Raw genomic sequence first — 82,099 nt, forward strand, 5'->3', positions numbered from 1 at the left:
CGGATCGGCCGGGAGGCGCAGGACGCGTTCGCGGCGGCCTCGCACCAGAACGCGGCGCGGGCCTGGAAGGACGGGCTCTTCGAGGCGGAGGTCGTGCCGGTGTCGATTCCGCAGCGCAGGGGCGAGCCGGTGGTGTTCGCGCAGGACGAGGGCATTCGGGCCGACACCACCGTCGAGTCGTTGGGCACGCTGCGTCCGGCGTTCAGCAGGGACGGCACCGTGACGGCGGGGTCGGCGTCGCAGATCTCCGACGGTGCCGCGGCGGTGGTGGTGATGAGCAAGGCCAAGGCGCAGGAGCTGGGTCTGAGTTGGATCGCGGAGATCGGTGCGCACGGTGTGGTCGCGGGCCCGGACTCGACGCTGCAGTCGCAGCCGGCGCGGGCGATCGCGAGGGCGTGCGAGCGCGAGGGCATCGATCCGAGGGATCTCGACCTGGTCGAGATCAACGAGGCGTTCGCGGCGGTCGGTATCGCGTCCACCAGGGAACTGGGCCTCGACGAGTCGAGGGTCAACGTCAACGGCGGCGCGATCGCGATCGGTCACCCGCTCGGCATGTCCGGCGCTCGGATCGCGCTGCACCTCGCGCTCGAGCTGGGCCGTCGTGGTGGTGGGGTCGGCGCGGCCGCACTGTGTGGTGGTGGTGGGCAGGGCGACGCGCTGATCATCCGGGTGCCGAAGTCGTGACCGACTCGAGCGACGGCCGCTTCGACGCCGGACTGGGCCTCCGCCGCGAGGTGATGGGTGACGACTTCGTGGACCGCGCGCTGACCCGTGACTTCGGCACCGACAGCGAAGCATTGCAACGGCACATCACCGAGACGGTGTGGGGATCGGTCTGGACCCGAGACGGACTGAGCCGACGCGACCGCAGCCTGCTGAATCTGGGCATGCTGACCGCCCTGCGTGCGGAATCGGAGTTGCGCGGGCACGTCCGCGGCGCCCTGCGGAACGGTCTGACCCGCGAGGAGATCAGCGAGGCGATCATCCACACGAGCGGATACTGCGGGGCGCCCGCGGCGCTGGCCGCGATGCGGGTCGTGCAGGAGGTCCTGACCGAGGAGTTGGGGCCGATGCAGGCCGACTGACCGACGCGGGTCGGCGATTCTCCGGCTCCCCGGACGGGGTGTTGGAGAATGGACCGCATGGGATCGCTACAGCCGCAGTGGGTGCCGACGGACGAGGACGTCGAGGGCGCCCGCATCACCGACTTCGCGTCGTGGGCCGAGGGCCGGTTCGGGGTCAGCGTGCCCGACTACCGCGCACTGTGGCAGTGGTCGATCGAGGACCTCGACGAGTTCTGGCTGGGGGTGTGGGAGTACTTCGAGGTGCAGTCGGCCACCCCGGTCGGGACGGCGCTGCAGGACGAGGTCATGCCGGGTGCGCAGTGGTTTCCCGGCGTCCGGACGAACTACGTGACGCAGGCGTTCCGGCACGAGACCCGGCACCGCCCGGCGATCCGGTACTCCGGCGAGGACCCCTCCACCGACACCGAGACGTCCTGGGCCGAACTGCGCCGCCAGGTCGGGGCGCTGGCAGCGACCCTCCGTACACACGGCGTCGGACCCGGTGACCGGGTGGTGGGGTACCTACCGAACGTCCCCGAGGCGGTGACCGCCTTCCTCGCCGTCGCGAGCATCGGCGCGATCTGGGCCGCGTGCGGGCAGGACTACTCCGCGCACGCGGCCCTCGACCGGCTCGGTCAGCTGGAGCCGACGGTGCTGATCGCCGCCGATGGCTACCGCTTCGGCGGTAAGGAGCACCCGCGTGACGCGGAGATCGAGCAACTGCGTGCCGGTCTGCCGAGTCTGACGCTGACGGTGCGCGTCGACCGACTCGGTCACGCGGCCGCGTCGACTCCGGGTATGACGATCTCCTGGGCGGAGGCGACCGCAGGGGACGCGCCGCTCGCGCCGGTCGACGTGGAGTTCGACCACCCCCTGTGGGTGGTGTTCTCCTCGGGTACCACCGGCCTGCCGAAGGGCATCGTGCACGGCCACGGCGGGGTGGTGCTCGAGCACCTCAAGTCGCTCGCGCTGCAGCTGGACGTCGGATCGACCGACACCTTGTTCTGGTACACCAGCCCGAGCTGGATGATGTGGAACTTCCAGGTCGCCGGGCTGCTGGTCGGCGCGACCGTCGTCTGCTACGACGGCAGTCCGTCCTATCCGTCCACCGATTCGCTGTGGGCTCTCGCTGCCCGGCACCGGGCCACCGTGCTCGGCACCAGCCCCGGCTACGTGCTGGCCTGTGCCAAGGCGGGCGTCGTCCCGCGCCGCGATCACGACCTCACGGCGTTGCGTGCGGTCGGGATCACCGGTTCCACCCTGCCCGCCTCGTCCTCGCTGTGGTTGGCGGAGAACGTCGGGACGGCGGTGGTGTCGATCAGCGGCGGCACCGATGTGGTGTCGGCGTTCGTCGGCGGCGCCCGGACGGTTCCGGTGTGGCCGGGTGAGTTGTCGGCGCCCTGCCTCGGCGTCGCGCTCGACAGCTACGACGAGTCCGGCAAGTCGGTGCGCGGGGAGGTCGGGGAGCTGGTGATCACCCGGCCGATGCCGTCGATGCCGGTGCGGTTCTGGAACGACCCGGGCGGGGCGCGGTACCACGACGCCTACTTCGACACCTATCCCGGCGTGTGGCGGCACGGGGACTGGATCACGATCACCGAGCGGGGCAGCGTCCTGGTGCACGGGCGTTCCGACTCGACACTGAACCGCAACGGCATCCGGATGGGTAGCGCCGACATCTACCAGGCAGTCGAGGGACTCGACGAGATCTCGGAGGCGCTGGTGATCGGCGCCGAGCAGCCGGACGGGGGCTACTGGATGCCGCTGTTCGTGGTGTTGGCCGAGGGTGCGGTCCTCGACGACGCGTTGCGGGAGCGGATCCGCTCGGTCATCCGAGAACAGGCCTCGCCGCGGCACGTGCCCGACGAGATCATCGCGGCGCCCGGAGTCCCGCACACGCGAACCGGCAAGAAGCTCGAGGTCCCGATCAAGCGGATGTTCCAGGGCGCGGACCCCGACAAGATCGTCGACCGGACCGCGATCGATGCGCCGGAACTCGTCGACTGGTACGCCGCCCAGAAGCGCTGACCTGGCCGGACCCCTATTGCATCGCATGCTGTAACGGAAATTTGTGAACTTGGCCACAATTTGCACGGCGCTCCAATACGCTGCAGCCAAGTCGGGCGGCGGCATCTGCCAGGACCGGGGGTGAGCGGGCAGTCGCAGCTCAACTCGGTCGAGCAGACCAAGGCGTCCGAGACCTAGCTGCGACATGCAAAGGACGCGCCGTGCATCTGAAGAAACTCGCCCCTGCGATCGCCACTCTCGCCACCGTGAGTCTGATCGTCGCCGGCTGTAGCGACGACAGCAATGCAGAGTCGACCGGGAATGCCGCCACAGGCGCCCCGATCAAGGTCGGGCAGATCGTGCCCATCGAGGCGCCGGGCCTCGCCGCCACCAGCTACGCCGCAGGCACGGTCGCCTCGGTCGATGCGTTCAACGCCCGGGGCGGTGTGAACGGGCGCCCGCTCGAACTGGTGCAGTGCGACTCCATGGGTGATCCGAACAAGGAGGTCGACTGCGCGAACAAGATGGTCTCCGAAGGGGTCGTCGCGACGCTCGCGGACTTCGCGCCGGCCAACAACGACGCGACGTCCCAGGTTCTGCTGACCGCCGGCATCCCCCGGATCGGGTTGAACCCGCTGAACATCGCCGACTTCACGGCGACGAACGTGTTCACACCGTTCTCCGGCTCGCTGCTCAACCTGTACGGGATGATCGACATGCTCGTGGCGCAGGGCAAGACCAAGCTCACCCTGATGCGCCCTGACGTGCCGGTCGCCGCGATGCTGACGCAGCTGCTCGGGCCCGCCGTACAGGCGAAGGGCGCGCAGATCGTCAACGACGTCGCCGTGGGCGCGAGCGCGACCGACTACACCCAGTTCATCGCCGCCGCCGAACGCAACGACGCGCAGGGCGTGATCATGGCGCTGGTCCCGGCCCAGTCCACCCAGATTGCGCAGTCGTTCGAGCAGATCGGATCCAAGCTGGCCTTCGCGCTGGGGTCCACCACGTTCTCTCAGGCCGACCTGCAGGACCTCGGCACCTTCGCCACTTCCTCGACGTACACCGGCCCGGTCCCCGCGCCGTCGTCGAGCACCGACACCTTCCCGGGAATCAAGGAGTTCCTGACGGACATGGAGCAGTCCGGCAAGAAGGATCTCGAGCGGAAGAACCTCGTCGGCGACGAGATGTTCCCGTGGTTGGCGGTCCGGGCCTTCGGCGAGGTGGCGAAGGGCCTCGGGGCGGGGATCAACACCAGCACCGTCATGCAGGGATTCGAGAACGCCAAGGACCTCGACATGGCCGGACTGGTCCCGGCCTGGACGCCGGGCGCGGTCGAGCCGTTCGGGATCTTCCAGCGGGTCTCGAACACGATGATGTACCGGATGAAGTTCGACGGTGACGTCGTGGTCACCGATCCGACGCAGTACGACCTGCGCACCCCCTGATTCGATCCCACCCTGGAGTCTGACGAATGACTGAGTTCCTGCAGTTCGCGATCCTCGGGCTGGGCGCGGGCTCCGCCTATGCGCTCCTGGCGCAAGGCATCGTGCTGGTCTACCGCGGCTCCGGGGTGGTGAACTTCGCCCAGGGCGCAATCGCAATGGTGGCGGCCTACGTCTGTCTGGAAACCCTTCAGCGCGACCATGACTGGGGTTTGCTGCCGGCCTTCCTGATAGCGGTTGTGGTGGCTGGACTGATCGGCCTGGCATTTCAGCTGCTGGTGTTGCGGTGGCTCACGAACGCCGCGCCGATCGTCCGGCTGGCCGCCACCCTCGGCCTGATGGTGATCCTGCAGGCGGGGGTGCAGCAGTACTACGGCGCCAAGTCGATCCGGGTGCGGACCTTCCTGCCCGACGACGCGTATCACTGGGGAGGTGTCGTTGTGCAGCAGGATCGGCTGATCCTGCTGGGCATCGCGGTGGTGTCGACGGTGGTGCTCTGGGCGATCACCCGGTTCACCCGGGTGGGCCTGGCCATCACCGCGGCTGCCGAGCACGAGCGTGCCGCTGCCGCGCTCGGTTGGTCCCCGCAGCGGCTGGCCGCGCTGACCTGGACCGTCGGCGGTGCGCTTGCCGGCGCGGCCGGAATCCTGGTGGCGCCGTTGACCGGACTCACTCCGTCGGCCTTCGTGGTGATCGTCACGGTGTCGGCACTTGCCGCGGCACTGCTCGGCGGTTTCCGCTCGTTCCCCCTCACCCTGCTCGGCGGCTTGCTGCTCGGCGTGGGCGAGAGCCTGGTCGTCCTGTACCAGGACGACCTGCGCGACCTGTTCGGTATGGAGACGCTCACCGGCATCAACCGGGCTGTGCCGTTCGCGGTGATCCTGGTGGTGCTGGTGGTGCGGGGGAAGGGGCTGCCGTTGCGCAGCCATGTCTCCGAGCGCCTGCCCCGGCTCGGCCCCGGCGAGATCCGTTGGGTGGGTATCGCACTCGCGGTGCTGGCGGCCGGAGGCGTGATCCTGGCCGGCGGCGACTGGCTGCGGTCGCTGATGCTCACGCTCGCCGCGGCGGTGTTCCTGCTCTCGATCGTGGTCCTGACCGGGTTTGCGGGCCAGCTCTCGCTCGCCCAGTACACCGTCGGTGGCCTGGGCGCGCTGTTCGCCGCGCGCCTCGTCGGCCAGGCCGGCTGGCCGCTCGTCCCCGCCGCGCTGGTGAGCGTGGTTGCAGTGGTCGCGATCGGGGTGCTGTTCGCGCTGCCGGCGCTGCGAACACGGGGGGTCAACCTGGCCGTGGTCACCCTGGGGCTCGGGTTCACGATCCAGGAGATGGTGTTCAACAACCCGACCCTCACCGGGGACAAGCTCGAGGGTTCGGTGAAGATCTCACAGCTGAGCCTGTTCGGGTTCGACGTGACGCCGTCCCGGTACCCCGAGCGGTGGGCTCTGCTGTGTCTCGTGGCCCTGGTCGTGTGCGGTCTGATGGTCGCGAACCTGCGGCGCTCGCGCACCGGCCGGCGGCTGATCGCGGTGCGCACCAACGAGCGCGCCGCGGCCTCACTCGGCATCAGCGTGTTTGCCGTCAAGATCTACGCCTTCGCGCTCGCGGCAGGGTTGGCCGCGGTGGCCGGCATCCTGCTCGGCCTGCGAAATTCCGCCGTCACCTATCTCGAGTTCAACGTGTTCGCCTCCATCAACGCCGTGGTCCAGACGGTGACCGGCGGGCTCGGGTTCGTGCTGGGCGGCATCATCGGTGCGGTGCTGGCGCCCGGGGCCCTGTTCAGTCGGCTGATGGCGAGCGGATCGAGCAGTGCGGCCCTGTCCATGATGCTCGGCGGCGTGATCCTCATCGTCATCCTGCTCACCAACCAGAACGGGATCGCGGACGTGGCCTCCCGCCTGGTTCGGGCGATCCCCGGGCTCCCGGCGCTTGCCGCGGTGCGGGCACGCGCCCGGGGCCGCGCTCAGGAACTCTCGGACGAGGTGCCGACCGGCTCGGTCGCCCCGACGCCCCTGTCGGTGCGCGGTCTGACGGTGCGGTTCGGCGGCGTCACGGCCGTCGACGGAGTCGACCTCGACATCGAGCCCGGCCAGGTGGTGGGTCTGATCGGGCCGAACGGGGCAGGCAAGACCACGGTGATCGACGCGATCACCGGATTCGTCAGCCCCGCGGAGGGACAGCTGACACTGGGTGATCAGGACATCAGCGCCTGGTCGACCGCGCGGCGGTCGAAGGGAGGCCTCCGTCGGTCCTTCCAGTCGCTCGAACTGTTCGAGGACATCACGGTCGGCGAGAACATCCACGCCGGAGCTGACGAGGCCACCTGGCGTACGTGGCTCACCGACCTGATCCGCCCGGGCCGCCATCCGCTCTCGCCGAGTGCATCGACGGTCGTGAGGGACTTCGAGCTCGAGAACGACCTGGACGCGTTGCCGGGCGAGCTGTCGTACGGTCGGCGCCGGCTGGTGGGCATCGCCCGCGCGGTCGCTTCCGCCCCGTCCGTGATCCTGCTCGACGAGCCGGCGGCCGGTCTGGACGACGCAGAGAGTCGCGAACTTGCAGTCGCCATCCGGCACCTTGCCGTGCAACGCGGGGCGGGTGTGCTCCTCATCGAACACGACATGGGCCTGGTGATGTCCACCTGCGATCGGATCGTGGTGCTCGAGGCCGGCCGGGTGATCGCGGCCGGCACGCCGGAGGAGATCGCCGCCAGCGCGGCGGTCCGCGACGCCTACCTGGGCACCGAAGACGACACAACGGAGGTAGCGCGTTGACCATCACGAGTGAGAAGACGGTGGCGTCCGAGGTCGTTCTCGAATGCCGCGGCTTGAGCGCGGGGTACGCGGGCGCCGTGGTCTGCCGCGACCTCGACCTCACGGTGAAGTCCGGGGAGGTGGTGGCACTCATCGGCGCCAACGGTGCCGGCAAGTCCACCACCATGCTCACCGTGGCAGGCGAACTGGCCCCGATCTCGGGCGAGGTGTCTGTGCTCGGCTCCGGGCGGCGCTCCTCGCTCTCGGCGCTGGCGCGGCGAGGCCTGAGCTACGTGACCGAGGAACGCTCGGTCATCATGGGCCTCACCGCGGCCGAGAACCTCAGACTCGCCGGAGTGTCGGCGGACGCCGCGTGCGAGGTCTTCCCCGAGTTGCGGGCCCTGCTCGGCCGGCCGGCCGGATTGTTGTCCGGTGGTGAACAGCAGATGCTCACCCTCGCCAGGGCCCTGGCCCGGAATCCCCGTCTGCTGTTGGCGGACGAACTGTCGCTGGGCTTGGCACCGCAGATCGTTCAGCGTCTGCTGGCCGTCGTTCGCGCTGCCGCGAACGAGCGCAACGTCGGTGTCTTGCTGGTCGAACAGCACGTGAGACAGGTGTTGACGGTTGCCGACCGGGTGTACGTGATGCGTCGTGGTCGGGTGATGCTGGAGGGCACGGCTGCCGAGATCGGTGCCGATCTCGACGCCGTCCAGCGGGCCTATCTGTCGGCCTCGGTTGACCCGGTGGACGGCGGGTAACTGGCAATTCGGTCAACTCTTGTACCGTTGGGGATTCGTCGGGCCAGGTCAGCGCGTGCCCGACTCGACTTCAGCGAGGGGTGGCAGTGGCAGCGGGTGCGAAATCATCGGTGGTCCGGGTGCCGAAGGCAGGCGAACTGGTCGCGGCCAGCTTGCGCAGGCGGATCATCACCGGGGAACTGGAGGTCGGCGACCCGCTGCCCAACGAGGCCACCCTCATGGAGCAGTTCGGGGTGTCGCGGCCGACCCTGCGTGAGGCCTTCCGGATCCTCGAGTCCGAGTCGATCATCACGGTCCTGCGCGGTGCCCACGGTGGGGCTCGGGTGCTCGCACCGGACGCCTCGGGTGCGGCCCGGTACACCGGATTGCTGCTGCAGTACCAGGGCGTCCCCCTGGTCGACGTCTACCGGGCGCGCGCCTCACTGGAGGTCACCGCGGTGGGGATGCTCGCGGCCGGACGCGAGGGAAACGAGCTGGACACCTTCGCCGGCCTGCTCGAGGCCGGCGAGGATCTCGTGGACGACCCGGCGGCGTTCGCGCGCCACGACGTCGACGTGCACCAGGCGCTGATCGACCTCGCGGGCAACCAGACGCTCGCGGTGCTGGCGGGCATGCTCGTGCACATCATCGATGCCCACAACGCCCTGTTCATCGCGGCGCACGGCGGGAACAGCGAACGTCTCGCCGCGCGCGCAGCGCACCGCGCCTACCTGAAGTTGCTCGGCCTGATGCGTGACGGCGACGCGACCGGCGCGCAGGAGTTCTGGCGCAAACATCTCGATGCGATCGAGAAATACATGATCGGGGACTCCGACACGACGCTCGTCGAGGTGCTGTCCTAGGGATCGTCGACCTCAGCCGGGGAGCGGGATCACCAGCGGCGGCAGGCCTGGGATCTCGACCCGAACCTGAGGTGGCGGTGCCGGCGGCGCAGGAGGCGCCACGACCACCGGAGCGGGCGGCGGCTCGGGTGCGGGCGGCGGCGCCGGCGGTGGTGGTGGTTCCGGCGCGACGGGGGGCGGCGGCGGGGGCGGCGCGACCGGTGCGCGCTGTGCGGCGACGATCGGCGGCGACTCCACTTGCGGCGCCGACTGCGTCGCCGAGGGCGGCGGGGCAGGTCGGACCGCCGGCTCGGGCGGTGCGTCGCCGACGGGCACCTGCATCAGTGCACCGGTGGACACGTCGACCACCGACAACTCCGTCATGACCGAGGCTGCGGGCCGCACCACCACGACTCGCGCGGGATCGAAGTCCGGCCAGGGCACGGCGCGCGGGTTCGGGTCTGCGGTCCCAGGGGACTGCAGCGGATTGCCGCGCGAGCATCGGACCCGGGGCATGCCGTGGTCGTCGACGAGCACGATGGTCCCGGCCTCCAGCACGGCCTGCGACGGATCGGCCTTCCCGTCGGCGTATCCGTAGCTCGTCACCCGGGTGTCGGCCCGAAGCAGCACCGGAGTCAGGCCGCGGACGAAGGTGGGCACGTCCTCGATGTCGAATGTCTGCGACCAGGCCGCGAGCTTGACCGGATCCTGTTGGAGTCCGTCGACCAGCTTCGCGCGGTCGCACAGCGGGCGGTCGAGGCTGCCGCCGTAGAGACCCGTTCGATCACCGGTTACGCGGACCGGGTCGCCGTCGGTCGGAAGGACGGTGTCCGGAGGGCCGGGCGGGACGAGCGTCGGAATCTGGGGCGGCAGGAGCTGTTCGGTCCAGGGCAGCGGATCGTCCGAGACGGCACTGCTGAGCTCTACCTTCTCCCGGGTCGATCCGTCGGTCGTGGAACACGCGAGAACTGTCGACAGTGCCATGGCAGTGGCGGCGACGCCGCCGCACACGCGCACCGCGGGGCTGCCCGGTACGCACCCGGTACGGGTGCGTGTGCCGGTGACGTCGCTTCGTCGGGCACCGCGCGCGGCCCGCCCGACCCTGCCGGTGGCCACGGACCCATCGTAGGGGTGGGCGCCGGGTCGTGTAGGTCTTTGCCGCTGTGCGGCCCGGTGCCGGTTACTGCGCGGGTGAGAGTTCGGCGGCGTCCGACTCGATCGTGACCGGTGCCGGCGGTGCCACCCGGCTGGGAATGAAGGACGCGACGAGCAGGGCGATCAGCGCGGCACCGGCGCCGATGAGGAAGGTCGTCACGAATGCCGCATGGGTGGGCACGTCGACCGGCCCGAGCGGCTTGGTCATGTTCGTCAGCACGACCGTCATGACGGCCGCGGAGAACGAGGTGCCCATCGACCGCATCAGCGAGTTCAGGCCGTTGGCCGCACCGGTTTCCTGCAGCGGCACCGCACCCATGATGAGGGCGGGCATGGCCGCGTAGGCGATGCCGATGCCGGCGCCGATGACGGTGGACACCAGCGCGATCTGCCAGATGGCGCTCATCGCGACCGCGCCGATCAGGTAGCCCGCGGCGATGACGACCGTGCCGACCATCAGCGTGATGCGCGGGCCGTAGCGTCCGGTGATTCGGGCGGACACGGGCGAGAGCAACATCATCACGATCCCCGCAGGGGCCATGCACAGGCCGGCGACGACCATCGACTGCCCGAGGCCGTAGCCGGTTTCGGGCGGCGACTGGAGCAGTTGCGGCACCGTCAACGACGTTGCGTACATGGCGAACCCGGTCAGGACCGAGGCGAGGTTGGTCAGCAGGACGGTCGGCGATGCGGAGGTACGCAGGTCGACCAGCGGTTCGTCGGTGCGCAGTTCGATCGCGCCCCACGCGACGAAGACCACCACGGACGTTGCGAGGAGGCCGAGCGTGAGGGGGGAGGTCCAGCCCCACTGTGCGCCCTTGGTGAGCGGCATCAGAAGCGAGACCAGGCCGACCGCGAGTCCGACCGCGCCGACGTAGTCGAATCGTCCGGGCGTGCGGACCGACGACTCCGGGAGGATCACCGCGAGTGCAACGGCGGCGATCGCACCGAGACCGGCCGCGGTCCAGAACAGCACGTGCCAGTTGTAGTTCTGGGCGGTCCAGGCCGCGAGCGGCATGCCGACGGCGCCGCCCACGCCCATCGTCGCGCTCATCACGGAGATGGCGCTCGCGATCCGCTCGCGGGGCAATTCGTCGCGCAGGATGCTGATCCCGAGCGGGATCACACCGGTGGCCGCGCCCTGCAGGATGCGGCCGATGACGACCGGCGTCATCGTGCTGCTGAGCGCACACACGACCGAGCCTGCCACCAGCAGACCCATGGAGATCAGGATCATCCGGCGCTTGCCGAACATGTCGCCGAGTCGGCCCGCGACCGGGGTCACGACCGCCGCCGCCAGCAGCGTCGCGGTGACCACCCAGGAGGCGGTGGACGCGGAGGTGTGCAGGAGGTCGGGGAGCGCGTGAATGAGCGGGACCACGAGGGTCTGCATCAACGACACCACGATGCCGGTGAAGGCGAGGGTCGGGAGGACGAGGCGCTGGGTGCGCAGGTTGTTCACAAATGTGCAACGTACACATTGTGTGTACCATGCACAACATTCGGGGGGCGGCCACGAGCACCGGAGACGCAGGGTGATGCAAAAATGACCGTGATGGAATCCGACAAGAAGGACACCCCGGTACCGGCCGACACGAGCCGTCGACTCGAGCGCGAGATCAGCCTGTTGGCTCGGCACACGGCGTTGGCCAACAAGAACCGGGTCGCCGGTCAGGACCTGGACCGCTCGGCCTACCTGTTGCTCAGCAGGCTCGAACTCAGTGAGCCGATGACCCTCAAGGATCTGGCCGACGCCTTCGGGCTCGACGTGTCGACGGTGAACAGGCAGACCGCGGCGCTGCTCCGGCAGGGCCTCGCGGAGCGGATCGCCGACCCCGACGGCGGTACGGCTCGCAAGCTTCGTCCCACGGCCGAGGGGCTGCGGATGTTGCGGTCGGACCGGCAGCGGACCATCACCGGGATCGACGCACTCGTCACGGACTGGGATGAGCAGGACCGCCGGAGCCTCGTCGCACTGCTGCGCCGGATGAACGAGGAGATCGAGCGTCGTCAGGGCCTGAGCTGGCCGCGGGACTGACCGAACGTCGACGGTCCACCACGCGCCGCGCGCGTGGTGGACCGTCCTCGTGTCGGCGAGTGCTCATCCCATCGAACGAGACGGCGCCGGCGCCCGGGAGCCCCAGTCGTTCACCACTGGCTTGACCCGCTTCCAGGTTCCGTCGGACTGGCAGGTCTGGTAGCTCCCGTCCGGGTAGTAGACCTTGGCGCCGACGCTGTAGTCCTTGCCGCCGGAGACACACACGGTGGTCTGGGTTCCGTCGGGGGCGGTGCGGATTTCCGCATGCGCGGCGGCGGCCTGTGCGCCCAGGAGTCCGGCGGCGACGAGAGTCGAGGCGGCGAGCGTCTTCAGGGTTCGGGAGATCATCGTGGTGTCCTTCGGTTGGTGGGGTTCGTCCAGGTGGACTGCCTACAACGATCGGCGACGATCGCCCCCGTCAGAAGTCCCCCTAGGGGGGTGAAAACAAGCCACTTGACCGGATTTCACCGCACATGCTTGTACGGTGCAGTCGACCTTGAATCGACGAGTATGTGGGAGAACTGCGGATGGGCATCAACGAAGGACGCGTCGTCGTCGTGACCGGCGCTGCGGGTGGCATCGGACGGGAGCACGCACTCGAATTCGCAAGGCAGGGTGCGAAGGTCGTGGTCAACGACCTCGGTCCCGCCGAGGCGGTCGTCGAGGAGATCAAGGCCCTCGGCGGCGACGCCGTCGCGAACAAGGACGACATCTCGGACTTCGAGGGCGCAGGCCGCCTGGTTCGCACCGCGATCGACACCTTCGGCACGCTCAACGTCCTGGTCAACAACGCGGGCATTCTCCGCGACAAGATGTTCGTGAACATGACCGTCGACCAGTGGGACGACATCATGCGGGTACACCTGCGCGGCACCTTTGCGCCCTCGCAGCACGCTGCCGCGTACTGGCGGGAGCAGCACAAGGCCGGCACCCCGGTCGCGCATCCCCGGATCATCAACACCTCCTCGCCGTCAGGTCTGTACGGCAATGTGGGGCAGACGAACTACGGTGCGGCGAAGGCGGGCATCGCGGCGTTCACGGTGATCCTCGCGGACGAGTTGGCTCGGCTGGGTGTGACCGTCAACGCCATCGCGCCCACGGCGCTGACCCAGATGACCTCGGGGCTGGAAGGTTTCGTGGCAGCCGCGGAAGCGGAGAAGGCGCGAACGGGATTCGACGCCGCGGCGCCGGGCAACATCTCGCCGACCGTGGTCTGGCTCGGGTCCCCGGAGTCGGACGGCATCACCGGCCGCATCTTCAACGTGCACGGCGGCTCGATCAGCGTCGCGGAGACGTGGGTTGCGGGCCCGGGCGTGTCGAAGGACGCGCGGTGGGATCCGGCGGAGTTGGGGGAGGTCATTCCCGCCCTCGTCGCGCAGGCTCGCCCGAACTCCGACATGGCCGGTAACCCTCGCTCCTAACCGATCGCCATCCATTGAATGGGGGTTCAGCGGTCACTTTCTCGCGAAAGATGACCACTGAATCCCCATTCAGCGTGTCTGGCCCAGCAGGTCGAGTGCGAAGTCCGAGTACTCTGCGGCGATCTGCTCGGGCGTGGACGGCCCTCCGGCACGGAACCACTGCGGCAGCGACGTGCACATTGTCGCGATCGCCCGCCCCGCGTCGCGCGGGTGCGCCGTTGTGAGGCGGCCGGAGGTGACCGCGGCGTCGATCTCGGCATCGAGTAGGTACTGAATCTGATTGCGTGAGTCCGCGATTCGTACTCGGTTCGCGGGCTCGAGGCTGCGCATCTCGCTGGCGCCGATGAAGGCCAGGGACCGCCGGTGGGTGTGGAAGAGGGCGAGTGCCGCCACGATCAGCCCGACCCGGTCGACCGCGGTCGCGCCCTCGTCGCGTGCGGCACGCACGCGCCAGTGCAGTTCGCTCATGGTCAGGTCGAGGGCACGAACCAGCAGATCCTGCTTGTCCCGGTAGTGGTGGTAGACGCCGGGAACGCTCATGCCTGCGCGTTCGGCGATCGAGCGCATGGTCGCGCCGTGGTAGCCGGTGTCGACGAACGCGTCGATGGCAGCGGCCAGCACCGGGTCGATGTGGAGTGCGGAGAACTCGCGCCAGTGTCCTTCCGGGGGTTGGGGTGCCGTCCCTACCGGTGGCTCGCTGCGATTCGTACGTGGGCGGGTGGTGTGCGCGGGTGCCGGATCGGGGTCGAGCAGCCGCGCGGCCGTCGTGCCGAGGGCGGTGGCGAGGGCGTCGAGTCGCTGCACCGACATTCCGGTCTTGCCGTTCTCGATCGCGCTGAGTGTGCCGGGGCTGATCGACAGTCGCCGGGCCACCTCGCGCAGGCTCAGCCCGGTCGCGATGCGTGCTTGCCGGACCGATTGGGCCGCCGGTGATGGTTCGCTCATTCCCGCCTCCAGTGCCAGTGTTCAGAAATACTGAACATTCTTACCATAGGTGAGACGAATTGCTTTGACACAAGGCGCTCTATATGCAATTCTCGGCGGGAACCGTGGCCGAGCGATCGTTCGGCACGAAGTCCGACGCGAGGAGTTGCCGTGGCGATCGACCTGAGCTGTTCACCCGAGGTCGTGGCGTTGGCCGAACGGACGCGCGCGTTCGTCCGCGACGTGGTGCTCCCGGTGGAGGACGAGCACGGCGGCGACATCACCGCGGCGGGCGGTGACGAGCTGCGGGTGCGGTTGCAGCAGGCCGCGAAGGAGGCCGGCGTGTTCGCACCGCACGCGCCGGTCGAGTTCGGCGGGCACGGGCTGAACATGTCCGAGCGGGCACCGGTGTTCGAGGAAGCCGGCTACTCGCTGTTCGGGCCGGCCGCGACGAACATCGCCGCGCCCGACGAGGGCAACGTGCACATGCTCGCGCACATCGCCGACCCGGATCAGAAGCAGCAGTACCTCGCCCCGCTCGCGCGCGGCGACGTCCGCTCGGCCTTCGCGATGACCGAACCGGCGCCGGGCGCGGGATCCGATCCGTCGGCGCTGACCACCAGGGCGGTGCGGGCAGACGGCGGCTGGCGGATCAACGGTCACAAGTGGTTCATCACGGGAGCCGACGGCGCGGGCTTCTTCATCATCATGGCGCGCACGGCGGGCGAACCGGGCGACCGCGGCGGGGCCACGATGTTCCTCGCGCCCGCGGATGCTCCCGGACTGCGGGTCGGCAGGCACATCGACACCCTCGACCGCGCGATGATCGGTGGTCACTGTGAGGTCTACTTCGAGGACCTGCTCGTGCCGGACTCGGCGGTGCTCGGTGAGGTGGACCGCGGATTCGACTACGCCCAGGTGCGTCTCGGCCCGGCCCGGATGACGCACGTGATGCGCTGGCTCGGTGCAGCGCGGCGCGGACACGACGTGGCGGTCGCGCGGGTCGCGGAACGCGAGGGGTTCGGTAGCCGCCTCGGCGATCTCGGCATGGTCCAGAAGATGGTGGCAGACAACGAGATCGACATCGCGGCGACCCGCGCACTGCTGGTGCGCGCCTGCTGGGAGCTCGATCGTGGCGAGCCGGCCTCCAATGCGACCGCCATCGCGAAGACCTTCGGGGCGGAGGCGATCTTCCGGATCGTGGACCGCAGCATCCAGATGTGTGGCGGGATGGGCGTTTCCGGAGACCTTCCCCTGGCGCGTCTGTCTCGGGAGGTTCGGCCCTTCCGTGTGTACGACGGCCCGTCCGAGGTGCACCGCTGGGCGATCGCCAAGCGGGTGGTCGGCGCTGCAAAGCGAGAGTTGGCGCAGCGATGACGCGCTTGCCGGGAATGGACGTCGACGCGTTGCGGACGTTCCTCGACTCGCAGGGCATCGACGTTTGCGGGGACTTGCGGGTCGAGTTGATCAGCGGCGGACGTTCGAATCTGACGTTCAAGGCGTACGACGACGAGAACACGTGGATCGTCCGACGCCCTCCGGTCAGTGGGCTGACCCCGTCCGCGCACGACATGGCGCGTGAGTACACCGTCGCCGAGGGACTGCAGGGGACCGGCGTGCCGGTCGCGCGCACCGTCGCATTCGACGAGCAGGGACGAGCGCTGGGTGCGCCGATGACGGTCGTCGAGTTCGTGGACGGTCGCGTGTTACGCGACGCTGCAGACCTCTCCGTTCTGACCGACGCGCAGGTCCGGGCGAGCGCGCACGCGCTGGTCCGAGTGCTCGCGGACCTGCACGATGTGGACTACGAGGAGGTCGGACTCGGAACCTTCGGCCGCCCGGAGGGATTCGTCGCCCGGCAGGTGAAGCTGTGGGCCGGACAGTGGGATCGGGTCAAGACCCGGGACCTGCCCGACGTCGCGGCGCTGCACGCCGCGCTCGCCGGGTCGATTCCGCAGTCCGCGGCGGCCTCGATCGTGCACGGCGACTTCCGCATCGACAACACGATTCTCGATGCCGCCGATCCGACGGTGGTGCGCGCGGTCGTCGACTGGGAGCTGTCCACTCTCGGCGATCCGCTGACCGACGTCGCGCTCATGTGCGTGTACCGGTCGCCGGTGTTCGATCTGGTGCTCGGCATGGATGCGGCGTGGACGAGCACCCGGCTGCCCTCGGCGGACGAGTTGGCGCAGGCGTACGCCACCGCCTCCGGTCGGGACCTGGGGGACTGGAACTTCTACCTCGCCCTCGCCAACTTCAAGCTCGGCGTGATCGGCGAGGGCATCACCCACCGGGCCCTGCAGGGCTCGAGCGCGGGCAGCGGCGCCGAACGGGCGGCCGAGGCGACCCCCGAGTTCATGGCCGCAGGGCTGCGTGCGATCAAGGGGGTCTCGTGACGAGTTCGTCGATCGGGAAGTCCGCGCTGGTCACCGGTGCGTCGCGCGGTATCGGCCTCGGTATCGCGACCAGGCTGGCCGCGCTCGGCTACTCGTTGACGGTGAGCGCACGGGACGAGGCGCGGCTCGACGCGACTGCGGCGGCCCTGCGCGCCGCGGGCGCGCCGGAGGTGAACGCGGTCGCGGGCGAACTGTCCGACGACCGGTGCCTCGCCCGGCTCACGGAGTCGCACGAGGAACGGTTCGGAGCGATGTCGGCCCTCGTGCTCAACGCAGGCGTTGGGACCGCGGGCACGGTCGCCGAGTTCCCGATGCGTCGCTTCGACAAGACCCTCGACGTGAACCTGCGCGCGCCGTTCCAGCTCTTGCAGCAGAGCCTGCCCTTGCTGCGGCGCGGCGCTGCCGCTGATCCGGGTCGAGGTGCGAAGGTGATCGCGCTCGCCTCGATCACCGGGGTCTACGCCGAGCACGGGCTGGCGGTCTACGGGGCGACCAAGGCGGCGCTGATCTCGCTCGTGCAGACGCTCAACGCCGAGGAGTCGGGCAACGGGGTCTGCGCGACCGCGATCTCGCCGGCGTACGTCGATACCGACATGAGCGCCTGGAAGCACGGCCAGATCGCCCCCGAGCAGATGCTCGCGGTCGGCGACGTCGTCGAGATGGCCGATTCCCTGCTGAGGTTGTCCGCACGAGCGGTGGTCCCGAACATCGTGATGACCCGTTCCGGCACCGACGGGTTGCGGGCCTGAGTCAGGCATAGCAGACCGGGTTGCTCGCCAGCAAACCGAGCGGTCTCGTGAGACTACTTCACGGACTGTGATCAGATCACAATCTTCCTGTGATCAACGCCTAATCCGATGCCATCACTCATTCGTGGCCTCTGACCTGCGTCAATGCTGCCCGATTCGGATTCCGGCGATTCGGTCGAGGGCGAGCGGCGTTGGGCGATCGTCTCGAACTTGGACGCTTGTCAACCGAATGTTCAAAAGGCTTCGAACGTGACCGGCAACACGGTAAGTTGCCTCCTGCGGTCGTAGGCGTCCTGCCTCGTCCGCGGTCGGGACGCCGTCGGTTGGGCGGTGTGATGTTCTTCGGGAGGGCGATCTGTGAGTACACAATGGATCGACGATGATCGCACGCAGGTTCCCGCTGCGGAGTCGATGACGCAGTTACCGCGGCGCCGGCAGGACCTGGCCTCGCGCAGGGTATGTGTGGTACGTGACGACGTCCTCATGACCTGCCGATAGACCGCGCGCCCGTTGGCGCGCCCACTTCCCGCTGCGAAAATGCGGATTCCTAATGACGAAATCTGTCAACGGCCCACCGTGCCCGTCGTAGCCCTTGGTGCTCTCGTTACGACGGCCATCGGGTCTGGTTGTTCACCGGGACGACTGTGTTGTTCCAGAAAAAGGGGTATGAGTTGAAGCCGACTGCGTTCGACGGACTCGACGGCACGAACGACGCCACCGAGGCGGAAACGAACCAGGCTTTCCCGCTGTCGCACGCGCAGCTCGGCATGTGGTACGCCCAGCACGTCGACCCCGAGGTCCCGATCAACATCGCGCAGTACGTCGACCTCCGAGGCCCCCTGGATGCCGACCTGTTCGACGAGGCCTCCGTGACCGGCTCCCGCGAGTTCGGCACCGGCTACCTCCGGCTGATCGAGGTCGACGGCACCCCGTTCCAGGTCATCGACCTGTCCATCGACGACCACGTCGGCTACGAGGACTTCCGCGGCCAGGACGACCCGGTGGCGGCCGCACACGAGTGGATGCGTGCCGAGTTCGGCGCCCCGCTCGACCTGCTCGAGGACCGCCTGATCTGCGCCACCCTCCTGCACCTCGAGGACGAGCGGTACTTCTGGTACTCCAGGGTCCATCACATCGCGCTCGACGGCTTCGGTGCGATGGCGTACATGACGCGCGTCGCCGAGCTCTACACGGCGCTACTCGAGGGCCGTGAGCCCTCACGGTCGAAGGCCTGCAGCCTGCGCACCCTCAACGAGGCCGACGCCGCCTACCGGGAGAGCTCCCGGTTCACCGCCGACAGCGAGTACTGGGCCGAGCAGATCGCGGGCATGGAGGAGGGCAGCAGCCTCACCAGCCGGACCGCCGCACCGGCGGTCGTCAACGGGATCGCCAGCGCCGCGCTCTCGGACTCCGTCAACGAGTTGCTGACCTCCTCGGTGGACCGGCACGAGTCCTCGCCCTCGGGCATGCTCATCGCGGCGTTCGCCGGATACCTCGCGCAGTTGACCGACTCCGAGGACGTGATCCTGAGTCTGCCGGTCACCGCGCGCACCACCGCCGCGATGCGGCAGTCCGGCGGCATGCTCTCGAATGTGGTGCCACTGCGACTGCACGTCGGTCTGGACACCACGGTCGCGGATCTGCTCAAGGCCGTCCAGGTCGCGGTGACCGGCGCCCTGCGGCACCAGCGCTACCGACACGAGGACATCCGCCGCGACGCGTCCTCGACCGCCATGGCGCGCGACCTCCTGGGCCCGCTCGTCAACATCATGCTGTTCCACAACGAGATCACCCTCGGGCCGGTGCTCGGCGAGCTCAACATCCTCTCCACCGGCACCGTCGAGGACCTCGCGGTGAACTTCTACCAGAGTGTCGCCGGGACCCGGACGCACGTCGACTTCGAGACCAACCCCAACCTGTACACGCAGGACGAGGCGCACCGGCACCACTCCCGGTTCCTGGACTACTTCGAGCGTTTCCTCGCGGCCGACGAGTCGGCACTCGTGTGGCGGCTCAGCGCCGCAACGGACGGCGAACTGGCGACCCTGCTGACCGAGTGGAACGAGACCGGCCAGGTCGTCGAGGACGGCACCTTGGTCTCTGCCTTCGGGTCGCAGGTGCAGCGGACCCCCGACGCGGTGGCACTGTCCTTCGAGGGCGCGTCGCTGACCTACGCCGAGTTCGATGCGAAGGTGAATCGCCTTGCCCGACACCTGATTTCGGTCGGGGTGGGCCCGGAGTCCCTGGTGGCTCTCGGGATGCGGCGATCGATGGACCTGCTGGTGGGCGTGTACGCGGTTCTCGCGGCAGGCGGCGCCTACGTGCCGATCGATCCGGACCAGCCCGCGGAACGAGTGGGGCACATTCTCGACACGGCGGCCCCGGCCTGTGTGCTGTCCACGTCACGGGACGGCCTGGAGGTGCCGGGGGAGGAGTCCGTCCTCCTCGTGGACACCCTCGATCTGTCGGGGTACCCCACGGGGCCGATCGCCGATACGGATCGGGTGTCGGCGTTGTCTCCGGACAACACGGCGTACGTCATCTTCACGTCGGGGTCGACCGGCCGGCCCAAGGGTGTCGCGGTCAGCCATCGCGCCATCGTGAACCGGCTGGAGTGGATGCAGGCCGAGTACGGTCTCGGTGCCGACGACGTGGTGCTGCAGAAGACGCCGGTGACGTTCGACGTTTCGGTGTGGGAGTTGTTCTGGCCGTTGCAGATCGGTGCGCGTCTGGCCATCGCCGTGCCGGACGGGCATCGGGACCCGGCATACCTGGCGCAGGTCATGGCGGACGAGTCGGTGACGACCGCACACTTCGTTCCGTCCATGCTGGCGGTGTTCGCCGCGTACGCAAGCGAAGCGGCCGGAACGGCCGCGCAGGCGCCATCGCTTCGGCAGGTGTTCGCCTCGGGGGAGGCGCTGCCCGCGGACACCGCGGATCGCCTGCGCGAGGTGCTCCCGCTCGCGCGGTTGCACAACCTGTACGGCCCGACGGAGGCCGCGGTCGACGTGACGTTCCACGAGGTCACCGAGGCGGACACCGCCGCCGTGCCGATCGGCGCGCCGGTGTGGAACACCCGGGTGTACGTGCTGGACTCCCGGCTGCGCCCGGTACCGGCCGGAGTCGAGGGCGAGCTGTACCTGGCCGGTGTGCAGTTGGCCCGGGGATATGTCGGGCGAAGCGACCTGACCGCGGACCGCTTCGTGGCCAACCCGTTCTCCGACACCGGTGCACGGATGTACCGCACCGGTGACCTGGTGTCGTGGAACCAGTCCGGCGAGATCGAGTACGTCGGTCGCACCGACTTCCAGGTGAAGCTGCGTGGACTGCGAATCGAACTCGGGGAGATCGAGACCGCCATGCTGGCGATCCCCGAGGTCGCGCAGTCGGTGGTGGTCGTGCGGTCCGATCCGCAGGCAGGCGAGCAACTGGTCGGCTACGTGGTGCCGGCGCCCGGCGCCGTCGTCGAGCCGGAGTCCGTGCGTTCCGCCGTGATGCGGTCGCTGCCTGCGTACATGGTCCCCGCGGCAGTGGTGGTTCTCGCCGAGTTCCCCCTCAACGCCTCGGGCAAGCTCGATCGCAAGGCGCTGCCGGTGCCGGTCCTGGCTGCTCGCGATGCCGCCTTCCGCACCCCCCGAAGCCTGTCCGAGCAGATGGTGGCCGGCATCTTCGCCGATGTCCTCGGGCTCGATCGGGTCGGGGCCGACGACAGCTTCTTCGAACTCGGCGGCAACTCCCTGATCGCCAATCAGGTGGTCTCGCGCATCGGTGCGGCCTTCGGTGCCCGGATCGGTGTGCGGATGCTGTTCGAGGCGCCTACCGTTGCCGGAATCGCAGCGCGGATCGACGCGCTCTCCGGAGCAACAGATTCCGGGATCGCGCTCGTTGCGCGACGGCGACCGGCGATCGTGCCGCTGTCGCTCGCGCAGCAGCGCATGTGGTTCCTCAACCAGTACGACCCCGCCGCAGGCACCTACAATCTCCCGTTCGTCGTTCGGCTGGCAGGCGAGGTCGACCAGGCGGCGTTGACGGCCGCACTGTCCGATGTGCTCGAGCGGCACGAGTCCCTGCGGACCGTGTTCCCGGACTCCGAGCACGGTGCGCATCAGGTGGTCCTGCCCTGCAGCCAGATCGACCTGTCCACAGCGGCCGAACTGGTCGACGAACAGGATCTGGCGCCGCGTCTCGCGGAGTTCGCGGTCGCCGGGTTCGACGTCACGACGCAGATCCCGATTCGCATCCGGGTGTTCGAGGTTGCGAAGAGTGTTCACCAGCAGACCGAACGCCCCGAGTTCGCGGTCGCGATGGTGGTACATCACATCGCGGCAGACGGAATCTCGCTGTCGGTGCTCGCTCGTGACGTCGTCGCGGGCTACACCGCCCGGGTCGAGGGTGCGGCGCCGGCCTGGGAGCCGTTGTCCGTTCAGTATGCCGACTACACCCTGTGGCAGCGCGAACTGCTCGGTTCCGAGGACGACGAGGATTCGTTGTCCGCCAAGCAGATCGACTTCTGGCGGACGACCCTGGCCGGCCTTCCCGACCAGCTGGACCTGCCGACGGACCGTCCGCGCCCGGCGATCCAGTCGTTCGAGGGCGGCCGACTGGCCTTCGAGATCCCCGCGGGCACCTACGAGGCGCTCGTCGGATACGCACGCGCACAGGGCGTCACACCGTTCATGGTGACGCACGCCGCGCTGACGGTTCTGCTGTCGCGGCTGAGCGGAACCTCCGACGTCGCGGTGGGTACGGTCGTCGCCGGTCGCGGGGAGCAGGCGCTCGACAACCTCGTCGGCATGTTCGTCAACACCCTCGTCCTGCGCACCCAGGTGGACCCGAACGCGTCGTTCACCGACCTGCTGAGCCGGGTGCGCGAGGACGACCTCGCGGCGTTCGGTCACGCCGACGTCCCGTTCGAGCGACTCGTGCAGGTGCTCAACCCCGCCCGCTCGACCGCCCGCCACCCGCTGTTCCAGGTGGTGCTGTCGTTCGAGAACATGGATCGGGCCGAGGTCGAGCTGCCCGGTCTGACGGTGTCGGCGGACGAGGTCCGGGTCGACGTGTCGAAGTTCGACCTGCAGCTGACGGTCTCCGACCGGCCAGGGGGCGCCGGTGCGGGCGAGGACGTGGCCGCCGAGTTCATCTACGCGACGGACCTTTTCGACGAGGGGACGGTGCACGGCTTCGCCGAGCGCTTCGTCAGGATCCTGGACGCCGTAGTCACCTCACCCGGAGTCCCGGTCGGTGACGTCGAGATTCTCGACCCGACCGAGCTGGCGGATCTGTCGGACCGGTGGGGGGGAATCCTGCCGTCCGTGCCGTCGGCGTTGCCGGCGCCGCAGACGATGGCAGAGATCTTCGCTGCCGCGGTGGCCCTGAATTCCGATGCGATCGCTCTGGTCGGTTCGGGTGGCAGGGAGCTGACCTATCGCGAACTCGACGAGCGTTCGTCACGCCTGGCTCGGGTCCTGATCTCCGAGGGTGCTGGTCCGGAATGCGCTGTAGCGGTGGCTATTCCGCGCTCGATCGAGTCGGTGCTGGCGGTGTGGGCGGTGACGAAGACCGGGGCCGCCTTCGTGCCGGTCGACCCGAAGTACCCCGCCGAGCGGGTTGCGCACATGGTGTCCGACAGCGGTGCGGTCATCGGTGTCACGGTGACGGAGTTCGCAGAGCGGCTGCCGGCCGACCTGCGCTGGCTGTCGATCGAGGACGCAGATGTCGTCGGCCGATGCGCGGCGGTCTCCGCGGCGCCGGTGTCCGATGCCGACCGGATCGCACCGCTTCGGCTCGCGCACCCCGCCTACGTCATCTACACCTCGGGGTCGACGGGTAGGCCGAAGGGCGTCGTGGTCACGCACGCAGGCCTGGCCAACGTCGTCGAGCACCAGAAGCACCACTATCGGCTGGCGCCCGGATCGCGTTCGCTGCACGTGGCCTCGCCGAGTTTCGACGTTGCGGTGTACGAGGCGCTGATGGCCTTCGGGTCGGGCGCCACCATGGTGGTCGTGCCCTCCGACGTGTTCGGCGGTGTGGAACTGACGGACCTGCTGCGCGAGCAGCGGGTCACCCACGCGATGATCACGCCCGGCGCGCTCGCGACGATGGATCCGACCGGGCTCGACGAATTCGGGACCCTGATGGTCGCCGGTGAGGCGTGCCCGCCCGAGCTGATGGCGCGGTGGTCGGCAGGTCGGCGATTCATCAATGCCTACGGTCCGACGGAGTCGACGGTCCTGGCCACCAGCACTGACGTGTTGACCGCCGGCATGGTGGTGACGATCGGCGGTCCGGTCGCCGGTATCGGCGCGCTCGTGCTCGACGGTCGGCTGCATCCGGTGCCGGCCGGCGTTGTCGGCGAACTGTACGTGGTGGGTGCCGGCCTCGCCCGGGCCTACCGGGGCCGTCCGGATCTGACATCCGAACGTTTCGTGGCCGATCCTTTCGGCGGACCGGGACAGCGGATGTACCGCACCGGCGACCTGGCGCGCTGGACCGCGGATCGCGAGATCGAGTACCTGGGCCGGACGGACTTCCAGGTGAAGGTCCGAGGCTTCCGCATCGAGCTCGGTGAGATCGACGCGGTGCTCGCGGCGCAGCCCGGGGTCGACTTCGCGGTGACCGTCGGGCACCAGGGTGCCGGGGGAGTCACCGCACTGGTGTCGTACCTGCACGGGGCGGCCGGCGCCGAGCTGGACGTGGCCGTGATCAGGGAGTCGGCAGCCAGAATCCTGCCTGCCCACATGGTGCCCTCCTCGATCATGGTCCTCGACACCGTTCCGCTCACGCCGGTCGGCAAGTTGGATCGAAAGGCACTGCCGGCACCCGTTTTCGAGGCCCGTGCATACCGTGGCCCGTCGACGCAGCACGAGTCGATCGTCGCCGAGGTGTTCGCCGAGGTGCTCGGTCTCGAGCGGGTGGGCATCGACGACGATTTCTTCGAGCTCGGCGGCAACTCGCTGATCGGCACCCAGGTCACCGCCCGGCTGGGGGCGGCACTCGACGCGTCCGTCCCGGTGCGGATTCTCTTCGAGGCGCCGACGGTGGCCGATCTCGCGGCGAGACTCGAGTCGTTCACCGGCGCGCGCCGCCCGGCTCTGACAGCGGGTACGCGCCCGGAGCGGATTCCGTTGTCGCCGGCGCAGCAGCGCATGTGGTTCCTCAACCGCTTCGATCCGGAGTCGGTGGCCTACAACCTGCCGCTGGCCATCGCCTTGTCGGGCGAGCTCGACGTCGATGCGCTCGAACGAGCCGTCGCCGACGTGATCGGTCGTCACGAGGCGCTGCGAACGGTGTTTCCGGACAGCGAGTCCGGCGCACGGCAGGTCGTGCTTCCCGTCGACGAGGTGGCGCCCGCCCTCGCACCCGTCGGCGTGGCGGAGTCGGACCTGCTGGGCACTCTGGTCGAGTTCTTCTCGACGGGTTTCGACGTGACCGAGCAGGCACCGCTGCGGGCGTCGCTGCTGCGGACCTCCGAGACAGAGTTCGTGCTCGCGATGGTGGTGCACCACATCAGCGCCGACGGCTGGTCGATGGCCCCACTGGCTCGGGACGTGATGGCCGCGTACGCGGCGCGTGCCGCGGGTGCGGCGCCGGCGTGGGCGCCGTTGCCGGTGCAGTACGCGGACTACGCGCTGTGGCAGCGTGAACTGCTCGGGTCCGAGGAGGATCCGGAGTCGGCGGCAGCGGAGCAGCTCTCGTACTGGACGCGGACGCTGGCCGGCTTGCCGGACCAGCTGGACCTGCCGAGCGACCGGCAGCGTCCGGCGGTGGCCTCCTACCGCGGCGCGATGCACCGCTTCGAGATCGACGCGCAGCTGCACCGGGCGCTCGGCGAGCTCGCCCGCGCCCAGGGCGCCACCGAGTTCATGGTCCTGCACGCGGCGCTGTCGGTGCTGCTGGCCCGTCTGTCGGGCACGTCCGACATCGCGATCGGCACGCCGGTTGCCGGTCGTGGCGAGGCCGCCCTCGACGACCTCGTCGGCATGTTCGTCAACACGCTGGTCCTGCGTACCGAGGTCGACATCGCGAGCCCGTTCACCGAGATCCTGTCGCAGGCACGCGAGAACGACCTGGGCGCCTTCGGGAATGCCGACATTCCGTTCGAACGCCTCGTCGAGGTGCTCAGCCCGACCCGTTCGCAGGCGCGGCACCCGCTGTTCCAGGTGGTCCTCTCGCTCCAGAACCAGGGCCGAACGGAGCTGGAACTGCCGGGTCTGAGCATTCGTGCGCTCGAGTACGACGAGCAGGTGTCCAAGTTCGACCTGCAGCTGAACCTGACCGAGTCCGCCGAGGGCGCCGGTCTCGGCGCGGAGCTGACCTACGCGACCGACCTGTTCGACGCGGAGACGATGCGCGAGTTCGAGAGCCGCTTCCTGCGGGTCCTCGAGTCCGTCGTCGCGGACCCGGCCGCGCCCGTCGGCGACATCGACCTGCTCGATGCGGGCGAGCTCGATCACGTGTTGACGCAGTGGAACTCGGCCGGCGCGGACGTCGGTACCGACCGGACCCTGGTCGACTGGTTCGAGTCGGTCGCGGCCCGTCGCGGCGATGCCGTCGCCGTCCGGTTCGAGGACACGTCGGTGACCTATCGGGAGCTGCACGAGCGGGCGAATCGCCTCGCTCGGGTGCTGATCGACGCCGGAGTGGGTCCGGAGTCGTTGGTGGCGGTCGCGTTGCCGCGTAGCGCCGATCTGGTGGTGGCGTTGCTGGCGGTGCTCGAGGCGGGTGGCGGCTATCTGCCGGTCGATCCGACGTACCCGGCGGATCGCATCGAGTACATGCTCTCCGACGCCGCTCCGGTGTGCGTGCTGACCTGGACCGGTCGTGAGATCGCCCTGCCCACCGGGCTTCCGGTGATCGAGTTGGATTCGGTGGACCTGTCCGCGGTGTCGGCGGCCGCGGTCTCCGATGCGGAGCGGGTGGCTCCGCTGCGGCCGGGCAATGTCGCGTACGTGATCTACACGTCGGGTTCGACGGGTCGCCCGAAGGGCGTCCAGGTCCCGCATCGCACGGTGACACGGTTGATGTCGAACACGGAGTCGGAGTTCGGTTTCGACTCCCGCGACGTGTGGACGATGTTCCACAGCTACGCGTTCGACTTCTCGGTGTGGGAGCTGTGGGGTCCGCTGCTGTACGGCGGCACGCTGGTGGTCGTCGACTACTACACCTCGCGTTCGCCGGAGCAGTTCCTGGAACTGTTGGCGCGGGAACGGGTGACGGTGCTCAACCAGACCCCGTCGGCGTTCTACCAGTTGGCGGAGGCCGACCGGCAGTCTCCGGCGGAGCTGTCTCTGCGGTACGTGGTCTTCGGTGGCGAGGCGCTCGAGCTGCGGCGCCTGAGCGACTGGTACGACCGGCATCCGGACACCGCACCCACGCTGGTGAACATGTACGGCATCACCGAGACCACGGTGCACGTCTCGCACCGCCGTCTCGACGAGCGCACCGCGGCGACCGCGACCGGCAGCGTCGTCGGCCAGGCCATCGCCGGACTGCAGGTGTTCGTCCTCGACACCCGGATGCGTCCGGTCCCCGTCGGTGTGCCGGGCGAGATGTACGTCGCCGGTGTGCAGTTGGCGCGCGGCTACCTCGGCCAGCCCGCACTGACCGCGTCCCGGTTCGTGGCCAACCCCTTCGACCCGCAGGGGTCCGCCCTGTACCGGTCGGGCGACCTCGCCCGATGGAACCGTGACGGTGAGCTCGAGTACCTCGGTCGTGCGGACGACCAGGTCAAGGTGCGCGGTTTCCGCATCGAGCTCGGTGAGATCGAGGCGGCCGTGCTGGCACCGGACTCGGTGGCGCAGGCGGCGGTCGTCGTGCGTGAGGACACACCGGGCAGCGCGCGGCTGGTGGCCTATCTCGTGGCCGCGGACGGTGTCGCCGTGGACGTCTCGGCGGTGCGCGAGTCCGCCGCGGCGGCGTTGCCGGAGTACATGGTGCCGTCGGCGTTCGTACTGCTCGACGAGATCCCGCTGACCGCGAACGGCAAGCTCGACCGCCGGGCCCTGCCCGCCCCCGCGGCCGAGGTACGTGAGTTCCGTGCGCCGGTCACGGTCGCGGAGGAGATCGTCGCCGGCGTGTTCGCCGACGTGCTCGGTCTCGACCGGGTCGGACTCGACGACGACTTCTTCGAACTCGGCGGCAACTCGCTCGTCGCCGCGCAGGTCGTCGCCCGGATCGGCGCGGCCCTCGACGCCAAGGTGCCGGTGCGAGTGCTGTTCGAGGCCTCCACCGTCGCCGCCGTGGCCGCGTCCGTGGGTGATCTCGCGGGTGCGGGCGGGCGGGTGGCACTGACCGCAGGGCCGCGCCCCGCGCAGATCCCGCTGTCCCCGGCGCAGTCTCGCATGTGGTTCCTCAACCAGTTCGACACCGAGTCCGCGATGAACAACATCCCGGTGGCGGTGCGACTGAGCGGTTCGGTCGACGTCGACGCGCTGCGCGATGCCGTTGCCGATCTGCTCGACCGCCACGAGGTCCTGCGGACGGTGTACCCGGACACGGCCGACGGTCCGGTCCAGGTGATCCTTCCCGTCGCCCAGGCGATGCCCGATCTCACGCCCACCGCCGCGGACGAGGACCATGTCCTCGCCGAGCTCGTGCGCGAAGCGACGACCGGGTTCGACGTCACCGAGCAGGTACCGCTGCGCGTGCGGCTGCTGCAGACCTCGGGCACCGAGTTCGTGTTGGTGTTCGTCGTGCATCACATCAGTGCGGACGGCTGGTCGATGGGCCCGCTGGTGCGGGACGTGATGACCGCGTACGCGGCGCGTGCCGCGGGGACGGCGCCGGCCTGGGAGTCGCTGCCGGTGCAGTACGCCGACTTCGCGCTCTGGCAGCGCGAGGTGCTCGGGTCCGAGGACGACCCGCAGTCGCTGGTGTCCACCCAGTTGCAGTACTGGTCGGACGCGCTCAGCGGGTTGCCGGACCAGCTGGACCTGCCGAGTGACCGGCAGCGTCCGGCGGTGGCGTCGTATCGCGGTGCGGCACACCGATTCACCGTCGACGCGGACCTGCATCGCGAGCTGAGCGGCCTGGCTCGGGCGCAGGGGGCCACGCTGTTCATGGTCGTGCACGCGGCGCTGTCGGTGTTGCTGGCACGTCTGTCGGGTACCTCCGACATTGCGATCGGTGCACCCGTCGCGGGACGCGGTGAGGCCGCGCTCGACGATCTCGTCGGCATGTTCGTCGGCACGCTGGTGCTGCGCACGCAGGTCGACTCCGGCGCGAGTTTCGAGGAGATCCTCGGTCGGACCCGATCGGTCGACGTCGCGGCATTCGCCAACACCGACGTGCCGTTCGAGCGCCTCGTGGAGGTGCTTAGCCCGACCCGCTCGCAGGCCCGGCACCCGCTGTTCCAGGTGGCATTGACCTTCCAGAACATGGACGTGCCGACGCTGGAACTGCCGGGACTGACCGTGAGCGGCGTCGAGATCGACGCCCGTGTCGCGAAGTTCGACCTCCAGGTGACGATGGCGGAGACGTTCTCCGACGACGGCGCGCCTGCGGGGATGACGGCGGAACTGACCTACGCCACCGATCTCTTCGACGACGCGACGATGGACGCCTTCGCGCAGCGATTCGTGCGACTGCTCGGCGCGGTGGCCGGCGACCCGGGCGCGGCGGTCGGCGACGTCGACCTGCTCTCGGACCTCGAGCGCAGCCACGTGCTCGAGGAATGGCCGGCCGCGGGACCGGACGCGGGTGTCGACGGCACCCTGGTCGAGTGGTTCGCTGCCGCTGCGTCCCGCGTCCCCGACCACGTCGCGGTGCGCTTCGGCGACGGACAGCTGACCTACCGTGAGCTCGACGAGCGGACGAACCGCCTGGCGCGCATCCTGATCGAGTCCGAAGTCGGACCCGAGACCCTCGCCGCGGTGGCGTTGCCCCGCTCGCTCGACCTCGTGGTCGCGTTGCTGGCGGTGCTCAAGGCGGGTGGCGGGTACCTGCCGGTCGATCCGACGTATCCGGCGGATCGCATCGAGTACATGCTCTCCGACGCCGCTCCGGTGTGCGTGCTGACCTGGACGGGTCGTGAGATCGCCCTGCCCACCGGGCTTCCGGTGATCGAGTTGGATTCGGTGGACCTGTCCGCGGTGTCGGCGGCCGCGGTCTCCGATGCGGAGCGGGTGGCTCCGCTGCGGCCGGGCAATGTCGCGTACGTGATCTACACGTCGGGTTCGACGGGTCGCCCGAAGGGCGTCCAGGTCCCGCACCGCACCGTGACCCGACTCATGCGGAACACGGAGCGGCGCTTCGGCTTCGACGAGCACGACGTGTGGACGATGTTCCACAGCTACGCGTTCGACTTCTCGGTGTGGGAGCTGTGGGGTCCGCTGCTGTACGGCGGCACGCTGGTGGTCGTCGACTACTACACCTCGCGTTCGCCGGAGCAGTTCCTGGAACTGTTGGCGCGTGAACGGGTGACGGTGCTCAACCAGACCCCGTCGGCGTTCTACCAGTTGGCGGAGGCCGACCGGCAGTCTCCGGCGGAGCTGTCTCTGCGGTACGTGGTCTTCGGTGGCGAGGCGCTCGAGCTGCGGCGCCTGAGCGACTGGTACGACCGGCATCCGGACACCGCACCCACGCTGGTGAACATGTACGGCATCACCGAGACGACGGTGCACGTGTCGTACCGGGAGATCGATGCCGAGACCGCCGCCGCGGCCTCCGCAAGCATCGTCGGCCAGGCGATCGACGGCCTGCGGGTGTACGTGCTCGACGAGCGCCTGCAGCCCGCGCCGGTGGGTGTGCCGGGCGAGATGTACGTCGCCGGTGTGCAGTTGGCGCGGGGTTACCTGGGCCAGCCCGCGCTGACCGCGGGCCGGTTCGTGGCCGATCCGTTCGGGTCGGGGCTGCTGTACCGCTCGGGCGACCTCGCCCGATGGAGTGGCGAGGGCGAGCTCGAGTACCTCGGTCGTGCGGACGACCAGGTCAAGGTGCGCGGTTTCCGCATCGAGCTCGGCGAGATCGAGGCGGCCGTGCTGGCACAGGACTCGGTGGCGCAGGTCGCGGTCATCGTTCGCGAGGACACCCCCGGCAACCCGGTGCTCGTCGCCTACGTGGTGCCGGGCCGGTCCGATCTCGACGTCGCGGCGGTGCGCGACGGTGCCGCGACGGCACTGCCGGAGTACATGGTGCCGTCCGCGTTCGTGCTGCTCGACGAGATCCCGCTGACCTCGAACGGCAAGCTCGACCGGAAGTCGTTGCCGGCGCCGGTGGTTCAGGCGCGTGAGTACCGCGCTCCCGAGACGGCGGCCGAGGAGGTCGTCGCCGGCGTGTTCGCCGACGTGCTCGGTCTCGACCGGGTCGGACTCGACGACGACTTCTTCGAACTCGGCGGCAACTCGCTGATCGCCGCGCAGGTCGTCGCCCGGATCGGCGCGGCCCTCGACGCCAAGGTGCCGGTGCGAGTGCTGTTCGAGGCCTCCACCGTCGCCGCCGTCGCGGCGGCTGTGGGCGATCTCGCCGGGGCCGGAGCCCGTCCGGCGCTGGTTGCGCAGGAACGCCCGGAGCGGATCCCGCTGTCCCTGGCCCAGCAGCGGATGTGGTTCCTCAACCGCTTCGACACCAGTTCGAGCGCCTACAACATCCCGATGGCGATCAGGCTCACGGGTGAGCTCGATCGGGAGGCGCTCGAAGCTGCACTGGCCGATGTGATCGCGCGGCACGAGTCGCTGCGGACGCGTTACCCCGAGACCGGCGACGGCCCCTTCCAGCTGATCGAGGCTCCCGATGCGGTGACGCGTGAGCTGGTGCCGGTTCGGGTCAGCTCCGGCGAGCTGCCGAATCGTCTGTACGAGTTCGCGACAGGAACGTTCGACGTCACCCTCGAGGTTCCGTTGCGGGTGCGTCTGTTCGAAATCGATGACACGGGCGTACCCATCGGTGGCGAGTTCGTGCTCGCGATCGTGGTGCACCACATCGCTGCAGACGGGTCGTCGATCACTCCGTTCGTCCGTGACGTGATGGCCGCCTACGCTGCCCGGCTGGCCGGCGGTGCCCCCGGATGGTCGGAACTGCCCGTGCAGTACGCGGACTACGCGTTGTGGCAGCGCGAGGTACTCGGTTCCGAGGAGGATCCGAGCTCGGTCGCCGGCCAGCAGCTCGACTTCTGGCGGCGGACCCTCGCCGGCATCCCGGATCAGCTCGACCTGCCGAGCGATCGTCCCCGCCCGGCGGTGCGTTCCAACCGGGGTGGGCGGGTGGCCTTCGAACTCGATGCCGACCTGCATCGCGGGCTGGCGCGGGTGGCCCGCAGTCAGGGCGCGACGCTGTTCATGGCCACGCACACCGCGTTGGCGGTCCTGCTCGCACGACTGTCGGGTACCGACGACATCTCGGTCGGCACGCCGATCGCCGGTCGTGGTGAGGCCGCGATGGACGACCTGATCGGCATGTTCGTCAACACCCTGGTCTTCCGTGCCCATGTCGACGGTTCGAAGACCTTCGCGGAGTTGCTGTCGACGGTGCGCGCGTCGGACCTGGCCGCATTCGGTCATGCCGACGTCCCGTTCGAGCGGCTCGTCGAGGTCCTCAACCCGACCCGGTCCACCGCCCGGCACCCGCTGTTCCAGGTCGGGTTCTCGTTCCAGAACGTCGCCCAGAAGCGCCTCGAACTGCCCGGGCTCATCGTCGAGGCACTCGAGATCGACAACCAGATCACGCAGTTCGACCTGCAGTTGTTCCTCACCGAGCGGTACGACGCCGATGGCGCACCGGCGGGTGTGGACGCGATGTTCCACTACGCGACGGACCTGTTCGACCAGTCGACGGTCGAGCGGTTCGCGCAGCGGTTCGTGCGGATCGTGGAGACCGCTGTCGCGAATCCGACCGCGACCGTCGGCGACCTCGAGATCCTCGACGCCGCCGAACGGGAGTGCGTGCTCGCGCGGTGGAACGACACCGACGAGCAGGTCGCCGATCTGACGCTCGCCGACATGTTCGCGATGCAGGTCGCGGCGACCCCGGACAACCAGGCACTGTGGTTCGAGGGCTCCGAGCTGAGCTACCGCGAGTTCGATTCGCGCGTGAACCGGTTGGCGCGCAGGCTGATCGACGAGGGTGTCGGCCCCGAGTCGTTGGTGGCACTGGCCATGCGACGGTCGATCGACCTGGTTGTCGGCATGTACGCGGTGGTCGCGGCGGGCGGCGCCTACGTGCCGATCGACCCCGACCACCCGGCCGAACGAATCGGACACATCCTCGAGACCGCGGTCCCGGTGTGTGTGCTGTCCACCGCGCGAGACGGGTTCGACGGAGCAGGGGACAGGTCTGTCCTTTTCCTGGACCGTGAGGATCTCTCCGACTACTCGGAGGCCGAGGTCACGGATGCGGATCGGTCTTGTCCGTTGCGCCCGCAGCACCCGGCCTACGTGATCTTCACGTCGGGTTCGACGGGCCGGCCCAAGGGTGTGGCCGTGAGCCACTCTGCGATCGTCAACCAGTTGCTGTGGATGCGAGCGGAGTTCGGACTCGACGCGTCGGACGCGGCACTGCTCAAGACCGCGGCGACCTTCGACCTGTCCGTGTGGGAGTTCTGGACTCCCGTGATCTCGGGCGGTCGCCTGGTCATCGCCGGGCCCGGCGGACACCAGGACCCGGACTACCTCCTGGACCTGATCCGGACTCAGTCCGTCACCACCCTGCACGCGGTGCCCTCGATGGTGTCGATGCTCGGCCTCGCTGCATCCGGTGGCGCACTGGCGGATTCGCTTCGTCGTGTGCTGGCGATCGGCGAGGCGCTGCCCGCGGCGATCGCACAGGCGTTCCGCGGCGCGAACACCGCGCGACTGTTCAACCTGTACGGCCCGACGGAGGCCGCGGTCTCGGTGACCTCGCACGAGGTCACCGAGCTCGACGCCGCATCCGTGCCGATCGGCGCGCCGGAATGGAACACTCGCGTCTACGTGCTCGACGGTCGACTCAACCCGGTGCCCGCCGGCGTGGGCGGCGAGCTCTACCTCGCCGGCGCCCAGCTGGCGCGCGGCTACTACGGTCGCGCCGACCTGACCGCCGACCGGTTCGTCGCGGATCCGTTCGGGGCGTCGGGCGAGCGGATGTACCGGACCGGCGACCTGGTCACCTGGCGCGAGGACGGCGAGCTCGAGTACCTCGAGCGCAGCGACTTCCAGGTCAAGGTCCGGGGCTTCCGGATCGAGCTCGGCGAGATCGAGGCGGCCCTGGCGCGAGACGAATCCGTTGCGGCCGTGGTGGTGACCGCCCGCTCGGACGAGCGCACCGGCGAGCGCCTGGTCGCCTACGTGGTGCCTGCATCGGGAACCGATCTCGACGTGGCGCGGTTGCGGACGGCCGCGACGGCGGCGCTGCCGAGCTACATGGTGCCCTCGGCCTTCGTGGTGCTCGAGGCGTTGCCGCTGAACATCAACGGCAAGATCGACCGCAAGGCCCTGCCCGACCCGGAGTTCGAGGCGGCCGAGTTCCGGGCGCCGGCCACGGACGTCGAGAAGCTCGTGGCGCAGGTCTTCGCCGATGTCCTCGGCGCCGACACCGTGGGCCTCGACGACGACTTCTTCGCCCTCGGCGGCAATTCGCTGGTGGCCACCCAGGTCGCGGCCCGACTGGGCGCCGCGCGGGCGGCCAAGATTCCGGTGGCCTGGTTGTTCGAGGCCCCGACCGTCGGCGAGTTGGCGGCGCGGGTGCAGGCGCACGTCGGCGAGGGTGATCGCGTCGCGCTGGTCGCCGGCGAGCGTCCGGAGCAGATTCCGTTGTCGCCGGCACAGCAGCCGATGTGGGTGCTCAACCGGATCTCGCCGGACTCCGCGGCGTACAACATTCCCGGCGGGATCAGGCTGTCCGGTCGGCTCGACGTCGCGGCGCTCGAAGCGGCCGTGCTCGACGTGTTCGAACGTCAGGAGGTGCTGCGGACGACCTATCCGCTCGGCTCCGACGGCCCGGTCCAGCAGATCGTCCCGATGTCGGAGACGACGCTCGACCTGACGCCCATCCGCGTCGACGAGCGGACCCTGGCCGCCCGCGTCGCGGAGTCGGTGGGCACCGGCTTCGACGTGACGACCGGTGTGCCGGTGCGACTGCAGCTGTTCGAGCTCGCCGAGGCCGGAGTGGAGGTCGCGGAACGCCCCGACCACACCGAGCACGTGCTGCTGATGGTCGTGCACCACATCAGTGCCGACGGCTTCTCGATGGGCCCGTTGGCCCGCGACATCGTCGTCGCCTACACCGCGCGGGTGACCGGCGAGTCGCCGAACTGGGCGCCGCTCGCGGTCCAGTACGCCGACTACAGCCTGTGGCAGCGTGAGGTGCTCGGGTCCGAGGACGACCCGGACAGCGTGATCTCACGTCAGATCGCCGAGTGGCGCGAGACGCTGGCCGGTCTGCCGGATCAGCTCGACTTGCCGTCCGACCGTCCGCGACCCGCCGTCCAGACCTTCGGTGGCGGACGCCTTCCGTTCGAGGTGCCTCTGGCGACGCGCCGCGCGCTCGAGGATTTCGCCCAGGCGCGTGGGCTCACGCCGTTCATGGTCGTGCACGCGGTGCTGGCCGTGCTGCTGGCCCGGCTGAGCGGCACCGCCGACATCGCCGTCGGCACCCCCGTCGCCGGGCGTGGCGAGCAGGCCCTCGACGACATGATCGGCATGTTCGTCAACACTGTCGTGCTGCGCACCGAGGTGGACGGGAACGCATCGTTCGAGGATCTGCTGGCACAGGTGCGCCGCCGTGACCTCGACGCGTTCGGCCGCGCCGACGTCCCGTTCGAACGCCTTGTGCAGGTGATCAATCCGCAGCGCTCCACCGCCAGGTCGCCGCTGTTCCAGGTCGCGCTCTCGTTCCAGAACCTGGGATCGGCTGCGATCGAACTGCCGGGCCTGACCATCTCCGCGGAGGAAGCGAACCTCGACAGCTCCAAGACGGATCTGCAGCTGACCCTGCAGCACGGCCCAACGGACGAGCCGATGGCGGCGGAGTTCACCTTTGCCACCGACCTGTTCGACGAGTCCACGGTGGCCGGATTCGCCGACCGATTCCTCCGGATCCTCGAGACGGCACTGGTCGAGCCGACAATCCCGGTGGGCGATATCGAGATCCTGTCGATCGACGAGCATGCCGACCTGGTGCGGCGGGTCGACCCGGCGATGGGCGCCGACGGCTTGCGGAATGCGAGCGACCCGCGGCTGCTGGCGGACGTCTTCGCCGTCTCCGCGGCGCGCAACCCCGATGTGGTGGCCCTGTGCGGCGAGAGCGGCCAGCTGACCTACCGCGAGTTGGACGAGCGCTCCTCGCGACTGGCCCGCGCCTTGATCGCCCGCGGCGCTGGTCCGGAAACCGTTGTGGCACTGGCGATCCGCCGGTCGGTCGAGTCGGTCTTCGCGATGTGGTCGGTGGTGAAGACGGGTGCCGCGTTCGTGCCGGTCGACCCGTCCTACCCCGACGATCGAATCACCCACATGGTCACCGATTCGGCGGCGGTCATCGGAGTGACCGTCGACGAGCATCGTCGGCAGTTGCCGGGCTCGGTCGAATGGGTGACTTTGGACGAGATCGAGGCAGAGGCCGCGGGCCTCTCGTCCGCACCGGTGACCGACCAGGACCGGATTCGGCCGTTGCGGATCGCGAACCCGGCCTATGTCATCTACACCTCGGGTTCCACCGGTCTGCCCAAGGGCGTCATCGTGACCCATGCCGGCATCTCCAACATCAGTGCCCAGATGGTCGACGACTTCCCTGCCGAACCCGACATGCGCACTCTGCATGTCGTGTCACCGAGCTTCGACGTGTCTGTTTACGAATTGGTGCTGCCGGTCCGGGTCGGCACCACGCTGGTGATCACGCCGCCGGACGTGTGGGGTGGCGAGGAACTCGCCGACCTGCTGCGTCGCGAGCGGGTCACCCACATGATGATCACCCCGTCGGCCCTCGCGTCGGTCGACCCGTCCGGCCTGGATCACGTGCGCGTCATTGCCGTCGCGGGTGAGGCGTGCCCGCCGGAACTGATGGCGAAGTGGGCGCCGGGCCGTCGCTTTTTCAACGGTTACGGCCCGACCGAGGCGACGGTCCTCTCGACCGCCACCGGTCCGCTGGTACCGGGACAGCAGATCACCATCGGCCTTCCCACCGCGGGTATCCGGAACGTCATTCTCGACGCCCGGTTGCGCCCGGTTCCGGCCGGAGTCGTCGGAGAGCTGTACCTGTCCGGGCTCGGGCTGGCCCGCGGCTACCGGGCGCGACCCGGGCTCAGTGCGGAACGTTTCGTCGCAGACCCGCACGGCGGGCCGGGGGAGCGGATGTACCGCACCGGTGACGTCGCCCGGTGGACTCGGGACGGCGAGATCGACTATCTCGGGCGCACCGACTTCCAGGTGAAGGTGCGTGGCTTCCGAATCGAGCTCGGCGAGATCGACGCGGTACTCGCAGCGCAGCCGGAGATCGACTTCGCGTTCACGCTGGGGCACACCGCCGACAACGGCGTCACGTCGCTGGTCTCGTACGTAATGGCCATCGGCGGCGGCACTGTCGACGTGGACGCACTCAAGGAGGCCGTCGGTCGCAAGCTCGCCGCGCACATGGTGCCGGCCGTGATCATGACGCTCAGCGAGATCCCGCGTACCCCGGTTGGCAAGCTGGACCGGAAGGCGTTGCCGGAGCCGGTGTTCGCGTCTCGGGAGTACGTCGCGCCGACCACCGCGCTGGAGGCGATCGTCGCCGAGGTCTATGCGGAGGTGCTCGGTCTCGAACGGGTCGGTGTCGACGACGACTTCTTCGAGCTCGGCGGCAACTCGCTGATCGCGACCCAGGTCTCCGCGCGACTGGGCGCGGCCTTGGACGCGCAGGTTCCGGTGATCGTGCTGTTCGAGTCCCCGACGGTGCGAGATCTCGCCGTCGCCCTCGAGTCGCGGATCGGACTCGGCGGTCGGGAACCGCTGGTGGCGCAGGACCGTCCGGACGCACTGCCGCTGTCGCTCGCGCAGCAGCGGATGTGGTTCATCAACCGGTTCGAGCCGGAGTCCGCGGCCTACAACATTCCGATCGCGATCCGGGTCACCGGCGCGCTCGATCTCGCCGCCTTGCAGAGCGCGATGCTGGACGTGCTCGACCGGCACGAGTCGCTGCGCACCATCTTCCCCGAGGTCGACGGTGTCGCGCAGCAGTTGATCGTGCCCGCGGCCGACGCAGTGCAGGACCTGAGCCCGATCGAGGTTGTCGAGTCGGAGGTGTTCGAGCGGGTCGTCTCGGTGGTGTCCGCACCCTTCGACGTCACCGCGACGGTGCCGTTGCGTGCCTCCCTGTTCGCCTTGGGAGCGGACGATCACGTCCTCGTGCTTGCCGTGCACCACATCAGCGCGGACGGCTGGTCGGTCGCCCCGCTGACGCGCGACGTGATGGTTGCCTACGCCGCCCGCAGCGCCGGCCAGGTCCCGGCCTGGTCGCCACTGGCCGTGCAGTACGCGGACTTCGCGTTGTGGCAGCACCGGTTGCTCGGATCGGAGGACGATCCGGCCTCGCTGATCAGCACTCAGCTGGACTACTGGCGTGATGCCCTCGCCGGCCTGCCGGAACTGCTCGAGCTGCCGACCGACCGGCCCCGCCCGGCGGTCGCGAGCAACCGCGGCGCGCGGCTGCCCTTCGAGATCGACAGCGACCTTCGCGACGGAATCGAGCGGATCGCCCGCGAGCACGGCGCGACGTCGTTCATGGTGCTGCACGCAGCGCTCGCGGTGCTGTTCGCGCGACTCTCCGGCAGCACCGACATCGTCATCGGTGCCCCGGTTGCGGGTCGCGGCGAAGCCGCCCTCGACGACCTCGTCGGCATGTTCGTCAATACCGTGGTGTTGCGTACTCGACTGGAGTCCTCCGACACCTTCGCGGGGGTCCTCGGGCGAGTCCGCGACGGTGACATCGGGGCGTTCGGTCACGACGACGTCCCGTTCGAGCGACTCGTGGAGGCTCTCTCTCCGATGCGGTCGCAGTCGTATTCGCCGCTGTTCCAGGTGTCGTTGACGCTGCAGAATCAGCAGCAGACCGAATTGGAGCTGCCGGGGCTGACGATCGGTGCGCTCGACGCCGGCGTGCGGGTGACCCAGTTCGACCTGGACCTCACGATCGGCGAGGCGATCTCGACCGATGGTGAGCCCATCGGCATGGACGCCGACTTCACCTACGCGACCGACCTTTTCGACGAATCCACGGTCGCCGGTTTCGCCGCGGCGTTCGTGCGCATCCTCCGGACGGTCGTCGAGGATCCGCAGGCCGTGATCGGGGACGTCGACATGCTCGACGCCGCGGAGCGCGTGCAAGTGCTGCGGCAGTGGAACCAGACCGCGGTCGAGGTGTCCGCATCGATCCTGACCGAACCGTTCGATGCACAGGTCGCCCGCACCCCCGATGCGGTGGCACTGGTGTTCGAGGGCGAGGAGCTCAGCTACCGCGAGTTCGACGAGCGGGTGAACCGCTTGGCGCGCAGGCTGATCGAGGACGGCGTCGGCCCCGAGACGATGGTCGGACTTGCGGTGCGCCGCTCGGTGGAGCTGATGGTCGGCATGTACGCGATCGTCAAGGCAGGCGGCGCGTACGTGGCGATCGACCCCGACCACCCCGCCGAGCGCACCGAGTACGTGCTCGAGTCCGCGGCACCGGTGTGCGTGCTGACCACGAGCCGGGACCGGGGCTGCCTGCCCCAGGGCAGGCCGGTGATCGAGATCGACCAGGTCGACCTGAACGGCTACGACTCCGCGCCGGTCGAGGACCGTGAGCGCCGCACGCCGTTGCGGACGCAGAACACCGCCTACGTGATCTACACCTCCGGTTCGACGGGACGACCCAAGGGCGTCGCGGTCAGCCACCGGTCGATCACGAACTACCTGGCGTGGCTGATCGACCGGTACTCGATGACCGCCGCCGACCGGGTGGTGCAGAAGGCGCCCGCGACGTTCGACGTGTCGTTGTGGGAGTTCTTCGCGGCGCTGCAGGTCGGCGGGCGAGTGGTGCTCGCGACCCCAGAGGGTCATCGTGACCCCGACTACCTGGCAAGGCTGATCGAGGATCAGTCGATCACCATCGCCGAGTTCGTCCCGTCCATGCTCGGCATGTTCCTGGCCGCTGGGATGGCGGCGTCGCTGGAGTCGCTGCGATTCGTGGTCGCCGGCGGTGAGGAACTCTCGCCTGCGTTGCTACGGGATTTCGCGGCTGCCACCGGGACGAGCATCGACAACACCTACGGACCGACCGAGACGACGGTCGGCATCATCTTCGAGCCGGACGTCGAGCGGTTGGCCGGAGATCTCGCCACCGTGCCGATCGGCGGTCCGAGCTGGAACGCTCGCGCGGTGGTGCTGGACACCCGGTTGCACCCGGTCCCGGTGGGTTCCGCGGGCGAGCTGTACCTGTCGGGTGTCCAGCTGGCTCGCGGCTACGTCGGCCGCGCGGACCTCACCGCGGAGCGGTTCGTCGCCGACCCGTTCGGAGCGCCGGGCGAGCGGATGTACCGCACCGGTGACCTGGTGCGGTGGAACGCGGACGGCAAGCTGGAGTTCCTGGGTCGCACCGACTTCCAGGTGAAGCTGCGTGGCCTGCGGATCGAGCTGGGCGAGGTCGAGTCGGCACTGATGCGGTCCGAGGCGGTGGCGCAGGCCGTCGTGACCGTCGTCCGGAGCGGGCATGCCGGCGAACACCTGGTCGGTTACGTGACCACCCGGACCGGGGTCACCACGACCGGGAGCGAGTTGCGAACGGCGGTTGCGGCCGAACTGCCGGCGTACATGGTGCCGTCCCAGATCCTGCTGCTCGACGAGTTCCCGCTCAGCAGCGCGGGCAAGGTGGACCGCAAGGCCCTGCCGGAGCCGGACTTCTCGGCGGCGACGGTCGTATTCCGTGAGCCCGGCACCGCGGCCGAGGTCGCGGTCGCGGCGGTGTTCGCGGAACTGCTCGGGGTCGAGCACGTCGGGGCCGACGACGACTTCTTCGCCCTCGGTGGCAATTCGCTCCTGGCGATGCGGCTCGTGTCGCGGATCAACGCTGCGCTCGGCTGCTCGCTCGGCGTGCGTTCGGTGTTCGAGGCCTCGACCGTGGCCGGGCTGGCCACGCAGGCCGAGGGGGCCGCGGCGACGGCATCGTCGCCCGCGCTCGTCGCCCGGCCGCGTCCGGACCGGATCCCCTTGTCGCTGGCCCAGAACCGGATGTGGTTCCTCAACCAGTTCGATCCGACCTCGTCCGCGTACACCATCCCACTGGCGATCCGGCTGGAGGGCAATCTCGACGTCGAGGCGCTCGCGTGGGCGGTCCGTGATGTCATCGAACGGCACGAGTCACTGCGAACGGTGTTCCCGCACGACGGTGAGGGGCCTGTCCAGTTGATCCTGCCGGCGGACCGGGTCGAGATCGATCTGGCACCGAGGGACACCGACCCGCAGGACCTGCCGGCCCGTCTGGTCGAGATCCTCGGCACCGGGTTCGACGTGACCGCCGCGGTCCCCGTGCGGGGTGCGCTGCTGCGTACCGGCACCGACGAGTACGTGCTGTTGATGGCCGTCCACCACATCAGTGCGGACGGTGTCTCGACCGGGCCGCTGGCACGGGACCTGATGCTGGCCTTCGCGGCTCGCACCGCGGGGCAGCCCCCGGCCTGGGAGCCGCTGCCGGTCCAGTACGCGGACTTCACGATGTGGCAGCACGAGGCGCTGGGCTCGGAGAACGACCCGGAGTCGATGGCCTTCAGGCAGATCGAGTTCTGGAAGGACACCCTCGAGGGTGTACCGGACGTGCTCGAGTTGCCCACGGACCGGCCGCGTCCGGCCGTCGCGTCCGGCCGTGGTTCGCGACTGCCCTTCGAGATCGATCCGGAGGTGGTCACCGGGCTCGAGGCGCTGGCCCGTGAGTACGGCGTCACCACCTTCATGGTCGTGCACGCCGCCTACGCGGTGCTGCTCGCGAGGTTGTCCGGCGGCTCCGACATCGCGGTCGGCACGCCGATCGCCGGCCGCAGTGAAGCGGCGCTCGACGACCTCGTCGGCATGTTCGTCAACACCCTCGTGCTGCGCACCGAGGTCGACCCGTTCGGCACCTTCGGTGATCTGCTCCGGAAGGTTCGAGCGGCCGACCTCGCCGCGTTCGGGCATTCCGAGATCCCGTTCGAACGCCTCGTCGAGGTGCTCAACCCGGTCCGTTCGCAGTCGCATTCACCGCTGTTCCAGGCGTCGATGACGTTCGAGGTCAACGAGAACTCCACTCTCGAGCTGCCCGGGCTCACGATCCGCGGTGTCGACCACGAAGCCGACACCACCCAGTTCGACCTGACGCTGATCGTCACCGAGGGCGTCGAGGTCGGTGGACGTCCCGGTGGGATGGCTGCCGCGTTGCGGTACGCCACCGACCTGTTCGACGAGGCCACGATCGACTCGTTCGCGCAGCGGTTCGTGCGGATCCTGCGCGCGGTCGTCGGGGCACCGCAGGTCCTCGTCGGTGACATCGACGTGCTCGGCGAGGACGAGCTCGAGCGGGTGCTGTTCGATTGGAACGCCACCGACGAGCTGGTCGCCCCGCAGACGTTGGTCGAGTTGTTCGACGAGCAGGTCGCACGTACCCCGGACGCCGTAGCCCTCAGCTTCGACGGCGAGTCCTTGACCTACACGGAGTTCGACGAGCGGGTGAACCGTCTTGCACGGCACCTGATCCGGCTGGGAGTGGGTCCCGAGGCATTGGTGGCGATCGGGATCCGCCGCTCGCTCGAGATGATGGTCGCGATCTACGCGGTGGTCCGGGCGGGCGCGGCGTACGTGCCGCTGGATCCGGACCAGCCGGCCGAACGGATCGGCCACATCCTCGACACGGCGAAGCCGGTGTGCGTGCTGTCCACGTCGCGGGACGGCCTCGACGGCGCGGGGGCCCGCCAGGTTCTGTGCATCGACGCGCTGGACCTCGGCGAGGTGGACGGCCGGTCGATCACGGATGCAGAGCGGGTGTCGCCGTTGCGGCCGGACCACTCGGCCTACGTGATCTTCACCTCCGGTTCCACCGGCCGCCCGAAGGGTGTTGCGGTCTCGCATGGTGCGATCGTCAACCGGTTGGTCTGGATGCAGGGCCAGTACGGTCTCGGCGGCGACGATGTGGTGTTGCAGAAGACCCCGGTCACCTTCGACGTGTCGGTGTGGGAGCTGTTCTGGCCGCTGCAGGTCGGCGCGCGCCTGGTGATCGCCGTTCCCGACGGGCATCGCGACCCCGCCTACCTGGCGCGGACGATCGTGGCCGAGTCGGTGACCACGATGCACTTCGTTCCGTCGATGCTGGCGGTCTTTGCCGCCGAACCCACTGCAGTGCAGGCGCGTTCGCTCGTGCGGGTGTTCGCCTCGGGTGAGGCGCTGCCCGCCGAGACCGCAGACCGGCTGCGTGCGGTCCTGCCGCAGGCCGGGTTGCACAACCTGTACGGCCCCACCGAGGCTGCGGTCGACGTCACCTTCCACGAGGTCACCGAGGCGGACCGGACGAGTGTGCCGATCGGTGCGCCGGTGTGGAACACCCAGGTGTTCGTCCTCGACGCCCGGCTGCGGCCGGTGCCCGTCGGGGTGGCAGGCGAGCTGTACCTCGCCGGCGTCCAGCTTGCCCGCGGCTACGTCGAGCGGCCCGACCTGACCGCGGACCGTTTCGTGGCGAATCCGCTGGTCCCGGGCGCCCGGATGTACCGCACGGGTGACCTGGTGAAGTGGAACGGCGACGGGGAGATCGAGTACATCGGGCGTACCGACTTCCAGGTGAAGCTGCGCGGTCTGCGCATCGAGCTCGGTGAGATCGAGGCCGCGCTGACGAACCTTCCGGACGTCGCCCAGTCGGTGGTTGTCCTGCTCCGGGATCCGATCGCGGGCGAGCGGCTGGTCGGCTACGTCGTGCCTGCTCCGGATGCGGTGGTCGAGACCGGCGCGGCGAAGAGCGCGCTGGCCGCGACGCTGCCCGCGTACATGGTGCCGTCGGCGTTCGTGGTACTCGAGGAGTTCCCGCTCAATGCGTCGGGCAAGCTGGATCGCAAGGCTCTGCCCGCGCCGGTGTTCGAGGCGCGGGTCTACCGCGCCCCGGCCACCCCGATCGAGGAGATCGTGGCGGCGACGTTCGCGGATCTCCTTGGTGCCGAGCGGGTCGGCGCCGAGGACGACTTCTTCGAACTCGGTGGCAACTCGCTGATCGCAACCCAGGCTGCGGCGCGGCTCGGTGCCGCGCTCGACACCACGGTGCCGGTGCGCGCACTGTTCGAGGCGTCCACCGTGGAGGCCCTTGCCGTGCTGGTCGGGACGCAGGCGGGCAGTGGCCGACGGATCGCGCTCACCCCGCAGCAGCGTCCGGAACGGATTCCGCTGTCGCTTGCGCAGCAGCGGATGTGGTTCCTCAACAGGTTCGACCATGCGAGTGCGGTCAACAACATCCCCGCCGCGGTCCGGCTGACCGGGGACCTCGACGTGGCGGCGCTGCGGGCGGCATTCGCCGACGTGGTGGCCAGGCACGAGATCCTCCGCACGGTGTACCCGGAGTACGAGGGCACCGGGCATCAGGTGATCCGACCGGTCGGTGAGATCGCCGTGGACCTGACCCCGGTTTCGGTCACGGCAGACGAACTGCTCGGACGCGCAACGTCCTTCGTGACCACCGGATTCGACGTCACCGTCGATGTCCCGCTGCGGGTCGCGTTGCTGCGTGTCGTGGACGAGACCTCCGCGGCCGATCAGCACATCCTGGTGTTCGTGGTGCACCACATCGCCGCCGACGGGTTCTCGATGGGCCCGCTGGTGCGCGACCTGATGCTCGCCTACGCCGCCCGAACCACGGGGGATGCGCCGTCATGGGCGCCGCTGCCGATCCAGTACGCGGACTACAGCCTGTGGCAGCGGGAGGTGCTCGGCTCGGAGGACGATCCGGAGTCGCTGATCTCTCGTCAGCTCGGCTACTGGACGCAGGCGCTGGCCGGCTTGCCCGCACAGTTGGACCTCCCGTCCGATCGGCCACGGCCGGCCGTCGCCACGAACCGAGGTGCGGCAGTGGGCTTCGACGTCGACGCGGATCTGCACGCCGCGCTCGGTGCCGTCGCCCGCGATCAGGGCGCCACCGTGTTCATGGTGGTGCATGCCGCACTGGCGGCCCTGTTGGCGCGGCTGTCGGGGACAACCGACATCGCGATCGGCGCGCCGATCGCCGGGCGTGGTGACGCCGCGCTGGACGATGTCGTCGGCATGTTCGTCAACACGCTGGTGCTGCGGGCGGAGGTCGACCCGGCGCAGTCGTTCACGGAGCTGCTCGCGGGGGTCAGGACGACGGATCTGGGTGCGTTCGGTCATGCCGAGGTGCCGTTCGAGCGGCTGGTCGAGGTGCTCAACCCCGCCCGATCGCAGGCGCGGCATCCGCTGTTCCAGGTGGCGCTGTTCTTCCAGAACCTCGCCAAGCCGAGCCTCGAGTTGGATGGACTCACGGTCTCCGCCGTCGAGTTCGACGAGGAGATCGCCAAGTTCGATCTGCAGGTCACCGTGTCGGAGAATCACGGCGCTGACGGGGCGCCCGGTGGCATCCGGGTGCATCTGTCCTATGCCACGGACCTGTTCGACGAGCCGACCATCGTCCGGTTCGGTGACCGGTTCACCCGGATGCTGGAGGCGATCGCCTCCGATCCGTCGGCGACGGTCGGTGATGTGGAGCTGCTCGAACCCGCCGAGCGGGCGGTGATTCTCGAGGGCTGGAACGAGTCGGCGTACGAGCTGCCCGCCGGGCAGCTGCTGCTGGACGGGTTCCGTCGTCAGGTCGCGGCCACTCCCGACGCCACCGCGGTGGTGTACGAGGGAGAGGCGCTGACCTACGCGGAGTTCGGTGCCAGGGTTGCCCGGTTGGCGCGCTTGCTGATCGCCGAGGGCGTCGGGCCGGAGTCGTTGGTGGCCTTGGCCATCCGTCGTTCGCTCGATCTCGTCGTGGGCATCTACGCGGTACTCGAGGCCGGCGGCGCCTACGTGCCGGTGGATCCGGATCATCCGGTGGAGCGGATCGGGCACATCCTCGACACGGCAGGCCCGGCCTGCGTGCTGACCACCTCACGGGACGGTTTCCAGGTCCCGGGGGACCGGACGGTCGTGAGGATCGACGACGTGGACCTGTCGGGGTATGCGGCCGAGCCGGTGACCGACGCGGAACGCTCGGCGCTCCTGCTGCCGTCCCACCCGGCTTACGTGATCTTCACGTCCGGGTCGACCGGCAAGCCGAAGGGTGTCGCGGTCAGCCACGGCGCGATCGTCAACCAGATGGAGTGGATGCAGGGTGAGTACCTGCTCGACGGCTCCGACGTCTACCTGCAGAAGACCGCCACCACCTTCGACGTGTCGTTGTGGGGCTGGTTCATGCCGCTGCGCGTCGGCGCCACGCTGGTGGTGGCGACGCCCGACGGTCACCGCGATCCGGTGTACGTCGCCGAGAAGATCGCCGAGCACTCGGTCACGGTGACCGACTTCGTGCCGTCGATGCTGACGGTGTTCGCGGAGTACGCATCCGGTACGGACCTGGCCTCCCTGCGGCACGTGTTCGTCATCGGTGAGGCGTTGCCGGCGGAGACGGTGCGCGCGTTCGCGGAGATCAGCCCGGCCCGGATGCACAATCTGTACGGGCCGACCGAGGCCGCAGTGTCGATCACCTACCGAGAGGTGACCGGTGACGGCAACGCGGCCGCGGTGTCGATCGGACGGCCGCAATGGAACTCGCAGGTGTTCGTCCTCGACGCGCGGCTGCAGCCCGTCCCGGTCGGAGTGCCGGGCGAGCTGTACCTTGCAGGCGACCAGCTGGCGCGCGGCTACTACGGACGCGTCGACCTGACCTCGGATCGATTCGTGGCGAACCCGTTCAGCCCGTGTGGCGAGCGGATGTATCGCACCGGCGACCTGGTGTTCTGGGGACCGGAGGGGGAACTCGGCTACATCGGTCGCACCGACTTCCAGGTCAAGTTCCGCGGCCAGCGCATCGAACTCGGCGAGATCGAGACGGCGCTGCTGTCGCACGAGTCGGTGCTGCAGTCAGCTGTGTTGGTGGTCTCGACCGCCACGGGTGATCAGCTGGTGGCCTATGTGGTTCCCGCGCAGGGCGCGCACGTGGTGCCCGCGGACCTCGTCGGCTTCGCCTCGACGTCCCTGCCCACCTACATGGTTCCGGCCGCGGTCGTCGTGCTGGACGAGTTCCCGCTGAACTCGTCCGGCAAGCTGGACCGCAAGGCGCTGCCGGCGCCGCTGTTCGAGACCAGGGCGTACCGGGCGCCGGAGACGGCGTCCGCGCGACTGGTTGCCGCTACCTTCGCGGAGGTGCTCGGGCTCGACCAGGTCGGCCTGGATGACGACTTCTTCGAGTTGGGCGGCAACTCGCTGGTGGCGATGCAGGTCGCCGCACGCCTGGGCAGTGCGCTCGACACGCGCGTGGCGGTGCGTGAGCTCTTCGAGGCAACCACCGTCGAGCTGCTCGCGGCCAGGCTGGAGGTCTCCGCGACTGGCGGAGGCAGGATCGCACTGACGGCGATGGAGCGCCCGGAGCGGATTCCGCTCTCGACCGCGCAGTCGCGGATGTGGTTCGTCAACCAGTTCGACACGGCGTCCGCGGCGTACAACATTCCGATCGCCGTGCGGTTGTCCGGTGAGCTGGACGTCGCGGCGCTGCGGGCGGCGATCGCCGATGTGGTGGCGCGGCACGAGGTGCTGCGTACCGTCTACCCGGCGGTGGACGGGATCGGCCACCAGGTGATTCTTCCTGCGGAGCAGGCTGTTCCGGAGCTGGAACTGGCAACGGTGCCGGAGTCGAAGCTGATCGATCGTGTGATCAGGACGGTGGCGACGGGCTTCGACGTGACGGCCCAGGTCCCGGTGCGCGCCGCTCTGTTGCGGGTCGAGCCCGCCCCGGCCGGAATGCCCGAGTACGTGTTGGTGTTGGTGGTTCACCACATCGCAGGTGACGCTCTCTCGATGGGGCCGCTGGCCCGCGACGTGATGGTGGCCTACGCGGCAAGGTCCGCCGGCACGACTCCCGGCTGGGCGCCGCTGGCGGTGCAGTACGCGGACTACACGATGTGGCAGCGCGATGTGCTCGGCGGCGAGGACGACCCGCAGTCGTTGATCGCGAGCCAGCTGGCGTACTGGACTCGGCAACTGTCCGGGCTGCCGGATCAGTTGGACCTGCCGACCGACCGGCCCCGGCCGGTGCAGTCGTCGAACCGAGGTGCCACGACGGCATTCACCATCGATGCCGACCTCCATCGCGGGTTGACCGATCTGGCGCACCAGCACAATTCGACTCTGTTCATGGTGTTGCACTCGGCGCTGGCGGTCCTGCTGGCGCGGCTGTCCGGGACCGACGACATCTCGATCGGTACGCCCATCGGCGGCCGTGGCGAGCGGGAACTCGACGATCTGGTCGGCATGTTCGTCAACACTCTCGTGTTGCGGACGACCGTGGCCACAGGTGCGAGCTTCAGTGAACTGCTCGGCAGTGTCCGGGACACTGATCTGTCGGCGTTCGCCAACGCGGACATGCCATTCGAGCGGCTCGTAGAGGTGCTGGAGCCGGCTCGGTCCACGTCGCGGCATCCGCTGTTCCAGGTCGCGTTGGGCTTTCAGAGCGTGGATTCGGCGAGCTTCGAGCTTCCGGGGTTGACGCTGAGCCAGCTGGATATCGACGAGCAGGTCGCAAAGTTCGATCTGCAGCTGACCGTCGCCGAGAGGTTCGACGAGGACGGTGCGGCCAGCGGAATCTCCGCGGAGTTCCTCTACGCGACCGACCTCTTCGACGCGACCACGGTGTCGCGATTCGCGGAGCGTCTGCTTCGGATCCTGTCGGCGATCCGGTTCGACTCGTCCGTTCCGGTCGGTGGGATCGAGATCCTGGCACCCGAGGAACGTGCGGATCTGCTGAGTCGCGTCGATCCGATCGCGACGACGTCGGCCGCCGAACGCGAGGGTGCGCCGCGTCTCCTTCCCGACATTCTGAGCGCGGCGGTGCGGATGGATCCGGCGGCGATCGCGCTGTCGTTCGAGGACGAGCGGTGGACTCATCGCGAGGCGGACGAGCATTCCTCACGGTTGGCGCGAATGCTGATCGAGCAGGGTGCCGGACCGGAGACCACTGTGGCAGTGGCGATTCCGAGATCGGCCGATTCGGTTCTCGCGGTGTGGGCGGTGGCAAAGACCGGCGCCGCATTCGTGCCGGTGGACCCGAACTATCCGACGGACCGGGTGGCACACATGTTGCTCGATTCCGGTGCGGTCCTGGGCGTCACGATGCAGCGGTTCAGCGAACAGTTGTCGCCGCTGGTGCCGTGGACTGTGCTCGACGACGCCGCGGTCGATGCCCGCCTGCGGGAGCAGTCGGCGGCGCCGGTCACCGACGAGGACAGGCTCGGGACGCTGCGGCTCGAGCACCCGGCCTACGTGATCTACACCTCGGGTTCGACAGGTCTGCCCAAGGGAGTCGTCGTGACGCACGCTGGCCTGGCCAACGTGCGCGATCATCAGCATCGCGACTACCTGACCACCAAGGACTCGCGGATCCTGCACGTCGCGTCCCCCAGCTTCGACGTCTCCGTCTACGAGATGATCATGGCCGTCGGAGTCGGTGCGACGCTGGTCATCGCGCCGCCGACCGCGTGGGGCGGATCCGAGTTGACCGATCTGCTGCGCCGCCAGCGGGTTACCCACGCGGTGATCACCCCGGCCGCGCTCGGGTCAGTCGACCGGACCGGACTGGACGACCTTCGGGTCGTCGTCGTGGCGGCGGACACCTGTCCGCCGGATCTGATGGCAAAGTGGGCTGTCGGCCGCCGGTTCGTCAACGCCTACGGACCCACCGAGACGACGATCGTCGCCACGTGCACTGACGGCCTTGTGCCGGGCGGGCCGGTGCCGATCGGCGGGCCCACCGCGGGCCTGCGCCTGATGGTCCTCGACAACCGGATGCAGCCGGTTCCCGTCGGCGTGATCGGTGAGCTGTACCTGTCCGGGGTCGGGCTCGCACGGGGCTACCGTGGCCGGCAGGCGCTGACCGCAGGCAGGTTCGTGGCCAACCCGCACGGTGCGCCCGCCGAGCGGATGTACCGGACTGGTGACGTCGTGAGGTGGACCGAAGACGGTCAGATCGAGCACCTCGGGCGCTCCGACTTCCAGGTCAAGGTGCGCGGTCTGCGAATCGAACTCGGCGAGATCGACGCCGCGCTGTCGGCGCACGAGAGCGTGGAGTTCGCGGCCACGATCGGGCACGTCGGCGCTGCGGGTGCGACCTCACTGGTTTCGTACGTGCTTCCGGTCGCCGGTCGCGCGGTCGATCCGGCGCAGCTGACGGCATTCGTGTCGAAGTCGCTGACCGCGTACATGGTGCCGGCGGCGATCATGGTGCTCGACGAGATTCCGCTCACCCCCGTGGGCAAGCTGGACCGGAAGGCGTTGCCGGAGCCGGTCTTTGCGGTCCGGGAGTTCCGCGCCCCGTCGACGCGGACCGAGGAGGTCGTTGCCTGCGCCTTCGCGGCGGTGCTGGACGTCGAGCGGGCCGGTGTGGACGACGACTTCTTCGAGCTCGGCGGCAACTCGTTGTTGGCGACCCAGGTGACGACCCGGATCGGCACGGAGTTGGCGATGCGGATACCGGTGTTGTGGCTGTTCACCGCCTCGACGGTGGAGTCGCTGGCCGCCCGGATCGAGTCGGCTCGGGTCGGACTCGAGGACCTCTCCGAGGATCAGGTCTTCGACGTGCTGATACCACTGCGGGCGGGAGGGTCGAAGCCGCCGGTGTTCTGCATCCATCCGGTTCTCGGAGTCTCGTGGGCGTTCGCCGGGTTGGGGCCGCACATCGATCGCGAGCGTGCGATCTACGGGCTGCAGTCGCCCGCACTCTCGGGCGCCGCGTTGCCGGAATCGATCGAGGCGTGGGCGCGGGTGTACGTCGAGCAGATCCGGGCGGTCCAGCCGGAAGGCCCCTATCACCTGCTCGGGTGGTCGCTCGGCGGCATGATCGCGCACGCGATGGCGGCGCAGCTGCAGGAGATGGGCGAGGAGATCGGGTGGCTGGCCATGATGGACAGCTTCGCGCACACCCCGGTCGAGCGTCCGGCACCGGAGCGGGGCATGACGGCGGGCGATCTGCTCGGCGGACTGCTCCCTGCCCTGGTGGCAGACGACGGCGCAGCATCCGTTCTGCAGTTGGACGAGCTGTCCGCGGAGGAACTGTCCGAGGACGTGCTGGCCGGTATCCTCGAGAACCTTCCCACGCCGTTCAACGAGATGAGCACGGAACGGATCTCGACGGCCATCGAGTCGGTCAGCCTGGCGAGTGCCTTGACCGACGACTACGCGCCACCCAAGTTCAAGGGTGACGTGCTCTACTTCGCCGCGCTGGAGGACGACCCCACCGGTAGCGTCGGCGCCGGCACGTGGCAGGAGGTCGTGGACGGCCGAATCCTCGCGCACGGCATCGAGGCCGATCACTGGGGGATGGCCGCCCCGGCCGCGCTCGCCCGGATCGGGGAGGTGCTGAACGCGCAGTGGACCTGTGAGGACATCGCCGTCGACGAGTAGGCAGCGAACGGATCGTGAGAAGAACGGCACGACTAGAGCAATGACGAGAGAGGCAGATCGATGAGCAACCCCTTCGATGACGAGAACGGTCAGTTCCTGGTGCTGGTGAACGACGAGGGCCAGCATTCGCTTTGGCCCATGTTCGCCGAGATCCCCGCTGGCTGGACCGAGGTGCACGGCCCGGCCTCACGCCCGGAGTGCATCGACTACGTCGAGCGGAACTGGACCGACATGCGACCGAAGAGCCTGATCGAGGCGATGGCGGGCGACGCCGCAAAGTAACCGTTACCGAGGAAGCCGGCCCCGGAAGTTGTGTTCCCGGGCCGGCTTCGCCATGTTCGCGATCGAACCCGGGTGAAAGTGTGCGCGGGCGGTCCACAGATGGTGAACTTCAGGTATGACCGCAGCAATCGACATCTTCCTGATCCTGCATTTCATCGGCCTCGCGGCCATCATCGGCTCCTGGATGACCGTGCTCAAGGAGCCCCGCGTCATCCCCGGCATGCTGCACGGCGCCATCCTTCAGGTGGTCTCCGGACTCGCGCTGGTCGGGCTGAACGAGGCCAACGACGCGACGCTCAACCACACCAAGGTCGCCGTCAAACTGGTGATCGCCGTGGTGATCCTCGTCCTGGCTGTGGTCGGGCTGCGTCAGCCGAAGGCGACCGCGGCGAGCGAGTCCGGGGTGGCCGTCGCGACCGACACCGCGACACTCGCGCAGGCGATCGGCATCCTCGCCATCGTCAACGTGATCATCGCCGTCGTCTGGTAGCTGCTCGCGAAAGCACATGAGCCCCGCGGACCTTCCGGTCCGCGGGGCTCACTCGTGTCGGACGCGGCGTCAGTCCCAGACACCCGCCTTCTCCAGATGTGCGACAAGGCGTTCCGCGCCATCGGTGAAGTGGGCCCGGGTCTCGCGGCCCGCGGCGTGCGCGTCACCCGCCGCCATGGCCTCGATCAGTCGGCTGTGACTGGCGGTGGCCGCCTCGCCCCATCCGCGGTCCGCCGAGTAGAAGTGCACGGGCGTGTAGCGGATGGCGTTGAGCAGGAACCAGGACAGCTTGTTGGCGCCGGCGAGATGATTGAGGATCCGGTGGAAGCTGAACTCCAGGTCCTCGATCCGGCTCGGGGCGGACTCCGAGACCGCCTGCGCGAGATCAGAATTGATCGCGCGTAGCTCGTCGAGAATCTCCGGCGTCATGGCGGGGGTGGCACGGATCGCGAGTTGTTCCGCGATCTGCCCCTGCAGCCAGAAGAGGTCGTTGATGTCGCCTCGTGTCAGGGCGGCGACGACGTAGCCGCGGTGCGGCACCAGCTCGACCAGACCCTCGCCGCGCAGCGTCAGGAGCGCCTCGCGTACCGGGGTCACGCTGACCCCGAGTTCGGCGGCCGTCTCGTCGAGCCGGATGAAGTCGCCGGGCCGCACCCCGCCGGACATGATCAGTCCGCGCACGTGCACGGCGACGTCGTCGGACAGCTGCGGCCTGCGACGCAGCTCGCGGGTGCCGGAGTTGCGTGAGGTGGCGGAGGTGGTCATCGGGGCTCCTTCTTCACGGCAGCCAGCATAGGCGCTGGCCGCCGGTCGCTTTGCGTGTTTCCCGTGGCATCGGCCGCGCGGATCCGGACCGCGCGGCCGGCCCGGTCACAATCCGAAGGTCTTGCCGATGATGTCGCGCTGGATCTCGCTGGTGCCGCCGAAGATGGTCGACACCAGGGTGGCGCGGACGTGACGCTCCATGTCGAACTCGGCTGCGTAGCCGTATCCGCCCATCATCTGCATCCCCTCGAGCGCGACGCGCTTGGCGGTTTCGGTCGCCTTCAGCTTCGCCATCGAGGCCTCACGCGCCAGCATCTTGTCCGGATTGGCGTCGGCTTCGCGGGCCACGCTGTAGACCAGCAGCTTGGTGCACTCGATCTCGGTGGCGAGGTCGGCCATCCGGTGGCGCAGCGCCTGGAAGGAGCCGATCGGCCGACCGAACTGCTTGCGCTGGGTGATGAATCCGAGGGTGTCCTCGAACGCACGCTCCGCGGTACCCAGAATCATCGCCGAGAGGATCAGCCGCTCGAAGTTCAGCCCGGTCATCAGCTGGCGCCAGCCGCCGCCGACCTCTCCGACCACCGCATCCGCGGGCAGCACGCAGTCGGTGAAGAAGAGGTCGTTGGTCTCCTTCTGGCCGCCCATCAACTCGATCGGGCTGATCTTCAGGCCGGCGGTGTCGGCGGGGACGTGGAACATCGTCAGGCCCTCGTGCTTGCTCTCGCCCCGGCTGGTGCGTGCGACCAGCAGGATGTTCTCCGAGATGTGTGCATTCGAGCACCAGGTCTTCTGGCCGTTGATCACCCAGCCGTCGGCGGTCTTCTCGGCCTTGGTACTCAGATTGCCGACGTCGGAGCCGGCTTCGGGCTCGGACATCGAGATCGATTGCGACGCACCACGAACGATGCCGCGCAGCACGGTGTCCTTCTGTTCCGGGGTGCCGAACTTCTCGTACGCGCCACCCGTGATCAGGGTCGGTCCGATGGCGCCGATCGGGGCCATCCCGCGGGCGGTCTCCTCGAGCAGGATGCACATGTCGACCATCGTTGCCTCGGACCCGCCGTACGACTCGGGGATGGTCAGCCCCAGCCAGCCCAGTTCGGCCATCTTCTCGTAGATGCCCTGGTTGTGATTGTGGGCGCCGCGGTTCGTGAGCTGGTCGCGCTTCTCGCGGGTGCCGGCCTCCCGCTTGCAGAAGTCGGCGACTGCCTGGGCGAACGCCCGCTGCTCGGTGCTGAACTCAACGCTCATCTGTGATCTCCATCGGGTCGGGTCGATACAGCTCTTGTCGGTTGGGGTTCACGCCGCGTGGGGGTCTTGCCGCCCGGTGTCGCACGGCCTACTGTGATGCCCACCACGTTACCGCAAATCAAATATATGTGATGCGATCTGTGGACGGATTCGGATCGCTCGGCCAGGGTTCAAGTCGACGGAACGTCCCCGGCGACCGAGCCACAGACAATGGAGGAGTCAGCAATGCCGCAGCGGGCCACCACACAGTCGAGCGAGACCGCGACCACCGAGCGTTCGGCGTCCGCACCGCAGGGGGGCGCGGACGCCGGACGGTCGGTGGTCGAATCCCTCGACCCCCGCACCGGCCAGGTGCTCGGGAGCTACCCGGTGGCGGACGAGGCCGAAGTGGCGAGGGTGGTCGAGCAGGCCCGTGGCGCGGCCCAGTGGTGGTCCGACATCGGTTTCGACGGTCGGAAGGGCTGGCTGCAGAGTTGGAAGAAGGCGATCGCCGCGGACGCCGCGTCGCTGGCTGCGGTCATCGCCGCCGAGACGGGGAAGCCGGCAGACGACGCCCTGCTCGAAGTGATGCTCGCGGTCGAGCACCTGGACTGGGCGTCGAAGAAGGCAGCCAAGGTACTCGGGCGCAGGAAGGTTCCAGCCGGCCTGGTGAGCGCCAACCAGGAGGCGACCGTCCGATATCAGCCCCTCGGCGTGGTGGGCGTGATCGGCCCGTGGAACTATCCGCTGTACACCCCGATGGGATCGATCTCCTACGCCCTCGCCGCCGGTAACGCGGTGGTGTTCAAGCCGAGCGAACTGACCCCGGGCGTCGCTGCTTGGATCGTCGACAAGTGGAACGGACTCGTGCCGAACCAGCCTGTGCTGCAGGTGATCACCGGATTCGGTGACACCGGGACCGCGTTGTGCCGGTCCGGCGTGGACAAGATCGCGTTCACCGGGTCCACCCCGACCGCGAAGAAGGTCATGGCCACCTGCGCCGAAACCCTCACCCCGCTCGTTGCCGAGTGCGGCGGCAAGGACGCGATGCTGGTGGACGCGGACGCCGACCTCGAGGAGGCCTCGAGCTTCGCGGTGTTCGGCTCGATGGGCAATGCCGGGCAGACCTGCGTCGGTGTGGAGCGAATTTACGTCGCGGACAAGGTGTTCGACACGTTCGTGCAGAAAGTCACGGACAAGACGAAGCGTCTGCGAGTCGGCGGCGGGACCGGCGACTCCTACGGACCGATGACCCTCGGCAGGCAGACGGAGGTGGTCACCGAGCAGGTGGCGGAGGCGCTCGCCAAGGGTGCGACCGCGGTCCTCGGCGGACCCGAGTCGGTGCACGCGCCCTACGTGGATCCGATCATTCTGACCGATGTGCCGGAGGACAGCCGCGCAGTCACAGAGGAGACCTTCGGTCCGACCGTCGTGATCAACCGGATGGCCGACCTCGACGACGGGGTCGCCAAGGCCAATCGCTCCGGCTACGGTCTCGGCGCCTCGGTGTTCACCCGCGATCGGGGGCGGGCGCTGGCCGCGGCCGAACGCCTGCGCTCCGGGGTGGTGACCATCAACTCGGTCCTCGGCTTCGCCGGGGTACCGGCGCTGCCGTTCGGCGGGGTGGGGGAGTCCGGCTTCGGCCGCATCCACGGGGCCGACGGACTCCGTGAGTTCAGCCGCGCCAAATCGGTGACACGACAGAAGTACAAGGCGCCGCTGAACCTGCTCACGATGGAGCGCAATGCCCGTGACATGAAGATCGCAGCCTGGCTGCTGCGCACCCGCCACGGACGGAAGTGACCGACGATGCTGTTGACCGACGGGGGCCCGGCGCCGCGTGGCCGGTACGGCTGGCTACGCCGCATCGAACAGCTCGATCCGATCGCCGATCACCAGGAGATCCACCGGATCACCGCAGGGTTCGAATTCCCCTGGGACTACACCCGTTCGCTCGAGCTCGCATTGTTCCGCACCTACTGCGTCCCGACCATCTCGGCACTACTGCGCAAAACCGGGGAGTTCGAGAAGCGGCCACAGAAGCGGTACGACGACACGGCACTGCTGATGGCCGAGTTGGTCGAGCACGGCTACGACTCGGCCCGTGGTCGGGAATCGCTGCGCGTGGTGAACCGGATGCACGGCAGGTACGACATCGACAATGCGGACATGCTGTACGTGCTCACCACGTTCATCTACGAGCCGCTGGACTGGATCGATCGGTACGGCTGGCGCAGGCTGCACCCGAACGAGCGGCTCGCCGCATTCCACTTCTATCGAGAGGTGGGACTGCGCATGGGGATTCGTGAGATTCCGGACGACTTCCAGGAGCTGTACCGCTTCAAGACGGACTACGAACACGACCACTTCCGGTACACCGACGACAATCACGCGATCGGGACCTACACCCGGGACCTGTTCTGCTCCTGGTTTCCGCGGGTGATCCGACCCGCGGTGGGGGTCGGCGTCAACGCCATGCTCGACCCGATGATGCTTTCGGCCTTCGGCTTCCGTGCGGCACCCGCCTGGATCAGGTCCGCGGCCGACGTGGCTCTCGTCGGACGCGCGAGGGTGCTGGTGCTCTTTCCTCGTCGAGCCAGGTCGAAGTCGACCCACCAGCCGGGCAACCGGACCTACCCGGGATACCCGGTCGGGTACCGCCCGAGCGACCTCGGAACTGACCAGGACCGCGGGCGCCACTGACATTCGCGCACGGGCGGCGCTGCGCAGGTGCGGCGCCGCCCGTGGCGTCGGTTCGCTCAGGTGCGCAGCACCGTCAACATCAGCGTCTGCATCTGCCCGCGGGCGCGCGCACCGGTGTCGAAGTGCAGCAGGCGACCGACGTCGAGGGTCAGGCCCAGCGCCGCGTGAACCAGGAATCTGGCCTCGACGGCGGGCAGCTCCGGTTGCGTGGCGACGAGCAGGTGCACCCACTCCTCGACGTGCAGGCGCTGAACGTTGCGAAGATCGGTGCGGTCCCCGCTGGGCAGGTTCCCGATCTCGGCGAAGTAGACCGTCGGCACCTCCGGGTGGCCGAAGGCGAGATCGATGTACGACTCGGAGAGCCGACCGAGTGCCTCCACCGGGTCCGTGGACGCACTCAGAGCAGCCGCCGTGGCCACCGCCAGGCGATCGGATGCACGGTAGAACGCGGCCACGAGAAGGTCTGCCTTGCTGGGGAAGTGGCGATAGACACTGGAGGCGTTGATCCCTGCGGCCGCGCCGATCTCCTCGATGGTCGACTCGTGGTAGCCGCGCGCGTTGAAGATCTTCATAGCCTCGCCGAGCAACACCTCTCGCTTGGAGGTGACCGCGAGCCCGCGTGGTGCGGCGGGGTCGTCGAGCGTGGATCGTGCGGGTGGCGCCCCGGACAGGTCGCAGCGCAGTACCCGCCAGGCAGTCGGCAGGAGCAGCTTCTCGATGCGCTTGGTGGCCAGCGTGGATCGGTGCGCGGTGACACTGCCGACGACACTGAGGGCGGCGGTGGCGAGCACCCCGGCGTCCCGTTCCGCGAGCTCGGGGCGAAGGCGCCGCAGGGGCCGCGAGAGGGTCAGGTTCAGAGCCGCGAAGTCGGCGCGCATCCGGTCCCGGTCGGCCGGTTGCAGATAGCGGCCCTCCCAGCGGTAGAGGCCGCCGGTGCGGCGGTGCTCCACAGTGGTGGCGATCAGTGCCCGCAACACCAGGTCGAGCCTCTCCTCGTCGGAGCCGGCGTTCTCGGCGGCGTTCTCGGCCGTGGTGCGGAGCTGGCCGGCCGTGCTGAGTGCAGCCTGTACGAGCAGTGCGTACTTGTTCGGAAAGTGCCGGTACAGTGCCGGGCCGGAAATCCCGAGCGCAGCGGCGATCTCGTCGACTCCGACGGCGTGGTAACCGCGTTCGCTGAAGGCCTGCGCGGCGACCAGGGCGATCTGCGCCTTGCGGTCCTTCGGCCGTTTCCGCGTCGGCGCGGACTCCGGAACCGACCGGCCGCGGGTCGATTGGGTCATCGGCATCTCCTGACGTCACTAGCCGCAGATCTTAATCGAGAGTCGGACTCCTCGAAGCGGATGCTGCCCGATCGGAACCGCTTCGACTCGCGAATTGCCAGTCAAACCATTGCAATTCGAGAAGTGGCACCCGATTTGGGTCTTGACACGCGGTGCTCCGTCCATGAAAGTTAACCCAGATTCTCAGTGTGTGATCGTTGTCACGGCGGACTGCGAGGTCGATCACGAGCGACTCGCAATCCTGCCCCAGTCGAAGGGGAGCCATGTCCGAATACCGGCCGGTCGGGAAGGAAGTTCCGACGTGTTGAGGACGCGATTCACCGAGACCTTCGGTGTGGACCATCCGATCGCCGTGGGCGGCATGATGTGGGTGGGCCGTGCCGAACTCGTGGCGGCCGTGGCGAACTCCGGTGCCCTCGGGTTCGTCACCGCGCTCACCCAGCCGACCCCCGAGGCGCTCGTGAAGGAGATCGCTCGCTGTCGCGACCTCACGGACAAGCCGTTCGGCGTCAACCTGACCATTCTGCCGTCGATCACCCCGCCGCCGTATGCGGAGTACCGGCAGGCGATAGTCGAATCCGGTGTGAAGATCGTCGAGACGGCGGGTTCGAACCCGGTGGACCACCTCCCGTACTTCAAGGACGCGGGCGTCAAGGTGATCCACAAGTGCACCAGCGTCCGGCACGCGGTGAAGGCCGAGAAGGTCGGCGTGGATGCCGTCAGCATCGACGGCTTCGAGTGCGCGGGGCACCCCGGTGAGGACGACGTGCCCGGCCTGGTGCTGATTCCCGCCGCGACCGAGCGGGTACGGATCCCGGTGATCGCGTCGGGTGGTGTCGCCGACGCCCGTGGGCTCGTGGCGGCACTGGCTCTGGGCGCCGACGGCGTCAACATGGGCACCCGCTTCATGTGTACGCAGGAGTCGCCGGTGGCGGACGAGGTCAAGCGGGCCATCGTCGCCAACACCGAGCGGAACACCAAGCTGATCTTCCGCACCCTCGGCAACACCGCCCGTGTCGCGGAGAACGCGGTCAGCACAGAGGTTGTCGAGATAGAAGGCAGGGGCGGCGCGACCTTCGGCGACATTCGCGATCTCGTCGCCGGCGCCCGCGGCCGGAGGGTGTTCGAGGAGGGCGATCTCGACGCCGGAATCTGGACTGTCGGCCAGTGCCAGGGCCTGATCCACGATGTCCCCGCCGTCGCCGAACTGGTGACTCGGATCGTGCAGGAGGCTCGGGAGTTGATCGTCGGACGGCTCCAGGCGCTCGTCGGCGCAACCGACGGAGCACGGCCATGACCGGCACCCGTGAATCCGTGCAGGGATTGCGCGCCGAGATCGCCGACGGAGTCCTACGCATCACCTTTGTGCGACCGGAGCGGATGAACGCCCTCGACCTCGCCTCGATGAATGCCCTCGGTGACCTGCTGACCGGTCGCGCGGCCGAACGGGAAGTCCGGGTGGTGGTCCTCTCCGGCGAGGGCGGTGCCTTCTGCACGGGCGCCGACCTGATGGCGGCGGCGGACGGACCCCAGGCAGAACCCCGCATCGTGATGGAGGCGGCCAACCGCGTCGTCCGGGCGATCCTGGCTCTGCCGGTACCGGTCGTCGCTCAGGTCGACGGGCCCGCTGCGGGAGTGGGTGCATCCATCGCCATCGCGGCAGACCTCGCGTTCGCCGCGCCGAAAGCCTACTTCCTGCTGGCCTTCGTCAACGTCGGACTGATGCCGGACGGGGGATCCAGCCTGCTCGTGCCGGCGGCCGTGGGTCGGGCGCGGGCCAGCGAGATGGCGCTGCTGGGTACCGGCTCGGCGCCGAAGAGGCGGCCGCGGCCGGATTGATCGCCCGCGTGCTCCCGGCGGACGACCTGACCGCGCACGTCGACGCGGTCGCGGCGAGGCTGGCCGCGGGTCCGCGGCGGGCGATCGAACTGACCAAGCGGTCGCTGACCGCGGCCACCCTGGCCCGAATCGACGAGGCACTCGAGTTCGAGACCGACGGACAGGCGGAACTGTTGGCGGCGAGCGACTTTCGTGAAGGCGTCGCCGCGATGCTCGGCCGGAGGCGACCGGTGTTCGGGTCGTGAGCCGTGGCCCCGGCCCGCTCCGGGCATCGCCCTCCGGAGCTGGGTGACGCACCCCGATTCCCGACGTCCGCACATTGCGAATTCTTGTTAACAAAACCGCCGCGGATCGCCCGTCCGATTGCCATACTTGGCGCATCCGGAAGGTGCGGCCGCCGCGCCGACAGTCAGTCTCCGTACAGGGAAGGACCTACACCGATGTCTCCCGATCCTCTCTCGCAGCCGCTGCTCTCTCGCCGGAACCACTGGAACAACCAGGTCGCAACGCACGCGGCCATGCGCCCGGAGGCCACCGCACTCCGCTTCCAGGGTGCGACCACCACCTGGTCCGGCCTGCATTCGCGGTCCGAGGCGTTCGCCGACGCCCTGGCCCGGCGTGGGGTCGGGTTCGGCGACCGCGTGCTGCTCGTCATGCTGAACCGGCCGGAGTTCCTCGAGGCCGTCCTCGCGGTGAACGCGCTCGGCGCCATCGCCGTTCCCGTCAACTTCCGGCTGACGCCGCCGGAGATGGCCTTCATCGTCACCGACAGCGGGGCCACGACCGTGGTCACCGACGTCCCGCTGTCGCCGCTCGTCGCGGCGGTCCGCCAGCAGGTGCCTGAACTGAGCCAGGCGGTCGTGGTCGGGCAGGAGGGAGGCGACGGCGTCCTCGGCTACGAGGAGCTCGTCGCCGAGCAGGGTGAGTCCCATGCGGCAGTCGATCTGCCGGAGGACATTCCGGCGTTGATCATGTACACCTCGGGCACCACCGGAAGTCCCAAGGGTGCGGTGCTCTCGCACGCGAATCTGCAGGCGCAGGCGCTGACCTGCATTCGGGCGTTGCGGATGGACCGTGGCGACGACGTCGGCTTCTGCGCGTCCCCCATGTTCCACATCGCCGCGCTCGGTTCGATGGCGCCGAGCCTGGTGCTGGGTGTTCCGACCGTGATTCACCCGCTCGGCGCCTTCGACCCGGCGGAACTGCTCGACGTCTGGGAATCCGAGCGGGTCACCACCGCCTTCCTCGTGCCGGTGCAGTGGCAGGCCGTGTGTGCCGATCCGACGGTGCGGCAGCGTGATCTGGCGCTGCGCGTGATCAGCTGGGGTGCGGCGCCCGCCTCCGACGTGGTGCTGCGCGCGATGGCCGACACGTTCCCCGGCGCGCTGAACGTCGCGGTGTTCGGGCAGACCGAGATGTCGCCGATCACCTGCGTGCTCGACGGCGAGGACGCGCTGCGCAAGCTGGGCTCGGTCGGCAAGGTCATCCCCACGATCCAGGCGCGCATCGTCGACGACGAGATGAACGACGTGCCGGTGGGGACGGTCGGCGAGATCGTGTACCGCGGTCCGACGATGATGAGCGGCTACTGGCGCAATCCCACGGCCACCGGCGACGCCTTCGCAGGCGGCTGGTTCCACTCCGGTGACCTGGTGCGCCAGGACGAGGAGGGCTTCGTGTTCGTGGTCGATCGCAAGAAGGACATGATCATCTCGGGTGGCGAGAACATCTACTGCGCCGAGGTGGAGAATGCCCTCTTCAGCCACCCGAAGGTGTTGGAGGCCGCGGTGATCGGACGCCCGGACCCGAAATGGGGCGAGGTTCCGGTCGCCGTCGTCGCACTGCAGGGCGAGGATCTGACCCTCGAAGAGTTGTCCGCCTTCCTCGACGATCGGCTCGCCCGGTACAAGCACCCGAAGGAACTCGTCGTCGTCGACTCGTTGCCGCGCAATGCAAGCGGCAAGGTCGTCAAATGGGAGCTGCGCAAGAACCACGGGTCGCTGACCGTCACCGCCGGCTGAGCTCGACATCGGTGCGTCGGACGGTTCACTTCGAATCCGGCGCGCCGATGTCCCGAGCTACCAGTCGGGCAAAGGGTGGTTAATGCCTGAGTGATTCGCTGGAAAGCGAAATCGTACAAGGAGATCCGCGCTGCTGGCAGTGCGAATATTCGTTCACATAATGCTTGTGATGGTCGACGTGCTGTGAGACGCTTCACACGTTCGATCGAGTGTCGGGGCGGGACAGTTGTCGTAACGCACGGGGGGAGCGCGAGGGTGACGTACGAGTTGCCGGTAGCCAAGGGGCCGGTTCGCGATGTCGCGAACCAGGGCGGCTACCTGATCGGCTTCGCGGTGATGTCACTGGTGGCGCTGGTCCGGGTGGTGCTGCGCCGCAGGCTGTCGCTGAGCGAGACCGTCAACCAGACCCTTTTCATCGGACGGGTCAGCACCGGACCCTCACTGCTGCTGATGATCCCGATCGGTGTGTTCATCGCGGTCTCCGTCGGAGAGCTCGCCGGTCGGATCGGTGCGGGTGGCTACTCCGGGGCGGTGGTCGCCTTCATCATCGTCGGTCAGGCTGCGGCCCTGGTGTGTGCGCTGATGATGGCCGGCGTGGCGGGTTCGGCGATCTGTACCGACCTGGGTTCTCGCAAGATTCGCGAGGAAGTCGACGCCATGGAGGTGATGGGTATCGACGTCGTCGAGCGCCTCGTGGCACCGCGCCTGGTCGCCGCGGTCGTCGTGTCCCTCGCGCTCTGCTCGATGGTCACCTTCGGTGGCGTCATGGCCTGCTACCTCTATCACATTTACGTCCAACATCTTCCGGCCGGAACCTTCATGGCCACCTTCAGTCAGTACGGGCGGATGTCCGACTTCGTCATGGCGCTCGTGAAGGCCGCGATCTTCGGCCTCACCTCGACGCTGGTCGCGACCTTCAAGGGCCTGCACACCAAGGGCGGCCCGCGCGGCGTCGCCGACGCGGTCAACGAGGCCGTCGTGATCGCCTTCGCCCTGGTCTTCATCGTCAACACCGCGCTGTCCGCGCTCTACACCGTGATCGTGCCCGCGGTGGGGGCCTACTGATGGTCGGTTTCGACACGATGCACCGGGTGCGGCACCGCACGACGGCACCGGTCCGGGCCGTCTACGGCGGGCTGATCGACGTCGGCAAGCACGTCACGTTCTACGGGCGCACCGTCGCGTCGATCCCGTTCGCGCTCGTCAGGTACCGCAAGCACGTGCTCGACCAGATCAGCGAGGTCAGCTTCGGCACCAATTCGCTGCTCTCCGGCGGCGGCACCATCGGCATCGTGTTCGCCATGTCCCTTGCGGCGGCCATGATGCTCGGGGTCGAGACGCAGCGCGGACTCGAGCTCGTCGGCATGACGACGATGTCGGGCATGCTCTCGGCGATCGCGAACACCCGTGAACTCGCGCCTGTGGTGGTGGCGATCGCGTTGGCGGCCAAGGTCGGAACCGGATTCACCGCGCAGATCGGTGCCATGCGGATCTCCGACGAGATCGACGCTCTGGACGCGATGGCGATCCGGTCGATCCCCTTCCTGGCGGGCACCCGGGTGCTGGCCGCGATGGTCTGTGTCATCCCGATCTACATGGTCGGACTGCTCGCGAGCTACCTGTCGACGCGGCTGGTCATCGTCTTCTTCGGAGGTGCCTCCGCGGGCACCTACGACTACTTCTTCCACCTCGCGCTCTCGCCTCAGGACCTGGTCTACTCGGCGCTCAAGGCGGTCGTGTTCGCCGCGGTCGTCTCGCTCGTGCACTGCGCGTACGGCTACTACGCCGCGGGCGGGCCTGCGGGCGTCGGGCAGGCCGCAGGCCGCGCGCTGCGCACGGCGATTCTCGCCATCGGCGTACTGGACGTGCTGATGACGTTCGCGCTGTGGGGTCTGGTCCCGGAGATCCCGGGGCTGGGTGTCTGAGATGGACCAGTTCACGGGACGTTCGAGGGCGCGGCTCGCACTCAGGGGAGCGCTGGCGGTGCTGGTCGGCGTCGTCGTCGCGGTCGTGATGGTGATGCGCGGATCGGGCAACCTGCACCGCAACCCGGAGGTGATCGTCGCGATCCCCGCCTCCGCCGGTCTGATCACCGGGGAGGCGCCGGTGCGCTACTCCGGCGTCAACATCGGTCGAATCGCCGGAATCGACTCGGGCACCACGTCCTCCGTGGTCCGGCTGCAGATCGATTCGGACTCGATCGAGCAGGTACCGTCCGATGTACTGGTTCGGGTGGTACCGCGAACCTTCTTCGGGGACATCTACATCCAGTTGGTGGACGGACCGAACGCGAGGTCGTCTGCGCCGTTGGCGGACGGCGACACCATCGGAGTGGACACCGGTCCGGATGCGGTGGCGCTGTACGGGGTCTACACGAAGATGGTCGACCTTCTCGACCACATGCAGCCGCAGAAGATGCAGACCGCGCTGACGGCGCTCGGCAAGGCGCTGGACGGTCGCGGCGAGACGATCGGCCGGATCGTGGACCGGCTCGGGTCGGCGTCGCAGGCGCTGACACCGTCGGCGCAGCGACTCCTCGACACCACGCCGGAGTTCCGATCGGTCATGGCGGCTCTCGACGCCGCGACCCCGGACGTGCTCGCCACCCTCACGGCCGCGACCTCGGTGTCGCAGAGCATGGTCGAGCACGGTGGACAGCTGACCGCGATGTTCGGCGCGGCGGCGAGTTTCGCCACGGTGACAGCCGCGTTCGTCGGGGAGCAGCGTGACCGGATCATCACCGTGACGGACTCGACCGGCAAGATCCTCGCGACCACGGCGGCGAACACCTCGGGACTGGTGGACACCCTCGCCGGGGCAGAGACGTTCGGTGCGGCGGGCGCGCGGGTGTTCGCGACCGGCAAGTTCAACATCACCGCGGTGCCGTCGTTCGCCGGTCCGCTCCCGTACACGGGCGCCGACTGCCCGCACTACGGCGCCGAGTACGGCGCGGAGTGCGGGCAGTCGCAGCCGGCAGCGCCGCCCGGACCGACGCCGCAGCTCGCCGCGCCGGCGTCCGTCAGCGCCGCCGGTGTCGTCGACGGCGATCGCGAGGCCCCCGTACTGAAGCTGCTCGAGGCGGGAATCGGCGGCGCACCGGCGGGCGCGTCGGCGCCGAACCCGGCCACCACCGTCATGCTCGGGCCGATGATCCGCGGGAACGAGGTGAGCGTGCGATGAAGATCGACTGGGTTCCCGTGGCGAAGGCGATCGGGTTCTGCGTCACCGGGGTGCTGTGCGCCTCCTTCGTGGCGAACACGCTGTCGGTGCCGGTACGCGGGGACACCGATGAGTACACGGTCGAGTTCACCGACGTGGAGGGACTGGGCCCCGGCAACGCGGTCACCATGGCGGGCGTGCGGGTGGGCCGTGTCGACTCGATCGCGTTCGCCGACGCGGGCGGCGGAACCAGCAAGGCCGTGGTGGGCATCGAGGTCGAATCCGGGCACACGCTGTCCCGGGACGTGACGGCGGCCGTCCGGTACGGCGACATGCTCGGAGCGCGCTACATCGCACTGACCCAGGCGGCGGGCGCGGCAATCGAGAACACGGCTGCCGGACTGCCGGCGGCGACGCTGAACCCGGGCGGGGTGATCCCGATCGCGCAGACCACCCCGCCGGTCGACCTGACCGCCCTGATGAACGGCTTCCGGCCGCTGTTCGACGCGTTGGCGCCGGACCAGGTCAATACACTCACGCGCGGATTCGTCGAGACCTTCAGCGGCAAGGGGCAGACGATCGCCACCCTGCTCTCGCAGATCGGCTCGCTGAGCACCGGCCTCGCCGACCGACAGGACGTGCTCGCCCAACTCGTCGGCAACCTGGCATCGCTGCTCGGCTCGGTGAACGCCAGGGCGCCTCAGCTCGAACAGTTGCTCGCCGGTCTCAGCGGGCTGACGACCACCATCGCCGGCAACAGCGACCAACTCGTCGCGCTGCTCGGCGACGGCAACCGAGCGGTCGCGCAGTTGGCGCAGTCCATGGCTCGGTCCAACGGTGCCTTCGGCAAGACGGTGACCGACGTGAAGTCGGTGACCGACAGCTGGATCGCCAGCACCGACGAGTTCAACGCCTTCGTCGCCAAGATGCCGGAGTTCGGGGCCACGATCAACCGGATGGGCAGCTACGGCGGGTTCGTCAACCTCTACCTGTGCAACTTCACCCTGAAGGCGGGCGACGTGGAAGCGAACATCTTCGGACCGACGCACTCGCCGGTGTGCTCATGATGTTCCTGGTCAAGCTGATCGACGTCTTCGTCGGCATGGCGACGTTCCTGTTCAAGGGGGACCGGCGGCCGAACAGCGGCACCCCGATGGCCCTGGGCGCACTCGGGATCGTCGTGCTGGTGGCCGGGCTCGGGGTCGCGATCGGCGCACCGAAGGCGTGGTACCAGATCCGGACTAGTCCCTACGTGGCGGAGTTCGAGAATGCCAGCGGACTCTCGGATGGTGACCCGGTGTACGTCGCCGGGGTGCCCGCGGGCCGGGTGGAAGGAATCGAGCTGGCAGGCGATCACGTGCGGGTCGACTTCCGGCTGGACAACGGGCAGCGGCTCGGCAACCAGACCACCGCGACGGTGCGATTGGCGACGGTGCTCGGCAAGCGCTATCTCGAGGTGGTACCTGGGGGAGTCGTGTTCGAGGACAACGTGGTTCCACGCTCGCGGACCACCGTGCCGTACAGCCTCGACGAGGTCAGCCGGGACGCGACGGCGGCCGCGAAGGGCGTGGACCTCGAGTCGATGCAGGCGATGATGACCACCCTGTCGCAAGTGATGCCGGCCGACTCGGACCAGCTCGGCAAGACCCTGGCCGGGCTGAGTGGTGCCTCGGCAGCCTTCGCCCGCAACGGTCGACAGGTCGACCAACTTCTCGCGATGTCTCGATCGCTCTCCGACCTCGTTGTCCGACAGAGCGAGTCGCTGACCACGACCGTGGCTAACGCGCAGACCGTGGTGCAGATCCTCGCGGTACGCAAGCAAGCCCTGACGCAACTCGTCGACAACCTCAGAGCGGTCCTGTCCACGCTGTCCACGACGATGACCGAGCACCAGGACGAGTTCGGGCAACTGGCCGCGAATCTCGTCTCGATCACCGGCACCCTCCAGAGCAACGCCGAGAACATCGGCAAGTTGATGGAGCGGGTGCCGCCCGCGCTGCGCTCGGCCGCGGACGCGACCGGCAACGGCGCCTGGACCGACGTCAACGCGCCCGCCGCGGTCATTCCGGACAACGCGCTGTGCGCCATCGGAGTCATGCAGGGGTGCCGATGACCACCACCGCCGTACTGCAGCCACCGACCGACACCGTCGACGACCGGGTCCCGACCGATCGCCGCCGGTGGCCGCGGGTCGTCACCGCGCTCGTGCTCGTCGCAGCGCTCGCCACCGCAGGGTGGTTCGTGTTCGCCCACACCGACAACACCAAGACCGTGTACGCGAACTTCAGTTACGTGGGCGGGGTCTACCCCGGCAGCAAGGTCACCGTGCTCGGTGTCCCCGTCGGCTCCGTCACGCGGGTGGAGCCGCAGGGCGCCGTGGTCCGGGTGACGCTGACACTGCCCGACGACGTCGACCTGCCCGCCGAGGCGAGCGCCTACGTGCTCAACCCCTCGGTCATCAGTGACCGTCACGTCGAACTGGGCCCGACCTACTCCGGCGGTCCGAAGCTCGAGGACGGTGCAGAGATCCCCGCCGAACGAAGCCACGCGCCGATCGACTTCGACGGGCTGATGGGCAGCATCAGCACCCTCACCGAGGCGCTCGGGGGTGGGGCGCCGGGCGCACCCGGATCCTCCGGCGCCAAGACCGGCGAACTGCTCACCAAGGCCGCGGACAGCTGGCGCGGACACGGTGAGCAGTTCAACACCGCGGTCAAGAACCTCAGTGCGGCAACGGGAGTGGTGGGCGCCCGCGCCGAGGACATCGGCGCACTGGTGGCGAACCTCAACGCGTTGACGGGTGCGCTCGACGCGAGGCAGGTGAACCTGGACGCGCTGGTCGAGGGACTCGGTGAACTCGGCGACGAATGGTCGGCGAATCGGGTCGACATCGCCGGCCCGCTGCAGGAACTGCGAGTGGTGCTCGACCAGGTCAACGGATTCATGGCCGCGCACGGGGACGACGTCGGCGCGATCGCGGGGAACCTGCGTACCGTCGGCGACACCCTGGCCGCGAACCAGGCGGGCCTGGCGGAGTTCATGGACGTGGTGCCGTTGCTGATGCAGAACCTGTCCAACTCCGTCGGCCCCGACAATCGCGGCCGGATCCGGCTGAACGTCTCGACCGCGCTCACTCAGTTCGCCGTCGCGAAGCCGCTGTGCGAGAAGTACCCGTTGCCGTTGTGCACCGGGGCCGGGTTGACCAACCCGATCTCGTTCCCGGTCAGTGCCTCCGATCCGCTCGGCATCGTCTCCGCGCTCAGCGGGGGCGCGCTGCCATCGAGGGGGAAGTGATGCGCAGCAGTGTGATTCGACTGGGTGCTCTCGGAATCGGGTGCCTCGTGCTCTCCGGGTGCGGGGTGGGGATGCAGGACCTGCCCCTGGGCCGCACCGCGGACGGCCCGGACTATGCGGTGACGTTGCAGCTCGCCACCGCCGAGGGACTGCTGCTCGGCGCCGACGTCCGCAACGGCCAGAAGGTGATCGGCAGGGTCGCGAACCTGTCCACCGACACCGTGGGCGCGCGGGTCCGGCTCAGCCTCGCGCGCGACCCCGAACTGCCCGACAACGTGGAGGCGGCCGTGGAACTGCCGTCGGCGCTGGGTAATCCGTTCATCAGGTTGATCGCGCCCGCCCGGCCGTCGGATCGACCGTTGCGTGAGGGTGACGTGATCGCCGAGTCCAGTACCACCATCGGGCCGCAGATCGAGAGCGCGTTGGCGACGCTCGGCTCGATCGTCAGCGGCAGCGGAATCGGCCAGTTGCACACCGTCGTCGACGAGCTCAACAAGGCGTTTGCGGGGCGCTCCGGCGAGGTTCGCGGGCTGATGGACACCATGACCACCCTCCTGGGCAGCGCCACCGCCAACCAGAGCGACTTCGACGCCGCCATCGACCTCGCCGCACGCGTCACGCAGCAGCTGGCCGGTCAGCAGAAGGTCGTCGACGGCTACTTCGACTCGATGCCGGAAACCGTCACCCTCCTGACCCGGCAGCGGGACTCGATCGCCTCGTTGCTCGCCTCGACCACCACCCTCGCGACCAACACCGACGCAATCCTCGCGGCCTCGCCCCAAGGGCTCGACGGGACCCTCAGGGATGCTTCCGCGGTGGTCTCGGCGCTGAACAGCTTCAACGGCAGGATCGGCACGACGTTGGCCAACATGAACACCTTCCTCGGCAACTTCGGCAATTCCGTGCACGGCGACTACCTGAACTTCGACGGCGCACTGGACATCCCGGGCGGGATCGACAAGCTGCTCACCGGCGGACCGGTGGTCACCGGCCCGGCGACCACGCCCGCCGCGGGCACCCTGACGGCGCTGCTCGCGGGAGGTGTCCGATGAGGCGGCTCGTGCTGGTCCAGCTGATCCTGTTCGCGCTGACGTCCGCGGTGGTGATCCCGTTCGGGATCCACTACGTGCTCGGACCACAGGCGTTCGGAGACTCGATCCGCGTGCACTCCCGGATGACCGACGCCCTGGGGCTGACGGCGGGTACGAGTGTCACCTACCGCGGCGTGACCGTCGGCAAGGTGGCCGGCGTCGCGCTGGAGCCCGACATGGGCGGCGCGCGCGTGGAATTCGACCTGGACCCGGGCACCAGGATTCCCCGCGACAGCGTCGCGAAGGTCGGGATGGGCACCGCCGCCGGAATCCAGAACGTCGACATCTTCCCCAACACCGGTGACGGCCCGTTCCTCGCGAACGGCGACGAACTCGCCGCCCCTGCCGACCAGCAGCCGGTCCAGATGGGCGAGATGATGGTCGAGGCCTCCCGACTGCTCGACGGTATCGACCCCGAGGCCGTCAGTGACCTCGGCACCGAACTCGGGGCCTCGTTCGACGGGCTCGGCCCGGCGATGGCCCGCATGATCGACACCGGCGACACGTTGTCGGCGCAACTCGACGCGCAGGCCCCGATGCTGAAGTCGCTCCTGGACCGCACGGCCGGCCTGGTGGGAACGATGGCGGGACAGGCGGACTCGTTCGTCCACGGCATGTCCGCCGCGCGCAACTTCACCGAACAACTCGACTCGAACAAGCCGGTGCTGGTGTACCTCGCCGACACCTCGCCGCAGGCGCTCGGCAATGCGCAGCAACTGTTCGACCGCTACCACGACACATTCGGGGCCCTGCTCGCGAACCTGGTCACCGTCGAGCCGATCATTTCCGATCGAACCGCGGCGCTGGCGTCGGGTCTCACCGAGATTCCGCAGGGTCTCGGCAGGCTGCAGTCCATCGTCACCGGTGACCGCGCGAACTTCACCCTGGTGGCCACGCAGGGCCCGGTGTGCAACTACGACACCGTGCGGCGGGCGGTCGGGGACGAGAGTCCGACCCAACCGAACCTCACCTACTACTGCCCGCCGGGCAAGAACATCGCGCAACGTGGCGCCCGAAACGCCCCGCGGCCCAACGACCTCGGGCTGCAGAATGCAACGACGCCGGGAACGACCATCGGACCTCCGGTGGTCGACGACCCGATTCTCGTTCCGACCGGGGTCGAGGCGCTCGACCACTGGAAGAAGCTCCTGGAGGAACTCCCGCATGACAAGTGAGCACGTCGACCCCGCCACGACCGCCGTGATGGACGCGGTGCCCGACGAGGAACAGGCGCGGGTGGACGACCCGCGGCCGGAAGCAGACGGGCACGGTGCCGGCCCGGTGCGCCGGACCCTTCGGCGACTGCGGCGCCCGCGCACGCTGGCGGCACTGCTGCTCGTCGTCGGACTGACGGCGGCCTGCGCGACACTGCTGGTATCGGTCCTGCACGCCCGGCAGCTCGACACGCTGCGCGCCGAGGCCGTCGACACCGCGCGCGACTACTCGGTGGCGCTGTCCTCCTTCGACTTCCAGTCTCTCGACGCGAACCGGCAGAAGATCGCGGAGATGTCCACCCCGGGCTTCGCAGACAAGTACAACCAGATGGTCGATGCGCTGCGCCAGATCGTGACGGACGGCAAGGGCCAGGCCACGGCGACCGCCGATCACGTGGCGGTCGAGAGTCTCGACGACTCGGGGGCCGTGGTGCTCGTCTTCGTGGACCAGCAGGCGAAGAACGTCGTCTCGCCGGACGGCAACTCCCAGAAGTACCGGATGGTCGTCACCCTCCTGCGCGACGGCGACCGCTGGGTCGTCGACAACGTCGACACGAAGTGAAGGAGACACCGCGATGCCCACGCACCACACGCCGGACCGGTTGCTGACGACGGCGCAGACGCGGATCGCGATCACCTCGCCGGTACGCACGGGGTCCGCCGCGTCTGCCGACCTCACCGACGCGCTCGACTTCTGGTCCTTCGCGGGCGGCGCGGCCAACGTGATCATGCAACTGGGCTGGCCGGAGGTCGCGTACGGGGTGATCGAGAGCAAGGTCGAGTCGGGCAGCCTGGTCCGGCATCCGTGGAAGCGGGCGCGCACCACGTTCCAGTACCTGACCGTCGCCATCCTCGGGACCGAGGATGAGCGCGCCGCCTACCGGGAGGCGGTCAACGGTGCGCACCGGCAGGTGCGCTCCGACGAGAACAGTCCCGTCAAGTACAACGCCTTCAGCCGTGACCTGCAGCTGTGGGTGGCGGCGTGCCTGTTCATCGGCTTCGAGGACACCCACCAGCTGCTGCACGGGCGGATGACCGGTGAACAGGCCGAGGCGTTCTACCGGTCCTCGTCGACCCTCGGCACCACGTTGCAGGTCACCGAGGAGATGTGGCCGGCGACCCGGGCGGAGTTCGACGACTACTGGAATCACGCGTGTCAGCGGGTGCAGATCGACGACACCGTGCGCGACTACCTGAGGGACCTGGTGGACCTGAGGATGATCGCGTGGCCGATGCGGCTGGTCTTCGGGAACCTCCTCAGCTTCCTCACGACCGGCTTCCTGCCGCCGCTGTTCCGGGAGCAACTGGGACTCGAATGGACCGCGACCGATCGCAGGCGGTTCGAGCACCTGTTCGTGTTCGTGGCCTTCGTCAACCGGTTCCTGCCGCGCTTCGTCCGGCACGGGGCGAACCACGTCCTGCTGCGCGACCTGCGCCGTCGAATGCGGCGGGGGAAGAAGTTGGTCTAGTGGCACACGCCACGCCGGTTGGTTCGCCTGGTCAGATCTACTGGACGGTAGCCCCGGTCCTGGTCAGCGGACAGGATGCGCGGAACTTCGTCGCGCCGTCATCGCACCCGGCAGCACCCGCGTGCGCGCGACGGGCGCTGCGGGTTCGGACCTGACGTTCCGGTGTGGGATGATTTCGGGCGGACTGCCACTCGCGCCAACACGGAGGGCCTGCTGCCGCGGTGGTCGACGAAGTGGTCGATTGCCGGTAGGTGGGTCGAGTGCGGCCATATCATCGTGTGTTGGCGTATTTCTTACGCCGTCCGGCGTGCGAAACGGAGAGGGCGGGCTAACGAAGGGCGGCGCCGACACGATGAGACGAGTGGAGCGATAGGGATCCCTATGCCCTGGACAGACCACGACGAGATACAGCGACGGAGCGTCGTCGAGATGGGGGAGCGAACCTTGGACACCCTGGGTGCAGTCGGAGCAGGTGGAACGTCGGAGGAGGGCTCGCGCATCGACGCGAACCCGGAGGCCTCCGTCCAGTTTCCGCTCTCGTCGGCCCAGCGTGGAATGTGGTTCGCCCAGCAGGCTGCGGGGGACGTCCCGCTCACCATCGCTCAGTACATCGAGGTCGACGGCCTGCTCGACATCGACATCCTCACCACGTCCAACGAGATCACCGGCAAGGAGTTCGGCTCCGGCTACCTGCGACTCGCCCGCGGCGAGGGCATCCCGCAGCAGTTCGTGGACCGGACCATCGACGATCACATCCGCGTCCTCGACTTCTCCGACCGCGACGACCCGGTAGCCGCGGCACAGGAGTGGATGCGCGAGGATCTCGGCTCGCCACTCGACCTGTACGAGGACCGGCTCGTCGTGTCCACCGTGCTCAAACTCGGCGAGCAGCACAGCTACTGGTACTGCCGGATCCATCACATCGCGCTCGACGGGTTCGGCGCGATGACCCTGCTCACCCGCGCCGCGGAGCTGTACACCGCGATCGCGGAGGGGCGCGACATCGAGGCAGGCGACGCCGAAGACCTGGTCAAGATCTACAACAGCGAGCAGGCGTACCGCAGCTCGCCTCGTTTCCAGCGGGACCGCGAGTACTGGGCCGGCCAGGTCGCCGATCTGCCCGCGCCGCTGAGCCTGAGCGGGCGCACCGCGCCGGTGGATTCGCATGCCACCGTGGCAGGCGAGCGGGTCCCGGCCGACACCTCGGAGCTGCTCGCGGCGACGGCGAACAGCAGCGTCGCGGGCGAGACGCCGGCCATCGTGGCGGCGTTCGCCGCCTACCTCGCCGGCATGACCGGCAGTGCCGACGTGGTGCTCAGCCTGCCGGTTTCCGCGCGCGCGAACGCGGTGCTCCGTCGGTCCGGCGGCATGGTGTCCAATGTCGTCCCGATCCGGCTCCGGATCGGCGCCGACACCACCGTCGACCAGCTGATCTCGGAGGCGAACCTCGCGCTGACCGGGGCCCTGCGCAGGCAGATGTACCGGCACGAGGACATGCGCCGCGACGCGGGCACCGTCTCCGGTGAGCGGGGCTTCTTCGGCCCGTCGATCAACATCATGATGTTCCACCGCGAGATCCGGCTCGGTGCCTTCACGGGCCGGTTCAAGGTGCTCAGCACCGGACCGGTCGAGGACCTGGCCGTCAACCTCTACCCCAGCGTGGCCGGCAAGAGCATCCAGATCGATTTCGAGGGCAACCCGAACCTGTACTCCGAGAGCGAGTTGGGCGGCTACCACCACCGGTTCCTGAACTACCTGCGGACCTTCCTGTCCGTTGACGGCTCCACTGTGGTCAACCGGATGGAACTGCTCGCGGACGGCGAGGCGCAGCAACTGCTTGCCGCCGGTGCCGGCGCCCCGGTGCCCTTCGACTCGGACATCACCGACCGCTGGGACAGCTGGGTCGCCGCCGACCGGTCGGCAGTGGTCGCGGTCGCGGGCGAGCTGAGCGTCACCCGCGGCGAACTCGACCGTCGGGCCAACCGGCTGGCCCGTGAACTGGTCGGTCGGGGGGTGGGCGTCGACGACGTCGTCGCCCTGATCGTGCCGCGGTCGATCGACTGGCTCGTCAGCATGCTGGCGGTGTGGAAGGCCGGTGCCGCGTACGCGCCTGTCGACGTCGCCGCGCCCGTCGAGCGGGCGCAGGCCCTCCTCGAGGACTGCGACGTGCGATGTCTCGTCGCGACGAGCGCCTGGGCAGGCGCCGCCGGATACGACGCCTCGATGATCCTGCTCGACGACCCGATTGCGCAGGCCCGCATCGCGGACCTCGACGCCTCGCCCGTGCCGAAATCCTGGGACCGTGAGGCGGACACCCGGCTCGCCTACGTCATCTCGACCTCCGGCTCGACCGGGCGTCCCAAGCCGACCCTGGTCCCGATGCGCGGATTCGCGAACATCGTCGAGTGGTACCGCGGCGAGCTCGGCCTGGCCGAGGGCGACGGTGTCCTGGTGGGCAACGCCACGGTGTTCGACCAGACGCAGAAGAACGTGTGGGTCGCGCTGGCCGAGGGTGCGGTGCTGCACCTGCCCGCCGAGGGCTTCGACCCGGTCGAGATCCTGAGCATCGTCGAGCGCGGGGACGTCGCGATCGCGAACATGTCCCCGAGTGCGTTCAACGTGCTGCTCGACCACGACACCCGGGCCGTGCTGCCGCGCCTGCGCGCGGTGTTCCTCGGCGGCGAGGCCGTGCGTCCGCACCGCCTGGCGCAGCTCGAGGCCGCCGGGGTGCGGCTCTACAACAACTACGGTCCCACCGAGGCGACCGACATGGTCACCTCGCATCGGATCGCCGCCGTGGACACCTCCTACCCGGAGGGGCGGATCGCGATCGGCGAGCCGATCGGCAACCTCGACGTGTACGTCCTGGACCCGCAGCTACGGCTGGTGCCGCCCGGCGTCACCGGCGAGCTGTACGTCGGCGGCGAGGGCGTGGCGCGCGGCTACGGCAGCCGGTTCGCCCTGACGTCCTCGATGTTCGTGGCGAACCCGTTCGCCGCCGACGGCGGACGGATGTACCGCACCGGCGACGTGGTGTGGTGGAATGCCGCCGGCGAGCTCGAGTACCAGGGCCGCAGCGACTTCCAGGTCCAGATCCGCGGGCTCCGCATCGAGCTCGGCGAGATCGAGGCGGTGCTGCTCGGTCACCCCGACGTGGTCCGGATCGCGGTGCTGATGCACGAGGGCGAGCTCGGTCAGCGCCTGATCGGGTACGCGGTCCCCGCACCCGGCGTCGAGCTCGACGTCACCGGCTTGATCGAGTACGCCGGGCTGCACCTGCCGAGCTACATGGTGCCGTCGACGATCGTCACGCTCGACGACCTGCCGCTCAGCGCGAACGGCAAGATCGATCGGAAGTCGTTGCCGGAACCGGACTTCAAGACCCGGACGGTGGAGTACGTCGCACCGGTCACGGAGCTCGAGAAGACAATCGCGACCGTCTTCGGCGACGTGCTCGGCCTCGGCGAGGTGAGCATCGAGGACAGCTTCTTCGCGCTCGGCGGCGACAGCATCATGTCGATCCAGCTGGTGTCCCGGTCGAAGGAGGCGGGCGTCGTCTTCAACACCCGCGACGTGTTCGACTGCAAGACCGTCGCCCGGCTCGCCGAACTGGTCACCCAGCGCGCCCTCAGCAATGACGTGGCGTCGGTGCTCGAGGAGCTGCCCGGCGGCGGCGTCGGCGAGCTGCCGCTGCTGCCGGTCGGACGCTGGATGCTGGACCAGGGCCCGTTCGCGCGCCGGTCACAGGGGATCCTGCTCAACCTGGCCGGGGACCTGTCCGAGGAGGTCCTCGGCGGCGCGCTGCAGACAGTCCTGGACCATCACGACGCACTGCGGTCCCGGCTGACCCGGACCGACGACGACTGGACCTTCGAGGTCCGGGAGGTCGGCTCGGTGCAGGCCGCCGACGTGCTCACCCGGGTGGACGTCACCGCCGAACCCGGCACCGCCGAGTTCGAGTCGACCGTCGCGGAGCAGCTCGACGCGGCCGCCGGCCGCCTCGACCCGGCAGCCGGCTTGCTGGTCGCGGCCGTGTGGCTGCGTGCACCGTCCGGCGCCGCCCGCCTGCTGCTGGTGATCCACCACCTCGCGATCGACGGCGTGTCCTGGCGTGTCCTGCTGCCGGACCTGGCGATCGCGGCTACCCGTGTCGCGGTCGGTCGGCCGTCGCCGCTCGAGCCGGTCGGCACCTCCGTGCGCCGGTGGGCGCACGCGCTGCGGGACGAGGCCCGGAGCGATGCTCGCGCAAGCGAGTTCGACCACTGGCAGCGCACCCTCGAGGCGCCGGACCCGGCGCTCGGTGCGCGTGCCTTCGACCCGGCGCGTGACACCTCCGCGACCGCACGGACGGTGCGCATCGACCTCTCCCCGGAGGTCACCCACGCCGTGCTCACCAGCGTGCCCCGCGCCTTCCACGGAGGTGTCAACGACGGTCTGCTCGCGGCGCTGCTGCTGGCGGTGACCCGTTGGCGCCGCGACCGCGGGGTGGACGAGTCCTCGGTGCTGCTGGCGCTCGAGGGTCACGGCCGCGACGACGACGTGATCGTCGGCGCGGACCTGTCCCGGACGGTCGGCTGGTTCACCAACATCTTCCCGGTGCGGCTGGACCTCGACGGGCTCGACGTCGACGAGGCCCTCGACGGCGGTCCCGCGGCGGGATCGGTGGTCAAGGCAGTCAAGGAGCAGCTGCTGGCGGTGCCCGACGGCGGCATCGGCTACGGGCTGCTGCGGCACCTGCGCGAGGACACCGGCAGCCGGCTCGGCGAGCTTCCGACGCCGCAGATCATGTTCAACTACCTCGGCCGCACCGCCGCGGCGCTGGGTGAGGACCTCGCGGGTGCGCCGTGGACGCCGGACGACTCCGTCGGCATCGGCGGCTTCCTGTCGGCGCACGACACCGACGCGGCACTCTCGGCCACGGTCGAGGTCAACGCCGGCATCGAGGGCGAGGGCGCAGGCGCGCACCTCGCGGCGTCGTTCACCTACGCGTCCGAGTTGCTCACCGAGGACGAGGCCGAGCATCTCGCGCACTGGTGGGCGCGCGCACTCGAGGCCGTGGCGACCCACGCCTCCGACGAGACGGCAGGCGGCCTGACGCCGTCGGACCTGGACCTGGTGACGCTGTCGCAGAAGCAGGTGGAGCGGCTCGAGCAGCGCTACCCGGCGCTCGTCGACGTGTGGCCGCTCTCGCCGCTGCAGCACGGCATGTACTTCCACTCGCTGCTGGCCGAGGACGTCGACGTCTACACCGCCCAGATCGTGCTCGAACTGGGCGGCGCGGTGGACGCGGACCGGATGCGCGCGGCCGGGCAGGCCCTGATCGACCGGAACGAGGTCTTCCGCACGGTCTTCGTGCAGGAGGAGGAGGGCGGCGAGGTCCTGCAGGTGCTGCTCGACGACGTGGCGCTGCCGTGGACGCAGACCGATCTGTCGGTGCTGCCTGCCGACGTGCGGGCCACCGAGCTGGCCCGGCTGATGCAGGTCGACCGGGCCACCCGGTTCGACCTCACCACCGCGCCGCTGACCCGGTTCCACTTGATCCGCACGGACGCGGACAGGTGGGTCCTCACGGTCACCAACCACCACATCCTCGCGGACGGCTGGTCTACGCCGCTGATCGTGCGCGACCTGCTCACCCTGTACGCCGCGTCCGGTTCGTCCGACATGCTGCCGCGGGTGCGCACCTACAAGGACTTCCTCGCGTGGCTCGCGGTGCAGGATGCCGAGTCCAGCCGCGCGCAGTGGCACCGCACCCTCGCCGACGTGGAGGAGCCGACGATGCTGGCCGCCCGTGCCGGCGCGGAGTCGGTGGTCGCCGCGTCCGACGACGTCTCCGTGGTGCTCGACGCCGACCTGGACGGTCGGCTGGGGCAGCTGGCGCGCCGGCTCGAGGTCACCACCAACACGCTGCTGCAGTCCGCGTGGGGCGTGGTGCTCGCGCAGCTCACCGCGCGTGACGACGTGCTCTTCGGCGCCACCGTGTCGGGTCGGCCGGCGGAGCTGGCCGACGTCGAGTCGATGGTCGGCCTGTTCATCAACACCGTCCCGGTCCGGGTGAGCGTCGACCCCGAGGAGTCGGTGGCGCAGCTGCTGACGCGGGTCCAACAGGAACAGGCGCAGCTGCTCGGTCACCAGTACGTCGGCCTGAGCGAGATCATCACCGCCGAGGGCAAGGGCGACCTGTTCGACACCCTGCTGGTGCTCGAGTCGTACCCCGTCGACCGGCAGGGCGTGACCGACGAGTCGGACATCGCGGGCCTGCGGCTTCTCGACGTCGGTGTGCAGGACGGCTCGCACTACCCGTTGGCGGTCGTCGGAATCCTCGGCAGCACACTGGAACTGAACTTCAAGTACCTGCCGACGGCGTTCTCCCGCGAGGACGTCGAAGGGTTCCAGCGCCGGCTGCTGACGGTGCTCGAGGCCTTCGCCACCGACAGCGACGCGAAGGTCGGCGCGCTCGACCTGCTCGATGCCGCCGAGCGCGACCGCCTCGTCCCGGTCCGCGGTGCGGGCGGCACCGCAGGCGCACCGTTGCCCGAGCTGATGGCGGCTGCGGTCGCGGTGAACCCGGCCGCACCGGCGCTGGTGGCAGGCGACCGGGAACTGACCTACCGCGAACTCGACGAGCGTTCGAACCGGGTGGCGCGGGCGCTGATCGACGCGGGCATCGGGCCGGAGGCCTTCGTCGCGCTGGCTCTGCCGCGATCCGTCGAGTCGGTGCTCGGCGTGTGGTCGGTGACCAAGGCGGGCGGCGCCTTCCTGCCGATCGACCCGGCCTACCCGGCCGACCGCATCGAGCACATGGTCTCCGACTCCGGCGTGCGGTTCGGCCTGACGCTCGCCGCACACCGCGACGCGCTACCCGACTCGGTGGACTGGGTGGTCCTGGACGACCCTGCCTTCGAGGCGCGGTGCGCGCAGTTGCGGGCCGACGCGATCGTCGACGAGGACCGGCTCGCGCCGCTTCGTCCCGAGCACACCGCCTATGTCATCTACACCTCCGGCTCGACCGGGCTGCCGAAGGGCGTCGTGGTGACCCACGCCGGCCTGGAGAACTTCGCGACCGAGCAGCGGGAGCGCTACTCGGTGACGAGTTCGTCTCGCTCCCTGCACTTCTCGTCACCGAGCTTCGACGCCTCGGTGCTCGAGCTGCTGCTCGCGGTCGGTGCCGGCGCGACCATGGTGATCGCGCCGACGGAGATCTACGGCGGCGACGAACTGCGCGCTCTCCTCGACTCGCAGCGGGTGACGCACGCCTTCGTGACGCCCGCGGCGCTGGCCACGGTGGACCCGGCCGGCCTCGACGCGGTCACCGCCGTGATCGTCGGCGGCGATGCCTGCGGCCCCGACCTGGTTTCGCGCTGGGCCGTCGGCCGTTCGATGTTCAACGCCTACGGGCCCTCCGAGGGCACGGTCGCCACGAACATCAGTGCCGCCCTCGTCCCCGGCGGTCCGGTGACCATCGGCGGCCCGATCCGCGGCGTGTCCGCGGTGGTACTGGATTCGCGGCTGCGGCCGGTTCCGGTCGGCGTCTCCGGTGAGCTCTACGTGTCCGGCCCGGCGGTGGCCCGCGGCTACCACGGGCGGTCGGCGCTCACGTCGGATCGCTTCGTGGCCAACCCGTTCGGGGAGGCCGGCGCACGGATGTACCGGACCGGCGACGTGGTGCGCTGGGTCGAGGCGTCCGGGGCCGAGACGAGCGAAGCGGGGGATGTGACCGCGGGCCTCGAGATCGAGTACGTGGGACGCAGCGACTTCCAGGTGAAGGTGCGCGGTTTCCGGATCGAGCTCGGCGAGATCGACGCTGCGCTCGACGCGCACGCCGCGGTGGACTTCGCGGTGACCGTCGGCCGACCCGGTCCGACCGGCGATGTCCTGCTGGCGTCGTACGTGGTGCCGGTGGCCGGGCAGACCGTCGAGGCCGCCGAACTCAAGGAGTTCGTCGGCGCGACGCTGCCGAGCCACATGGTGCCGTCCGCGATCGTGCTGCTGGACGCGTTGCCGCTCACGGTCAACGGCAAGCTCGACCGTAAGGCGCTGCCGGACCCGGACTTCGGTTCCGACGCGGGCGAGTACGTCGAGCCCGGCTCTCCGGTCGAGGTGGCCGTGGCAGGCGTCTTCGCCGACGTGCTCGGGACCGACCGGATCTCCGCGACGGCCTCCTTCTTCGCGTTGGGTGGCAACTCGCTCTCGGCGACCCGGGTGATCGCCCGGGTCAACTCGGCGGTCGGTTCCGCGCTCGGGGTGCGGGACCTGTTCGAGGCGTCGACGGTCGCCGAGCTGGCTGCCCGGGCGGTCAGCGCCCAGGGCCGCGCCCCGCGGCCGCCGCTCGTTGCCGCGGAGCGCCCGGAGCAGGTGCCGCTGTCGCTGGCGCAGCAACGGATGTGGCTGATCAACCGGCTGGACCCGGCATCGGCGGCCTACAACATCGCGATCGCGGTCCGGCTGTACGGCCGCCTCGACTTCGACGCGCTCGAGTTGGCCGTGGGCGACGTGCTGGCCCGCCACGAGTCGGTCCGCACGGTGTACCCGGACGACGAGGGGGTGCCGCGGCAGGTCGTGCTGCCCGTCTCGTCGGTCCAGATCGATCTGGTCCCGGTGCCGGTCGAGGGGGACGCGGTCACCACCGCGCTGGTGGAGTTCGCCTCGCAGGGCTTCGACGTCACCACGACCCCGCCGCTGCGCACCCGGCTGCTCCAGGTCGACGACCAGGAGTACGTGCTGGCGCTGGTCGTGCATCACATCAGCGCGGACGGTGCGTCGATGGGTCCGCTGGCCCGCGACGTGATGCTGGCGTACGGCCAGCGGGTGACCGGCCACGCCCCGGAGTGGACGCCGCTGGCCGTGCAGTACGCGGACTACGCGCTGTGGCAGCGCGAGGTGCTCGGCGCCGAGGACGATGCCGAGTCGCTGGCTGGGCGTCAGCTCGACTTCTGGGAGGGAACCCTCGCCGGCATGCCCGAGCTGATCGAGCTGCCCACCGACCGCCCGCGGCCGGCCCGGCTGTCGATGCAGGGCGGGAAGGTCGACTTCGAGATCGACGCCGACCTGGTGACCGGTCTGAACGAGATCGCCCGTCGCAGCGGTGCCACGCTGTTCATGGTGATGCACGCGGCGCTCGCGACGCTGCTGTCCCGTCTGACCTCGAGCGAGGACATTGCGATCGCGACCGCGGTGGCCGGTCGTGGTGAGGCCGAACTAGACGAGATGGTCGGCATGTTCGTCAACACCCTGGTGCTGCGCACCGAGGTGGATGGCGGCCTCGGTTTCGGCGAGGTCGTCCAGCGGGCCAAGAAGACGGACCTGGAAGCGTACGCGCACGCCGACGTCCCCTTCGACAGCGTGGTGGAGCGGCTGAACCCGGTGCGGTCTCCGTCGTACTCGCCGTTGGCCCAGGTCATGCTCTCGTTCGAGAACCTGGGCAGGCCGACGCTGGAGCTGCCGGAGCTGACCGCCACCGAGTTCGACAGTGGGCTCGTCGCGGCCAAGACCGACCTCAAGCTCACCCTCGTGGAGAACCGGGACGAGGCGGGTGCGGTGGCGAGTGTGTCGGCCTCGTTCTTCTACGCGACCGACCTGTTCGACGAGGCGACGGTGATCCGGTTCGCGGACCGGTTCCTGCACCTCGTCCGGACCGTGGTGGCCGACGTGGACGCCGTGGTCGGTGACATCGACATCTGGGATGCCCCGGAGGTGGTCGGTCGCACCGCCGCCGCGCCGACCGTCGACGACCTGCCGCGGCTGGTGGCCGCGGTGGCCGAGTCCAACTCGGACGCGATCGCGCTCGAGCACGACGGCGTGAAGGTCACCTACGGCCAGATGGACGAGCGGCTGAAGCTGTTGACCGCCTCGCTCGCGGACCGGGGGATGGCGGTGGAGGCCATCGTCACCACCGCGTTGACCAGCCTGGTCCCGACGATCCTGCTGGCTGCGGGCGGTAGCGGGGCCGGGGACGGCTTCGCGGACGTGGTCGACAAGCTGGTGGCCGATGCCCACGCCCTCGTCGAGGCCGGGTCGGCCGACCCGATCGGACTGGTCGCGGGCCGCTGATCCTCCGGTCGTGCTGTCGGGATAGTCCCGTATCTTTGACCCAGTCGCGGGGGGCCAAGGGATCTGGCGCCCGCGACACCAAGTCGGTGGGGCCGTCATAGCAACTCGAGCAACCGACGCAACCTAAACGAAAAGAAAGTGGTAGCCAGCTTTGTAGGCACTTTTGTGT

Annotated in this window: 37 protein-coding genes and 1 pseudogene; 31 read left to right on the plus strand and 7 right to left on the minus strand. The window is 69.1% G+C overall.

Annotation, left to right across the window (positions count from 1 at the left end):
- The 7 genes from ACFVH2_RS21280 to ACFVH2_RS21310 all read left to right on the plus strand — a co-directional run.
- Nucleotides 1-684, plus strand: a 684-nt coding sequence (locus tag ACFVH2_RS21280) for an acetyl-CoA C-acyltransferase (RefSeq protein WP_378426145.1), incomplete at its 5' end; no start/stop codon positions are given.
- Nucleotides 685-737: 53 nt separating this feature from the next.
- Nucleotides 738-1,085, plus strand: a complete 348-nt coding sequence (locus ACFVH2_RS21285) for a carboxymuconolactone decarboxylase family protein (protein WP_378426239.1) — start codon at nt 738-740, stop codon at nt 1,083-1,085.
- Between the two features lie 57 nt (nt 1,086-1,142).
- Entirely contained in the window at nt 1,143-3,092 is a 1,950-nt protein-coding gene (locus tag ACFVH2_RS21290; protein WP_378426147.1) for an acetoacetate--CoA ligase, read from the plus strand.
- Nucleotides 3,093-3,292: 200 nt separating this feature from the next.
- Nucleotides 3,293-4,516 (plus strand): ABC transporter substrate-binding protein, encoded by a 1,224-nt coding sequence (locus ACFVH2_RS21295; RefSeq protein ID WP_378426149.1) that lies wholly within the window; start codon nt 3,293-3,295, stop codon nt 4,514-4,516.
- Between the two features lie 26 nt (nt 4,517-4,542).
- Nucleotides 4,543-7,281 carry an ATP-binding cassette domain-containing protein gene (locus tag ACFVH2_RS21300; protein WP_378426151.1) on the plus strand — a complete coding sequence of 913 codons (2,739 nt, stop codon included), beginning with the start codon at nt 4,543-4,545 and terminating at the stop codon, nt 7,279-7,281.
- Nucleotides 7,278-8,018: an ABC transporter ATP-binding protein gene (locus tag ACFVH2_RS21305; RefSeq protein WP_378426153.1), complete on the plus strand. Its 741-nt coding sequence runs from the start codon at nt 7,278-7,280 to the stop codon at nt 8,016-8,018. The genes ACFVH2_RS21300 and ACFVH2_RS21305 overlap by 4 nt, the downstream gene beginning before the upstream one ends.
- 86 nt (nt 8,019-8,104) lie before the next feature.
- Entirely contained in the window at nt 8,105-8,860 is a 756-nt protein-coding gene (locus ACFVH2_RS21310; RefSeq protein ID WP_378426155.1) for a FadR/GntR family transcriptional regulator, read from the plus strand.
- 12 nt (nt 8,861-8,872) lie between these two features.
- On the opposite strand, the gene ACFVH2_RS21315 is transcribed toward ACFVH2_RS21310, so the two are convergent.
- Nucleotides 8,873-9,955: a DUF6777 domain-containing protein gene (locus ACFVH2_RS21315; RefSeq protein WP_378426157.1), complete on the minus strand. Its 1,083-nt coding sequence runs from the start codon at nt 9,953-9,955 to the stop codon at nt 8,873-8,875.
- A 64-nt stretch (nt 9,956-10,019) separates the two neighbouring features.
- On the minus strand, nt 10,020-11,456 hold the full coding sequence (locus tag ACFVH2_RS21320) for an MFS transporter (protein WP_378426159.1): 1,437 nt from the start codon (nt 11,454-11,456) through the stop codon (nt 10,020-10,022).
- 84 nt (nt 11,457-11,540) lie between these two features.
- On the opposite strand from ACFVH2_RS21320, the gene ACFVH2_RS21325 reads away from it, so the two are divergent.
- Entirely contained in the window at nt 11,541-12,032 is a 492-nt protein-coding gene (locus tag ACFVH2_RS21325; RefSeq protein ID WP_378426161.1) for a MarR family winged helix-turn-helix transcriptional regulator, read from the plus strand.
- 63 nt (nt 12,033-12,095) lie between these two features.
- On the opposite strand, the gene ACFVH2_RS21330 is transcribed toward ACFVH2_RS21325, so the two are convergent.
- Nucleotides 12,096-12,380, minus strand: a complete 285-nt coding sequence (locus tag ACFVH2_RS21330; protein WP_378426163.1) for a hypothetical protein — start codon at nt 12,378-12,380, stop codon at nt 12,096-12,098.
- Nucleotides 12,381-12,559: 179 nt separating this feature from the next.
- Between ACFVH2_RS21330 and ACFVH2_RS21335 the strand changes: the two genes are divergently transcribed.
- Nucleotides 12,560-13,453: an SDR family oxidoreductase gene (locus ACFVH2_RS21335; protein WP_378426165.1), complete on the plus strand. Its 894-nt coding sequence runs from the start codon at nt 12,560-12,562 to the stop codon at nt 13,451-13,453.
- A 69-nt stretch (nt 13,454-13,522) separates the two neighbouring features.
- On the opposite strand, the gene ACFVH2_RS21340 is transcribed toward ACFVH2_RS21335, so the two are convergent.
- Entirely contained in the window at nt 13,523-14,398 is an 876-nt protein-coding gene (locus ACFVH2_RS21340; RefSeq protein ID WP_378426167.1) for a TetR family transcriptional regulator, read from the minus strand.
- A gap of 150 nt (nt 14,399-14,548) precedes the next feature.
- On the opposite strand from ACFVH2_RS21340, the gene ACFVH2_RS21345 reads away from it, so the two are divergent.
- The 6 genes from ACFVH2_RS21345 to ACFVH2_RS21370 all read left to right on the plus strand — a co-directional run bounded on the left by ACFVH2_RS21345 (nt 14,549) and on the right by ACFVH2_RS21370 (nt 51,815).
- Nucleotides 14,549-15,754 carry an acyl-CoA dehydrogenase family protein gene (locus ACFVH2_RS21345; protein ID WP_378426169.1) on the plus strand — a complete coding sequence of 402 codons (1,206 nt, stop codon included), beginning with the start codon at nt 14,549-14,551 and terminating at the stop codon, nt 15,752-15,754.
- Entirely contained in the window at nt 15,751-16,773 is a 1,023-nt protein-coding gene (locus ACFVH2_RS21350; protein WP_378426171.1) for a phosphotransferase family protein, read from the plus strand. Before ACFVH2_RS21345 ends, ACFVH2_RS21350 begins: the two co-directional genes overlap by 4 nt.
- An 11-nt stretch (nt 16,774-16,784) precedes the next feature.
- Nucleotides 16,785-17,522 carry an SDR family oxidoreductase gene (locus tag ACFVH2_RS21355; protein WP_378426241.1) on the plus strand — a complete coding sequence of 246 codons (738 nt, stop codon included), beginning with the start codon at nt 16,785-16,787 and terminating at the stop codon, nt 17,520-17,522.
- 671 nt (nt 17,523-18,193) lie between these two features.
- Nucleotides 18,194-51,043 (plus strand): non-ribosomal peptide synthase/polyketide synthase, encoded by a 32,850-nt coding sequence (locus ACFVH2_RS21360; protein ID WP_378426173.1) that lies wholly within the window; start codon nt 18,194-18,196, stop codon nt 51,041-51,043.
- A 60-nt stretch (nt 51,044-51,103) separates the two neighbouring features.
- Complete coding sequence (locus tag ACFVH2_RS21365; RefSeq protein WP_378426175.1) at nt 51,104-51,325, plus strand: MbtH family protein; 222 nt, start codon at nt 51,104-51,106, stop codon at nt 51,323-51,325.
- Between the two features lie 115 nt (nt 51,326-51,440).
- Complete coding sequence (locus ACFVH2_RS21370; RefSeq protein WP_378426177.1) at nt 51,441-51,815, plus strand: hypothetical protein; 375 nt, start codon at nt 51,441-51,443, stop codon at nt 51,813-51,815.
- Between the two features lie 69 nt (nt 51,816-51,884).
- Here the strand turns inward: ACFVH2_RS21370 and ACFVH2_RS21375 are convergent, their stop codons facing one another.
- Both ACFVH2_RS21375 and ACFVH2_RS21380 read right to left on the minus strand, forming a co-directional pair.
- Nucleotides 51,885-52,580 carry a GntR family transcriptional regulator gene (locus ACFVH2_RS21375; protein WP_378426179.1) on the minus strand — a complete coding sequence of 232 codons (696 nt, stop codon included), beginning with the start codon at nt 52,578-52,580 and terminating at the stop codon, nt 51,885-51,887.
- Between the two features lie 105 nt (nt 52,581-52,685).
- Complete coding sequence (locus ACFVH2_RS21380) at nt 52,686-53,831, minus strand: acyl-CoA dehydrogenase family protein (RefSeq protein WP_378426181.1); 1,146 nt, start codon at nt 53,829-53,831, stop codon at nt 52,686-52,688.
- A gap of 225 nt (nt 53,832-54,056) precedes the next feature.
- Here ACFVH2_RS21380 and ACFVH2_RS21385 point away from each other — a divergent pair, with 225 nt between their 5' ends.
- Both ACFVH2_RS21385 and ACFVH2_RS21390 read left to right on the plus strand, forming a co-directional pair.
- Nucleotides 54,057-55,613, plus strand: coding sequence for an aldehyde dehydrogenase family protein (locus ACFVH2_RS21385; RefSeq protein WP_378426183.1), 1,557 nt, complete (start codon nt 54,057-54,059; stop codon nt 55,611-55,613).
- A 6-nt stretch (nt 55,614-55,619) separates the two neighbouring features.
- Complete coding sequence (locus ACFVH2_RS21390; RefSeq protein WP_378426185.1) at nt 55,620-56,513, plus strand: oxygenase MpaB family protein; 894 nt, start codon at nt 55,620-55,622, stop codon at nt 56,511-56,513.
- A gap of 56 nt (nt 56,514-56,569) precedes the next feature.
- Here the strand turns inward: ACFVH2_RS21390 and ACFVH2_RS21395 are convergent, their stop codons facing one another.
- The gene (locus tag ACFVH2_RS21395) at nt 56,570-57,793 is read right to left on the minus strand and encodes a TetR/AcrR family transcriptional regulator (protein WP_378426187.1); all 1,224 of its coding nucleotides are present in this window, start codon (nt 57,791-57,793) and stop codon (nt 56,570-56,572) included.
- Between the two features lie 304 nt (nt 57,794-58,097).
- Here ACFVH2_RS21395 and ACFVH2_RS21400 point away from each other — a divergent pair, with 304 nt between their 5' ends.
- The 14 genes and pseudogenes from ACFVH2_RS21400 to ACFVH2_RS21465 all read left to right on the plus strand — a co-directional run bounded on the left by ACFVH2_RS21400 (nt 58,098) and on the right by ACFVH2_RS21465 (nt 81,930).
- Nucleotides 58,098-59,090 (plus strand): NAD(P)H-dependent flavin oxidoreductase, encoded by a 993-nt coding sequence (locus tag ACFVH2_RS21400; protein WP_378426243.1) that lies wholly within the window; start codon nt 58,098-58,100, stop codon nt 59,088-59,090.
- Nucleotides 59,087-59,877: pseudogene (locus tag ACFVH2_RS21405) on the plus strand (enoyl-CoA hydratase-related protein). Before ACFVH2_RS21400 ends, ACFVH2_RS21405 begins: the two are co-directional and overlap by 4 nt.
- Before the next feature lie 195 nt (nt 59,878-60,072).
- Nucleotides 60,073-61,653 (plus strand): fatty-acid--CoA ligase FadD5, encoded by a 1,581-nt coding sequence (fadD5, locus tag ACFVH2_RS21410; protein WP_378426189.1) that lies wholly within the window; start codon nt 60,073-60,075, stop codon nt 61,651-61,653.
- A gap of 255 nt (nt 61,654-61,908) precedes the next feature.
- On the plus strand, nt 61,909-62,718 hold the full coding sequence (locus ACFVH2_RS21415) for an ABC transporter permease (RefSeq protein ID WP_378426191.1): 810 nt from the start codon (nt 61,909-61,911) through the stop codon (nt 62,716-62,718).
- On the plus strand, nt 62,718-63,578 hold the full coding sequence (locus ACFVH2_RS21420) for an MlaE family ABC transporter permease (protein WP_378426193.1): 861 nt from the start codon (nt 62,718-62,720) through the stop codon (nt 63,576-63,578). The genes ACFVH2_RS21415 and ACFVH2_RS21420 overlap by 1 nt, the downstream gene beginning before the upstream one ends.
- Before the next feature lies 1 nt (nt 63,579).
- Entirely contained in the window at nt 63,580-64,833 is a 1,254-nt protein-coding gene (locus ACFVH2_RS21425) for an MCE family protein (RefSeq protein ID WP_378426195.1), read from the plus strand.
- A complete protein-coding gene (locus tag ACFVH2_RS21430) occupies nt 64,830-65,879 on the plus strand; it encodes an MCE family protein (protein WP_378426197.1) in 1,050 nt (349 codons plus the stop codon). The genes ACFVH2_RS21425 and ACFVH2_RS21430 overlap by 4 nt, the downstream gene beginning before the upstream one ends.
- Nucleotides 65,879-66,925, plus strand: a complete 1,047-nt coding sequence (locus ACFVH2_RS21435) for an MCE family protein (protein WP_378426245.1) — start codon at nt 65,879-65,881, stop codon at nt 66,923-66,925. The genes ACFVH2_RS21430 and ACFVH2_RS21435 overlap by 1 nt, the downstream gene beginning before the upstream one ends.
- Complete coding sequence (locus tag ACFVH2_RS21440; RefSeq protein ID WP_378426199.1) at nt 66,922-68,106, plus strand: MCE family protein; 1,185 nt, start codon at nt 66,922-66,924, stop codon at nt 68,104-68,106. Before ACFVH2_RS21435 ends, ACFVH2_RS21440 begins: the two co-directional genes overlap by 4 nt.
- Nucleotides 68,106-69,158 carry an MCE family protein gene (locus ACFVH2_RS21445; protein WP_378426201.1) on the plus strand — a complete coding sequence of 351 codons (1,053 nt, stop codon included), beginning with the start codon at nt 68,106-68,108 and terminating at the stop codon, nt 69,156-69,158. The genes ACFVH2_RS21440 and ACFVH2_RS21445 overlap by 1 nt, the downstream gene beginning before the upstream one ends.
- A complete protein-coding gene (locus ACFVH2_RS21450; RefSeq protein ID WP_378426203.1) occupies nt 69,155-70,372 on the plus strand; it encodes an MlaD family protein in 1,218 nt (405 codons plus the stop codon). Before ACFVH2_RS21445 ends, ACFVH2_RS21450 begins: the two co-directional genes overlap by 4 nt.
- The gene (locus tag ACFVH2_RS21455; RefSeq protein WP_378426204.1) at nt 70,362-70,973 is read left to right on the plus strand and encodes a mce associated protein mas1a; all 612 of its coding nucleotides are present in this window, start codon (nt 70,362-70,364) and stop codon (nt 70,971-70,973) included. Before ACFVH2_RS21450 ends, ACFVH2_RS21455 begins: the two co-directional genes overlap by 11 nt.
- A 13-nt stretch (nt 70,974-70,986) precedes the next feature.
- Nucleotides 70,987-71,880 (plus strand): oxygenase MpaB family protein, encoded by an 894-nt coding sequence (locus ACFVH2_RS21460; RefSeq protein WP_378426206.1) that lies wholly within the window; start codon nt 70,987-70,989, stop codon nt 71,878-71,880.
- Between the two features lie 429 nt (nt 71,881-72,309).
- Entirely contained in the window at nt 72,310-81,930 is a 9,621-nt protein-coding gene (locus ACFVH2_RS21465; protein WP_378426208.1) for an amino acid adenylation domain-containing protein, read from the plus strand.
- The last annotated feature ends 169 nt before the right edge of the window (nt 81,931-82,099 follow it).

Origin of the sequence: Rhodococcus sp. NPDC127527 (assembly GCF_042672245.1) — a bacterium.
GTDB lineage: Bacteria > Actinomycetota > Actinomycetes > Mycobacteriales > Mycobacteriaceae > Rhodococcus_G.

What these genes read in the sequence shown, in the direction of transcription:
- ACFVH2_RS21335 (WP_378426165.1), top strand. Translation starts at nt 12,560, where the DNA reads ATGGGCATCAACGAAGGACGCGTCGTCGTCGTGACCGGCGCTGCGGGT.
- ACFVH2_RS21430 (WP_378426197.1), top strand. Translation starts at nt 64,830, where the DNA reads ATGAAGATCGACTGGGTTCCCGTGGCGAAGGCGATCGGGTTCTGCGTC.
- ACFVH2_RS21425 (WP_378426195.1), top strand. Translation starts at nt 63,580, where the DNA reads ATGGACCAGTTCACGGGACGTTCGAGGGCGCGGCTCGCACTCAGGGGA.
- ACFVH2_RS21445 (WP_378426201.1), top strand. Translation starts at nt 68,106, where the DNA reads ATGCGCAGCAGTGTGATTCGACTGGGTGCTCTCGGAATCGGGTGCCTC.
- ACFVH2_RS21370 (WP_378426177.1), top strand. Translation starts at nt 51,441, where the DNA reads ATGACCGCAGCAATCGACATCTTCCTGATCCTGCATTTCATCGGCCTC.
- ACFVH2_RS21385 (WP_378426183.1), top strand. Translation starts at nt 54,057, where the DNA reads ATGCCGCAGCGGGCCACCACACAGTCGAGCGAGACCGCGACCACCGAG.
- ACFVH2_RS21455 (WP_378426204.1), top strand. Translation starts at nt 70,362, where the DNA reads ATGACAAGTGAGCACGTCGACCCCGCCACGACCGCCGTGATGGACGCG.
- ACFVH2_RS21450 (WP_378426203.1), top strand. Translation starts at nt 69,155, where the DNA reads ATGAGGCGGCTCGTGCTGGTCCAGCTGATCCTGTTCGCGCTGACGTCC.
- ACFVH2_RS21435 (WP_378426245.1), top strand. Translation starts at nt 65,879, where the DNA reads ATGTTCCTGGTCAAGCTGATCGACGTCTTCGTCGGCATGGCGACGTTC.
- ACFVH2_RS21290 (WP_378426147.1), top strand. Translation starts at nt 1,143, where the DNA reads ATGGGATCGCTACAGCCGCAGTGGGTGCCGACGGACGAGGACGTCGAG.
- ACFVH2_RS21380 (WP_378426181.1), bottom strand. Translation starts at nt 53,831, where the DNA reads ATGAGCGTTGAGTTCAGCACCGAGCAGCGGGCGTTCGCCCAGGCAGTC.
- ACFVH2_RS21350 (WP_378426171.1), top strand. Translation starts at nt 15,751, where the DNA reads ATGACGCGCTTGCCGGGAATGGACGTCGACGCGTTGCGGACGTTCCTC.
- ACFVH2_RS21375 (WP_378426179.1), bottom strand. Translation starts at nt 52,580, where the DNA reads ATGACCACCTCCGCCACCTCACGCAACTCCGGCACCCGCGAGCTGCGT.
- ACFVH2_RS21465 (WP_378426208.1), top strand. Translation starts at nt 72,310, where the DNA reads ATGGGGGAGCGAACCTTGGACACCCTGGGTGCAGTCGGAGCAGGTGGA.
- ACFVH2_RS21325 (WP_378426161.1), top strand. Translation starts at nt 11,541, where the DNA reads ATGACCGTGATGGAATCCGACAAGAAGGACACCCCGGTACCGGCCGAC.
- ACFVH2_RS21365 (WP_378426175.1), top strand. Translation starts at nt 51,104, where the DNA reads ATGAGCAACCCCTTCGATGACGAGAACGGTCAGTTCCTGGTGCTGGTG.
- ACFVH2_RS21420 (WP_378426193.1), top strand. Translation starts at nt 62,718, where the DNA reads ATGGTCGGTTTCGACACGATGCACCGGGTGCGGCACCGCACGACGGCA.
- ACFVH2_RS21395 (WP_378426187.1), bottom strand. Translation starts at nt 57,793, where the DNA reads ATGACCCAATCGACCCGCGGCCGGTCGGTTCCGGAGTCCGCGCCGACG.
- ACFVH2_RS21285 (WP_378426239.1), top strand. Translation starts at nt 738, where the DNA reads ATGGGTGACGACTTCGTGGACCGCGCGCTGACCCGTGACTTCGGCACC.
- ACFVH2_RS21300 (WP_378426151.1), top strand. Translation starts at nt 4,543, where the DNA reads ATGACTGAGTTCCTGCAGTTCGCGATCCTCGGGCTGGGCGCGGGCTCC.
- ACFVH2_RS21460 (WP_378426206.1), top strand. Translation starts at nt 70,987, where the DNA reads ATGCCCACGCACCACACGCCGGACCGGTTGCTGACGACGGCGCAGACG.
- ACFVH2_RS21330 (WP_378426163.1), bottom strand. Translation starts at nt 12,380, where the DNA reads ATGATCTCCCGAACCCTGAAGACGCTCGCCGCCTCGACTCTCGTCGCC.
- fadD5 (WP_378426189.1), top strand. Translation starts at nt 60,073, where the DNA reads ATGTCTCCCGATCCTCTCTCGCAGCCGCTGCTCTCTCGCCGGAACCAC.
- ACFVH2_RS21440 (WP_378426199.1), top strand. Translation starts at nt 66,922, where the DNA reads ATGACCACCACCGCCGTACTGCAGCCACCGACCGACACCGTCGACGAC.
- ACFVH2_RS21340 (WP_378426167.1), bottom strand. Translation starts at nt 14,398, where the DNA reads ATGAGCGAACCATCACCGGCGGCCCAATCGGTCCGGCAAGCACGCATC.
- ACFVH2_RS21390 (WP_378426185.1), top strand. Translation starts at nt 55,620, where the DNA reads ATGCTGTTGACCGACGGGGGCCCGGCGCCGCGTGGCCGGTACGGCTGG.